The sequence below is a fragment of the Pseudomonas sp. AK106 genome (assembly GCF_053903055.1).
This window is the reverse complement of record NZ_CP096426.1, coordinates 350,687-466,029: the sequence shown is the minus strand read 5'-3', so window position 1 is coordinate 466,029 and position 115,343 is coordinate 350,687. Positions and strand designations below refer to the sequence as shown.

Here is a 115,343-nt window from a genome sequence, read left to right as displayed (position 1 = left end):
TTTCGAATCCCCTTTGGGCCTGTTCAAACCCACCGAAGACGGGACGATCCTCGAAGAGGACTACGGCATCCCGCGCCGGTACCTCAATACCATCATGTCGCCATGGGCCACCAAACGGCTGGCCGAGTTCGGCGGCGACATCAGTCAATTCAAAGTGGTGAAGCTCTACCCTTCCATCCTTAACCAGATCGCCGTCGCCAAAACCGAGCCCGGTGACGAGAACAACCAGGACATTTCGGCGCTGGTGGGTAAGGTCGATATCCGCAAGCTCGAGGAATACCCACAGAACGACGCCGACGCTTACAGCTATTCGGGCGCATTGTGCCGGGCCAACCAGGGCCTGATGGAATTCGTGGAAATGTTCAAGGCGCCGATCAAGGTGCTCCACCCGCTGCTGACCGCCACTCAGGAAGGTAACTACAACAGTACCGAAGGCCTGGGCGCGATTCCGTTCACCGGTATTTTGCTGGCCCACTCCAACGAATCGGAATGGCACAGCTTCCGCAACAACAAGAACAACGAAGCGTTCATCGACCGGATTTACATCGTGAAGGTGCCGTACTGCCTGCGCGTTAATGACGAGATCAAGATTTACGACAAGTTGCTGTTCAACAGCTCCCTGGCCAAAGCCCATTGCGCGCCGGACACCCTGAAAATGCTCGCGCAGTTCACCGTGCTGTCGCGGCTCAAGGAGCCGGACAACTCCAACATCTATTCGAAGATGAGGGTGTACGACGGCGAGAACCTCAAGGACACCGACCCGAAGGCCAAGTCGATTCAGGAATACCGCGACAGCGCCGGTGTCGACGAAGGCATGAACGGTCTCTCTACCCGATTCGCGTTCAAGATCCTGTCGAAGGTCTTCAACTTCGATCCTCACGAAATCGCCGCCAACCCGGTTCACTTGCTGTACGTCCTGGAGCAGCAGATCGAGCAGGAGCAGTTTCAGGCCGAAACCCGCGAGCGTTATCTGCGCTTCATCAAGGAATACCTGGCGCCGCGCTACATCGAGTTCATCGGCAAGGAAATCCAGACCGCCTACCTCGAGTCCTACAGCGAGTACGGTCAGAACATTTTCGACCGCTATGTGCTGTACGCAGACTTCTGGATTCAGGACCAGGAATACCGTGATCCGGAGACCGGCGAGATCCTTAATCGCGTGGCGTTGAACGAGGAACTGGAGAAGATCGAGAAACCGGCAGGCATCAGCAACCCGAAAGACTTCCGCAACGAGATCGTCAACTTCGTGCTGCGCGCCCGCGCCAACAACAATGGCAAGAACCCGACCTGGCTGAGCTACGAGAAGCTGCGGGTGGTGATCGAGAAGAAAATGTTCTCGAACACCGAGGACTTGCTGCCGGTCATCAGTTTCAACGCGAAGGCCAGCAAAGAGGATCAGCAGAAGCACAACGACTTTGTCACACGAATGGTCGAGCGGGGCTACACCGATAAACAGGTAAGGCTTCTTTCCGAATGGTACCTGCGGGTCCGGAAATCGCAGTAAGGCAGCTGCAAGCGTCAAGCGACAAGCTGCAGGAAGAAAGCGCGTCAGATCTGCTACCCGGATAGCCGCTTCGACTTGCAGCTTGCAGCTCACCACTTGAAGCTCCCCGGAGGGGCCTATGAGCTATGTGATCGACCGACGTCTCAATGGCAAGAACAAGAGCACGGTAAATCGGCAGCGCTTTCTGCGTCGTTACCGTGATCACATCAAGAAGGCAGTTGAAGAAGCCGTCAGCCGGCGCTCCATTACTGATATGGAGCACGGCGAACAGATCAGTATCCCGGGGCGGGATATCGACGAGCCGGTGCTGCACCATGGTCGCGGCGGCAAGCAAACGGTGGTTCATCCGGGTAACAAGGAGTTCACCACCGGTGAGCACATCGCACGCCCCCAAGGGGGTGGCGGTGGCAAAGGGCCTGGCAAGGCGGGCAACTCCGGCGAAGGCATGGATGAGTTCGTGTTCCAGATCACCCAGGAAGAATTCCTCGAATTTATGTTCGAGGACCTGGAGCTGCCCAATCTGGTCAAGCGCAACCTGAGCGGCACTGACACTTTCAAAACCGTTCGCGCAGGCATCAGCAACGAAGGCAACCCTTCACGCATCAATATCATCCGCACGTTGCGCTCGGCACATGCGCGGCGCATCGCGCTGTCGGGCAGCAGCCGGGCCAAACTGAGGCAGGTGCAGGCTGAACTGGAACGCCTGAGGATCGAGGAGCCGGATAACTTCGGTGACATTCAGGAACTGGAAATCGAGGCCGCGAAACTTCAGGCACGCATCCGCCGTGTCCCATACCTGGACACCTTCGACCTCAAATACAACCTGCTGGTCAAACAGCCCAACCCCAGCTCCAAAGCCGTGATGTTCTGCCTGATGGACGTGTCCGGGTCGATGACCCAGGCGACCAAGGACATTGCCAAGCGCTTTTTCATCCTGCTGTACCTGTTCCTCAAACGTAACTACGACAAGATCGAAGTGGTCTTCATCCGCCACCACACGAGCGCGCGCGAAGTCGACGAAGAGGAGTTTTTCTATTCTCGGGAAACCGGCGGCACCATCGTGTCCAGCGCATTGAAGCTGATGCAGGAGATCATGGCCGAGCGCTACCCCACCAATGAGTGGAATATTTACGCAGCCCAGGCCTCGGACGGCGACAACTGGAACGACGACTCACCCATTTGCCGCGACATCCTGATCAAACAGATCATGCCGTTCGTGCAGTACTACACCTACGTCGAAATCACCCCGCGCGAACATCAGGCGCTGTGGTTCGAATACGAGCGCATCGGCGAAGCCTTCGCCGACACGTTCGCCCAGCAGCAGCTGGTCTCTGCCGGTGATATCTATCCGGTGTTCCGTGAACTCTTCCAGCGCAGGTTAGTGACATGACCGCTAGAGAGCAGAAGCGCCAACCCCTCTCCACGGGTTCAGAGTGGACGTTCGAACTGATCCAGGCATACGACCGGGAGATCAGCCGCATCGCCGAACGGTACGCGCTGGACACTTACCCCAATCAGATCGAGGTGATCACCGCCGAGCAAATGATGGACGCCTATGCGTCCGTCGGCATGCCGCTGGGTTATCACCATTGGTCCTACGGCAAGCACTTCCTCAGCACGGAGAAATCCTACTCGCGCGGGCAGATGGGTCTGGCGTACGAGATCGTCATCAACTCCGACCCATGTATCGCCTATCTGATGGAAGAGAACACCATCTGCATGCAGGCGCTGGTGGTGGCCCATGCCTGCTACGGGCATAACAGCTTTTTCAAGGGCAACTACCTGTTCCGCACCTGGACCGACGCCAGCTCGATCATTGATTACCTGGTCTTCGCCAAGCAGTACATCATGCAGTGCGAAGAGCGCCACGGGATCGATGCGGTCGAGGATCTGCTCGATTCCTGCCACGCGCTGATGAACTACGGCGTCGATCGCTACAAGCGGCCCTACCCGATTTCGGCGGAGGAAGAACGGCGCCGCATGAAGGACCGGGAGGAGCACCTGCAGAAACAGATCAACGATCTATGGCGCACGATTCCGAAAAGCGCGAGCAAGAACGACAAAGAGGATTTCTCGCGTTTCCCCGCCGAACCTCAGGAAAACATCCTTTACTTCATCGAAAAACACGCGCCGTTGCTGGAGCCCTGGCAGCGTGAAGTCGTGCGCATCGTGCGCAAAATCGCCCAGTATTTTTACCCGCAGCGTCAGACCCAGGTGATGAACGAGGGATGGGCGACGTTTTGGCATTACACGCTGATGAATGATCTGTACGACGAAGGGCTGGTGACTGACGGCTTCATGCTGGAATTCCTGACTTCCCACACCAGTGTTGTCTACCAGCCGGGCTTCGACAGTCCTTACTACAGCGGTATCAATCCCTACACGCTGGGGTTTGCGATGTATCAGGACATCCGGCGGATGTGCGAGCACCCGACCGAAGAAGACCGCCACTGGTTTCCTGATCTGGCCGGCACCGACTGGCTGACGGCGGTGAAGTTTGCGATGAGCAGCTTCAAGGACGAGAGCTTCATCCTGCAGTACCTGTCGCCCAAGGTGATTCGTGACCTGAAGCTGTTCAGCATTCTGGACGATGATCATAAGGACGATCTCCTCGTGCCTGCCATCCACGATGAAACCGGCTACAAGGTCATTCGTGAAACCCTCGCCGCGCAATACAACCTCGGCAACCGCGAACCCAACGTGCAGATCTACAGCATCGACCGTCGCGGCGACCGCTCCCTGACCCTGCGTCATCAACAGCACGACCGCAAACCCCTTGGCGATTCGACGGACGAAGTGCTGAAGCACCTGCACCGGCTGTGGGGTTTTGATATCCATCTGGAGACGCTGCAGGGCGACCAGGTCATGAAAGTCCACCATGTGCCGCCGAGAAGCGAACACGCTGACAGTGAATATCCCCGGCTGGACCTGGCGGTCGTCCACTTATAAACCATGAGTGTTTCCAGCCTCCGCGATCGCGACTTAAGGTTTATCCTGTCGCCCTCACGGAGGCTTTTTTATGCAGATTTATAAAGTTGGCGGCGCAGTACGCGATCGCCTGCTTGGCAAACCGGTCACTGACATCGACTGGGTAGTGGTGGGTGCATCGACTGAAGAGATGCTGGTGAAGGGCTACCGCCCGGTGGGAACGGATTTTCCCGTCTTCCTGCATCCGCTGACCGGTGAGGAATACGCGCTGGCCCGCACCGAGCGCAAGACCGGCAAGGGATACGGCGGCTTTGTTTTTCACGCCCACCCGGACGTCACGCTGGAGCAAGATCTGATCCGCCGCGACCTGACCATCAATGCTATTGCCGAAGACAAGAACGGCCAGCTGACTGATCCCTATCATGGCCAGCAGGACCTCGAAGCCCGAGTGTTGCGTCACGTTTCCCCCGCGTTCGCCGAAGATCCCTTGCGCGTCCTGCGTGTGGCCCGTTTCGCCGCGCGCTATGCCCCCGACGGTTTCACCATTGCTCCGGAAACCCTCGAACTCATGGGTCAGCTGAGCGGTTCGGGTGAACTGGAAGCGCTGACACCGGAACGCAGCTGGAAGGAAATTTCCCGCGCGCTGATGGAAAAAGAGCCCCAAGTGTTCATCGAGGTCCTGCGTGAATGTGGTGCCCTGAAAATACTCATGCCAGAAGTCGACGCGCTGTTTGGCGTGCCTCAGCCGGAAGCCCACCACCCTGAAATCGATACGGGTTTGCACGTCCTCAGCGTGTTGCATCAGTCCGCCCTGCACCGCCAGCCGCTAAGCGTGCGCTGGGCGTGCTTGCTGCACGATTTGGGCAAGGGACTCACGCCGCAAGAGGAATGGCCGCGCCACATCGCCCATGAGCACAAAGGGCTCAAAGCGATCAAGGCAATGAACCAGCGTTTTAAAGTGCCAAGGGACTGTCAGGAACTGGCGCTGCTGGTGGGCGAGTATCACACCCATGGCCATCGCGCGCTGGAGCTGAAGCCGTCGACATTGCTGGATCTGCTGCAGAGCTTTGACGTGTATCGCCGACCCCAGCGTTTCGAGGACTTCATCGCCGCCTGCGAAATGGACGCCCGAGGCCGCAAGGGGCTCGAGGAGCGCATGTATCCGCAAGCCGAATATCTGCGCGGCGCTGCCGAGGCGGCCCGGCAAGTGGCGGTTCAGCCGCTATTGGAGAAAGGTTTTCAGGGCCAACAACTGGGCGAAGCGCTCAAACGGGAGCGGCTGGATACGCTGAAGGTGTACAAGGCGTCTTATCAGCACTAAGCCGCTGAGTTGGCTGCGGCTCAGTCGACGCCCTCTCAGCCGCCTGTTTACACCGCAGCCAGCAGGAGGGCCGGGGTGAGTGGCTCGCCGCGCCATTCGAAGGCAACCGGCCAGAGTTTCTGATCGATGTTCGCGTCGGCCCAAAGCTGGGCAAACGAGACGCCGGCCTCAGGGTGCAGGCGTTGCGGCGCGATCAGCGACAACGGCCACAGCACGAACGCATTTTTGAGGATTTCGGCGCGGGGCAGAATCAGGCCGTCGAAGTTGCCGACCTGCTCGCCATACAGCAGGACATCAATATCCAGCGGCAAACCTTTGCGATCAGGGGCATAACGCCCGTTATCGGCTTCGATGAATTTGAGGCGGCGGTCCAGTTCAGTCAGCGGCAGATCCGTCAGTGCCGAAACCACCAGATTGAAAAACGGCCCGCTCTTGATCCCCACCGGATGACTTTCGAACACCGGCGAGCAGGTCATCTCGGTGAGGAAGCCGGCAAGCGCGTCGAGGCCGGCGCACAGATGGCGCTCCCGCTCGATATTGCTGCCCAGTCCCAGAAAAATCCGTGTCAGCGACATCCGCGCTCGATCTCCACCCCAACGCCCTTCGCCGCTGGCACGGCTCCCGGCTTGGTCAATTTGAGGTGCAGCCAGGGAATGTTGAACTCGCTCATAAGCACTTCGGCCAGACGTTCGGCAAAGGTTTCAACCAGTTGGAATTGAGAGACTTCGGCGAACGCCTGAATACGCGCGGACACACTGGCGTAATCAAGCGCTTTGCTCAGGTCATCGCCTGCGGCTGCAGGCCGATTGTCCCAGGCAAAACTCAGGTCCAGACGCAGGCACTGGCGAATGCCACGCTCCCAGTCGTAGGCACCGATGACGGTATCGACCTCCAGACCTTCAATGAAAACTCTGTCCAAGCCTATCTCTCCGCTGCACGACAAGGGCGCAATGCGCCGTTAGAATCAAGGCAACCTCGCCCGGAATGGTTAGCATGTTTTGGTTACTGGCGGTCCTCGCCTACCTGCTCGGCTCACTTTCCTTCGCCATCCTGATCAGCCGCATAACCGGTCGCCCGGACCCGCGCGCCAGTGGGTCTGGCAACGCCGGCGCCACCAACATGCTGCGCGTGGCCGGCAAGAAGCCCGCGGTGCTGACCCTGGTTGGCGACGTCTGCAAAGGCATGATCCCGGTGCTGATCGCCAGAGCTCTGAGCCTCGACCCACGCCTGCAAGCCTGGATCGGTCTGTGCGCCGTCCTGGGGCATCTGTTCCCGCTTTACTTTCGTTTCCGCGGCGGCAAGGGCGTGGCCACGGCCGCCGGCATGTTGCTGGCCTTGTATCCGCCAGCTGCCCTGCTCGCCATCGGCGCCTGGCTGCTGACGTTCTACCTCACTCGCACCAGCTCACTGGCGTCGTTGATCGCCACGCCGCTGACGCTGCCGCTGCTTGCCTGGCAGGAACCCCACGCCTTGCTGCCGATGAGCGTACTGACGCTGCTCATCGTCTGGCGCCATCGGGGCAATCTACGCGACCTGTTTGCGGGGCGCGAACGGCATTTCTGAAACGACACCTGTCAGAGGCACAACCCGTCGCTTGCACTGCCTTGCCATTAAAGACCTGGCAGCTGCTCCATTGGCCAGCGCGCCTGCACGGTAATGCTCAGACTTTCCCTCTGCCCTGCCTGCAATCGCTGGCAGCCGGCAAAGGCGATCATCGCGCCGTTGTCGGTGCAGAACTCGGGCCTCGCGTAATAGACATTTCCGCCCAGGCCTTCGAGCATCTGTTCCAGCGACAGGCGCAACGCCTTGTTTGCGCTCACGCCGCCGGCAATGACCAGACGTTTCAACCCGGTCTGCTTCAGCGCGCGTTTGCACTTGATGGTCAAAGTGTCCACCACCGCCTGCTGGAAGGCCAGTGAGATGTCGCAACGGGTTTGCTCGCTGTCGTCCCCGGCGCCTTGGCACTGCTGCCAGGTGTTCAGGGAGAAGGTTTTCAGGCCGCTGAAGCTGAAATCAAGCCCGGGACGATCCGTCATCGGACGCGGAAAGACGAAACGCCCGGCCACACCGGATTGCGCCAGACGGGAAATCTCCGGACCGCCAGGGTAATTCAGGCCCATCATTTTCGCGGTTTTGTCGAAGGCTTCGCCGGCGGCGTCGTCCAGGGTTTCGCCCAGCAGCTCATAAAGACCAATGCCATCGACGCGAACCAGCTGCGTATGGCCGCCGGAAACCAACAAAGCGACGAACGGAAACTCAGGCGGATTTTCCTCCAGCATAGGTGCGAGCAAATGCCCTTCCATGTGGTGAACACCCAGTGCCGGGATGTCCCACGCGAACGCCAGAGCCTGTGCGCACGAGGCACCTACCAGCAGGGCCCCGACCAGCCCGGGGCCAGCGGTGTAGGCAATGGCATCGATCTCGGTCACGGCGCAGTCGGCCTCGGCCAAGACCTGACGAATCAAGGGCAGCATGCGTTTTACGTGGTCACGCGAGGCAAGCTCCGGGACCACCCCGCCATAGACGCGGTGCAGGTCGATCTGGCTGAATAATGCATCGGCAAGCAGCCCGCGTTCGCTGTCGTACAGCGCGACACCGGTCTCATCGCAGGAAGTTTCCATTCCCAGTACTAGCATGGGGTACGCCTTGTGGAGGCTGAATTCGAAGGCGCGCATAATAGTCGCCGCTCATGCCTGCGACCAGTGCTTTTCGATCAGAGGCTTTGCATTCCGCGAAGCAAGGGGTTAACATCCGCAACCCTTAAAAACCGACGTACTTAGTGCAAGCGTTGCAGTAAGCGTTGACCCCGGTAATGAATGAAGGTAGCTCTGGATGCCAGCCGTCAAAGTTAAAGAGAACGAACCCTTCGACGTAGCTCTGCGTCGTTTCAAGCGCTCCTGCGAAAAAGCCGGTGTTCTGGCTGAAGTTCGTAGCCGCGAATTTTACGAGAAGCCGACTTCTGAGCGTAAGCGTAAAGCAGCAGCTGCTGTTAAGCGTCACGCCAAGAAAGTACAGCGCGAACAGCGCCGCGCCGTTCGTCTGTATTAATACAGACGTCTGACGCAAGCTTCTGCCTTGCCCGGCCTTCAAAGCCGGGCTGTCGGCAGTTGCAGTTCTAGCCTCAAGCAACACCGTTCAAGCAACACAAGACAGAGGCTGTTGACGCCGCAGATGCGACCGAGACAAATCCCGTCGATTTCTTCCAGCCTGATTCAGGCCGCGTTGACCCGTCTACACTGACCAAGCAACCGTCGTTACGGTTTGGATTCGCCACGATCTTTCTGGCGGGGCGCCTGATGATGAGAACGCCATGGCCGGACTGATTCCCCAAGGTTTTATTGACGACCTCCTGAACCGCACCGACATCGTCGATGTTGTCAGCTCACGCGTTCAATTAAAAAAGACCGGCAAGAACTTCAGCGCCTGTTGTCCTTTCCATAAAGAGAAGACACCGTCGTTCAGCGTCAGCCCGGACAAACAGTTTTATTACTGCTTCGGTTGTGGCGCGGGTGGCAATGCCCTCGGCTTCATCATGGACCACGACAACCTGGATTTCCCCCAAGCCGTCGAAGACCTTGCCAAAGCCGCCGGGATGGAAGTCCCTCGCGAACAAGGCGTAAAAGGGCAAAAGCCCCGCCAGCCTACTGATTCGCCGCTTTACCCTCTGCTAGCCGCCGCCGCCGACTTTTACCGGGCTGCGCTGAAAAGCCATCCAACGCGAAAATCCGCGGTGGAATACCTGAAAGGCCGTGGCCTGTCAGGCGAGATCGCCCGCGACTTCGGACTGGGCTTCGCCCCCCCTGGCTGGGATAACCTCTACAAGCACTTAAGCAGCGACACCCTTCAGCAGAAGGCGATGATCGACGCTGGCTTGCTGATCGAAAACGCCGAAACCGGCAAACGCTACGACCGCTTTCGCGACCGGGTGATGTTCCCCATTCGCGACAGCCGCGGCCGTGTGATCGCATTTGGCGGGCGGGTACTGGGCGACGACAAGCCTAAATACCTGAACTCTCCTGAAACCCCGGTGTTTCATAAGGGTCAGGAGTTGTACGGTTTATTCGAAGCTCGCAAATTTAACCGTAACCTGGACGAGATTATCGTCGTCGAAGGTTACATGGACGTCATTGCACTGGCCCAACAAGGCTTGCGCAATGCCGTTGCGACACTGGGTACGGCGACCAGTGAAGAGCATTTGAAGCGGCTGTTTCGTGTGGTACCGAACGTGCTGTTCTGCTTCGACGGCGACCAGGCTGGCCGAAATGCCGCCTGGCGTGCACTGGAAGCAACGATTCCCGGCTTGCAGGATGGCCGGCGCGCGAGGTTTCTGTTTCTGCCCGAAGGGGAAGATCCCGACACCTTGGTGCGCGCCGAAGGCACTGACGCGTTCAAGGCGCGAATCAACCAGCACGCACAACCGCTGGCCGACTATTTTTTCGAGCAACTGACCAAGGAGGCCGATCCGCGCTCCCTGGAAGGCAAGGCGCATATGGTGACGCTGGCCGCGCCGCTGATCGAAAAAGTGCCGGGCGCCAATTTGCGCGAATTGATGCGTCGGCGCCTGAAAGAAATCACCGGGCTGGACACCGCTGCGGTCAACCAGTTGATGCAGTCTGCGCCGGCGGAAGCTCAGCCCAGCTACGATCCCGGCTTCGATTACGAGGCCGTGCCGGATTACGGCGATTACCAGCAGCACGACTATCAGGCGCAGCAGGAATGGACACCGAACGCGCCGGGCGGTCAGCAGAAGAAATGGGACAAGAAGCCGTGGGACAAAGGCAAGAAATGGGACAAGAACGGCAAGCGTCCTGATTTCGAACCTCGCGGTCCACGCACACCGGCGACGGTAGAGCCACCGGCACTGACAGCACTCAGAACGCTACTGCACCACCCTGAGCTGTCGGCGCAGGTCGCCAACGCCAGTACGTTCGCCGATGAAGAAAACGTGTATTCGCAGCTTCTCGTGGCACTGATTGACGCTACACAGAAAAACCCGAAGCTGCGCACGATGCAGTTGATTGCCCGCTGGCATGGCACCGATCAAGGACGATTATTGCGTCAACTGGCGGAAAAGGAGTGGCTGATATCGGCCGATAACCTTGAACAACAGTTTTTCGACACTATAACTAGCTTGTCTGCCCGCCAACGCGAGCGACATCTGGAGCAATTGATCAGGAAGGAACGGCAGTCAGGCCTGAGCGCAGAAGAAAAAGTTCAGCTGCTCAACCTGTTAAATCGCAAAGTTCCTGCACAAACCCCGACCTCAACTGGCGTGTGAGGTCATAGCTCGGGTATAATCCCCGGCTTGTTTTTTGCCCGCCAAGACCTTCAGTGGATAGGGTGTTATGTCCGGAAAAGCGCAACAGCAGTCTCGTATCAAAGAGTTGATCACCCTGGGTCGTGAGCAGAAGTATCTGACTTACGCAGAGGTCAACGACCACCTGCCTGAGGATATTTCAGATCCTGAGCAGGTGGAAGACATCATCCGCATGATCAACGACATGGGGATCCCCGTACACGAGAGTGCTCCGGATGCGGACGCCCTTATGTTGGCCGACGCCGACACTGACGAGGCAGCCGCTGAAGAAGCCGCTGCAGCGTTGGCTGCGGTCGAGACCGACATCGGTCGCACGACTGACCCAGTGCGCATGTACATGCGTGAAATGGGTACGGTCGAGCTTCTGACGCGTGAAGGCGAAATCGAAATCGCCAAGCGTATCGAAGAAGGCATCCGTGAAGTGATGGGCGCGATCGCGCACTTCCCTGGCACGGTTGAGCACATTCTCTCCGAGTACACTCGCGTTACTACCGAAGGCGGTCGTCTGTCCGACGTCCTGAGCGGCTATATCGACCCGGACGACGGCATCGCGCCGCCAGCCGAAGTCCCGCCGCCAGTCGACCCGAAGGCCGAGAAAGCCGAAGGTGCTGACGACGAAGAAGAAGACGCTTCCGACGATGAAGAGGACGAGGTCGAAAGTGGACCGGACCCAGTCATCGCCGCCCAGCGCTTCGGTGCCGTTTCAGACCAGATGGCCATTGCCCTCAAGGCCGTGAAAAAGCACGGCCGCGGCAGCAAGCAGGCCAACGCTGAACTGCTGGCCCTGGCCGAGCTGTTCATGCCGATCAAGCTGGTTCCGAAACAGTTTGAAGGTCTGGTTGAGCGTGTTCGCGGTGCCCTTGAGCGTCTGCGTGCGCAAGAACGCGCCATCATGCAGCTGTGTGTTCGTGATGCACGCATGCCGCGCGCCGACTTCCTTCGCCAGTTCCCGGGCAATGAAGTTGACCAGAGCTGGACAGACGGGCTGGCCAAAGGCAAAAGCAAATACGCTGAAGCCATTGGTCGGCTTCAGGCCGACATTCAACGTTGCCAGCAAAAGCTGACCGCGCTGGAAGAAGAAACCGGGCTGACCATCCTGGAAATCAAGGACATCAACCGTCGGATGTCGATCGGTGAGGCCAAGGCCCGCCGCGCGAAGAAAGAAATGGTTGAAGCCAACCTGCGTCTGGTGATCTCGATCGCCAAGAAGTACACCAACCGTGGCCTGCAATTCCTCGATCTGATCCAGGAAGGCAACATCGGTCTGATGAAGGCGGTGGACAAGTTCGAATACCGTCGCGGTTACAAGTTCTCGACGTACGCCACCTGGTGGATTCGTCAGGCAATCACTCGCTCGATCGCTGACCAGGCACGCACCATCCGTATCCCGGTGCACATGATCGAGACGATCAACAAGCTCAACCGCATTTCCCGTCAGATGTTGCAGGAAATGGGTCGCGAACCGACGCCGGAAGAGCTGGGCGAACGCATGGAAATGCCCGAGGACAAGATCCGCAAGGTATTGAAGATCGCTAAAGAGCCGATCTCCATGGAAACCCCGATCGGTGACGACGAAGACTCGCACCTGGGTGACTTCATTGAAGACTCGACCATGCAGTCGCCAATCGATGTCGCCACGGTAGAGAGCTTGAAAGAAGCGACGCGCGAAGTGCTGTCGGGCCTCACCGCCCGTGAAGCTAAGGTCCTGCGTATGCGTTTCGGTATCGACATGAACACCGACCACACCCTCGAGGAAGTCGGTAAGCAGTTCGATGTTACCCGTGAACGTATCCGTCAGATAGAAGCCAAGGCGTTGCGCAAGCTGCGTCACCCGACGCGAAGCGAACACCTGCGCTCGTTCCTCGACGAGTAAGCGACACGTCGTACCAAAACCCCCGGCATTGCTGGGGGTTTTGCGTTTTAAGGAATAAATTTCCGGCAGAGTGCCACTGTTGTCCAGCCCGACTACACTCGGTTGATTCTCACCCATGAATCACCGAGGCTGCCATGATTTGGATGCCGGCCATTGCTCTCTTATGCGTGCTCGCCCCCGCTGCTGTCACTGCCCAGGCGTTGCTTCACGACGGGGAAAACAGGCAAGGGATGCATCAGGAGTGGCTGCCCGGCGAGGATACTGAACCCGGGAATGCACCCGGTATAAGTCTCCATCTGCCCACTGACTTGATCAGCGACCGATTTGCAGGTATCGATCAAAGTCGCCAACCCGAACAATTCAGCGGACTGGACGATTCGCCCTCCGCCTCGCAGGCGGCCACTCACTCCAGTGAGCGCAGCAAGCTCTGGCACGAATTTCTGCTCATCGGACTGCCCGGATTGCTGTTTCTGACGACGGTACTGGCCATCGTGGTCCGGATCAACCGTCGTCTCAGTTCCGAGATCTCCCGCCGAATCGCCCTGGAACAAGAACTGCGCAGCAGCGAGTATCACTATCGCGGGATGATCGAGAGCCTCTCGGCCATCGCGTGGGAAGCCAATACCCACGACTATTCCTACAACTATGTCTCGCCCCACGCGCAGGATTTGTTGGGGTATCCGCTGCACCAATGGCGAAGGCCCGGATTCTGGCGGAGTATCGTTCATCCGGAGGACGTCGACTACGCCCAGGCCTATTGCGACCGGGAGGTGGCGGAAGGCAACGATCACAGCGTCGATTATCGAGTCCTGAGCGCCGACGGCAGGGTGGTCTGGATTCGAGACATCGTAAGCATGATCGGCTATGGCCGAGAGCCTGTGATGCGGGGGCTGATGATCGACATCAGCGAAGCCAAGCAAACCGAAGAGGCGCTGCGTCTTTCGGAAGGGAAGTTCGCCTCGGTGTTTGCGCAGTGTCCTGACATGCTGGTCATCGCGCGTCTTTCGGACGGCTGCTTTCTGGAGGCGAATCCAGCATTTCTGGAGCAGATCGGCGTCAGCCCTGCTGAAGTCGTCGGGCGCGTGCCTGCCGAGCTGAACATCTGGGGTATTCCCGACATCGGCCACAGCCTGCTGCAACGCCTTCAGAAGGGCAGCATCCGCAATCTGGAAATGCCGTTTCGGCGCAGTGATGGTCGGCTGTTCACCGGGCTTCTGTCAGCCGAGCCTTTTGATCTGGACTCCACGGCGGCAGTGGTTCTGGTGGTGAGGGACATCACGCCACTCAAGGAGGCCCAGCAACAGCTGCAGATGTCCGAAGAGAAATTTGCCAAAGCGTTCCACTCCTCCCCTGACGGCCTGCTGATTACGCGGCAAAACGACGGGCTGCTGGTGGAGGTGAACGACGGCTTCAGCCGCATCACCGGCTATCACAGCTCGTTGTCGCTGGACCGCACCACCCTTGACCTGGGCATCTGGGTAGATTTGAACGAGCGACAGCAACTGCTTGAGCAACTGAGACGTGACGGTTTCGTGAAGGACTTTACCAGCCACATCCGTCGCAGGGATGGTCAGATCCGTCTGTGCGAGATTTCCGCGCGACCGCTTCTGATTGCCGGTGAAGACTGCATGCTCACCATCGCGCGCGACATCACCGACCGCCACCAGATGCAGGAAAAGCTGCAACTGGCCGCAACGGTATTCGAGAGCACAGCGGAAGGCGTACTGATCACCGACACCCGGCAGCGAATCAATGCCGTGAACCGCGCTTTCAGCGAGATCACTGGCTACAGCGAACTCGAAGCGCTCGGTAACACGCCAAGCTTGTTGGCGTCCGGACTCCACGACAGCGCGTTCTACGCCGCCATGTGGTACCAACTGACAGCAGAGGGTCATTGGCAGGGCGAGATCAGCAACCGGCGCAAAAATGGCGAGATCTATCCGAGCTGGCTGACCATCAGTGCCGTGCGCAATCGCGGTAAATTCATCACCCACTTCGTTGCAGTGTTCGCTGATATTTCCAGCCTGAAGCAGGCTCAGGCCCGGCTGGATTATCAGGCACACCACGACCCGCTGACCGGTCTGCCCAACCGCACGCTGTTCGAAAGCCGACTGCACGCCGCGCTGGCTCACTCCAGAGCGGCTTACAGCCTTGGCGCGGTGTTGTTTCTGGACCTGGACCGCTTCAAGCACATCAACGACAGCCTCGGCCACCCGGTCGGTGACCTGCTGCTGAAAAGCATAGCGGTACGCCTGAAGGAGAACCTGCGCGACATCGACACCGTCGCGCGACTCGGCGGTGATGAATTCATCATTCTGTTGCCCGGCCTGCAAAACCCGAGCGACGCCGAAGCGGTCGCCACCAAGCTGCTCAACAGTTTTTCGTCGCCGTTCCAGGCGGGCGAACATGAATTCTTCATGAGCACCAGCATCGGCAGCGCGCTGTTTCCCACCGATGGCGCCGATGTGGCCACGCTGATCAAGAATGCTGACGCAGCGATGTATCGCTCGAAGGCCAAGGGGCGCAACCGCGTAGAGCATTACACGCGCGATCTGACCACTCAGGCCAGCGAGCGGATTGCCCTGGAGCACGAGCTGCGGCGCGCCATCGAGCGTAACGAGTTCACCCTGTCCTACCAGCCCAAGATCAGCTTGCTGACACAACGCCTGGTCGGGGCCGAGGCGCTGATACGCTGGTTCCACCCCACTTTCGGCCACATCCCACCCGAGCGGTTTATTCCGCTGGCAGAAGAAAACGGCATGATCCTGCAGATCGGCGAATGGGTGCTCGATACGGCCTGCCAGCAGTTGCACGAGTGGAACCAGCGCTACGACGTGTTTGGGCCCTTGTCAGTGAACCTTGCCGGTGCACAGCTGCGTCAGCCCAACCTGGTCAACAGGATCGAGCGTCTGCTGCTCCAGCACCAGTTACAGCCAGGCTGCCTGCAGCTGGAGATCACCGAGAACTTCATCATGTCGCAGACCGAAGAAGCGCTATCAGTGCTGCATCGCCTGAAGAAACTCGGCGTGCAGCTGGCGATCGACGACTTCGGCACCGGCTACTCCTCGCTCAGTTATCTCAAACGCCTGCCGCTGGACATCCTCAAGATCGATCAATCGTTTGTGCGCGGCTTGCCTGATGACCCCCATGATGCGGCCATCGTCCGCGCCATCATCGCGTTGGGCCGCAGCATGCAACTGACCGTCATTGCAGAAGGCGTCGAAACCCTTGAACAGCAGCAATTCTTGGCAGACGAAGGCTGTGAACAAATCCAGGGCTACCTCGTCAGCCTGCCCCTGCGCGCGGAGGAATTCTGCAAGACGTTTCTTCGTGCAACCGTTTCAGACGTTTCGGATAGCACAGCGCGTAAACCGTCGTTATAATCCGCGGCCTACTGAGGGCCTATAGCTCAGTTGGTTAGAGCAGGGGACTCATAATCCCTTGGTCCACGGTTCGAGTCCGTGTGGGCCCACCAAATAAAAAGCCGCGCATTGCGCGGCTTTTTTCGTTCTTGCGCGGTACCCACCGCCGGCCTCATCACAACCTCAATCAATCACCACATGCGGCAAAAACCGGCTGCTGTCCTTGGTGATCAAACTGTCATCTTCACGAATCCCGATCCCCGAAGCCGTATCCCCCACCACCCACGATCCGATCAGCGTGTAGCTGTCGCCAAAGCGAGGCAACGGTGCGAAAGCTTGCAGGATGTAGGGGGCATCGTTGTAAGGCCCATCTTCGAAGATGACCTGGTCGGTCGGGGTGCGGATTTCGATGTTTGCGCCTTCGCGGGAAAAATACGGCTTGCGCACCCAGCCCTTTGGCACCGCAGATTGCGGGTGCTTATCCACAAAGGACGGCAGCAGATTGGGGTGCCCTTCGTTGAATTCCCAAAGCAACGGCAGGATGCCTTTGTTGGAAATGATCGCCTTCCAGGCCGGCTCGATGAATTGCGTGTCGCACTGCGGGATGGCCTGGCCGTGGGGCTCATGGAACACATGCTCCCAGGCGTGCAGCTTGAAGAGGCGTTCGATCCAGCGGCCATCAAGGTCGACAAATCGGCCGTTGGCGTTCAGGCCGATGTCTTCGATGTCGATGTGGCGGGTTTCGATGCCGGCGTGCTCGGCCATTTTGCGCAGGAACTCAGTCGTGCCCCTGTCTTCGATAGAGCCTGACATGCAGGAAAAGTAGAAAGGCCCGCCCTCCCTGATCGCCGCAAACGCCCGGACCAGATCCTCCGCCGTCGAGTTGAACTGGGAAGCGTGGGCTGGCAATACGCCGCGCTGGATCTGCTCTTCAAGCCAGATGAGCTGGAACGCGCCCGCTTCATACGCTGACGTAGGGGTGTCCATGTTGGCTTCCAGCAGCTTGGCCGAGTTCACACCGTCATAGCTGAAATCAAAACGTCCGTATAAATGCGGATGGCCTTCCTTCCACGAGGTGCGGACCAGATCGAAGAACGCCTGTGGAATGGCCAGCCGGGTCAGCAGTTCTTCACTCTCGACGACCTTTTCCACGACGTCCAGGCACATGGCATGAAGCTCCTGGGTCGGCGCTTCGATGTCGCGCGTGATCTGCGCTTCGGTGAACTGGTAGTAGGCCCGCTCATCCCAGTAGCGCTCACCGTCGATGGTGTGAAAGTTGAACCCTTCACGCTCGGCTGTCTGGCGCCAGTCAGGACGTTCTTGGATGCTGATCCTTTTCATGGGTAACGTCCCTGTTATCCGCCGAAGCTTGAGCCGCTGCTTTTGCCACCCCAACCGCTGCGAGCAGTGGCCTGGCTGCCGAAACCGCCACGGGAAACCGACGACGAGACAGAGGAGTTACGACCAAGGGTGCCTTTGCTGTAAGTCCCGGTCGAGCTGCTTCGCGCCTGGGTGGAGTTGCCGAAGGTTTTGCCCCGTTCGATCTGGCGCGACAGTGTGGAATACCCATATCCACCCCGCGAGTCACGCTCCTGATAGATGGGCTGGGCGTAGTAACGACCGCCGCCACCGGTGAATCCGTTAACCATGTTGCTGACCAGCATGCCCATCAGGAATCCGTTCACCCCGGAACCAAAGCCGCCGCCACCGCCGCCGCCGGACTGGTCAGCCTGTGCCTTCGCTGCGTCGACCTGGGACTTGGGAAGCTCCCCGGAAACTTCCAGCTGGAAACCGCCGAGCTTGGGCGTGAATTTGCCATCGGCATTCTGCTGGCAGTAATCAGGGACGAAATCTGCTTCGCAGGCTGTCTTGTCGTCGTAGGTCGGGGCTACGCGGCGGTGCTCCGCCAGCGCACTCATGTAGGCGTCCGAGCAGACATCGACCGGGACTTTCTGATCCACACAGGCTTGAACCGATGGATAGGTCTGCTGCGCGGAGACTTCGACGGTGTCGGATTTGCTGCACGCGCTGATCGCCAGCGGCAGGGTGCTGGCCAGGACCAGCTTGAGGGAACTACGTCTCATCGATAACTCCTTTCGATAACGGGCGATCAGGTCGACGGCGTCATGCAGGCCGAGTTGAGAAAACCGACACTGATCGAGACGCTGGCGGCATAGATGGCCGCGGCTAGCTCGCCTCGGGTAATGCGTGCGGACAGATCCTTGAGCACCATGCTGGTGGCGGTGAAGGCCAGCAGCTGTACGACTGCTGCGATTACTGCCCAGATCACCACGTCCAGTACGCTGATGCTGTAGGTGATGACGTTGCTGGCAGGCAGAGCGAAACCGATCAGCGCACCGCCGAGGGCGACGGCCGCGGCAACATTGCCCTCACGAATCAGGGCGAATTCCTTGTGCGGCGTCAGACGCGTGTAGGCCATCTGAAACAACGCGAACAACCCGCCGGCCACAATGATGTAGACCACAAAACTCAGCAACGACTGGACGCTGACGGACATACGAAGCGCTTCAAGCATTTTTTACTTCCTTTTAAATGACGGTGAAATCAGTGGACTGCAGGGTCACGCCGACCGACGTGGTGAAGGAAACAACGCCCTCCTCGTCTTCCTCGACCGACAGCAGCAGAAACTCGCGACGATCCACCAATCCAGTGTCCCGCGCGTACAACATGCTCAAGTGCTTGATGCGGTAAGCACCGTCAGGACTGACAACCTGCTCGTCCATGGGCGTGAGCTCGGTCTGACCCTCTTCCGTGCCCCACTGACGCCCGTATTCCCAGCCGTCATGCTCGAATATCGGCAGACCGACTTTGGACGCAGGCCCCACCAGACGCTTGAGCTCCGCCTCGCTGTTGATCGTGACGGCGCTGCTGTAGCCGAACAGGATGATGTCCTGGACGTCTTCAGCGGCAGGCCCGTTCATCATGACCTGCAGCCAGTAATCCTCATCCTCGAAGTAGAAGCGCACCAGACGAACCGATTGCCCCAGGTCGACCTGACCCACTGACCAGACCACTTCTTCGTTGGGGACCACCAGTTCCGAATGGCCGTCGAGCATCAGCTTGAGCGAGTCGTCGAGGTCCATCATCCGCCCGGTAGCCAGCCCGAACGGATTAGCCAAGGCCGAATTGCCGAGGGGATTGGAGCCGGCCGGTGGAATGGGCGACTCCAGGCCTAATGCGCGTTTGATCCAGCTCATGTTTCATCTCCTTGAATTCGCGCCGAGGCGATCTGAAAAAGTTCTGCCCTTCACTTCACGGGGCTTCGGTCAAGAAGCTGCCGTGAGTGCATTAACCAGGCCGTCACGATACCGGCAAGCGCGCCACACAGGTGTGACTCAATCGATACGCCCGGCACCGGAATGAAGCCGAAAATCAATCCGCTGTAGCCCAGCAGGGTCACCAGTGCGATCGCGAAACTCGCCAGACTGCGCTGATACCAGCCGCGGGCCAGCAAATACGCCCACAAGCCAAATATCAGGCCGCTGGCGCCCACATGGATGACAGGTCTGCCAATCACCCAAACCATCAGGCCTCCCAGCACAGTGATGAGCAGTGCAACGCGAATGTAACGCTGAAGCCCCTCGGTTGCGACCAGCCAGCTCAGCACCACAAAAGGCAGGAGATTGCTCAGCAGGTGACGGACCGAACCATGCAGAAACGGAGAAAACAGGATGCCTTGCAGTCCGGAAAACGTTCTAGGCACCAGGCCGTGGGACAGCAGGCTGTTGGCGGTCAGGGAGTTAACCATCTGCACAACGATCATCAAAGCGGCGAGGCAGAGTATCGTCCGTAGTCCATTTCCGATATTCATCTGCACACCGCTGAAACCCGAAAAATCGAAACCGAAAAAAGGCAGCCGGATACCCGGCTGCCTCTGTTTAACGGTGCTTATTGCCCAGCGTTACCGCTCTGGCTTTGCGCTTTCAAGCGGGCCAAGACGTCCGCTGCGCCGCCTGTTTTAGCGCCGATCCCGGCATCCTGAAGACGACGCTCCAGATCGCCGCCATTGGCAGCCTCGGCCAGCTCGTCGGCCGCTTCAAGTCTCGCGTCCTGTTCATCCTGACGCTGCTTGATACGTGCCAGCGAACCCACTGCGGTTTCGAGTCGGCCATTGGCACCGCCGGTCGCAGCCGCCGCGTTGATCTGTGCCTTTTGCACGCTGTCGCGGGCCTTGGCCATGTCGGTCTGCTGACGCAGACCCTTAATCTGGCTTTCGGCTTTGATGACCTGTGCGGTCAGTTTCGCCACGTGGACGCCAAACTGATCGGCCGCCAGTTTCTCCTGGTCGCGCAGAGCCGTCAGCTCGGCCACTTTCTCGGCACACTCGAGGGCAAGGGCTTCTTCGCCTTTGTTCATCGCCGCGAGCGCTTTCTGCTCCCAGTTGGCGATGTTTTTGTCGTGCTCTTCGACGCGTTGCAGCGAGAGCTTGTGCTTGGCTTTGATTTGAATCAGTTGGTTGCGCGCCGCGAGCATGGAGGCGTCGGCGTCACGGATTTCCTGATCGAGGATTCGCAGTGCCTGGGCATCGACGATGGCTTCACCCACCTCGGAAGCCCCACCACGCAACGCTGTGACCATTTTTTTCCAAAGGCTCATTGATGTGTCTCCCGATTACTGTGAATCAACTTTAAGAAAATCTTCGTAGGCGTCGGCCGCATGAATCACGTTTTCTGCCAGGGTGAGCACCTCGTGGACGACGACCGTCAACGAAGAGGCTGCGCTCAGTGCGCCAAACATGTTGTAGAAGGTTTCGCCGTTCGGCAGGGTCTCGATGCCGATCGACGACAGCGGGAACAGCTCCCGGCTGCGCAACACAGCGTCGTTAAAAGCCGCCGGGTCTTTCACCTCGGAGGCGTACACCAGCACGGAATCAACCAGGATCTGGTCGCCCGCAATGGCAATGATGATGGGCAAGCCGCCGAACTGGTTCATCACTAGGCTCAGACTTGGCTCGGCGCCTTGAATGAGGGTCAGCTCGATATCTTTGTCTTTCACAACGTCCAGCTCGGCGAACGCCGAGTGAAGTGTGTTGATCGTCCAATTGGTGTTCTCAGTCATGAATCCCTCCAGTTTGATCCGGTTACCCAAGTAGGGCTGGCGCAGCACTTTTTCGATGTCTCTCAATACTTCCGCGTTTTCGGGAAGCACGTACAGCTCTCGTTTCACGTACCCGGCAGCCGTCAGCCGAGCGCGCATCTCGCGCATGTAGTCGGTTGAAGTTTTCCGAGCCATTGAAGTTTTCCCGAACATCACATGTGATAGCAACGCACCCTACGCGCAAGCATCCGGATACGCAACATCTCACATGTGATGACTTTGTGAATGAGTGCACACCGGAGGTGACGCGCAGCATTTGCCAGGCTTCGGATATATTCATCTTCTCCATGGTCTGTAACCCCATGAACTCAGCCTCCCTACCCTCCTGGCTTCGCCGCGCCCTGCGTCCGCTTCTGGATCCATACCGCCGCTATCGCCATGCGCGCTACATTCACGCCGGCCGAATCGTGGTCGGACTGCTGGTGTCGATTCTTCTGACGACAGGTTTTCATCTGCCCCACGGTGAGTGGGCGTCGGTGACCATGCTGATCGTGATTGGCGGGTTGCAGCACCACGGCAATATCGGCAAAAAATCGGTGGAGCGCGCGTACGGGACATTGATTGGCGCGGCGCTGGGCCTGGCGATGGTGGCGCAGGAAAGCTATCTGGGCATGCCGTTGCTGACGTACGTGGTTATGTCGCTGATCTGCGGCTTTTTTGCGTATCACGCCATCGGCAAGGGCGGTTACACGGCGCTGTTGTCGGCGATCACGCTGTTCATCGTGGCGGGCCACGGTGACAACCCGATCACGGACGGGCTGTGGCGGACCGTGGACATCCTGATCGGCATCGCCCTCGCCCTGGCGTTTTCATTCGCGCTGCCGCTGTACGCCGTGTATTCGTGGCGCTACAACCTGGCGAGTGGCTTGCGGGACTGTGCCCTAGCTTACGACCGTATCGCCAGCGGTCAGTCGATCACTGCAGATGAGCACGTGAAGCTGACCGCGCGGATGGGCGCGACGCTGTTGCAGCTGCGTTCGCTGATGCCGTCGGTGTCCAAGGAAGTGAAGATTTCGATCGTTGAGCTGGACGCCATTCAGAGCCACTACCGCATGTGCCTGAGCATCCTCGAGATTCTTTCGAATCTGCGTCCGGCAGATGCTGGCAGCACGGGCGTGACGGCAGAGCAACGGCGGATCCGTCGCATGTTGATCGGCATGGCCCGCGCGCTGCAGACCGGTGCGACCGAGCGTTTGCAGCGTCCGACCGAGAGCTTGACCGTCGGGCCCGACGTTCCAACCGCCTCTACCGAGGTGCTCGGTTATCAGCTGATGACCCGCCAGTTCACGCAGAATCTTGAAAGCCTGCAGCAACGACTGGCGAAAACTGCGCCGGCGTGGAAAATCTGAACCACGCCAGCACGGTGATCAGAAACCGGTGGAGGATCAATAAACCGGCGGAACAACCATCTCGCGCGGTACGGGGGCGCGCAGGTAATTGGCGTTGTACTCGCGTTCCGGCAGCACCACTTGCGGTGTTTCGGTATCGCCGCGCGGGATCTGCTCCAGCAGGTGATGAATACAGTTCAGGCGGGCGCGTTTCTTGTCGTCGGCCTCGACGATCCACCATGGCGCGACGTCAGTGTGGGAACGGGTGAGCATTTCTTCTTTCGCGTTGGTGTAGTCCTCCCAGCGACGGCGGGACTCAAGGTCCATCGGCGAGAGCTTCCACTGTTTCAGCGGGTCATGAATGCGCATCAGAAAGCGCCGGTACTGCTCGTCGTCGGTGATGGAGAACCAGTACTTGATCAGGATGATGCCCGAGCGCACCAGCATCTTTTCGAACTCGGGGACGGTGCGGAAAAACTCTTCGTACTCCTCGTCATTGCAGAAGCCCATGACCCGCTCGACCCCGGCCCGGTTGTACCAACTGCGGTCGAACAGCACCATTTCGCCAGCGGCTGGGAGGTGCGCGACATAGCGCTGGAAGTACCACTGCGTGCGCTCGCGTTCACTTGGCGCGGTCAGTGCAGCCACGCGACAGACCCGTGGGTTGAGGCGCTGAGTGATGCGCTTGATCGCACCGCCCTTGCCTGCCGCATCCCGGCCTTCGAACAGCACGACCACCTTGAGCTTCTGGCTCACCACCCAATCCTGCAGTTTGACCAACTCGCCTTGCAGACGCAGCAGCTCGCGGAAGTACAGGCGGCGATCAATCCCTTTGGGCACCTCCTCACCCAAGTCAGCCAACAAGCCGTCCAGGCGCGCGTCGTCGTACTCCATTTCCAGTTCTTCGTCGAAGCTGTCGAGGATATCGGCCTGGATGTAGCGGGCGGTTTCGGAGAAATCCAGAGTCATGACGGGGCTCCCGGCGTGGATTCATAGGGATGGGGAGAGAATTTAGGCATGCCGGGGGTGACAGAAGAATGACAAAAGCCTTACAGCGTGGAAAAGTCCCACATGACCGACGCAGGTTCTCTGACGCCCATCCCCGATGGACGATCGACGCAGAATGCCTAGGGTTTCGCGTCGCTTTGGGATTCGAATATCACCCAAACCCCTAAGGAATCTCCTAACATGCCTCGCTTGCCGAAGGAGATCCGCCTTGCCTGACACCCGCCCCCCAGCGCTCGATGACATCGATCGCAAACTGATCGCAGCGCTGCAAATCAATGCCCGGGAACCGGTCGCCAATCTGGCCCGGCAATTGGGCATCGCGCGCACGACCGTGACCTCGCGACTGGCGCGCCTGGAGAAAGCCAAAATCATCACCGGCTATGGCGTGCGTCTGGGTCAGCGGCTGGTGGATGGCGGGCTGCAGGCCTATGTCGGGATCACCGTGCAACCTCGCTCTGGCAAGGAAGTGTTGCGGCGGCTGAGCGCGCTCGCGCAGGTGCAACAGTTGTGCGCCGTGAGTGGCGAGTTCGATTACGTCGCGTGGCTGCGCACGGACTCGCCGGAGCAGCTGGACCAGTTGCTCGATCTGATCGGGAGTGTCGATGGCGTCGAGAAGACCACCACATCGATCATCCTGAGCAGCAAGATCGACCGCGGGCAGCCATCCTGAATGGGCAACTTATAACAATGTGACGAGCTAACCCGTCACTTTGACGGCATTATCGACACAACGACGACACTCTGCGTCTTATTAACGTCCCAACTGTTATCTAGACTTGTCCACTTTCGCGCCCCAGTCGAACAAGGTCAGTCATGAAGAACAATCGCCACCCCGCCGACGGAAAAAAACCGATCACGATTTTCGGCCCGGACTTCCCGTTCGCCTTCGATGAGTGGATTGAGCACCCGGCAGGCCTGGGCAGCATTCCTACGGAAAACCTTGGAAAAGAGGTGGCCATCGTCGGCGCCGGTATCGCAGGGCTGGTGGCGGCTTATGAACTGATGAAGCTGGGCCTCAAGCCCGTCGTTTATGAAGCCTCCAAAATGGGCGGCCGTCTGCGCTCACAACAGTTCGAAGGCGCCGAAGGCATCATTGCCGAGCTGGGCGGCATGCGCTTCCCGGTGTCATCCACCGCTTTTTATCACTACGTCGACAAGCTCGGCCTGGAGTCCAAGCCCTTCCCCAACCCGCTCACGGCGGCGTCCGGCAGCACGGTGATTGACCTGGAAGGCAGCACTCACTACGCACAGAAACTGTCGGACTTGCCTGCGCTGTTTCAGGAAGTCGCCGACGCCTGGGCCGACGCGCTGGAGGACGGCTCGCAGTTCGCCGACATTCAGCAAGCCATCCGCGACCGCGACGTGCCTCGGCTCAAGGAGCTGTGGGACAAGCTGGTGCCGCTGTGGGACGACCGCACGTTCTATGATTTTGTCGCCACCTCCAAGGCCTTCGCCAAGCTGTCGTTCTATCACCGCGAAGTGTTTGGTCAGGTCGGCTTTGGCACCGGTGGCTGGGACTCGGACTTCCCGAACTCGATGCTGGAGATCTTTCGCGTGGTCATGACCAACTGCGACGATCACCAACACCTGATCGTCGGCGGCGTCGCGCAAGTCCCTATCGGCATCTGGCGCCATGCCCCTGAACGTTGCGCCCATTGGCCAGAAGGCACCAGCCTGTCGACGCTGCACCGGGGCGCACCGCGCACGGGCGTCAAAGGCATCAGCCGCGCCGCCAACGGTCAGTTCGCGGTCACCGACAACTTGGGCGACGTCCGCCATTACGATGCGGTTCTGGCCACGTGCCAGAGCTGGCTGCTGACCACCCAGATCGAGTGCGAAGAGTCGCTGTTCTCACAGAAGATGTGGATGGCGCTGGACCGCACGCGCTACATGCAGTCGTCGAAAACCTTCGTCATGGTCGACCGGCCGTTCTGGAAGGACAAAGACCCTGAGACCGGCCGCGACCTCATGAGCATGACCCTGACGGATCGCCTGACCCGTGGCACTTATCTGTTCGACAACGGCACCTATTCCAACGGCGTCGAGAAGCCGGGGGTAATTTGTCTGTCGTACTCGTGGATGAGCGACGCGCTGAAAATGCTGCCGCATCCCGTGGAAAAGCGCGTCAGCCTGGCGCTCGGCGCGCTGAAAAAGATCTACCCAAAGGTCGATATCGCCGCGCGCGTCATCGGAGACCCGATCACCGTGTCATGGGAATCCGACCCGCACTTCCTCGGAGCTTTCAAAGGCGCGCTGCCGGGCCACTATCGGTATAACCAGCGGATGTACGCGCACTTCATGCAGAAGGAAATGCCTGACGAGCAACGCGGCATTTTCATCGCCGGTGACGATGTGTCCTGGACACCCGCCTGGGTCGAAGGCGCAGTACAGACCTCGCTGAACGCGGTGTGGGGCATCATGACTCACTTCGGCGGTAAGACTCACGCCGAGAACCCGGGCCCCGGAGACGTGTTTCACGAGATCGGCCCGATCGTTTTGCCGGAATAAGGAAGCCACAAATGCGCGTCGCCCTCTACCAATGCCCGCCGCTGCCGCTGGACGTCAGCGCCAACCTCATGCGACTGGAAGCCCAAGCGATCGAGGCATCGGCGCAGGGGGCGGCGCTGCTGGTTTTCCCCGAGATGTTTCTCAGCGGCTACAACATCGGTGCCCAGGCGGCGCGGGAGTTGGCGCAAGCGAGCGACGGCCCGGCTGCGCTGAAGATCGCCGAGATAGCCCAGGCCACGGGCGTCGCGATTCTGTACGGCTACCCGGAGTTAAGCGGCGACGATCAGGTTTACAACGCCGTGCAGTTAATCGACGCGCAAGGTGTTCGGCTCTGCAATTACCGTAAGACCCATCTGTATGGCGACCTGGACAACGCGATGTTCAGCGCGGGCGATGAGCACTTCCCGGTGGTGGAATTCGGCGGCTGGAGGCTCGGCTTTTTGATCTGCTACGACGTCGAGTTTCCCGAGAACACGCGGCGTCTGGCCCTGGCCGGTGCAGACCTTATTCTGGTACCGACAGCAAACATGGCGCCCTACGATTTCGTCGCGGAAGTCACCGTGCGGGCCCGCGCCTTCGAGAACCAGTGCTACCTTGTTTATGCCAATTACTGCGGCAGTGAGGACCAGATCCATTACTGCGGTTTGAGCAGCATCAGCGCGCCAGACGGTCGCCAAATCGGTCTTGCCGGTCGGAATGAGGCGCTGGTGATCGCGGACCTGGATCGGGAAGCGATGAGCGAATCGCAGGCGATCAATACGTATTTCAAGGATCGCCGGCCGGGGTTTTATGCCGGTCTAGGTAAACCGTAGGGTAATTGCCCAGCGTCGCCACTGCGCACGTCCCACACCTGAGCGCCCGTTATCCGCTAGCATGGCCGCTCAGTCAGCAAACATCACAAGCGCCATGCCCAACCCAATCAGCCAGCGATCCCTGACCCTGCCCAATGGCTTGAACGTGGTGCTTGTTTCGGCACCACGTTTGAAGCGTTGCGCTGCGGCATTGCGGGTGGCGGCAGGCAGTCATGATGTGTCGGCCCGCTGGCCGGGGCTGGCGCATTTTCTCGAGCACCTGTTCTTCCTCGGCACCGAGCGCTTTACGGCCGACGAAAAACTGATGGCGTTCGTGCAGCGTCATGGCGGGCAAGTGAACGCCAGCACACGCGAGCGCACCACCGACTTCTTCTTCGAACTGCCCCGCGCCGTGTTCCCCGACGGTCTTGAGAGGCTGTGCGAAATGCTCGCCCATCCACGCATGACGATTCCCGATCAGCTGCGAGAACGGGAGGTGCTGCACGCGGAATTCATCGCCTGGTCGCGGGACAATGCCTCCCGTGATCGGCTGAAACGCCTGCAGCCCTTGTCGGATTTGCATCCCCTGCGCGGGTTTCATGCAGGGAATCGCTTCAGTCTTCCGGTTCCGCGTCAGGCATTTCAGGATGCGCTGCAGGATTTCTATCGACGGTTTTATCAGGCCGGGCAGATGACGCTGAGCCTCGCAGGGCCTCAGTCGCTGGAGGAACTGGAGGAGCTGGCAACGCAGTCTGGCGCGTATTTCGCTCGAGGCAGCCGTATCGAACAGCAGCGTCCGCCTGCGCTGCTCACTGATGCACCGAAGCCAGTCGGCGAACCTGACCAGCGTCGGATGCATCTGACGTTCGCGTGCGAAGGCTTACCGCCAGGGCAGGAGCAGGCCGCGGCGTTCCTTTGTACCTGGATGAATGACGGGCAAGCGGGCGGTCTGGTGGCGGAGCTTCGTGAACGAAGATTGATTGAATCGCTGAAGGCCGAGGTGATGTATGAGTTTGCCGGCCAGGCATTAGTCGACGTCGCGTTCGTGTTGGCTGCAACGCCTCCCGACGCGTCATCGCATGTACCAGCACTGGTTTTCAACTGGCTCGCCTTCTTCAAATCCCATTACCGTCAGTTGATCGAAGAATACGCACGGCTGGAACAGCGGCGTCTGGCCGTCAGCGGTGCGCTGTCGCTGGCGCGGTATTACAGCGCTGAACCTGATGCGGCGGGTCTGTCGACAGAGGCGGTTGATGCGCTGCTCAGCCAGCTCACACCCGCAGCGCTGTTACGCACGCAAGTCGAGCCCTTGGCGTGTGGCTCATCCAGCGGTGAGTGGCGGCTGCCTGAGCCCAATCCATTTCTGAAACCCGCAACGGCATCCACTACGCCGACCTTGCCCTTGACCCAGCTGACATTCAGCGAGGCGCTGCCAGCACACGGCGAGGCGACCTTATGCCTGCGATGGACGCTCGCCGCTGCGCAACCGATGCTTGCCCGGATGCTGGAAGACAGCCTGAAACCGCTGATGGCCCAAGCCAGTCAAGCGGGGGTCACGCTGGCATTCAGTGCCTACGGCAGATTCTGGCAGCTAAAGATCTCCGGCTTGGCGGAGCCGTTGCCCATCGTGCTGGAACAGGCGCTGAGCCTGCTCGTCCAGCCGGATGCGCAAACCCTGGCGCGCTACGGTGAACCCGCTAATGATCCGGCCCTCATCCCGATACGTCAGCTGCTGAAGACCTTACCTGATCATTATTTGAACAACGCCGTCAACCAGCAGACTGACGGTCTGCCGCAGGTCTGGGCAGAGGCGCTCTGGACGGGGTTTGCCACGGGCTTCACACCCTCAGCGCGAAACGTGTTGAGTCACGCCGCTCGGCGCATCCCCGGTCTCCCGGAGCTTTCAGCGCACGCAACACCTCTGGCTACGGGCACACGGTGGGAAATCGAGCCGTCGGAGTCTGCCGAAGTTGCGCTACTGATGTTCTATCCAACGCCCTCGCACTCTCTCGATGACGAAGCTACGTGGCGACTGTTCGCACAGCTGATGCAGGCGCCTTTCTACCAGCGCCTACGGGTCGAACTGCAGTTGGGCTACGCCGTTTTCAGCGGTTTCAGACACGTCGCAGGCGCGGGCGGTCTTCTATTCGGTGTGCAATCGCCCAGTGCGAATGCGACACAGCTCGTGGCGCATATCGAGGCGTTCATTGAGGATCTGCCGACTCTCATCAACGCCACAAACTTACCCGCGCAGGTAAAAAACCTGCAGGCGCAAGTTGAGACGGCTGACATGGAACATTCACAAGCCGCCGAGCTGCTCTGGCAAGCGCATCTGGCAGGACACGGCAGCGACTACAGTGCACGCCTGCAACATTCGCTTGCACATCTTCAACACGTTGCTTTGCTCGAAGCCGCTCATCGGCTGGCACAACCAGACAGCGCCCGGCTCTGCCTCTCCAACCGCCCTGGCCCGTCCTAGCCCGCCCCGGCCGCGGGCTGCAAACAGTTGATCATTGCCTGCGGTGCAAGGATCTTTATCGGATATTTCATCATTGGCCTTCCGATAATTTTAGTAACATAGCCCCCTAAGCATTTGAACGTCTCCGCTCGCAGGAGCACTAACGAATGTACTCACCCACCGCTGCACTAACCCAGAAGGAGTCAATTATGTGGACTAAACCTGCTTACACTGATCTGCGTATCGGCTTTGAAGTCACCATGTACTTCGCAAGCCGTTGATTGTTGCGCGGTGAGAAGCCTCGGTTCGCCGGGGCTTTTTTATTAACGCGATTCTGATTTCAGGGCCGGCCTGGCCCGTCGCTACGGGGTTTACATGCACATCCAGATTCTCGGTTCCGCCGCCGGCGGTGGTTTCCCTCAGTGGAACTGCAACTGCGCCAATTGCGCTGGCTTTCGCGATGGCAGCTTGCGGGCCCACGCGCGCACCCAGTCGTCTATCGCGCTGTCGGACGACGGCGTGAACTGGATCTTGTGCAACGCCTCTCCCGACATCCGCGCCCAGCTCCAGGGGTTCGCGCCGATGCAGCCCAATCACGGCCTGCGCGATACCGGGATCAGCGCGATCATTCTGATGGACAGCCAGATCGACCACACCACCGGTCTGCTGAGCCTGCGTGAAGGCTGCCCGCATCAGGTCTGGTGCACGGACATGGTCCACGAGGACCTGAGCACGGGTTTCCCACTGTTCAACATGCTCAAACACTGGAACGGCGGCCTGGCCTGGAATCGCATCGAGCTGGAAGGCAGCTTTGTGATTCCGGCCTGCCCGAATCTGCGCTTTACGCCATTTCCACTGCGCAGTGCGGCACCGCCCTACTCGCCTCACCGATTCGACCCACACCCGGGCGATAACATCGGCTTGATGGTCGAGGACCTGAGCACCGGCGGCAAACTGTTCTACGCGCCGGGCCTGGGCAAAGTCGATGATGCCCTCATTGAGAAAATGAGCGGCGCCGACTGCCTGTTGGTTGACGGCACAATGTGGGATGACGATGAAATGCAGCGTCGTGGCGTCGGCACCCGTACAGGGACGGAGATGGGTCATCTGGCGCAAAACGGCCCCGGTGGCATGCTCGACGTGCTGGAAAAGCTGCCGCAACAGCGCAAGGTGCTTATCCACATCAACAACACCAACCCGATCCTCGACGAAGACTCGCCCGAGCGCGCTGAACTGGCGCGGCGGAACGTCGAAGTGGCGTTCGATGGGATGAGCATCGAGCTTTAAAACGCTAATTAGCCGACTGTGGGGCCAGGTTTGCTCATGAGGGTGTCAGGTCAGCCAGCCTATCCGGCACAGGTAGATCGCACTCGTGAGCAAGCTCACTCCCACGGGATCTGCGGAAATTCTTGACGAGAACTGCCGACATGAACGATGCAACGCCGCTGTCCCCTGCTGAATTCGAACAGGCCCTGCGCGCCAAGGGCGCGTATTACCACATCTATCACCCTTTCCATGTGGCGATGTACGAAGGGCGCGCGACCCGCGAGCAGATTCAGGGCTGGGTCGCCAACCGGTTTTACTATCAGGTGAACATCCCGCTGAAGGACGCTGCGATCCTGGCCAACTGCCCGGACCGGGAAATCCGCCGCGAGTGGATTCAGCGCTTGCTCGACCATGACGGCGCACCCGGCGAAGACGGCGGCATCGAAGCCTGGTTGCGTCTGGGTCAAGCCGTGGGCCTGGATCCTGACCAGCTGCGCTCGCAGGAACTCGTTCTGCCCGGCGTACGATTTGCCGTCGATGCCTACGTCAACTTCGCCCGTCGCGCCAATTGGCAGGAAGCGGCGAGCAGTTCGCTGACCGAGCTGTTCGCGCCGCAGATCCATCAGTCGCGCCTGGACAGCTGGCCGCAGCACTACCCATGGATCGACCCGACCGGTTACGAATACTTCCGCACCCGCCTGGGTCAGGCGCGCCGCGACGTCGAGCATGGTCTGGCGATCACGCTGCAGCACTACACCACGCGGGAAGGCCAGGAGCGCATGCTGGAAATTCTGCAGTTCAAACTCGATATTTTGTGGAGCATGCTTGATGCCATGAGCATGGCCTACGAGCTGAACCGCCCGCCCTATCACAGCGTGACCGACCAACGCGTCTGGCACAAAGGAATCGCCCTATGAGCTTCAATCGTGAGCAGGTGCCCAGCTGGCGCCGCGGTTATCGTTTCCAGTTCGAGCCCGCGCAAAACGGTCACGTGCTGCTCTACCCCGAGGGCATGATCAAGCTCAACGACAGCGCGAGCGCGATTGGCGGCCTGATTGACGGTCAGCGCAGCGTCGGCGCCATCATTGCGCTGCTTGACGAAAAATTCCCCGGCGTTCCCGAGCTCGGCACTGACGTCGAGCAATTCATGGAGGTCGCCCGTGCAGAGCTCTGGATCGAATTTGCCTGACTCAGTGAACGCTCAGTCCGATGTCTACATCCCGCCCACGCCCCCGGTCGGGCTGCCGCTGTGGCTGCTCGCCGAGCTGACCTATCGCTGCCCGTTGCAATGCCCGTATTGCTCCAACCCGCTGGATTTCGCCAAGCAGGGTCAGGAATTGAGCACCGAGCAGTGGTTCAAAGTCATGGCCGAAGCCCGGCAAATGGGCGCGGCGCAGATCGGCTTCTCGGGTGGCGAGCCACTGGTGCGTCAGGACCTGGCCGAGCTGATCGCCGAAGCGCGACGGCTGGGCTTCTACACCAACCTGATTACCTCCGGCATCGGCCTGACCGAGCAGAAGATTATCGACTTCAAGGAAGCCGGGCTGGACCACATCCAGATCAGTTTCCAGGCCAGCGACGAGCAAGTGAACAACATGCTCGCCGGCTCGAAAAAGGCCTTCGCGCAGAAGCTGGAAATGGCCCGCGCCGTGAAAAAGCATGGCTATCCAATGGTCCTCAACTTCGTGACCCACCGGCACAACATCGACAAGATCGACAAGATCATCGAGCTCTGCGTGGCACTGGAAGCGGATTTCGTGGAGCTGGCGACCTGTCAGTTTTACGGCTGGGCACACTTGAATCGGGTGGGCTTGCTGCCGACCAAAGACCAACTTGTGCGCGCCGAACGCATCACCAACGAGTATCGGGTCAAGCTCGCCGCTGAAAATCACCCGGTGAAGCTGATCTTCGTCACCCCCGATTACTACGAAGAGCGTCCAAAAGCCTGCATGAACGGCTGGGGCAATCTGTTCCTGACCGTGACGCCGGATGGCACTGCGCTGCCGTGCCATGGGGCGCGGCAGATGCCGATCCAGTTCCCCAATGTGCGCGATCACACGATGCAGCACATCTGGTATGAGTCGTTCGGCTTCAATCGCTTTCGTGGTTACGAGTGGATGCCAGAGCCTTGCCGCTCCTGCGACGAGAAGGAAAAAGACTTCGGGGGCTGCCGCTGCCAGGCGTTCATGCTCACCGGCGATGCGAGCAACACGGACCCGGTGTGCAGCAAGTCGCCGCAGCATCACTTGATCACCCAAGCCCGTGATGAAGCCGAGTATGCTAGCCAGACTATCGAGCAACTGGCCTTCCGCAATGAACGAAACTCACGCCTCATCGCCAAGTCCTGACCTCCTTTCCGCCGCCCAGGCTGTGGCGGCAGGCACCGATTTCGCCGAACTCGCCGTCAGCCCTGCGGGGCTTTTCTGGAGTGCATTCCGCCCGCAGGATGCCGCGACGCGCATCTGGCGCTGGCACGACGGCGCGGCCGCTTGCCTGACCCCCGAGGGTTTCAGCGTGCGCAGCCGGGTGTATGAATACGGCGGCGGTTCGTTCTGCCTGACTGACGATGCCGTGGTGTTCGTCAACGAAGCGGACCAGCAGATTTACCTCCAGTCCTTCGACTCCCAAACCCCTCACCCCCTGACCCAGGGCGACAAGCTCTTCGGAGATGTCCGTTCTGCGCGTGGGCAGATTCTGGCGGTTGAGGAGGATAAGAGCACTCACCGGCTGGTCGCGATCGACGTCGCCGACGGTCGCCGCCACGTACTGGCCGAAGGCGCGGATTTTTACGCATCGCCCTCCATCAGTCCGGATGGCAATCGCCTGGTGTGGATCGAGTGGTGGCGGCCCCATCAGCCCTGGACGTCCTCACGACTGATGAGCGTCGAACGCCAGGCCGATCTCGCGTGGGGCCGGCCGCACTGTCTCGCGGGCGGGTTGGGACTGGAATCGTTGCAGCAACCCCGCTTCGATGACGCGGGCCGCTTGTATTGCCTGACTGACCGCGCCGGGTTCTGGCAGCCGTGGGTTGAGACGCCGGACGGTTTTGAAGCGCTGCCCGCCGCCGCTGCCGACCACGCTTCGGCGCCGTGGCAACTGGGCGCGTCGACCTGGGCGCCGCTGAGCGAGGGCGCGTACCTCGCCGCCTGGTTCGAGGACGGCAAAGGCCTGCTCGGCGTGCGCTCGGCGCAGGGTTCAGTTGAAGATTTCAGCGGCGACTACAGCCGCTTCAGAAGCCTCGCGGTGGACGCGGACTACCTCTATTGCATCGCGGCGTCGCCCGTCAGCCCTTCTGCTGTCATTGCCATCGGTCGTGCTGACAAGTGCGTTCAGGTGCTGGCCGGCGGGGTCAGCCCCCTTCCCGTCGAGCGCATCAGCCAGCCGCAGACCTTGCGTTATCCAAGTGGGGCCGGCGAGGCGCACGGGTATTTCTACCCGGCCATGAATGGCGACGACAAGCCGCCGCTCGTGGTGTTTATACACGGCGGCCCGACCTCCGCCTGCTACCCCGCGCTGGACCCGCGCATTCAGTTCTGGACGCAACGGGGCTTCGCCGTCGCCGACCTCAACTATCGCGGCAGCACCGGTTATGGCCGCGCCTATCGTCAGGCGCTGTTTCTGGAGTGGGGCGTTGTCGATGTCGAAGACGCTTGCGCAGTGGTTGAATACCTGGGCAATCAGGGCCTGATCGATCCGGCAAATGCGTTCATCCGGGGCGGCAGTGCAGGCGGGTATACGACGCTGTGCGCATTGGCATTCAAGGATGTGTTCCGCGCAGGGGCGAGCCTGTATGGGGTGAGCGACCCGCTGGCGCTGGCGCAAGCCACGCACAAGTTCGAAGCGGATTACCTGGACTGGCTGATCGGCGACCCCGACGTCGACATGGCGCGCTACCGGGAGCGCACGCCGCTGCTGCATGCAGACCAGATCAAAGTGCCGGTGATCTTCTTCCAGGGCGAACTCGACGCAGTCGTCGTCCCCGCCCAGACCCGCGACATGCTCAATGCGCTACTGGAAAACGGCATCCCGGCGGAAGGGCACTTCTACCCCGACGAACGCCACGGCTTCCGCAAAGCCGCCAACCTGGCCCATGCACTGGAAACCGAGTGGGCGTTTTACCGGAAGGTTATTGACGGGTGATTTGAGGTTGTTCAGCTCCCGCGGATTCCGGTAGGACGGGCTTTAGCCGGGAATTGGCCAGTGAGCTGATACGGGGACAGATTAATTTACGGTGAAGCGTTGTAAATAAATCAGTCCCCTTCAAAAAGTCCTGGCCGCTTCGCGAGCAAGCTCGCTCCCACGGGGTATTGCGATACACGCTACATTTCTGTGGGGCATCGCCAGCTTCACAGGTGTAGGCAGTCGCCTGGTAGGACCGGCTTCAGCCGGGAAGAGGTCGGTGGATGCAACGATCAATTTGCGGTGTGGCGATTGAAGCCTTCCCGGCTAAAGCCGGTCCTACAAGTCGCAGGAGGGCATTGAGCCCTACCAGAAAATCTGTGCCGCCCCAGAACAGAGCGGCGAGCAATCCCAAAACAACGTCCATCCCTGAGCTTCCTGATCATAAAGTCCAACGTCGGACTCTATGTCAGCTGACCTGAGACAGGAAGCGTGGTGTTGGCCGGGGTCGGGTTACTTGCGACTGACAATGATGTAGATCGCGTGGATGATCCCCGGGATGTAGCCCAGCAGGGTCAGCAGAATGTTCAGCCAGAAGGCGCCGGCGAAGCCGACTTGCAGGAACACGCCCAGGGGTGGCAGCAGGATGGCGATGATGATGCGAATGATGTCCATGGGTGGAGCTCCTGATTAATGGCCCAATGGGGGCCGCACAGCTAATCGACCCTGGGTCGCTATAGGGGTTCCGCAGCGCCTATCATCAAGCCATGACCTCCCCGCAGCCACATCAAGCGAAGCGGCGGACGGCGATGCACTTTTTCGGAACGCAGAAAAAAGAAAACCCCGCCTAAGCGAGGTTTTCCAGACTGTTTCCCATGACTTCCATTTCTTCCCGCCATCCTGGCAGGCAATCCCTTACGTGTCCCTGTTATCTGTTTGCGCATCCTGCGCGACGTCCATGTGTGTAGATTAAACTTGGATCCACTGGAGCGATAGAGCCGATTGCCATCACGTCATGTAAGTAAATGCTTACATGAATTTCCGGGTGTCAGAACTGTGACGCCTCCAACAGGTACAGAGACTCGCTGCCCGCTCTAACCGAAGCCGAAAGGGACTGAATGCGTGGCAGCAGACGCGCGAAATAGAACCGCGCAGTGCCCAGCTTGCTGGCGTAGAAATCTTCCTGAGCTTCTTTACCCCATGCGGCTTTTGCCATCATCGCCCACATGTAGGCGTACGCCGTGTATCCGAACGCATGCAGATACTCGACGGACGCAGCACCGATTTCATTCGGGTTGCTGCGAGCCCGGTCCAGTACCCAGTCGGTCAATTCGTCCAGTGTGGTCAGGGCTGCGGCCAACGGCTTGTTGAATTCTGCCTGCGAGCTGTCAGACGAAGCGATGAATTGACGGATTTCGTCGGAGAACAGCTTGTAATAAGCCCCTCCGCTGGCGACCACCTTACGGCCCATCAAGTCCAGCGCCTGAATGCCGTTGGTGCCTTCGTAGATCTGGGTGATGCGCACGTCACGCACCAGTTGTTCCTGGCCCCACTCGCGAATGTAGCCGTGACCGCCGAACACCTGCTGACCGTGCACGGTGGTGTCCAGGCCCATGTCGGTGAGGAAGGCCTTGGCGACTGGCGTCAGCAGCGCGACCAACGCATCGGCGCGCTGACGCACATCGGCGTCTTCGCTGTACTTGGCGGTGTCCAGCTGCATGGCCACGTACGTGGAGAATGCCCGACCGCCTTCGTTCAATGCCTTCATGGTCAGCAGCATGCGACGCACATCGGGGTGAACGATGATCGGGTCGGCAAGGGTGTCTTTGGACTGTGCGCCCGTCGGGGCACGGCTTTGCAAACGGTCGCGGGCGTACTCGATCGCGTTCTGATACGAGCGCTCGCCGGACGCCAGGCCCTGAATGCCGACGCCCAGACGCTCGTAATTCATCATGGTGAACATCGCCGCGAGGCCTTTATTAGGCTCGCCGATCAGATAGCCTGCGGCCTGATCGAAATTCATCACGCAGGTGGCCGAGGCCTGAATGCCCATCTTGTGTTCGATGGACCCGCAGAACACCGTGTTGCGCTCACCGAGGCTGCCATCGTCATTGACCATGATCTTCGGCACGAGAAACAGCGAAATACCCTTCGGCCCTGCCGGTGCGTCAGGCAGCTTGGCCAGAACCAGATGAATGATGTTCTCGGTGAGATCGTGCTCGCCGCCGGTGATAAAGATTTTCGTGCCGCTGATCTTGTAAGACCCGTCGGTCTGGGGCTCCGCCTTTGTACGGATAATCCCGAGGTCCGTGCCGGCGTGGGCTTCGGTCAGGCACATCGAACCGGCCCATACCCCGGCGTACATGTTCGGCAGATATTTGGTCTTCAACGCCTCGCTGGCGTGGGTGTTGATCGAGACGCAGGCGCCGGACGTCAGCATCGGGTACAACCCGAACGCCAAGCTTGCGGAATTGACCATTTCCTCGACCTGAGCAGACACCGCTTTGGGCATGCCCATGCCGCCGAACTCCGGATTGCCACCGACGCCAACCCAGCCACCTTCAGCGTACGTTTTGTACGCCTGAACGAAGCCTGCCGGGGTAGTGACGACGGTGTCGTTCCAGTGACAGCCTTCCTCATCGGCCGCGCGACTCAGGGGTGCAACGGACCGGCCAGTGACTTTGCCCGCTTCTTCGAGAATCGCCTCGACGGTCTCGGCGTCCACGGTTTCGGACAATTCGGGCAGCGTGGCCCAAAGTCGGGAGACTTCGAACACTTCATTGAGGACGAAGCGCATATCGCGCAAGGGCGCTTTGTAGTCAGCCATGGCAAACCTCGTTTCAGCGGCAAAGAACTCGGGGGAGGAGCGGCACAGCAGAGAGAGTGCGGCGCCGATGTGTCAATGGAACGAGTGTACATGAACACCATTTGCGACACATAGGGTCAACACGTGACTATTATCAAAGATTCGGTCACGCGCAAGCAACAATCCTGCTGATGCCCGCGCACAGCGGCGTGTGCGTTCGTCCAGAGGTGGAAAAGAGTAGGTTTTAGCCGGCGGCAGCCATGCGCACAGCGCCGCGCTTGCTGGTTTGCGCATGACTAATGACGCAGTTACGCCCGGCCCCTTTGGCGGCATACAGCGCCTGATCGGCGGATTTGAGGACTTCTTCCGGGTTGCGGTGCTCCGGCAGACGCTCCGCCACGCCGATGCTGACCGTGACCGACACCGCTGAAGCCTGGGACCCCGCCCGACGCTGACGCCCTTGCAGATCATCATTCGGACGATTGTCCTGATTGCGCAGCTGAATCTGGTAACTGGCAATGGTTTCGCGGATGACCTCAAGATGCGGCATGCATTCTTCGAGGGTTTTGCCGGCAAACACGATGGCAAACTCTTCGCCGCCATAGCGATAGGCGCGCCCGCCGCCATTGGTGATCTTCGACAGCTTGCTCGCCACCAGACGCAGCACCTGATCGCCGACATCGTGGCCATGGGTGTCGTTGAATTTCTTGAAATGATCGACGTCGCTCATCGCCAGCACGTAATTGCGCCCCAGTCGCTGCATCCGCTCATTGAGCGCGCGTCGGCCTGGCAGCCCGGTCAGCTCGTCACGGAAGGCCATTTGATAGGCCTCGTGGGCGACCGCCGCCGCAATCATCAACATCACCTGGCTGCACATGATGTTCAGGGTGAAGGGCAGGATGAAGGTCTTCGGTAACGCCCAGAACATCCCGAGCAACCCCACCAGTTGAGCCGCATGCAGGGGCCGCGGCTTATAGAGGTACTGCGTGATGAGCACGGCGAACGCAATGAGAAAGGTCACGTAGGACAGCTGAATCAGGCTCATCCATTCACCGTGAAGCGCTGGCCAGCGGATGTCGGCGAGCCAGGCCAGCAGCCCGGCGGGAAAGCTCTGTTCGAGACCCAGGGCAACGCTGCCTACCGCGACCAGAACGGCCAACCGTGCAATCAAGTCCTGAAACAGATGGGTCCGCTCTTCCCAGGCCGCAAACAGACCAAACATGACCGGGAGCAAGAGGCAACACAGATGAAACACCACGGCGGCGTCTTCTCGGACCTTGCCGTAATCGCGGTAGTAGTCGGTCTGTGTGTCGAGGAGGAAATAGGCGATGTACACGGTGATCATCAGGAACAGCTCACGCTGTCGCTTGTACACCCCGCAGTACGCACCACCCAGCAACAGCACCAGGGTGGGCAGCACGTTGAAAAGTGAGGTGAAGAAGACGTTGAGGTCTTTCACATACGCGGCCGCCAGTCCGGCAACCAGCAAGGCCAGAGAGGGTAAAAAATGACTGAGCCGTGCGGCAGAGGGGCGCAGCAAAAGGATTATCTCCTCACCGAAAGATGTGAGCGCTGATTAAATGGCATTGTGCCTGTATCGGCCGCGTCATGCATAGGATGAGAGAGAATGTGCGTGGCCCTGATACCAAAATCAGCCAGGCACAAAAAAGCCGCTTGTCCATGGGGGCAAGCGGCTTGAGGGAAACGCTTGGGTTGACTTAGTAAGCCAGACCGAAGTGTTCTTCGTTCATGTCCATCAGGTTGCTCGCGCCCGACAGCATGGTTGCCACGTGAGTGCGAGTGCGCGGCAGGATGCGCTGGAAGTAGAAGCGCGCGGTCTGCAGCTTGGCGGTGTAGAAGGCTTCTTCGCTGGTACCGGCCGCCAGCTTCTCGGCTGCGACACGGGCCATGTCAGCCCAGAAGTACGCCAGGCAGGCATAACCGGAATACATCAGGTAGTCCACCGATGCGGCGCCGACTTCTTCACGGTCTTTCATGGCCGCCATACCGACCTTCATGGTCAGCTCACCCCACTCCTTATTCAGCGCAGCGAGCGGCGCCACGAATTCGCTGATCGCTTCATTGCCTTCCTGCGACTGGCAGAACTTGTGGACGATCTTGGTGAAGCCCTTGAGCGCCTCGCCCTGAGTCATCAGCACTTTACGACCCAGCAGGTCGAGCGCCTGAATACCCGTGGTGCCTTCGTACAGCATGGCAATACGGGCGTCGCGAACGTTCTGCTCCATGCCCCACTCGGCGATGAAGCCGTGGCCGCCGTAGACCTGCACGCCGTGGTTGGCAGATTCAAAACCGACTTCGGTCATGAACGCCTTGGCGATCGGCGTCATGAAGGCCAGCAGGCCGTCAGCTTGCTTCTTGGCTTCGGCGTCGTCGCTGTACTTGGCGATGTCGACCTGCTTGGCGGTGAAGTACACCATCGCGCGAGTCCCCTCGGCGAAGGCCTTCATGGTCAGCAGCATGCGACGTACGTCCGGGTGAACGATGATCGGGTCAGCGGCTTTCTCGGGCGCTTTCGGGCCAGTCAGGGAACGCATCTGCAGACGCTCACGGGCGTATTTCAGGCCGCCCTGGAAACCGATCTCGGCGTGGGCCAGACCTTGCAGCGCCGTGCCCAGACGTGCGGTGTTCATGAACGTGAACATGCAGTTCAGGCCTTTGTTCGGCGGGCCGATCAGGAAACCGGTTGCCCCGTCGAAGTTCATCACGCAGGTGGCGTTGCCGTGAATGCCCATCTTGTGTTCGAGCGAGCCGCAGTTGACTGCGTTGCGCTCGCCGACGCTGCCATCAGCGGCCGGCACGAACTTCGGCACGATGAACAGGGAAATGCCTTTGGTGCCGGCAGGCGCATCGGGCAGGCGGGCCAGCACGATGTGGACGATGTTATCGGCCATGTCGTGTTCGCCAGCGGAAATGAAGATCTTGGTACCGGATACTTTGTACGAACCGTCAGCCTGAGGCTCGGCCTTGGTGCGCAGCATGCCCAGGTCGGTACCGCAGTGAGGTTCGGTCAGGCACATGGTGCCGGTCCACTCGCCGGAAACCAGTTTGGTCAGGTAAGCGTCTTGCTGCTCAGGGGTGCCGTGCTCGGAGATGGTGTTCATCGCACCGTGCGACAGGCCTGGGTACATGCCCCACGACCAGTTGGCTTCGCCGACCATTTCACTGACCGCCAGACCCAGCGACTCGGGCAGACCCTGACCGCCATGAGCGACGTCGTGGGCCAGGCTCGGCCAGCCGCCTTCGACGAACTGTTTGTAGGCTTCCTTGAAACCGGTCGGCGTTTTTACGCCGGACTCGCTCCAGGTACAGCCTTCGGTGTCACCCACACGGTTCAGCGGGGCCAGGACCTGCTCACAAAACTTGGCGCCTTCCTCGAGAATGGCGTCAACCATGTCAGGCGTGGCGTCCTGGCATGCTGGCAGACTCTGATAGTGCGCTTCGTAGCCGAGCAGCTCGTCACGGACGAAGCGAATATCACGCAAGGGGGCCTTGTAGTCAGGCATAGCGATAAACCTCTGCTGGTGAATCCTGGAATTGGATGACCGTGTGGTCACTGTGGGGCGTTGCCCCGGCGCCGGCATTTGGGATCACGCGGCGATCAAACAGGTGTTTGAAACATACGTTTACGCCTATACCTTGTCAAGCGACGCCCGGCACCTTTCATCACCTGACGCGGGCAAACCGCAGGCGCGCGGTTGCGACGCCAGGCGGTTGAGACCGCAGCGTTGAGTCTAGAAAACGTCGTGATAAAAAACGCGAAGGCGCCCGGAGAATGGGCACGTGAATGAGGTGTTATTCAGGAGAGGCGTAGCATCCAGCAACGTGCGCCGCAGCGCACGAAGCGAGGAGAATCAGGCGAAGGTGTCGATCAGCGTGCCGAGCATTTCATCGCTGGCTTTTTCAACTTTGACGCCTGCCTGGACTTGAATCCGGCCTTGGGTCAGTTCCACCACATTGGTGGCCATGTCGGAACGTTGCGGACGATCGACAGAGCGCAGACGCTCAAGCTGGAAATCCGAAGACTGACTGCGCCCTGACACCTCGGTCGCGGGGCTGGCCAGTTGCGTCGCAGCCTGATCGACACGGTTCTGCCCGACCTGCATGGCGCTGAGGCCCGGGTACAGCGTGTTGTTCAGTGAGATTTGCATGAGCACGATCCTCTGTTCATAGCGAACACAGCGATTAAAGCAGCAAAGCGCCTGGATTACTTCGCAAAGCGACTAGTGGCATTGCGCCTTGTGACGGGCCTCACACTCAGTGGCACGTCGCCCGCTAGTCCAGCAGTTCCAGATGCAGATGCTCGGCAATCATTTCCGCAGTTGCCTTCTTCATGAACGGCACGCGGCCCAGGCACGGCGCCGGCAGACGCTCTGCCAGCGTGGCGAGGTTTTCCTCAAGCCGTGACGTTTTGGGATCAATAATATTCGCCACCCAGCCCGCCAGTTGCAGACCGTCGTTGGCGATCGCTTCGGCTGACAGCAACGCATGGCTGATACAGCCCAGGCGCACGCCCACCACGAGAATCACCGGCAGCTTCAGCGCGATGGCCAGATCGGACAGATTGGCTTGATCGGCCAAGGGAACACGCCAGCCGCCAGCGCCTTCGATCAGCGTGAAATCAGCCTGCTTGGCGAGGATGTGCTGCATCGGCCCGAGCAGGGACTGCACGGTCAGGGCGACTCCCGCTTCCCATGCGGCCAGATGGGGTGCGATCGCCGGCTCGAAGGCCACCGGATTGACCTCGTTGTAAGTCAGTTGAATCGAACATTCGGCGCGCAAGGCGACGGCATCCGAGTTACGCAGCCCCTTGGGTTTTACATCGCAACCGGAAGCCACCGGCTTACCCGCCGCCGTGCTCAACCCCGACTGCCGCGCCGCGTACAAAAGCCCCGTGGCGATGGTGGTCTTGCCGACGTCGGTGTCGGTTCCCGTGATGAAATACGCAGCGCTCATCGTGGCGACCATCCGTTCAGATATTTCAAACCAGTGCCTGCTTACTATAGCGTTCGTGCGAAAAACGCTGACTAAATGATCATTCTTTAATCAATGCCGGGTTTCGTCAGGATGGCGTACACCACCTGATACGTGGCGGGCAGGCCTTTTTCCTGACGAAACCTTTCGTACGCCTCCATCAAAGCCTGAATTCGCGCACGGCCAGTCAGGCCTCCCGGACGACCCGGATTAATGTTGTGCGCGCCCAGTGCTTTGAGTTCGTGGGTCAGGCTGCGCACGTCGGGATAGTGCAACACGTGGGGCAGGACTTCGAGGCTGCGCACGTTCAAACCACTGGCGGCGCAGAGGCGTTGATACTCTTCCCGCTCGCGGAAACGATTGACGTGGACCATGCCGTCCACCGCCTGCCAGCTGTCGCGCAGCTCAAACAGCGTCCCGACGCAGAGGCTGGCAAAAGCGAACACGCCGCCCGGTTTCAGCACCCGACCCGCTTCGCTCAGCACTGCAGAAAAATCCGGGCACCATTGCACTGCCAGGCTGGAGAACATCAGATCGACGCTCGCGTCACGCAGCGGCACGTTCTCCGCGTCGCCTGCCACATAATGCGCGGCACCCCCTGAAGGCCGTGCATAGCGCAGCATGCCTTCGGCAAGGTCGAGCGCAATGCCTTCGCTGTGCGGAAACGTCTGCGCCAGCGCGCGGCTGAAACAACCGGTGCCGCTGCCCAGGTCCAGCCAGCGGGACGGTGCCAGATCAGGCAGTCGCGTCATCAGTTCAGTACCAACGGCGCGCTGCAAATCGGCCACGCTGTCGTAGCTGGTCGCCGCCCTGGAGAAGGACGCCGCCACTTGACGCTTGTCCGGCAGCGCCTGCTGCCCGGATGCCTGTTGCTGTTTCACGGCCTTCAGCACCGCGCAGTGGGAAAGATCAGTCATCACCGGACTCGTGTAAAAACGCATGAACTGCAGCGGCGACGCCGTGCGGGTTTTCCAGAATGAAGGCATGACTGGCCTGCTCGATCACGCCGACTTCGATGTCAGGCTGGAGGGTCAGCAGGTCCGCCGACGCTTCTGCCGGCACCAACGCATCCAGGCCACCGAACAGGTGCAATTGAGGGCCGCGAAACCCTTGCAGCGCTCTGCGCGTGTCCATTTGTTCCAGCAGCTTGAGGCCTTCGATCAAGCCGGCACTGGTGCCGTGGGGCGCGCAGGCTTTGAGCTGTCTCGACAGCGCGCGCGGCTCCTCGGCCCCTTGCACGCACAGCAGACTGAAGCGCTTGAGCGTTGCGTCCAGATCGGCTTTGCAACCGGCAATGAACGCATCGAAATCCGTTTGCGGCATCGCGTTGGGCCACTCGCTGCGGGCCACGAAGCAGGCGTTGCTGGCGAACGTCGCCAATCCGCAGCAGCGCTCGCCCCTGCGCGCGGCCAGTTCGGTGGCCAGCATGCCGCCCAGCGACCAACCGCCCAGCCAGACGTTGTCGGGCAACGTCGAATCCAGCTCGTCGAGCCAGTCATCGAGGTTGTCGGTGTCCATGTCCGGCAAGGGTTCGATCACCACTCGCAAATGTTCGTCGAGCCCTCGCAGCGCTGCAGCCAGCGGTTCAAGGGGCGAGACGCCGAGGCCCCAGCCCGGCAACAGGATCAACTGATCACGCATGGTCCAGCTCCGAAGATTCGTCTACGCCCAGCAGCGGATAACACTGCTCCAGTGCCTGCAACAATAGCTGCACCTGTGCTTCGCTGTGGGCGGCGGACAATGTCACGCGTAGACGCGCGCTGCCCGCAGGCACCGTTGGTGGCCGAATGGCGGTGACCATCACGCCCCGTTCTCGCAGCAACTGCGACAGCCGCAACGCGCGCCCGCTGTCGCCAATCAGGATCGGCTGAATGGGCGTGAAACTGTCCATCAGCTCCAGACCGAGGGCTTGAGCGCCGGCGCGAAACTGTTTGATGAGTGCCGCCAGGTGCTCACGCCGCCAGTGTTCGGTGCGCAGCAGTTCGAGGCTTTTCAGCGTTGCGCACGCCAGCGCCGGCGGCTGACTGGTGGTGTAGATGTAGGGGCGGGCAAACTGGATCAGCGTTTCAATCAGCTCTTCGCTGCCCGCAACGAACGCGCCAGCCGTGCCGAAGGATTTACCCAGCGTGCCGATCAGCACAGGGACCTCATCGATGCCGAGGCCGAAGTGCTCGACAATGCCTGCACCGTTCGCCCCCAGCGGGCCGAAGCCGTGGGCATCGTCGACCATTAGCCAGGCGTTTTTGGCTTTCGCCGCCTTGGCCAGCGCGGGCAGGTCAGCGACGTCGCCGTCCATGCTGAACACACCGTCGGTGACCACCAGCGTGTCTCCGACCGCCTTGTCCAACCGGCCGGCGAGGCTGTCGCAACTGTTGTGCAGGTAGCGGGAAAAACGCGCACCGCTGAGCAGGCCGGCGTCGAGCAACGAAGCGTGATTGAGACGATCTTCCAGCACCGTGTCGCCCTGCCCCACCAACGCGGTGACCGTTCCGAGATTGGCCATGTAGCCGTTGGAAAACAACAGCGCGCGGGGCCGTCCGGTGAACTCGGCGAGGGCTTCTTCGAGCGCGTGATGGGGCGTGCTGTGGCCAATCACCAAATGCGAAGCGCCACCGCCGACGCCCCAACGCTCGGCGCCGGCTTGCCAGGCAGCGATGACCTCAGGATGACTCGCCAGCCCCATGTAATCGTTGTTGCAGAACGCCAGCAGCGGCTTGCCGTCGACAATCACTTCAGGCCCCTGCGGGCTTTGCAGCAGGGGCCGCTGACGATAAAGGTGCTCGGCACGACGGGCAGCGAGACGTGCGTTCAGATCAAAAGACATGCAGGCCTCGGGTCAAGCCACTGATGAAGGATCAAACAGCCGCGTCGTAAAACAGCTCGCTGCTTTTCTGCTCGATCAGCGCTTGTTCGATGGCTGCCTGATGGACCTCGTCCGAGTGCTCTTCGCGCGCTTCAGGCTGAATGCCCAGACGCGAGAACAGCTGCATGTCCTTGTCGGACTGCGGGTTGGCGGTGGTCAGCAGTTTGTCGCCGTAGAAGATCGAGTTGGCGCCGGCGAAGAACGCCAGGGCCTGCATCTGGTCATTCATGGCTTCGCGGCCGGCGGACAGGCGCACGTGGGACTGCGGCATCAGGATGCGTGCGACGGCCAGCATGCGGATAAAATCGAACGGATCGATATCCTCGGCGTTTTCCAGCGGCGTGCCGGCGACTTTCACCAGCATGTTGATCGGCACGGACTCCGGATGCTCCGGCAGATTGGCGAGCTGGATCAGCAGATTGGCGCGGTCGTCCAGGGATTCGCCCATGCCCAGAATGCCGCCGGAGCAGATCTTCATCCCTGAATCACGCACGTACGCCAAGGTCTGCAGACGATCGCTGTAGGTGCGGGTGGTGATGATGCTGGTGTAGAAATCCGGCGACGTGTCGAGGTTGTGGTTGTAGTAATCGAGGCCAGCGTCGGCCAGCGCCCGGGTCTGGTCCTGATCCAGCTTGCCGAGGGTCATGCAGGTTTCCAGGCCCATGGCCTTGACGCCTTTGACCATCTCCAGCACGTAGGGCATGTCTTTGGCCGACGGGTGTTTCCACGCCGCGCCCATGCAGAAACGGGTCGAACCAATGGCCTTGGCGCGTGCGGCCTCTTCCAGCACTTGCTGGAACTGCATCAGCTTTTCTTTTTCCAGACCGGTGTTGTAGTGGCCCGATTGCGGGCAGTACTTGCAGTCTTCCGGGCACGCGCCGGTTTTGATCGACAGCAGGGTCGAGACTTGCACGCGGTTGGCGTCGAAGTGAGCGCGGTGCACGGTTTGCGCCTGAAACAGCAGGTCATTGAATGGCTGTGTGAACAGCGCCTTGACCTCGGCTAGATTCCAATCGTGACGCAGGTTGGCATTGATGCTGGCGCTCATGGGCGGCTCCTTGATGTTTTCTGGACGATGACCCGGGCGGCTTCGCCCAGCGGCAAAACCGGAAAGCCCACAGGCGCAACACGGATGTTCGGCATATTTAAGGAAGCAACATGCGCTGTCAACCATATAACGGGCACGAGGTTTACATCTGGTTAAAAAACGTACAGACGTGTTTGTTGTGCGATGAAACAACTGATTCAAGCACCCCGATCTGCGTGCCCTGTGAGCGCGAGCTCCCGTGGCTGATTGACCAGTGCGATCGCTGCGCACTGCCCATGCCGATGTCCGGCCTCACCTGCGGCGCCTGCAATCGCCACCCTCCCGCCTTTAATGAAGTCATCGCTCCGTGGCTGTACGACTTCCCGATCGACGCGCTGGTCACGCGTTTCAAGCATCAGGGGAAATGGCCACTTGGGCGACTGCTGGCGGAGCTGCTGGGTGAGACCCTGCAGCATCGCTTTAATGATGGCCTGCGCCGACCCGACTGTCTTATCCCGGTGCCACTCGCCAAAAAACGACTGCGTCAGCGCGGCTTCAATCAGGCAGCGATGTTGGCGAACTGGCTCGGTGCTCGACTGGGACTGCCTGTTGAAGAGCGCGTGATCCGCCGGGTGAAAGAAACACCTTCACAGCAGGGTCTGGATGCAAAAGCCAGAAAGCGCAATCTGGCGTCCGCGTTTGCACTGAAGGACGCCACGGCGATCAGCGGCAAGCACCTCGCGCTGATAGATGACGTACTCACCACCGGCTCGACGGCCAACGCACTGGCAGAACTGTTGCTCAAAGCCGGCGCCCAATCGGTGGATGTGTATTGCCTGGCAAGAACGCCAAAACCTGGGGACTGATCGGCCGAGACGTTAAAACTTCGCAGCATTTGGGCGCGAGGCGTTTTGGCTTACACTCCGGCGTCATCACTTTCAGTGCATCCGACTCCTATGTCCCTACCGCCGTCCCTCACCCAGCACATGGTTCGTCGCCCTCACCGCATCGCACTGTTGCAGCACATTGCCGAGCAGGGTTCGATTACCCGCGCGGCGAAGAGCGCCGGGCTGAGTTACAAGGCGACATGGGACGCCATCGATGAGCTGAACAATCTGGCGCAAAAACCGCTGGTCGAGCGCAGCGTCGGCGGTCGAGGGGGTGGCGGCGCCAAATTGTCCGCCGAAGGCGAGCGCGTGCTGCGGCTTTATCAGCGCTTGCAAGCGTTGCAGACCCAACTGCTGGAAACGTCGGAGGAATCCGATGACCTCGCCTTGCTCAGCCGCTTGATGCTGCGCACCAGCGCGCGTAATCAGCTACATGGTCAGGTCAGCGGCGTCCGCTCCCAAGGCCGCAACGACATGATCATGTTGCAGCTCGCGGGCGGTTTGTCGATCGAGGCGCAGATCACCCACGACAGCACCTTGCGATTGGGGCTCGAAATCGGCACGGATGTGTTCGCCTTGATTAAGGCCGGCTGGCTGGAGCTACTGACGCCCGACCAATCTGAAACAATCGGACACAATTGCCTCACCGGTAAAATCGAGGAAATTCTCGCCGCCGATGACGGCCCGAGCGAGGTCAAAATCGTCCTCCCCAGCCATCAGATCCTTTGCGCAGTGGTCGACGCGGACCGGCTGCATGCCTTGCAGCTCAAGGCCGGCGGCGCTGTGAAGGTTCAGTTTGCGCCCTCCAATATTCTGCTCGGCACGCCGCTGTAAGCGCCGCTTGCACGAAACACCGAAGCCCGACTCGTCATCTGACCGACACAATAACGTCATCCGAACTGCATAGGGTTTTGCCCTAAACCGCAGGGAGCCCGTGATGACGCTATTAAAAGATAACCAATCCACCGACCTCGAAAACATGGTCGGCCTGACCCGACGCGGGTTCATCAGCGCGGGCGCCCTGTGCGGCGCGGCGATGTTCCTGGGCGGCAACCTGCTCAGCCGCAGCGCCATGGCCGCCAGTGTCAGCGCCGCCAACGGCACGCTGCTCGGCTTCGACAGCATCCCCTCCTCCACCGCCGACAGCATCAGTCTGCCGCCGGGTTATCGCTCCTCGGTCCTGATCAGTTGGGGCCAGCCGCTGCAAACCAACGGCCCGGCGTTTGACCCCAGCGGCAAAGGCACCGCGAAGATGCAGGAACTGCAATTCGGCGACAACAATGACGGCATGAGCCTGTTCACCTTTCCCGGCGACACGCCGGAGACGGCCAGCCGCGCCCTGATGGCGATCAATAACGAATACACCAACTACCGCTACCTCTTCGATCACGGCAAAGACCCGCAGTCTGCCGAAGACGTGCACAAGGCTCAGGCCAGCGAAGGCGTTTCGGTGATTGAGGTCAAGCGCGAAGGTCAGCAGTGGGCGTTCGTGCAAGGCTCCAAATACAACCGGCGCATCCACGGCAACACGCCGATTCACCTGAGCGGCCCGGCTGCCGGCCATGAGTGGTTGAAGACCGCCGCCGACAAGACCGGCAAAAACGTACTCGGGACGTTCCAGAACTGCGCCAATGGCAAGACGCCGTGGGGCACCTACCTAACGTGCGAAGAGAACTTCACCGACTGTTTCGGCAGCAGCGATCCGGCAAAAATTTTCGACGCCGCAACCAAACGCTATGGCGTCACGGCTGCCAGCAAGGAAGTGAACTGGCACCTGCACGACCCGCGCTTCGACGTCGCCAAAAACCCCAACGAACCCAATCGCCATGGCTGGGTGGTAGAGATCGACCCGTTCGACCCGAAATCCACGCCAGTCAAACGCACCGCCCTGGGCCGCTTCAAGCATGAAAACGCTGCGCTGACCGAAACCAAAGACGGCCGCGTCGTGGTGTACATGGGCGACGATGAGCGCGGCGAGTTCATCTACAAATTCATCAGCCGCGACAAAGTCGATCACAAGAACCCGAAAGCCAATCGCGACATCCTCGACCACGGCACGCTGTACGTGGCGCAGTTCGACGCGGGCGACAGCAACCCCGACCACCCGAAAGGCCAGGGCAAATGGATTGAGCTGAGCCACGGCAAGAACGGTATTGATGCGGCCAGTGGTTTCGCCAATCAGGCCGAAGTGCTGATTCATGCGCGCCTGGCGGCAAGTCAGGTGAAAGCGACGCGCATGGACCGGCCCGAGTGGATCGTCGTCAGTCCCAAGGACGGCCAGGTCTATTGCACGCTGACCAACAACATCAAGCGCGGCGATGACGGGCAGCCAGTGGGCGGGCCGAATCCCCGCGCGAAAAATCAGTACGGGCAGATTCTGCGCTGGCAGGAAACAGGGTCGGACGCAGCAGCGATGGAGTTTGCGTGGGACTTGTTTGTCGTCGCTGGCAACCCGGGTGTGCATGCAGGAACGCCCCAAGGGGGATCAAGCAACATCAACCCGCAGAACATGTTCAACAGCCCGGATGGCCTGGGTTTCGACATGGCCGGGCGGCTGTGGATTCTGACGGATGGCGACTCCACCAATGCGGGCGACTTCGCGGGGATGGGCAATAACCAGATGCTGTGCGCTGACCCCGCCAGCGGCGAGATCCGTCGATTCATGGTCGGGCCGGTGGGGTGTGAAGTGACCGGCATCAGCTTCGCGCCCGACCAGAAAGCGCTGTTCGTCGGCATTCAGCACCCCGGCGAAAACGGCGGCTCGACCTTCCCCGAGCACCTGCCGAATGGCAAGCCGAGATCCTCGGTGATGGTGATCACGCGTGAGGATGGCGGCGTGATCGGCGCCTGACGCGAGCGCTTCCCCATCCCGGAAAGGGTGCAATCGGAGGGATGGGGAATCCAGTGAATCAGAGGCACCGGGCGTAACGCGCTGTGTCAGGTGTAACACGCCTGAGTTACCATGACTGGCCCGACGCGGCAGCCTGCTGCGCGCAGGAGTTAGCATGGCCCACCCGTTCGCAACACTTACACCTGACCTGGTGCTGGACGCCGTCGAGAGCATCGGCTTTGTCACCGACGCCCGTATTCTCGCCCTCAACAGCTACGAAAACCGCGTCTACCAGGTTGGCATCGATGAACAGCAGCCATTGATCGCCAAGTTCTATCGGCCTGATCGCTGGACCAACGACGCCATTCTCGAAGAACACAGCTTCACCGCTGAACTTGCCGACGTCGAAATTCCCGTCGTCGCGCCCCTCGTGCACAACGGCCAGACCCTGTTCGAGCATGCCGGCTTCCGTTTCACCCTCTTCCCCCGTCGTGGCGGCCGCGCGCCAGAGCCCGGCAATCTCGAGCAGCTCTACCGTCTTGGCCAGTTGCTGGGCCGCATCCATGCCGTAGGCGCCACGCGCCCGTTCCAGCACCGCGAAGCCCTTGGCGTGCAGAACTTCGGCCACAACTCGCTGAACTACCTGCTGGACAACAACGTGATTCCGCGCAGCCTGCTGCCGGCCTATGAGTCCGTTGCCAAAGATCTGCTCAAGCGCGTGGAAGACGTATACGCCGCCACACCCCATCAGAACATCCGCATGCACGGCGATTGCCACCCCGGCAACATGATGACCCGCGACGACATCTTCCACATCGTCGATCTCGACGACTGCCGCATGGGCCCGGCGGTGCAGGACGTCTGGATGATGCTCGCGGGTGATCGTCAGGACTGTCTCAGTCAGTTGTCGGAATTGATGGACGGCTACAACGAGTTTCACGATTTCGATCCCCGTGAACTGGCACTTATCGAACCGCTGCGCGCACTGCGCCTGTTGCATTACAGCGCCTGGTTGGCCCGTCGTTGGGACGATCCGGCGTTCCCCCACAGCTTTTCCTGGTTCGGCACCGAACGCTATTGGGGCGATCAAGTGCTGGCGCTGCGCGAGCAGTTGTCCGCGCTGAACGAGGAACCGCTGAAGCTGTTCTGAAAACGCTGATTTCCCGCAGGACACCACAACAAAAAACTTGCCGAAGGACCACTCATGCAAGCTGCCAACCCGCGTCGCGGGTACATTCTGGGCCTGAGCGCCTACATCATCTGGGGACTGTTTCCGATCTACTTCAAGGTGCTGGCCAGCGTTCCTTCACTGGAAATCATCGTCAATCGGGCGATCTGGTCGGCCATTTCCGGCTCGCTTCTCTTGCTGGTCTGGAAACACCCCGGCTGGTGGCAGGAGCTACGGGATAACCCCAAACGACTTGCCATTCTCGCCTCCAGCGGCACGCTGATCGCCGCCAACTGGCTGATCTACGTCTGGGCCGTGAACAACAACCACATGGTCGAAGCCAGCCTGGGCTACTTCATCAACCCGCTGATCAACGTGATGCTCGGCATGGTGCTGCTGCGTGAAAGACTGCGCCCCTTGCAATGGGTCGCGGTGATGCTGGCGTTGATCGGTGTGCTTCAGCAGGTCTGGCAAGTGGGCAGCCTGCCATGGGTGTCGCTCGCGCTGGCGTTCACCTTCGGCTTCTACGGCCTGATTCGTAAAAAAGCACCGGTGGCCGCACTGCCTGGCCTCGTGGTGGAGACCTGGATTCTGGTGCCGCTGGCCGTAGGCTGGTTGATGTTCAACCCGCTTGCCCACAGCGCACAGCCGGAATTCTGGACAACATCCGAGGCGCTCTGGCTGGCGGCGGCCGGTCCGGTAACCCTCGTGCCGCTGGTGTGTTTCAACGCTGCAGCGAGGCATCTGCCCTACGCGACACTGGGCTTTCTGCAGTACATCGCACCGACGCTCGTGCTGGCCTTGGCGGTGGTGCTGTACGACGAGCACATGCCCTCGGCCACCTTGGTGACCTTCGCCTTCATCTGGGCCGGGCTGATCATTTACAGCGTCGACGCGTGGCGCTCGCTGCGCAAACGCGCCCAGGCCTGAGCAGGTAAGAGGGATCGCTGCAGGCCCGTCAAAAACCGGGACCTGCAGCGGTTACATCGATGACTCGTCGGTCGGCAGATGCAGTTCCACCATCAGGTCATCCGCCAGGGTTTCCAGCCGCTGCTGCAGCACATCCAGTGAAAGGTCCATCGGCAATCCCAACTCGGCATGGGCGCGGAACAGCGTTTCGCTGCTCATGGGCGCGGGTTCGACGCTGGTCACCAAGTGCTCCAGGTTGACGCCTTGTTCGGTCAGCACGCGAGTGACGTCGCGCACGATCCCGGATCGATCATTGCCCACCAGGTCCATAGTGATGGGCCTCCACTCCGGCAAGGATTCCGGAAGGACTTCGGCGAACAGTACACGGATGCCTTTTACCGAGAGCCCTTCCAGCGCGCTGCGCAGGGGCTGATGCGCGTCGACCGGCGCGCTGACCCGCAGGATCCCGGCGAACTGCCCGGCCATGTGTGACATACGGCTTTCCAGCCAATTGCCACCGTGATCGGCAATGCATGCGGCGAGCTGCTCGACCACACCCGGCTTGTCCGGTGCAGACACCGTGACGATAAGATGATCCACAAACGACTCCTTTTATGTGCAGCAACTGAGGTCTGTTTAATACCACGCCTCAAGGGTTGCGGGGTGGTTGTGGGGAGTATAGGCAGGTCTGCACTGCCCGCAGCGGTGTAAGCGCACCAGGAATTTCTGTGTACGATCCGAATAATTTTCTGGAACAATCTGATCGCTCTTTGAGAACATCCCATGCCGGTGCCTGACGGAATGCCTAAATTCGGGCAATCGCTGCAAATCAAGTCTGGATTTTCACGCCGCGAACGGTCATGTAGTATCGCCTCGCGCGCACTACATAGATGTCAAATAGCTGAGCAGAGTGAGGCAAGCAATGACTGAACACGTTCAAGTCGGGGGCCTGCGGGTCGCCAATGTCCTGCTGGATTTCGTGAACAACGAAGCCATTCCCGGAACCGGCCTCGACGCCGCTTCATTCTGGGCCGGTGCCGATGCGCTCATCCACGAGCTCGCACCAAAGAACAAAGCCCTGCTCGCCAAACGCGACGAATTCCAGGCGCATATCGACGCGTGGCATCAGTCCAATGCCGGCAACGCCCACGACGCGTCCGCCTACAAAGCGTTCCTGCTGGAAATCGGCTATCTGCTGCCAGAAGCGGCAGACTTCCAGATCACCACACAAAACGTTGACGAAGAAATTGCCCGCATGGCCGGCCCCCAGTTGGTGGTGCCGGTGATGAACGCACGTTTCGCGCTCAATGCATCGAATGCCCGCTGGGGCTCGCTGTATGACGCGCTGTACGGCACCGACGCCATCAGCGAAGCGGACGGCGCGGAAAAAGGCAAAGGCTACAACCGCGTCCGCGGCGACAAAGTCATCGCCTTCGCCCGCGCCTTCCTGGACGAAGCCGCCCCACTCGCGGCGGGCTCCCACGTTGACTCCACCGCCTACAAGCTGGTCGATGGCATGCTGATCGTCAGCCTCAAGGGCGGCAGCAACACCGGCCTGCACGACGATGCTCAGCTGATCGGCTTCCAGGGCGACGCGTCGGCGCCGACCGCGCTGCTGTTCAAGCACAACGGTCTGCACTTCGAACTCCAGATCGACGCCACGAGCCCGGTCGGCCAGACCGACCCGGCCGGTGTCAAAGACGTGCTGATGGAAGCGGCGCTGACCACCATCATGGATTGCGAAGACTCCATCGCTGCCGTCGACGCCGACGACAAGGTCGTGGTGTACCGCAACTGGCTGGGACTGATGAAGGGCGATCTGTCCGAAGAAGTCGCCAAAGGCGGTACTCGCTTCACCCGTACCATGAACCCCGACCGCGTTTACACCTCACCCACCGGCGAAGCCGTCACGCTGCATGGCCGCTCGCTGCTGTTCGTGCGCAACGTCGGTCACCTGATGACCATCGATGCGATCCTCGACAATCAGGGCAACGAAGTGCCGGAAGGCATTCTTGATGGCCTGCTGACCAGCCTCGCGGCGATTCACAACCTCAAGGGCAATACATCCCGCGCCAACAGCCGCACGGGCTCGGTGTACATCGTCAAACCAAAGATGCACGGCCCTGAGGAAGTGGCGTTCACCAACGAATTGTTCGGGCGTATCGAGGCGGTGCTGAACCTGCCGCGCAACACGCTGAAAGTCGGGATCATGGACGAAGAGCGTCGCACCACGATCAACCTCAAGGCCTGCATTCAGGCGGCGAGCGAGCGTGTGGTGTTCATCAACACAGGCTTCCTGGACCGCACCGGTGACGAGATTCACACGTCGATGGAAGCCGGCCCTGTCGTACGCAAGGCGCAGATGAAGGCGGAAAAGTGGATCGGCGCGTATGAAAATTCAAACGTCGATATCGGCTTGAAATGCGGCCTGCAAGGGCGCGCGCAGATCGGCAAGGGCATGTGGGCGATGCCTGACTTGATGGCCGCGATGCTTGAACAGAAAATCGCCCATCCACTGGCCGGCGCCAATACCGCGTGGGTTCCCTCGCCCACTGCCGCTGCACTGCACGCTCTGCATTACCACAAGGTCGATGTGTTCGCGCGTCAGGCCGAGCTTGCCCGGCGCGCGCCGGCCTCCGTCGACGATATCCTGGCCATTCCATTGGCGCCGAACATTGACTGGACGGCCGAGGAGATCCAGAACGAACTGGATAATAACTCCCAGGGCATTCTCGGTTATGTGGTGCGCTGGATCGATCAGGGCGTTGGCTGCTCGAAGGTGCCGGACATCAACGACATCGGCCTGATGGAGGACCGTGCCACGCTGCGCATTTCCAGCCAGCACATTGCCAACTGGCTACGCCATGGCGTGGTCAGCGAGCAGCAGGTAATGGAAAGTCTGAAGCGCATGGCACCGGTGGTGGACCGTCAGAACGCAGGTGATGCGCTGTATCGCCCCCTGGCACCGGATTTCGACAGCAACATCGCGTTTCAGGCAGCGGTTGAACTGGTGATCGAAGGCACACGGCAGCCGAACGGTTACACCGAGCCGGTGCTGCACCGTCGCCGTCGGGAGTTCAAGGCAAAACACGGGGCTTAATCAGCGCCCAGACAAAAGGCGGTGTCCACGCAAATGGACACCGCCTTTTTTATTGCCGCAACGCAGTCCAGAGACGGCGTTATCAGGCCATTTCCAGCTCCCGCTTCACCAGTCGCAACAGCTGCTTGGTGTTGATCGGCTTGAGCAGGAAATCCACCACGCTCAGGTGCATGGCGTCGATGGCGTCACGTACGTTGGCGTCGCCAGACACGATAATGATCGGCAACTCCGCACGGTCCGATTCGCGCACCCTTCGGATCAGGTCCAGCCCGTCGCACGGCGCCATGCGCAGATCGGTGATCAGCAGCGCAATGGAGGGCCGGGTCTGCAGCAAGTGCATGGCGCTGGTGCCGCCGGCGGCGGTGATGCAGCTGATGTCATTGAGACTGAGAATTTCGGCCAGAACTTCCCGAGCATCCTTGTCGTCATCGACGATCAACACCCGATGTGGCGATTGGGACGCAGGCGCGAGCATTACCTCATTGAGGGCTTCGCGCTCTTCATCACTCAAAATACTGTGATCGAACATACCCGTCTCATCTTCCTGTCGACTCCAATTCTGACAGCGCAAGCGATTGATACGCTGCACATCCTGTCGGCTTCATGCCGGCCCTGGGGCCTCGCGCTAACTGCATCGCTGCGGTTTTACACCTTGGTTCGATGCGAGCCAATGCCTTTGCAGTCACCTAAGACTTACGTCCAATGGGCACTGCCCGATAAGCGGTCGACCATGGGGTCAATAAAAACAAGCGGTATCGGTCATGAGCAAAGCGGACGCTTTTACCCAGGCAGGCAAAACAGCCGTTCTGCAGAACATCCACGGCACGATGCAGTTCCTGCAAAAATTCCCGCCGTTCAACCAGATGGAAAATGCCCATCTGGCCTACCTTGTGGAACAGTGTCACCTGCGTTTCTACGCTACAGACGAGAGCATCATCAAGCCTAGCGATGGGCCAGTAGAACATTTTTACATCGTCAAGCAAGGCCGCGTCGTGGGTGAGCGCCCCCATTCCGCAAAACGCGGCACCGAGACCACGTTCGAAATAACCACGGGCGAGTGCTTTCCCCTCGCGGCACTACTCGGCGAACGCGCCACACGAACCGAGCATCTGGCGGCCGAAGACACTTTCTGTCTGCAGCTCAACAAGCAAGCCTTCATCAAGCTGTTTGCGCTCTCAAATGAGTTCCGCGACTTCGCCCTGCGCGGCGTCAGCAGCCTGCTCGATCAGGTCAATCAGCAAGTAAAGCAGAAGGCGGTGGAAACACTCGGCACGCAATACTCGCTGAACACGCGACTGGGTGAACTGGCGATGCGTCACCCGGTGACGTGCTCCCCCGACACGCCGCTGCGTGAGGCCGTGCGGCAGATGGACGAGCAGCAAGTCGGCAGTATCGTGATCGTGGACGAGGCCAAAGCGCCGCTGGGTATTTTCACGCTGCGCGATCTGCGCCAGGTCGTCGCCAACATCGACGCCGACTTCGGCGAGCCCATCGAACGCAGCATGATTCAGGTGCCGTTCTATCTGAGCCCGGACGCCAGCGCCTTCGATGCGGCCATTGCCATGACCCAGCGCCATATCGCCCACGTCTGTCTGGTGAAAGATCAGCGCTTGTGTGGCGTGGTCTCCGAGCGCGACCTGTTCTCCCTGCAGCGCGTGGATCTGGTGCATCTGGCGCGCACCATCCGCAGCGCGCCGCGTATCGATTCGCTGGCTAACCTGCGCGGCGACATCGTTCAACTGGTGGACCGAATGCTCGCCCACGGGGCCTCGTCCACCCAGATCACCCAGATCATCACGCTGCTCAACGATCACATGGTCTGCCGCGTCATCGAGCTGACGCTCGAAGAAAAAGGCGATCCTGGCATCGCTTTCAGCTGGCTGTGTTTCGGCAGCGAGGGCCGGCGCGAGCAGACGCTGTACACCGATCAGGACAACGGCATTCTGTTCGAAGCCACGGACGCCGCCGAAGCCGCCTCAATACGCGGCCGGTTGTTGCCCATGGCCGAGCGGATCAATCAAAGCCTGGCGGTGTGCGGATTCGCCCTGTGCAAGGGCGGGATTATGGCGAGCAATCCCCAGCTGTGCCTGTCGCGAATCGAGTGGGCGCGGCGCTTCGGCTCGTTCATTCGCGAAGCCACACCGGAGAACCTGCTGTCGTCTTCTATCTATTTCGATCTGCGCGTGGTCTGGGGCGATGAAAGCGGCGGCGATCAATTGCGTCAGAGCATTCTTGCGCAGGTCGCAGACAACGCCTTGTTCCAGCGCATGATGGCCGACAACGCCCTGCGTCAACGCCCACCGGTGGGCCGCTTCAAAGATTTCGTGGTCGCCCGAAAAGGCAGCGAGAAGGACACACTGGACCTTAAAACCCAAGGCCTGACGCCGTTCGTCGACGGAGCGCGCTTGCTCGCGCTGGCCAACGGCGTCGAGGCGAGCAACACGCTGGACAGGCTGCGTCAGTTGGTCGCCAAAGAGGTGATCGACCCGCTGGACGGTGCGGCCTATGAAGAGGCTTATCACTTCATCCAGCAAACCCGCATGCAGCAACATCAGCAGCAGAACCGGCAAAACCTGCCCTACTCCAATCGCATCGACCCGGATGTGCTCAATCATCTGGACCGGCGCATCCTGCGTGAGTCGTTCCGGCAGGCGCAGCGGCTGCAGACCAGCCTCACCGTGCGCTACCAACTGTAAGCGACTGATCATGAATTTGTTCCGCTGGCTCAAGCCCCCCAAACGCGCCGTCGCCCCTGAGCTGACACCTGAACAGCAACAGCGCCTGCGCGCCTTGCCCGGCCCGGGCGTCCTGGATCAAAAGACACTGCGCCAGCAACGGTGGGTCGTGGTCGATCTTGAGACCAGCGGGCTGAATCTGCAGCGGGACGACGTGCTGTCGATTGGCGCCGTGGTCATCGAAGATGGCGCGATCGATCTGGGGCAGCAGTTCGAGCGCACGCTGATGCGCACCGATCACAAACTCAGCCCGAGCGTATTGATTCACGGGCTGGGGCCCACCGCGATTGCGGCGGGCAGCGAGCCGGTCGAAGCGCTGCTGGATTTCATGGCGTTCGTGGGTGACAGCCCGCTGCTGGCGTTCCACGCGGCGTTCGACGAGCACATGTTGGGGCGGGCATTAAAGGAAAGCCTGGGCTATCGCCTGCTGCACCCCTTCATCGATGTTGCTCACATCGCGCCCTTCATTTGCCCGAACGCGAATTTGCGCCAGGCAAGCCTGGACGACTGGACGCGATTCTTCGGGCTCCACGCCGAAGAGCGTCATCACGCCAGCGCCGATGCGCTGGTGACCGCCGAACTCGCGATGATTCTGTTCAGCCACGCCAGAAGACAGGGGATCGAAACCCCTGCACAGCTTGAGCAAGGCGTGGCGAAATGGCGACGGCAGCAGCAATCGCATTCGTTTTAGCGTTCATCCTCTGGGCCTGCCTCTGGATCCCGCCGCGCCTTACAAATCTAATGGTCGATTCTTACGTCAACCGTTCGGCTTCTTCCTACAAGGACCAATTGCCAGCATTGGGCGGCTCTGACACAATCGCGAACAATTCTCGTTAGCCCCTTTGTTCTCCTCGGTGCGCTTGTGTCGTCACTTCAAAGTCCCCAGCAGCAGCTCGTCGGAACGCTCTATCGCGACCATCGCGGCTGGCTGCTGGGCTGGCTCCGACGCAATGTCGCTTGCCCCCACCGCGCCGAAGACCTCAGTCAAGACACGTTCATCCGCTTGCTCGGCCGCGAGCAATTGCTTGAGCCCCGCGAACCCCGGGCCTTTCTGGTTTCGATCGCGAAAGGCTTGCTGTTCGACCACTTCCGTCGTGCCGCGCTGGAACAGGCGTATCTGGACGAGCTGATGCTGATTCCCGAGGGCGAACAACCTTCCCTGGAAGAGCAGCAGCTGATTCTCGAAGACCTCAAAGCCATCGACCGTCTGCTGGGCAAGCTGTCCAGCAAGGCCCGCGCCGCCTTTCTGTACAACCGCCTGGACGGCATGCCCCATGCAGAGATCGCCGTCAGACTCGGCGTCTCGGTGCCGCGCGTGCGTCAGTACCTGGCGCAGGGTTTGCGCCAGTGCTACATCGCACTCTATGGCGAACCAACATGAGCCGTATTTCTACCCGACCTGTTTCATCCCACGTGCTGGACGCCGCCATCGCCTGGCAACTGTGCCTGGATTGCGGCCGGGGCAGCGAAGCCGAGCGTGAAGAGTTCGCCAAGTGGTACGCCGCCAGCGACGAGCACGCCCGGGCCTGGATGCAGTTGGGCATGGTCGATCAGCGTTTTGCCGGGACCACCGGCCCGGCACGTTCGGCGCTTTTGCGGTCCCGTGACGGGATGGGCTCGCGTTTGCGCAAGCTGGGACGCGGGTTTGCAGGGGTGGCGCTGGCGCTGGGATTGACGCTGTTTCTGGGTGATCGCCTGCTGCCGGTGGATTACTGGCTGGCGGATCTGCGCACCGCCACCGGCGAGCAGCGCACGATTCGCCTGTCGGATAACACCCTGATCCGCCTCAACACCCACAGTGCACTGTACGTGCGGTTCGATGACAAACAGCGGCGGGTCGTGCTTCAGGAAGGCGAGATCTTCGTGGAGACCGGGAGCCACAACGACGCGCGTCCGTTCATCGTCGAGACCCCTGAGGGGCAGATGCGCGCACTGGGCACGCAGTTCCTGGTCAAGCGGCAGGCCGACGGCACGCTGTTGAGCGTGCTGCAATCAGCCGTCGCCGTGCACCCGCAGGCTTCGAATCATGAAAAGGTGCTGAACGAGGGGCAGCAGATGTTGATTCATCGCAACAGCCTCGGGCCCATGCTCGCCCTGACGCCCGGCACCGGCGCCTGGATGCGCGGCATGCTGGTGGTCGATAACGCTCGTCTGGCAGATGTCGTTGCGGAGCTTGCCCGCTATCGTCCGGGCCATCTCGGCGTTGCGAAAGACATTGCAGACCTGCGTATCACCGGCAGCTTTCCGTTGACCAACACCGACTTGGCGCTCAAGGCTCTGACGCCCACGCTGCCCGTGCAGATCGAAGCACGTACGCCGTGGTGGGTGACGGTGGTCGGCAGCGGGAAGAAGCCGGCAATTGCGCTTTAATTTGGGGTCTCTTGGGCAGGCTTGGGGCATCTGGATAACCGCAACCCTGTGGGAGTGAGCTTGCTCGCGAAGGGGCCGGTACATCCACTGGATCACCAGGGCTGAAAATTGTCTTCGCGAGCAAGCTCGCTCCCATAGGGCCTTCGTACGCCTACTGACTGAACTCACAGATTATTTTCGCCCGGCCCTATCACTTTCCATATCTCGTTCGGCACATAGACATTGAGAACCATTTCCATCGAGGTGCCGTTCATGTCCCGCACGCTTCACACCCTTCTGCGACCTAGCCTGCTGGCTATCGCCGTCGCCATTGCCGCGCCGCTGCTCAGTGCGCCGCTGATGGCCGCTTCCCAGGCTTCCAGTGTCCGCGCCTACGATCTGCCGGCCGCACCGCTGTCCACTACGCTGACGCAGATTGCCAGTCAGGCGGGCCTGGCCCTGTCGCTGGATCCGGCACTGGCAGCGGGGCGCACGTCGGCACCGGTTCAGGGGCAGTTCGACGCGTCTGGGGCGATGGGCCAGGCGCTGCGCGGCACTGGCTTGCAATTGAACCTGACCACGGCAGGGACCTACACGCTGGTGGCTGCGCCTGAAGGCGCGATGGCATTGCCGGCCACCAGCATTCAAGGCAGTCAGGAAAGCTTCGAAAGCGCATGGGGCCCGGCGCAGGGATACGCCGCGAGTCGCACCGCTGCCGGCACCAAAACCGACACCGCGCTGGTTGAGGCACCGCGCTCGATCTCGGTCGCGACCCGTCAGCAGATGCAGGATCGGGCGGTGCAGAACATCGACGACGCCGTTCGCTACATGCCAGGCGTGGTTGCCAGCAGCTACGGCAGCGACAGCCGGTCCGAATGGCTGAAAGTCCGCGGCTTTGAACCCACCCAATTCCTCGACGGCCTGCCACTGCCGAAAGGGGCATACGTGATGCCGAAAATGGAGACCTGGGATCTGGAGCGCATTGCCCTCCTGCGTGGCCCGGCGTCTTCGGTTTATGGTCAGACCCCGCCAGGCGGCATGCTTGATATGGTCAGTCGTCGCCCCGAAGCCGACGCCAGCCACGAGGTGCAGGTTCAGGCCGGCACTTACAACCGCAAGCAGATCAGCTTCGACAGCACCGGCAAGATCGACGATGCCGACAATTTCGAGTACCGCGTCAGCGGCGTCGTGCGTGACAGCGGAACCTCTGTGGACCACATCGATGACAAGCGCTACAACCTCGCGCCGAGCCTGACCTGGAACATCGACCCGGACACCAAACTGACCTTTCTCAGCCAGTTCAATCGTGACGATACCGGGATCACCAGCCAGTTCCTGCCGATTCAGGGCACCAAATACCCATCGGCCGTGGGCCGCGTGAAATATCACGAAAACCTGGGCGATCCGGACTGGGAGTTTTACGACAAGACTTACTACGCGCTGGGCTATGCCTTCGAGCATCGTCTCAACGATGTCTGGCAGTTCAAGCAGAACGTTCGCTACACCAAGAGCGACCTGTCCTTTCAGGGGATAACGGCCGGTGGCTTCTTCGGTTCGGTCAGCGAGGATGGCACCGTCCAACGCGGCGCCAACGTCGTGAACGAAGACATCTCCCAGTTCGCGCTGGACAACAACCTGCAAGCCGACTTCGACACGGGCGAACTCAAACATACCCTGTTGCTCGGGCTCGACTATCAGCGACTGAATCACAACTACAAATGGCAGTACGGCAACGCGCCGACCAGCAACATCGCCAAGCCGATTTACGGGCAGGACTTCAGCAACGTCGATTACACCGCGTATCAGGATTACAATCAGAAAACCCGGGACGTCGGCGTTTATATTCAGGACCAACTGGCCCTGGATAACTGGCGTCTGACCCTGGGCGGGCGCCAGGATCTGCTCAAGACCGAATCGAAGTTTTACAACACCAATCAGTCCGACGACCGAACCGACAGCGCGTTCACCGGCAACGCCGCGCTCAGCTACGTCTTCGACTCCGGATTCACGCCTTACATTTCCTACGCCGAGTCGTTCCAGGCCGAGCAAGGCGGCGCCAACGGCGTGGCATTCCAGCCGGGGACGGGCAAGCAGTACGAAGTGGGCCTCAAATACCAGCCGCCTGGCAGCAACATCCTCTTCACCGCCGCGGCCTATGACCTGACCCGTCGTGACATCGTGCTCAGCGACATCCTGGGCGTGCAGCGACCCTTGGGCGAAGCGAAGGTGCGCGGCTTCGAGCTGGAAGCGGTGGGCAATGTCACGGACAACCTGAAAGTGACGGCGTCCTATACCTACGCCAACAGCAAGATGACCAAAGTCACCGACCCGCTGGACAAGAATCGTCCACTGCCACTCACGCCCGAAAACCAAGCGGCGATCTGGGGTGATTACACTTGGCACAACGGGGTGCTCGACGGTTTCGGCCTGGGCTTTGGCGCACGGTACATTGGCGAGACCGACAATATTGCGATCGGTAGTTACGGCTTTGTCGCCGATTCCAACTACGGGCACAGCAATGCCTACACCGTCTACGACGCTGCCGTGCATTACGATCTCGGCCGCATGAACAACGTCCTCAAAGGCGTGAGCGTGTCGGTCAACGCCAACAACGTCTTCGACAAGGAATACATTTCCACCTGCGACGGCTTCTATTGCTACTACGGCGACCGTCGTACCGTGCTCGCGAGCGTAGACTACAAATGGTAATCGTTTAAACTCTCATTACCCGAAACAAGGGCCGCTCCCACACAGCGGCCTTTGTCGCTTTCGCTGACTCCGGATTTCCACATGAAAAGCCAAACCATTCGCCGCTGGTCTTTCATCCACACGTGGACCAGCCTGATCTGCACGGCATTCCTGATGATGCTGGCGATCACTGGCTTGCCGCTGATCTTCAGTCACGAGATCGCTCACCTGACGGGCGATGCACCGGAATTCAAGGAAATGCCCGCCGGCACGCCGCATCTGGACCTCGAGCAACTGGTTCGCTCAGCCGAGGCCCATCGCCCCGGCGACGTGATGCAGTATTTCGGCTGGGATGATGATGACCCCAACGGCGTCTACGCCATCATGGGCAAAACCGCCGGCGGCGACCCCAATGAATCCCACAGTTTCATGCTCGACGCCCGCACCGGCGAAGCGATGGAAACGCCGAGCGCCAACGGCGGTTTCATGATGATCATGCTGCGCCTGCACGTGGACATGTATGCAGGGCTCCCGGGCAAGCTGCTGCTGGCATTCATGGGACTGCTGTTTGTCATGGCGATCGTGTCCGGCGTCGTGTTGTACGCGCCCTTTATGCGTCGGCTGGATTTCGCCACGGTGCGGCCGAATAAATCCACGCGGGTACGTTGGCTTGATCTGCACAACCTGATCGGGGTTGTCACGCTGACCTGGGCCATGGTTGTGGGCCTGACCGGTGTGCTCAACGCCTGCGCCGATTTAGTGATCGCCCAGTGGCGCACCGACGCGCTGATGACCATGATCGCGCCCTACAAGAACGCCCCACCCCTGGCCGAACGCGCACCGGCAACCCGATTGATCGACATCTCCAAAGCCACTGTCCCCGGCGCCGAGCCGAGCTTCATTGCCTTTCCCGGCTCCCGTTTTTCCAGCGAGCATCACTACGCCGTGTTCATGAAAGGCGACACGCACCTGACGTCTCACCTGCTCACTCCCGTACTGATTGACGCCCAGGACTTGCACGTGACCGCGACGCTGGGACGCCCGTGGTACATGGACGCCCTGCTGCTGTCGCAACCGCTGCACTTCGGCGACTACGGCGGCATGCCGATGAAAATCCTCTGGGCCGCGCTGGACGTCTTGACCATCATCGTCCTTGGCAGTGGCTTGTACCTGTGGTGGGTCCGTCGTCGCGCCACAGTCGCTGCGGCAAAAGCAGTCGCCGTAGAGGCGGAAGTGGCATGACCCGACACAAGAAGCATTCGGCGTTGTGGAAGACCTTCGGCACGCCCGGCTGGATCGCCCTGCTGACCGCAGTCGGCCTGTTCGCCGCGCTGCTGGGCGACGGTGCGTGGGATGTATTGTCCTGGATAGGGATGGCGATTCCAGCCTGGCTTAGTTGCAAGGGGTTGATGGCGCGGAGGAGAGCTGATCACACCTGATCCATACGGGATGTAACTGGTGGGGATTCGCCCGCCGTTGCCCCAGGTCATCATACGACTCACCAACAGCCCTCATTCCGTTAGCTCACTTGACTCCTCGAACCCCCGTCCTCCCGATGACGCCCCAAAATCGCTCACTTCCCGCTTCAAAGCCGGCCCCCGCTGTGACAAGTCCGTTACATTAAGAAATATAATGAGCGCTCCGCGGTATTCCCATTGACAACAAAACGTGCTTTTGACTAAATCAAGTCATACGACGACGTATAACGATCGCCGCCAAATAAAAACAATACCCAGAGTGGACTCGATGAAAATCAAAGGCATCCGTTGGTGGATGGTCGCGCTGATAACCGGCGGCCTGATCGTCAACTATCTCGCGCGCAATACCCTCTCCGTCGCCGCTCCCACCATGATGAGCGAGCTGAACATCTCCACCGAACAGTACTCGCACGTCGTCATCGCGTGGCAGATGGGCTATGCCTTCATGCAGCCGGTTGCCGGTTACGTGATCGACGCCATCGGCACCAAGATCGGCTTTGCAGTGTTCGCCATCGCCTGGTCTGTGGCGTGCGCATCGGCGGCTATGGCCACCGGCTGGCAGAGTCTGGCGTTCCTGCGCAGCTTGCTGGGCATCACTGAAGCGGCGGGGTTTCCTGCAGCGATCAAAGCAACCACCGAATGGTTTCCGGCCAAAGAGCGCTCGGTTGCCATCGGCTGGTTCAACATCGGTTCGTCGATCGGTGCCTTGCTGGCCCCTCCCCTCGTGGTCTGGGCGATTCTGCACAGCGGCTGGCAGATCGCGTTCATCATCGTCGGCGGGCTGGGCCTGCTGTGGAGCGCGGGCTGGTTATTCTTCTACAAACACCCGCGCAATCAGCGTCTGCTGGGTGACGAGGAGCGCGATTATATTCTTGCCGGTCAGGAGTCCCACCTGAAGGACGCGCCGACCAAGCACGCCAGCTGGAAGAAGATCGTCGGCACCCGCAATTTCTACGCAATCGCGTCAGCCCGCATGCTGTCAGAGCCGGCCTGGCAGACGTTCAACGCCTGGATTCCGCTGTACCTGATGACCGAGCGTCACATGAACATCAAGGAAATCGCGATGTTTGCCTGGCTGCCGTTTCTCGCCGCTGACATCGGCTGCGTGCTGGGCGGTTACCTGAGCCCGTTTTTCTACAAGCATTTCAACGTGTCCCTGCTCACGTCGCGCAAGATGGTGATGGTGCTGGGCTCGCTGTGCATGATCGGCCCTGGCTGCATCGGTCTGGTGGACAGCCCTTATGTCGCCATCGCGCTGCTGTGCGCCGGAGGTTTCGCGCACCAGACGCTGTCGGGCGCCCTGTACGCAATCACGTCGGACTCCTTCGGCAAGAACGAAGTGGGTACGGCAACAGGCCTCGGTGGCATGTTCGGGTTTCTCGGCGCGGCGTTGTTCACGCTGGTGCTCGGGATCATGGTGACTAAAGTCGGCTACAGCCCGCTGTTTGTGGCGCTGGCCGCCTTCGATCTTATCGCCGCCACAATCATCTGGTTTGTCGCCAAGCCGCTGCTGACCGGCACACCTGCGGCGCAATCCGGCAGATCATCGGCTGATTCGGCCGATGGGGTCCCGACGGTCTGACATCAATGTCCGGGCCGTCGCAAATCGGCCCGGCATTGCTTCAGGATATTGCGCAGCGTCCTGGCCCTGACTAGTCTGGAGGCCCAGGCCGATCAGAGGAATGTCCATGTCTGCGCCCAGCATGACGCTGTATTACAACGCCGCTTCGCCCTTCGCTCGCAAGGTGCTGATCTTGCTTCATGAGACCGGACAGGCGAGCCGGGTCAGTCTCAAGGCCGTTGCCCTCACCCCCGTGAGCCCCGACGTTGAACTCTGCCGCGGCAATCCGTGCGGAAAAATTCCGGCGCTGTGCCTGGCCGACGACAACGTGATCCATGACAGCCGGGTGATTCTCGAATACCTGGATCAACAGCATGTCGGCAACCCCCTCATTCCCAAGGAAGGCTCGGCGCGCTGGCGGCGATTGACGCTTGCCTCACTGGCCGATGCCCTGCTGGACGCTGCACTGCTCATCCGCTACGAGACCTTTCTGCGGCCCGAGGAAAAACATTGGTCGGAATGGCTCGACGCCCAGCAGCAGAAAATCGATCGCACGCTGGCCTATTTCGAAGCCGAAGCCGTCACTGAATTGAGTACGCATTTCGACGTCGCGTCGATCAGCGTGGCATGCGCGGTTGGCTATCTGGATTTCCGCCAGCCCAATCTGGGCTGGCGCAGCAGCTACCCACGATTGGCGAACTGGTATTACGAAGTCAGTCAGCGGCCATCGATGGTAGAGACTCAGCCGCCTGTGTAGTGAAGCTCGCACATTGACCAGTGCCGACGATGCATTCTGTCGCAACAGCGCGCCTCAATCCTCTCTTCGCGAGAAAACTGCGGAATCTTCGAGGGCTGGCGGCGCTCTCAGCGACAGGCAGGCAATCCGAACAGGGCGCCCGATTGCGCAAAAAAGTCCGGGAAGGTATTTCGCTAAGAATTGATTTACCGAAACATCATGCAACTGTAAGATGCGGCGGCTCATTGAGACCAGGTTTCTCAACCAACCCGAATTTCAGCTGAGCGTTTATCAGCCATAAAGAATTTTAGCGGCTAAAATTGGCCCTGCACCGAGGCTCGGATCGGCTGTGCATAATGTGATTTTTTTTACTAATGTCCTGCGCTTGCTGGATGAGCGAGGCATGACCAAACATGAGCTGGCAAAGCTCACGGGAGTGTCTATCTCGGTATTGTCTGAAATTACCAATGGCAAGGGAAACCCAACTCTCAAAACATTGGCCGCTATTGCCGAGGCGCTGGAAACACCATTGTCGTTGCTGTTGGAGTCAACCGATTTGGACAGCAAAGAGCTGGACAATGCAGCGGGCGAGCACCTCCCCCCAAGCCTGCCTCAAGGCTACTGTCGCGCTTGCGCAACCCTAACACTTCATCAAGCGTTTCAGGTCCGCAAGTGGAATGAGCAGAACGTCACAAAAATCAGAAATAACTCGTGAGCCGTCACAAAGCCGGGAATTTTAGCCGCTAAAACAGTCTGAGCCCTCGCACAGGCTGTTTTAGCGTATGTGCTGGATGCAATAACAACGTCACGGACGGCAAACGGTATCATTAATGATCTCCGTTAAAAGCGATGCTGGCTTGTTGCCAGAAACGATATTTCGGTATATCGTTTGCCTCCCGTACGTATATGTCTCGTATTTGGAGCAGGCAATGAGTGGAGTTGACGGCGATACGGAAGCCGCATCTGAGACAGTTAAACAGCGCGTTACGGAGCGTCTACGTCGAGATCTGGGCCCTCTTATAGAAGGGGCGCTGAACGACCCCAAAACGACAGATATTCTGCTTAATGCAGACGGCAAGCTTTGGCTGAAACGCCTGGGCGAGCCGAGTCGCGTTATTGGCGAAATAAAAGCCTGGCGCGCCATGTCCGCCATAAAAACTCTCGCCGGACTTCTCGGTAAAACCGTTGGAGCCAAAGAGCCAATTCTTGACGGCGAGCTCCCCTTTGGGAATGAGCGCTTTGCCGGGCAGATTCCGCCGGTAGTTTCGTCCCCATGCTTCGCCATTCGAAAGCCGGCTATCAAAGTTTTCCCGCTCAATAGCTACGTGGATCTGGCGATCATGAGCCAGGTGCAATGTGACGTCATCAAAGAAGCCGTCCGCGAGCATAAGAACATTCTCGTCATTGGCGGGACGGGCTCGGGCAAAACTACACTGATCAATGCCATTATCCAGCAGATGGTTGATAACGCTCCGGACGAGCGTGTATTCATCATTGAAGACACTGGCGAAATTCAATGCGCCGCCATCAACTGCGTCCAATACCACACCACACTTGAAGTCAGCATGACTGACTTGCTTAAAACCACTCTTCGGATGTTGCCGGACCGAATCATCGTGGGCGAAGTCCGCGGTGCGGAAGCGCTCGACCTGCTGGATTCCTGGAACACCGGCCATGACGGCGGCGCCGGCACGCTTCATGCGAACAATCCAGAGTCGGCATTGCAACGGCTCAAATCACTCATCACGCGTAATAAACACGCACCCTCGGATATTGAACCGCTTATTGCACAGGCCGTTCACGTGATCGTGCATATAGGAAGAACCCCTGAAGGCCGCCGAGTTGAAGGGATTCTAGAAATCCTCGGATATGAAAATGGCAACTACATCACCCGCAAACTATAGGAGCTACACCCATGCAACAACAAACACGCGTTAACAATAAAGCGGTGTTCGCGATCGGCACCGCGTTACTGATGCTCTTGAGCGCTCATCCAGCATTCGCCGCCAGCACAGCAGGCGGCGGTCTGCCTTTCGATGACTGGTTCACGACCATTCGTTCTTCCATCACTGGGCCATTCGCGTTCACCGCATCGATTGTGGGTCTGGTTGGTGCAGGCGCGACGCTAATCTTTGGCGGCGACATGAATGGTTTCTTGCGCACGCTGATCTTCATCGTTCTGGTTCTCTGCTTCATCGTCGCGGCGCAGAACACTCTGTCAGCCATCACCGGTCAAGGTGCGGAGATCACTGCGGCACATGATATGGCGGCCAAGTCTGCCGACTGGATTACCGACACGAGCGAAACAATCAAGTCTGCTGTCTCCCGCTGGGCAGTGGGGGCGTAAATATCATGGCACTACGCAAGATCCCTATTCGACGAGCCGGCAACCGCCACAACCTGTTTATGGGTGGGGATCGTGAACTGGTTATGTTCAGCGGTTTGCTCGCAGCCATCCTGATCTTTGCCGCTCAGGACTGGATGGCTTTTTTCCTGGGGATGGGGATGTGGTTTTCCTCGCTCTGGATGCTTCGCAAGATGGGTAAAGCCGATCCGTTGATGCGCTTTGTCTACCTGCGCAACCGTCGATACAAATCTTTTTATCCGCCGCGTGCCACTCCCTTTCGCGAAAACAGCACCTCCCAGGGGAAGCAATACAAATGATTGAAACATTGCTCGTCGCTATTGCGATCGTGGGCGTTCTGTTGGTGTTGTTTTTGCTGCTGCAGGTTCGTCAGGTAAATGCAGACCTTCGACTGAAAAAACATCAGTCGACAGAGGCTGGCCTTGCCGATCTCCTCAATTACGCCGCTGTCGTGGACGACGGTGTAATTGTGGGCAAGAACGGCTCATTTATGGCGTCGTGGCTATACAAGGGGTCGGATAACGCCAGCGCCACCGATGTAGAGCGGGAAATGAACTCGTTCCGAATTAATCAGGCGCTTTCCAACATGGGCAGTGGCTGGATGGTGCATGTCGACGCTGTGCGACGCCCAGCGCCAAACTACAGCCTCCCTAGCCAATCGGTTTTTCCTGATCCTGTTTCGGCGGCGATTGACGAAGAGCGTCGCCGCACATTCGAAGGTTTGGGAAACTTGTATGAAGGCTTTTTCATCCTGACTGTGACTTGGTTCCCGCCGATGCTCGCAGAGCGCAAGTTCGTCGAGCTGATGTTCCATGATGATTCAGAAAAGCCGAACAACAAAACACGCACAACCCACCTCATCGACTTCTTCAAACGTGAAGTCAGAAACATTGAATCTCGCATGTCCTCTGCCGTATCCCTGGAGCGACTGGGGGCTCAGAAAATTCTCAATGAGGACGGCTCAACCGTCACTCATGATGAACAATTGCAGTGGCTTCAGTTCTGCGTCACTGGCGTGAACCACCCTGTCATGCTGCCGACCAATCCGATCTATATCGATAACTTGATTGGTGGCCAGGAGTTGTACACAGGTGTGACGCCGAAGTTGGGCCGGAAATTCATCCAGGTGGTGGCGATTGAAGGTTTCCCACTGGAATCGTCCCCAGGCATCTTGTCGCGTCTGGCGGAGCTACCGGTCGAATATCGCTGGTCAAATCGCTTTATCTTCATGGATCACCATGAGGCGATTTCGCACTTGGAGAAATTTCGCAAAAAGTGGAAACAGAAGATTCGGGGCTTCTTTGATCAGGTATTCAATACCAATGGAGGCGTCGTCGATGAGGACGCGGTCTCCATGGTGGCTGATGCTGCCTCGGCGATCGCCGAAACAAACAGCGGGATGGTCGCCCAAGGTTTTTACACTAGCGTTGTCATTCTGATGAATGAAAGCCGGGAAGTGGTAGAGGCTGCCGCACTGCAGCTTGAAAAAGCCATTAATGCGATGGCATTCACTGCTCGCGTTGAAAGCATCAATACGATGGATGCCTTCATGGGGTCCTTGCCTGGCCACGGCGTAGAAAACGTGCGCCGCCCCCTGATCAACACCATGAATCTGGCGGATCTTATCCCCACCAGTACGATCTGGACAGGCGAGAACTTCGCGCCTAACCCCCTGATGCCGCCGAATTCGCCGCCACTGATGCACGGACTCACCGCCGGTAATTCGCCCTTCCGCATCAACCTTGATGTGCGAGACCTTGGTCACGCAATCATGTTTGGTCCGACCCGGGCCGGCAAGTCGACGCACCTTGCCATACTCGCGATGCAGTGGCGGCGCTACGCCAATGCAAGGCTATTCACATTCGACAAAGGCATGTCGATGTACCCGAGTTGCAAGGCCGCTGGTGGCTCTCACTATGTCGTCGCTGGGGCAGGTGAAAAGCTCGCCTTCGCACCGCTTTCCGGACTGGTGACTCGTCATCGCCGAGCGTGGGCGATGGGATGGGTGAACGACCTTCTTGCTCTGAACGGGATCGACACAACGCCTGAGCAGCGTAACAAGATCGGTGAAACCATCATTGAAATGGGTAAGGTCGAAGAGGAAACAGGCCGTCCCGGAACAATGTCCGAATTTACCGCCATGGTTCAGGACACCGACATTCGCGCCGCGCTGAAGGATTACACCATCGATGGCTTGATGGGGCACCTGCTCGATGCCGAGGAAGACCAGCTCTCCATTTCGGATTTCATCACATTCGAAATTGAACACCTGATGGATTTAGGGGATCGGTACGCCCTCCCGGTTTTGCTCTACTTGTTCATGCGCATTCAGGAAGCGCTGGATGGTCGCCCGACGTTGATTATTCTCGATGAAGCCTGGTTGATGCTGGGGCACAAAGTGTTCCGCGAGAAAATCCGCGAGTGGCTTAAAACGCTGGCCAAGAAAAACTGCCGTGTACTCATGGCGACTCAGAACCTTTCGGACGCATCCGGCTCGGGAATTCTGGACGTCATCGTCGAATCCACTGCGACCAAAATCTATCTGCCTAACATGTATGCGCGTGATGAAGCCGCTACCGAGCTTTATATGCGCATGGGCCTCAATGCACGCCAGATCGAAATCATCGCTACCGCTCAGCAGAAGCGTGACTACTACCTGGTATCTGAAAAGGGACGTCGCCTCTACAGCCTCGCCCTTGGCCCCCTCGCCCTCTCATTTGTCGGTGCGACGGGAGCAGAGGACATAGCAATCATCAAGAGCCTTGAAGAAAAGCATGGTGCCGAGTGGGTGCATGTTTGGCTTCGAGACCGGGGCTTGAGCCTTGATAATTACAGAGGTGCAGCATGAGCATTTTCAACAGCCGCAAAGACGCGGATGCAGAAACAGAGATACCCGGGGAAGTAGTGGCCGCTAAAAGTAAGGTGAATAATCCCTACCTGAATGCGCGGCGGTCATGGAACGGCCATGTGATGGGGGTGATGTCGTCGATACAGGTATGGCAGACGGTGGGGATTATTTCGCTCCTCATTGTGATGGGCGCAGTGGGCGGAATCGCTCACATTGGAGCGCAGTCCAAGATCATCCCGATGGTCTTCCAACAAGACGCTTCGGCTAATACCGTTTCGGTAACATTGCTTGATCGAGTGCCCGACGCGGTACTGACCGATTACCAATCGGCAGTGACCAACTTCATCAGTAACACGCGCGTGGTAACACCCGATGTAAGCCTGCAGCGTAAAGCGGTGCTGGCGGCCTACGCCTATCTGGCGCCGCAAGATCCCGCAACGATGAAGACAAACGAATTCCTCAACGGCTCTCCTGAACGGAATCCATTCAAGCGTGCCGAGAATGAAACCGTTTCTGTTGAAATCCGCTCCGCCTTGCCGCAGACGAAAGACACCTGGCAGGTGGACTGGACTGAAACAGTTCGCAGCCGGGACGGTTCGCCCAAAGGCAAGCCGTACAACATGCGGGCGCTGATCACTGTTTATCAGAACAAAGACATGACCGTGGACAGAAATACGTTCATCAACGGGCACTTCATCTTCGTGCGCGACTTTAACTGGTCGAAGCAGCTTTAATACTGGGGCGAACATTATTATGAAAAAGACAGTTATTTCCTCGGTTCTGGCCGGCCTTCTTTTGCCACAGTTCGTGCAAGCAGCCGATAGCCAGGCTGATATGGCCAATAAGTACTTCGCCCCGGATACCGTGCAGCTGACGCCGCAAGAACAGAAAGCAATCGGCATCGGTAAAAAGTGGCAGACCGGCCAAGCGACCAGCAACCCGACGCCAGGTGGCGACGGTGCAATCACGTTTCTGTACGGCAGTGGGCAAACTCAAGTCGTGTGCGCGGTGCTACAGGTTTGCGATATTTCGTTACAGCCCGGCGAGCAATTCAACACCCTGAATGGTGGCGATCCCAGGTACACCGTGGAACCTGGGATCAGCGGCAGCGGCGCCGACCAGACCGTTCACTTGATCCTGAAGCCACTGGACGTGGGGTTGGATACTGCGCTGGTCGTCATGACCGACCGCCGCGTTTATCACTTCCGCCTGCGTTCGACGCGCAACGACACCATGCCCTATGCGCGTTTCATCTATCCCGAAGAGTCTGCAGCCAAGTGGGCGGCGATCCGCACTGCCGAGGCAAAAAACCGTCACGACAACACACTCCCGCAAACGCGCGAATATCTGGGCAACCTCGACTTCAAGTATTCAATTGATGGCAAGGCACGCTGGAAGCCGGTGCGCGTTTACAACGACGGCACCAAAACCATCATTGAGATGCCGGAGGGCATGCGTCAAAGCGAGTCGCCCACTCTGTTGGTAGTCCGTCGTGACGGAGGGTTTTTCCGCGACGCTGAAACTCAGATGGTCAACTATCGGGTCCAGGGCAATCGCTACGTGGTCGACACCATCTTTGATAAAGCAATTCTGGTAGCAGGCGTCGGGTCCAGCCAAGACAAAGTCACCATTGAGCGGGAGGGCAAATAATGCGCCGCGCCCTCCTCATCTCCATGCTGGTTTTTGGCCTGAGCGGCTGCGGGACAAATGCTCCATACGGGAATTATTCAGCAGCACCGGCCGGGGCTGACAGATCGATGGCAAGCGACACCGTCGCGCATCTGGTTACCATTTACCCGCCCGCACTGACTCGCTGGAACATCATGCAACCCACTGAGGATGCATACGGCAAAACGTTGGTTGAGCTGTTGCGCACTCGCGGTTACTCCGTCAGTGAATACGCGCCCGATGCTCCAAAACCTGCAGAACCGACCGCACAGCCGGCATCCAAGCCTGGCATAGACCTTCGGTACCTTGTCGATTCGCTTGCGCCGGCAGTTGATCTCTACCGCGTTACCGTGGTGGTGGGCAATCAGCCAATCAGCCGAGCGTACATTCCACAAAAAAACGGAACTGTCGCAGCAGCTGGTTCCTGGGCGCGTAAGGAGTAACTGCAATGGCTGACAAGGACCAAATGTCGCCGGACGCGTCGCCAGGCGCCTCCAAACGAAAAACCGGCGTACGCCGAGTCAACAATGTGCCTCTCATGATTGGCATTGCCGTGCTCACGCTGTTTGTCGGCCTGATAGCGATGGTAGCGGTCAAGCGTTCCAACCAGGCCAATGTGGACCATACCGCCACCACGCAAGGCAAAGGCGGTGACAGTTCCCTAATGGCTGCCGATATCGTGGGTGGTCGCGCTGACGGCTTGATTCCAGAAGCCAAACCCGAGCCTCTGCCGTTACCCCCTGTGGATCCGCAAGTGCCTCAGGCAGCTCAGGCAGCTGCTGGAGTCCCTGTCGCTCGGGTGGAAAACCCGGACGCCCCGCCACTGCCGCCCCGTAATGGCGGCCGGTCGCAAGAAGATCAGGATGAAGAGCAACTGCGTCAGCGCAAAATGCAGGCTTTTCAAGCGGCAGTGGGTGCGAAAACAGCAATCACCCTGCCCGACATGAGCCGAGTGGGCACCTCCACTACCGCCGACACAGCGTCTCCTCAGAATCGGGAAGAAATGCTTGATCGCATCGCGCAGGTTCGTCGTCAGATAGATCAGCAGCGCGTGACCGACCCAAACGCTGCTTATCAGGCACAACTGCGCCAGGTAGAAAGCAGCAACGGCACGGGCACATCCAGCGGTGGTTACGGTGGCGGTGGCGGTTACGGTGGCAGTCGAGCGGGCGGCAGCTCCGGGATGATGCTGGCATCCTCTCCCAGTAATGGCGGGAAGGACTACGGCGAATTTGACAACAAAGGGAAAAAAGATCGCTGGGCGCTGGATTCAAAAATGGAAGCGCCCACCAGTCCGTTTGAAATCCGTGCGGGAGCCGTTATTCCAGGGATCATGCTCAGCGGGATCAACTCGGACTTGCCAGGCCAGATCATGGCGCAGGTGTCGCAGGACGTGTATGACACCGCCACGGGTAAGTATCTGTTGATCCCCCAAGGGTCGCGCATGGTTGGCAGTTACTCCAGCAATGTGGGCTTCGGTCAAGAGGGTGTTCTGGTTGCATGGCAGCGGCTGGTATTCCCTGATGGCAAGGCATTGGACATAGGTGCCATGCCAGGCGCTGACATGGCCGGGTATTCCGGCTTCCGAGACAAGGTTAACCAACACTTGCTGCGTATCTATGGCTCAGCGTTGTTCATGGCTGGGATCACCGCCGGTGCCTCCCTGGCAACAGATCAAGGCAACAATAACGCCACAGGTTATCAGCAGCCTTCGGTGAGCAGTGAGATGAGTCAAGCACTGGGTCAGCAGTTGGGTCAGGTCTCGGCACAGATTATTTCCAAGAATCTGAATGTGGCGCCAACGATAGAGATTCGTCCTGGGTATCGATTCAACATCGTTGCGGTCAAGGACGTGACATTTACCAAGGCTTATCAGTCCTTCGACTATTGAGACTACGGAGCAACACATGCGTACTCACATGAGGGTTTTGGCTATTCGAACTGCGGTGCTCTGCGCCGCGGTAGCGCTAGCGAGCCAGCCGGTATCGGCCGGTATCCCCGTGATCGACGGTGTAAACATTACACAGTCGACCATTAGCGCCATTAATAATGCGGCCGCCGTTGCCAAACAGATTCAGCAATATAAAACCCAGTTAGAACAGTATGAAAATATGCTGAAAAACACAGTGGCCCCGGCTGCCTATGTGTGGAGTGAAGTCAACAGTGTTATTAACAAGGTGGTTCAAGCTCAGCAGACCTTGGAGTACTATAAAAACCAATCAGGCTCGATTGATTCGTACCTCTCAAAATTTCAGAACGTAAATTACTACCGCAGCTCCCCTTGTTTTACCTTGAACGGCTGTTCTGATGCTGACCGCCAGGCACTTGATGATGCACGCGCTGACACATCTGATGCGGTCAAACGCGCGAACGCTGACGTCATCAAAAGCGTTGACCAGCAACAACAAACCCTGAACACGGACGCGACCAAGCTGCAGGCGCTGCAAGCGCAGGCAACGACGGCAACCGGGCAGATGCAAGCCCTGCAGGCGGCGAATCAGTTGGCGGCTGCACAGGGGAATCAGCTTCTGCAAATCCGGGGCATCTTGCTCGTTCAAAACCAGGCGGCGGCCACAATGGCACAAGCTCAGGCAGACCGTCAGGCGCAGCAAGATGCAGCGGCTGTAAAGCTGCGTGACGGCTCTACCATTACCAAACCGACGCCACAAACCTGGACATTCAATTAAGGATCTTTATGCGAATCAACATGCTTGCAACTGCATCCATGATTGCCCTCCTTACAGTCGCAAGCGGCTGCAAGGAGGGCAAGAAAGAAGTACGTACCGCTGACTGCTCAAGTCCGGCTACGGCTGCCGAGGCTTCGAAATGCCTCAGGAAGGAGGACAACATTACTCATAGCAAGCCGCAAACCTGGTCAATGGACGACGAGAAAAAATGATGAGAATAGCCAGGCCAGGAAAGGCAACGTGTGCGGCGACACTAGCCGTACTTGTCTTGCTTCTCATCCCTGAGTTTGCGTCAGCGGCAGCGGACACCGGCATCATGGACTCTGTGATGAAGAAGTATCAGGAAGCGGCGAGCAAATGGGGCGATAAGATGATTGGCTATGCCTCATGGATTTTCTGGGGACTCGCGCTAATCAGCATGGTTTGGACGTATGGCCTGATGATTCTGCGCAAAGCAGACATTGGCGAGTTCTTTGCCGAAACGATTCGCTTCTTCGCCACACTGGGTTTTTTTTGGTGGATTCTAATGAATGGCCCCCTCATATCACAAGCTATTATAAAAAGCATGTGGCAAATCGGGACTGCTGTCGTTGAAGGCGGTAACAGCTACACACCTTCAGGCATTACTGATATTGGGTTCAAGATTTTTTTTAAAGCAGTTGATGAATCCTCATCATTCTCCCCAGTTGACAGCGCCGCGGCAATTCTCATCTCAGCATGCGTTTTGGTGGTGTTAGCCCTGGTCGCCGTAAACATGCTGGTTCTGTTCGTCTCTTCTTGGATATTGATGTATGGCGGTGTGATTTTTCTGGGGTTTGGCGGTTCTCGATGGACTTCTGACATAGCGATCACTTTTTACAAAACAGTCTTGGGTGTCGGCACACAGCTCCTCGCCATGGTCCTTCTTGTGGGTATCGGCAAGAACTTTATTGACCAGACTTACGCCAGCATGAGTGAGGGGATAAATCTAAAAGAACTGGGCGTATTGGGCATTACAGTGGTCGTGTTGCTGTACCTGATAGACAAAATCCCTCCCATGCTGGCTGGCATTGTTGGAGGCTCATCCACCGCTGGTATCGGCGGCTTTGGCGCAGCAGCAGCAATGGGAGCCGCTGTCGCAGCCGCTGGCATCGCTGCAGGCGTTGCAGGCGCTGCCGCGTCGATGGCAGCGGGCGGCGCTACAAATCTGGCGGGCGCTGGCTCTGCGCTCAAAGCAGCGTTCCAGTCGGCTCAAGAAAACATGGGAAGCAGCGGCGGCGGTGGGGGTGGTAACGTCGGGGGTGGAGGTGGGAGTAATGACACCGGCAGCATTGGAGGCTCAGAGGGTGGCGGCGGTAGTGGCAGTAGCGGCGGTGGGAATAGCGGCGGGGGCAGCAATGGTGGCGGCGGTTCGAGCTTTGGCCAGGCAATGGGCACCGCTGGGCGTTTTGCGGCCGATATGGGTAGCGCCCTAGCCAGCGGCGCGAAATCGGGTCTGTCGGCCAAAGCCAGCTCGGTTGCTGCGTCCTTCAATGAGCGTGCAGCGAACACCATGGGCGGCAAGCTAGCTTCGGAAATCAACGGATCCGCTGGTCAGGCACGTGCAGATCAACAAACCCTGGCGCAAGCCGCTGCGATTAATCAAGGCCAACAACTTCAAGAAGCACGCGACACCGTGGCTGAAAACAGTAGCACGGAAACTTCGTCTCACCCGGAATCCGGTAGCGGCAGCGTTAATCCCGGTAACGAAGAAGTGAATGAATTTGTCAATGGCAAGGCATAGGGATGTAGGCATGAAGAATTTAATCAGCGCTTTATTAATTGCACTTGGGCTTGCGGCACCAGTACCCCCCGCGTTCGCAAAGGACCCGTGCGCTACAGTATTGTGCATGGCTGGCATGCTGCAGGGAAAGGGTGCAGTGACTGGCTGTGACGGACCAATAGCAGACTTCTTTGACATCGTAAAAAAGAAGCACGGCGATTTCGAGCCCGATGCTACGGAAGACGCTCGTCGTGAGTTCACTAACAGCTGCCCGGACACTGACGGTTGGGGCGACAAGATTGCTGACAAGTACGGCAAACTGCGAATGTGAGGTGATACGCATGCCGTTTCTCGATTTGCCTCCACAGATGCAAGAACGAGTTGTCTGTTCGGTTACGGCCGCCATCAAGTATGAGGTGCCTGCCAACCTGGTATTGGCAGTGGCAGAACAGGAAGGCGGCAAGCCTGGTCAGCGCGTAGCAAACTCAAACGGTACCGAGGACGTTGGGGCGATGCAATTCAACAGTGCCTACTTACGCGAGTTGACGCGCCAATATGGGATTACCGCTGACGATGTCGCGCAGGCCGGCTGCTACTCATACGATCTGGCAGCCTGGCGGCTACGCGGGCACATCCGTAATGACTCAGGTGACTTCTGGACACGCGCTGCCAACTATCATTCACGCACTCCAAAGTACAATGCGCTCTATCGCGCGAACCTGATGCGCATATCCGAAAAATGGGGTAACTGGCTGGCTGAACGTTTCGTCACTTATGACCCTAATCTAGCCGGAGCTTCTGCCACAGTGGCCGTTGCCCGTCAGGCTAACGCCCCCCAAGAGCAGAGCACCATGGCGCTTCCTCAAGCAGCGCTGACAACTGCAACAGGGCCGGTACAGATCAAGCCAACAGCAATGTCTGCCCAGCACCAACGGTATTCCAACCCCGCCGCAGAAAAGGCGCTAGCTGATATGTACGCACCCGGGCTTATGAAATAGGGTTGAGTCATGAGTTTGATCGAAAGGCGTGTCGGCTATTTGCCTAGGCTGATAATCGCGAACGGGACCATTGAAGCGGTTAAATGGCTTGCGTTGCTGTTCATGATTGGCGACCACATCAATAAATATTTACTTAATGACACCGTAGATTGGCTTTATGACGCGGGCAGGGTGGCGATGCCGCTGTTCACGTTTGTACTGGCCTACAATCTGGCCCGGCCCAATACGCTTGCGAGTGGCGGCTACCGGCGCACGATGATCCGTCTAGCGGTATGCGGTGCTGCTGCATCGCCAGTATTTATTGCGCTAGGCGGAGTGAGTCATGGGTGGTGGCCGCTCAATATTCTGTTCACATTGCTAGTGCTCACCGCAACCCTACGGCTGATAACACTTGGTACCTTTCAAGGGTATCTAATCGCCGGGGCAGTCTTCATCCTGGGCGGAAGCCTCGTAGAATTTTGGTGGCCTGCCTTGGTATTCGGCATAGCGGTATGGAGCTATGCTCGATGCCCGGGCATCCTGGCACTGCTTCTTGGCTGCATATCCTGCGTTGCGCTCGGATATATCAACGGCAATCAGTGGGCATTGGGGTCTATCCCGATTCTTGCAATCAGTCCGCTAGTTGCTTTCAAGTGTCCAAGGCTGCGCTGGTTCTTTTACGCAATTTATCCCGCGCACCTCACCCTCATCTGGCTCGCCCGGATTCCAATGCGTCAAGCTGGCTACCTGTTCTTCACTTGACCTTACATTCGCTTGATGAAGCGATAGAGAGGGGGTGGATCAGGGCAACTGGGAGCCCTCAAAGAGGCCAGTATCCCCCGGCCTCAGCGCTCTAGGTATCAGCAGCGTTTTGCGGCCTTTAGCAACGCATTGCAGTTCTGCGCTGGTGCCGCTTCATCAGGTGTCTGTGCAGCCTGATTGCTGTTAATCGGACCCGAGCAGATGGCATCCGAGTTCACCACCACGACAGACGTGAAATAACAGTTATATATGCCCTTGTTGCTTTTCACTTGAAAACGCATCGAATCCAATGAAGATGACTTAGACAAAATAGAGAGTTTGTCGGCGCTGGTATTCAACGCGAAGGCTGCTTTTTCCCGCAAATCCGAGTCACTCTGGGTACTTTGCGCAATAGAACCACAACCCGCAAGACTGGTCGCCAAGGCAGCGCCGATGAGTAAATTTCCGAAAGTGATGCACTTCATGTTTAGGTCCCATTCCATTAAGTTGTTTATTGAACACAGCCGGCACTTGCCAGTTGAACATCATAATCAAATTTTTCGGGTTTTTCGATTCTGTATTTGCTCGCTCTCTGCCTGGGAAAGCTCGCCTTTGACCTTCCCGACACCCCGGGCATAAGTCACTTCGTAAGATTTACCAACGGTTGGCTCTTTGCCGTCCAGCGCCTGATCAAATATCTTCCGATCATGCTTAACAATGGTGGCCGTGTTCTTGCCATCATTCGGTCCAAACTGATACACGTTGTGCGTGTCGACATGAAGCACCTGCCCCCCGAACTGTTGCGGATGGACTTTTTTGCTCGCATCGGCAACGTCATAGAGCGGGTACACACCTCTGGCGAGCCCGTTTTCGCTCAAGACTTGCTGGGTTTGCCATCCCGCAGTGCCATCTGCGCCCACACCTGGCACGACCTGATCGATCTGCCGACTGCCATTCTGAACAACAATTTTTATTGAGCCTATGGCAGGCATGGGACTCAGGCTCACCTCGTCCGTGTTATCCGAGACATCGGCTTTCCGAGAAGCGACGGCCGCCTCACGCATGAACTTTGCGCGCTTAGCCTCTATGACCTCACGCTCATCTGGTCTGGCGTTTCGTTGAGCAAGCATCGTCGCCAGTTTGGTGTAGGCATCAGCGAGCTCTTGATAATCCTCGGGCGTCCGGGCTCTGCTGCGTTCTGCATTCAATGCAGCCTGGGCACCCGGCGGCTGCTTCACCCACTCCCCGTCGCGCAGGGTATTTTTGTGGATTTGGACCAGGTTCTTATCGTAAATCGATACTGCATCAAAAGCCTTCTCACGCTCTACGGCTGCAACGCTTTGGGCCACTCCCACGTACGCTTCGTCATGCACAGACTTGGGAACGAACCTTCCAGCGCCATACTCCGCCTTCTCCTTCTCGTAGCGGGTGTAGATCCGCTGCTCGCTGACCTCCGCATTAACTGCCATCACACGTAGCTCGACGTGATAGCCAGCTTCATGCAATTGCATAGCTCGAGCAATCAGGGTCTCTGGACTTTTTGACGTCTGATCAATGATAAGATTATGACGGCCGGCTATTGCATCGTTGGCGAGCCGCTTCGCCCATTTAGAGGCATCGTCATGGGTAAAATCGGCGGCTTGTTTATCATTTTCGCGCATTAGCCTGGCGTGATCCGGGTGCCGATCGCGAAGCTGGTCTACATCCACCACTACGACCCCGCCACTGCCGTCGAACTCTCGCTCCGCAGTGGCGGTGAGCCCCCCTTTCCCCGACCCTGGCTGGCCACCAATAATGATCGCGCGAGGCGACTTCTGTGCTTCACAGGCCAAATACTTCGACGCTATGCGCTCATAGCGTTTTTCATGCGTGGCTTCATCAAGCGCGTATGGGCTTGCCATCCTTGTCTACCTTTTCATCACTGCCGCAGCCTGAGGGCCGTAGGTCGAATTTATTTGCTCCACTTCGCCTTCATCATCAACTAACAATCGCGACTGACGTCTCGAGAGTTCGAACTGCAAATCCTCCCAAGCGTGAATCTTGGTAGCGTCCGGCGCAGCTTTTTTTCCTTCGTCACCTATTAACTCAGCATAATGGCTAACCATTATGCTTAAAGCAGCACGGGCGAGGTCGTAGCGTTCCCATTTGTTTCGTTCGGTCATCAGTTATCTCTCAAGATTGTTATCACAGCCGACGCACAAAGGCGCACCCACCCACAAGGTCAAATTTTGTGAACTTTTCGATTCTGTATTTTCTCGCTCTCTGCAAGAGAAAGTTCGCCTTTGACCTTCCCTACACCCCGGGCATAACTCACTTCGTAGGACTTACCAACGATTGGCTCTTTGCCCTCCAGCGCCTGATCGAAGATTTTGCGGTCATGCTTGACGATGGTGGCTTTGCCTTTGCCGTCGTCGGGACCTAACTGATAAACACTCTGCTTGTCGACGTGAAGCACTTGCCCGCCATATTGCTGCGGATGGACCTTTTTGCTTGCGTCGGTCGCTCCGTTCAACGGGTAGATTCCTTTGGCCAGACCGTTTTCGCCTAGGACTTGCTGGGTCTGCCATCCTGCAGCTCCATTTGCACCGACACCAGGAACAACTTGGTCAATCTGACGACTTCCGTTGAGGATCACGATTTTGACTGAGCCTACCTCGGGCACCTGCCCCACGCCCGCATCGCCAGTATTTCGGGGGGCACCAATTTCACCGTATTTCATGTGCATCTCCTTTTGGTGTTGAAGTCACTAAGCTCGTTCAGTTGCAATAAACACCGCATTTATTCCCCTGCAACACCTCTTCACAGGAGGAAGTGAACGCGGTTATTCGCCCTTCCAAGTTAGTACCGGCCGGATCACTGCCGTGATCTGCTCGATGCTGATCGGGCCGAAATAGCGGCCATCGAATGATGTAGGGCTGATGTCAGTCATGAGTAGAAGTTCTGACGCATCCAAGGTGTGCTCTTCGGGCGGCACATGAGGCAGCGCACGACCAAGGCCGTCTACAGAAACCGGCTTGCTGTACGGCAACACCTGCCCGTTGACCGTTACACCTCGCGGAGTCACTGCAATGGTGTCGCCTCTGGCCGCCAGCACTTTTTTCATGAGTGGGCTGAAACCTCCGGGGCAGAATCCGGCGCCTACATACCCCCGCTTTTTAGCTTCGATGAAAATCTTCTGCTCCGGGGGACAGAACATTACATAGGTGCCCACTGCGACGGGCCTATCAACTGTCCAGTACAAGCCAAGTTCAAGGCTCTTACTGGTATTGATACGTCCGCCGGCCGCATAAACGCCGCCAGCCACCAATCCGCCCGCAACGGCCACAATCAGGGCAGTGCCAGCAATGATCCGAAGCCCCCCTCGCATCGTCATATGGCAATTGCTTCACTTGAGGACGGTGCGGCTTGCAAACGCAGTCGATCGGTGTCCTTGGGCTCAGGCACCGCTGCGCGTGCAGCAAAGGTCGGATCCTGGAAGTACAGGGGCTGCTCTCCATAAATCGCGGGAAAGCCAGCGACGTAGACGACCATGTCCCCAGCTTGGGTAATCTGCCCTTCAGAATCTTTCTTGGGGCCGGGCATCCGCAAGCATTCATCGTCGGTCAGCAGCGGCCGTTGCACTTCCTGCATCGTTCTGGATACCTGCCCCATGAACACGCCTGCCCGCTTGCCGCTGGTAGTGATCTGCTCTTTCACTACGGTGGTCACACCGGTCAATTTTGAAAGATGTTGAGCGGTTTCAATCCGGTTCGGTGGGTAGGCGTTCTGGACGTGGCAATTGGAGGTGATAGTTTCGTCAGGGCCGTATCCGGTTTCGCGACTCTTCAGCTGGTTTATATCCTGGCAGATCAGGTAGAACTTGATGCCATATCCCGCTACGAAGGCCAGCGACTCTTGCAAAATCTCCAGTTTTCCAAGGCTTGGAAATTCGTCGATCATGCCAAGCAAGCGATGCTTGTAGTTCTTTTTTGAGCGTACATAGGACAACGCCTGCTGCTTGAAACCGATTTGATCAAGAGCACGCCGCCACAACGGCATGTCAGTCTCGACCCTCTCAAACTCCATTTTGTCTGCCAACAGGCGAACGATCATGTTCGCAAGTACACGCACTAACGGGCGCAAGCGGGCCTTATCGTTTGGTTGCGTGACGATGTATAAGCTGACCGGGTCGTCATAGTTCATCAAATCCTTGATTCGCCACTCCGACTTGCTGACATTTCGCGCGACTACCGGGTCGCGGTACAGGGACAAGTATGACTTTGCTGTAGACAGCACGGATCCGGCCTCTTCCTCCGGCCTGTCCATCATGTCGCGTCCAGCGGATCCGACAGCGGGATGGTTCTCGCCATTCACGTGACTGTACTGCGTCATTTCCATCCATAGCTCTCCAACATCCCTATCGGGATCGGCAAGCAAGGTGTCGACATAAGGAAGCGTTGCCGGCGTGCCTTCATGTTTCGCCTTGTACAAAACATGCAAAATTAGACCGACCAGTAGCGCCTGTGATGTTTTCTGCCAATGGGACTCGAGCCCCTTCCCGTCTGGATCGACAATCAACGTAGCTAGATTCTGAACATCGCCAACCTCGTACTCGGTTTCAAGGCGGATCTCGTCGAGCGGATTCCAGAACGCGCAACCGCTCAAGCTGGCCGGTTCGAAACGAATGACCTTGTTGCCGGCGTGCTGCTTCCTCCAGCCCGCAGTCATTGCCCAAAGCTCCCCTTTCAAATCGGTGATTACGGCGCTATGAGGCCACGAAAGTAACGTTGGTACGACCAGACCAACGCCCTTGCCCGAACGAGTAGGCGCGTAGCAAAGAACATGCTCGGGGCCGTTATGGCGAAGGTAATGCAGCTTGCCCGCTTTGTCCCGCCAGGCACCTACATAAACACCGCCGTCCCGGCCTTCGTTGCCCAGCAGGGTAGAGGCCTCGATGTCCTTCTGTTCCGCCCAGCGTGCGGAACCGTGCAAATGTTCGCTGGCTTTGGAGGAGTTGGTGGCAATGACTTTCGCAGCGGCGGTAATGATCAAACCGCCCGCCGCAACCAAAGCACCGATGCCTGCGGCGGCGGTGAGCGCATCGGGGTAGATGGCGTGCCATTTTTGCCACCAGTCAAAGATGGCCCAAGGCGCATAGACATGGTTGTAGCTCGCACCGAGCACCGCCTGGTACTCGAACTTCCATGCAAAGAACTGGGTAGCGGTCATTGATCCAGCGACTAGACTTGCAAGACCAAGCGCGGGCACTGCCTTGCTCTTCCTTGACTTCTTGCCTCTGGTTTGCGGTCCGACCGCAGTCTTGGCTTTACTCATCTACTCGTTCCCTCTAGCTCCTACGCCCTTGATTTCGAGTGAAGGCATCACCCTGTTTGAAAAAATTCTGTATACGATTCAGGACTGCGGTGACGCGCGACCCAGTCATACTGCGAACAACTCAATCCCCGCAGAAAAGCGGGGCGATGCGCAGGCAAGACTTCGCAAGCACATGGAGTTTAGCGCCAATTATTCGGTATATCGAATTTTTCTTCTGATTTCTATATCGCCTCCCGCCCCGTGCTCAAGCGCTACATCCGCGCTCATGACGACGGGACGTCCCTGGGATCGACTAGAGAGCTCGCCGAAATGGCTTCAGTTCTTGATTAATTAAATCCGATGCAAAAAAAAACCGACAGCGGTCGGTTTCATTTTCTTGCCGCTTATGGGCCGACAGTACGGTTCAAGCTCAGCGACTGACCTTGACCTCGAGCCACCGTCGGGGAATGTTCCCGCTCGGCCGCCAGCCGTTTCTCCTGCTCTTTTTTTCGCATCAGACTTTCGTGACCGCGCTGTGCTGCGCGCATTTTGTCCCACTCATCTGCAAGATCCGGCTCAGCCTGGCGCAGTTTGCGAGCCGCCAATTCCTCGATGCGAGGACCGTGAAGGCCCATTCCGTCTCTGATCTCTCGCACTCCTTCGAGCCGACCCTGAAGCCGCTGCAGAAGGGCTTGCTGTTGTTGAACCTGATCTTGCCAGCCCGCGCGGGTGCCAGGCAGCGATAGAAAGCCGGGCTGTTTGGCTTCAATCTGATGAAGCTTGGCCTCCTGCTGCTCGATTACGCCCTCCAGTCGACCCTCGAGTCGCTCAACCTGATCCTGTTTCGCCTCGAGCTGATCAGCTAACGCTGCGCTGTACCGGCCACCTGACTGAGACGCCTCTAAAATGGTCTGCTGTTGAACATCAGCGTCCTCCGCCTGGTGCTGAAAGGCATCAGCCTGTGCCAATGCCGCTCCTCTTGATGTCAGTACAGTGCCTGTTAAGGGCTCAGACACCGGCTTCTGTTCAGTGAAGGGCTTCATAGGGACTCTCCATTTTAGCGGCTAAAATTAGCGCTTTACCCCTCGCCCGAGTGTTTGCGCGAGGGGATCGACTTTCGCGCGCCCCAAATCAGAATACGATATGGTCTGCGCGCTACCCATTTCAGGTACTTTATCGAAATCTGAGCGCTTGTGCTGCACAAAGTCGCGTCCGCATTGCTGATATACACACTCCTTGTCGGCGTGAACAATCACACCCGAATGCGCAGCCGCTTTGTCGGCCTGCTGGGACCGATAGATGTTGTAAATGGCAGGCTTCACCGCCCCGGCCTTCTCAACCCCTACGGTTTCCCAATTACCAGGCGCTTTCTCATCCTGAACGAGCTTCTGCCCATTCATCACAAGTAGGCGCTGTTTCATTAATCGCTCCGTTAGCCGCTGCTCGAGCGACTATCATTAAAAGTTACGTGGATCCAAATTTACCGCGCCCCAAGATCGCACTTGCGACGAAAGCATTCTAGCCACTCTCTACTTGATGAATAAGTTATTTCGGTGCAACAACCTGTTGCAAAAATAATAAAGGCTCCGACGGCTTTCGTATTTCCGGCGTGGCCCTACGCTTCGCCAAGACATTAAACGTTATAGAGCCGTCTTCGTGTGCGCTCGTTGCCTCGGGTGGTTCAATGAGCCCATCACAATCAGGGCCCGGCATGGCATTCAAATGAATGATTAAATATTAAACATATGGTCAATCTAGCACTAAACGTTTTGTTTAAAATCCGTACAACACCGCAGAGTGCCTGCCGGGGCAGCGGATGAACGTTTTTATGGAGGCAGCAATTGTGCCTTCACACGCCTTGCCAACTTATCCTCAAAACACGTCGCACCACTTAACGAGAGTGCTTCTCGACTGCGAATCTCAGTCAGCCGGTCACGTTTATAATTCATACCTCCCTGTACGGCACAGGACACATTTTGAATAAACGATTCACCTCGGTACTAACCCTCTACAAGCGCAACCATCCTGGCTATTTCAAGCGCCGCCTCAAACACTTTACCGCTCGACTCGTTCTTGAACCATGCCATACCCACCTTACTCGGCCGCCTGGTCAGGATCACACGACACAATCCGCCATCGATTTCGACTTGGATGCCGGCCTTCCTGATGTGAGTCGACTCTCCTCGTCTCGCTACATCCAGTGGTTGAGTGCCACTTTGGTCCTCCTCTGGACTATCACCCTCCCAACCTCCTGTGCCTGGCTCGTCAGCATCGGGATCATTTAAATTTGCATCACCACCGTCGCTATCCTCTAGAAACTCGCGCAACAGCTTGACGCTTCCGCGCGTGATTTCCTGGCTCTCGTCACTCAACCAGTTGGCGACGGCTTCCGGATGTTTCTTGTAGGCGGTTACCAACTCATTGACTACTGTAACGTCCGTGATCCGGTCAGCATCGAACGCGTTGGCAATGACCTCGGGCAGCTTCAGCAAAGCAGCGTATTGCGTGATGAAAGCATTTGATTTACCCCATGCCTTCGCGATGTCGCCCTTTTTCATGCCAGTGCTCAAACGCTTTTGTATCAACTCTGCCAATTCGCGCGGAGTGTGCCCTTCGTTCTGAATATTTGCGACAACCTGGTCATCTTGCACATAGTCGTTATCTACAAAGATGGGGATATCAGGTACGCCAGCCCACCGGCTGCCCCGATAGCGGCGCGCGCCGTCGTTAATAATGTAGTGGCCCGGCTTGCGCGGATCGTCCTTCACTGAGATAGGGCTTTTAACGCCGCGGCTTTTGATCGTCGCACCGATCTCGGCAATTTTTTCAGCAGAGAAGCCGGGATTCTTTCCGGAACGGGGCTGGTCTTGATCCTCTGTGATCAAGTCAAGCGGAACTCGAAGAGGACGGGCTTGCTGCAGGACGCCTGCCAAAGTGCCCTTGAGGATAGAACCGCTCGTAGAAGCCGTACCGCGTTCCGGTGTGTCAGCGCCTTTGAGAACCTTTTTGTCGGCTGCTGTCCCGCTCATTGCACGGCCTCCTTCTTTTCAAACGCATGCTTCGTCATGACAATGGATTCTCTTGCTGCGATGCGAGCAGCGTCCTGTTTCTTACAAAACATCCTTCCGATACACCGGCAACTCCCCGCTCCTTCCTGTTTGACGGTGATGATCCGATGCCAACGCTAGCCGCGGTTCGGCCGCAGAAGGTAACGGTCATCAAGATTCCTTTCTTTTGTTGGCCCGTTCCCATTTCCTGACGATGAACGCCTGGTGCGCAGGCAGGATCGCCGTGACCCGCTCATACCCCCTCGGGACTTCGCTCTGCTCCTGAAAGGCGCACCAGACCCTGCCTACCGCCTGTGAAATCGCCCCAGCGGTGACCTCCAGTTCTTTTACGTAATAGGCTTGAGGCTTGCCTAAAACAAGCACCCCGTGCGCTATTTTCAGCGTCTGAGCCGAGACGTTAAGGTGCCTGATGGCGCTCGCAAATTGCTCCTCAGTCATCGTCTTTTTCGTCATGAATTTTCGCTCACAAACAGCTCCGCACTCGAAAGCAAAACGAATCCGCACCCGCTATCAGATGGCACAGTTTAGCTAAACGCTCGTAGGGGTCAACGATTTGGACCGTTATACACAAAGCTCAGAAACGAAAAAGGCCCTAAGGGGCCTTTTGATGCGTTTCGATGCTCAGTTCATTCAACGCTTTTCGGCTTGTACGACGAGACCAGACAGGTCGCCGCTGTCAAAGCGGCGAAGTGCAGGAAAAACGTAAACCCTGCGTGGCTTCCCGGTGTGTCCCAGTGCCAGACCGTCAAGAACCCGCGGTAGGCAACATCAAGCGCCATGACCCATCTCAGGACTGGCCAAGTGAGCACCAGCAGCATCCAAAGCGCCCGAGCGAGCCCCGAGATGGCTTTCCTCAGCTTGCCCGGTGCAGGGCGCGTCTGACTTGGCGTCGGCTCAGTCGCAACTTCAGGAGTCGCTTTTGCCCCGGGACGCTCTGGAAATTTGTATAGGTTGTTGGCCATTACCTGCTCTCCATGCAAATGCGAGTAAATTCTAACTCCGAATACGTGGCGCATGCCTGAAGCGTGCCGCCCAATCGCTCGGGGACGCAATCAAAACGGCCATCAGCACTCAGGCTTATCGGCCGTATAACGACGCGCCGGATTCACGGCCGCGCCGAATTCACGCAGGGCCTTGGCGCCGATCAGCAACGGATAGTTGAAATGACTGCGATCGACCAAGTTGACCTCCACGGTGCGTTTCACGTTGCCCAGGCACAGCTCAAGATCGACAACCGGGCGCTTGGTGGGATCGGCCGGCTCTTCGTCATCGTCGCCTTCGGAACGGCCCTTGATCCGGCTGATGCGCGACACCTTGTGCTCGTAGACTTTGCTGTCGGCGTCCTTGGTCGCCAGACGGAAACGCACCCAGTCATCGCCATCGCGCTTGAACAGTTCGATGTCCTTGGCCGACAGCGATGCGGTCAACGCGCCGGTGTCCATCTTGGCTTTGAATGTCTCGCCGATCTCCGAGACCTGAATGTATTCGTAACGACCGTACAACGTCGGTTCGGCAGCCATGACAGGCAAAGCCAGCAAAGACATAAGCGCCAGAAGGGATTTCACGGATCTGATTCCTCGTGATGAATGGGCGGGGCGTGTGCCCGGTTTAGACCGTCACTCTGCCGATGGTTCGCGGCAGGCTTCGCGCTCAGGGCCAAGCGAGCCAAGCATAGGGAGCCTACTGACAAAGGCGTGAAACATTCGTCGGTATCGCCAGGGATTTTGCGCCAACCGCGCGGCCTGCTTATCATTGCGCGCCACCCTGTCGACCGCGAGTGCCTTATGCGTCACCTGCTCACCGGAATTGCCGTCACGCTGCTGCTTCTGCTCAATACGCTGGTGCTGATCGGCCCACTGATGGTCTTTGCGCTGCTCAAGTTGGTGTTCCAGAGCGAGATGCGCGACAACTGCTCGGTGGCAGTGATGTGGATCGCCGAGACCTGGTGTGAAATCAACAAGCTGATTTTCAAAATCTGCCTGCCAACCCAGTGGGAAATCCGCGGCGACGAAGGCCTGCGTGGCGATACCTCCTACCTGGTCATCGGTAACCATCAGTCGTGGGTAGACATCCCGGCGCTGGTGCAGGCGCTGAATCGACGTACACCCTTCTTCAAATTCTTCTTAAAGAAAGAACTGATCTGGGTGCCGTTTTTGGGGCTGGCATGGTGGGCACTCGATTACCCGTTCATGAAGCGCTACACGAAGGCGTTTCTGGCCAGGCATCCCGAGCTCAAGGGCAAGGATCTGGAAATCACCCGCGAGGCATGCGAGCTGTTCAAACGTCAGCCCGTGACCGTGGTGAATTACCTGGAAGGCACACGCGTCACCCCGGCCAAGAAAGCCCAACAGGCTTCGCCCTATCGTTACTTGCTAAAGCCCAAGGCAGGCGGCGTCGCATTCGTGCTGGCAGCGATGGGTGAGCAGCTGGACGCGGTGCTTGATGTGACGGTCGTTTATCCAAGCGAGCGCATCCCGGGGTTCTGGGACTTGCTATCAGGACGAGTGCCACGGGTGATTGTCGACATCAAGACCCGCGAACTCGACCCTGCGCTGTGGCAGGGCGATTACGAGAATGACCCGGTGTTCCGCGTGTATGTGCAGGACTGGGTCAACCGGCTGTGGCAAGAGAAGGATGCGCGGATCGCCGAGTTACGCGGCGCGATTGCTTAGCACATCCGTAGCAGCAGGCGCCCCGATTGCCGGGGCGCTGCAACTACATTACTTGGCGCCCCAGACACCACTCAACGCCTGCAACGCTGAACCGCCCGCGCCTTGCTGACCGAGGTACTGCAGAATCACCGGCACGAACTGGCTGACCATGCTGCTGTTCATGCCCAGGGCGCTGAACGCCTTGTTCACGTCGCCCATGCTCTGCACATTACCCAGCGCGCTGTCCAAGGCAGAGTTGCTGCTCCCGGAATTACCCAACAATCCACCCAGACCACTCAGGCTGCCGAGGGCCGAGTTGCCGGCCAGTTGATCAAGGCCTGGCACTGATTTGCTCAGTTGCGAATAGTCGTTGCCGGCGAGCTTGTTCTTGGCCAGCCCCAACAAGGCGCCGGTCCCGCCAACCGCTTGCTCCGGGGTGACGTTCAACTGCGTGCCCAGCGTGTTCAATAGCCCGGCTGCCTCGGGCGCGGCGGTTGCCTTTTGCTGACCGCCGGTTGCGTTGGAAACGGCATTGGCCGCGTCATTCAGATTGAAAGCCAAGACCGGCGTGGCGGCCAGCGCCATCAGGCTCGCCAGCGCAGCACTGCGTACGTTTTTCAGTGAAACTTTCATCGCAACAACCTCGTTTGCCGGGAGACCGGCCGTGGCCGGGTAAACACGCGTTGGACCGCCCCTCGAAGGGAAGTTCCACCCGAGGCCTCAGGGTTTGCTCACATAAAACAAACGCTGCGGCTCGAAGGTCCGCGCCAGCCTTTGATCTGCCGCCGTCGAGCCCGCCTGCAGGCGTCGGTGGCGAATGAACGCCTTATCGAAATGCTCGCCGCTGTGAAGCTTCTCGCGCAGGCTGATCAAGCGCGTACCGCCCCGATGATCGGCGCCACGATAAAGCGGTTCACTGAAAAGGCGCACCTGGGAGTCGGGGCTACCCCCGGTGGATGTCAGCTGAACCTGGGTGATGATCGCGAAACCGGACAACCAGGGCGACCAGAGCCGGGACACGTCGGCAGCGAAACACTCACCCGGGGTGAAATCAGCCTCGCAGTCCGCCAGCTCACGGTAGGTCGGCGCGATGCGCACATGTTGGCGGTAAGCGGCGCGGTATCCGGCCTGGCAGACCGCCGGCGCCATACCGGCCCAGACGCAGGCGTTGGGGTTTTCAAAGAACACCTCCGACGATGCCCAGCCCGAAGAAACAGGCTCGAGATGAGCGCTCGTCAGCGTGGCGGGCAAGACAATGAGCGGCATCGCGACGAGGAAATGAATCGATGTTCTAACCCACCAGACAAGCATGCATGACCCGCCACCTGAAAAACCGGCCGGACAAATAACACGGAGATAAGGCAGCTGAAACAAGCAGGAATGGAATTCTAACGCTCCCCAACCATTTTCAGAAACGCCCTACAAATGCCGGACTAGAGGCCTACGTCAGGCATAAAAAAAGCGACCCGAAGGTCGCCTTTTGAGAGCGTCATAGGATCACGCGGCGCTGAACAGTTTGTGCGGGTCGATGACGAATTTCTTCGGCACACCGGCATCGAACTCGCCGTAACCGCGCGGGGCGTCGTCGAGGCTGATGACTTCCACGCCAACCACGTCGGCAATGTTGATGCGGTCCCACATGATCGCCTGCATCAGTTGACGGTTGTACTTCATGACCGGCGTCTGGCCGGTGTGGAAGCTGTGGGATTTTGCCCAGCCCAGACCGAAACGAATGCTCAGTGCGCCGACCTTGGCGGCAGCGTCCACGGCGCCCGGGTCTTCCGTCACGTAAAGGCCGGGAATGCCGATCTTGCCGGCGACGCGAACCACGCCCATCAGCGAGTTGAGTACGGTGGCCGGTGCCTCGGCCTTGGCGCCCGCGTGCCCATGGCCCCGTGCTTCGAAGCCTACGGCATCGACGGCGCAGTCCACTTCAGGCTCGCCCAGCAGATCGGCGATCTGCTCGTGCAGCGGGGTGTCTTTCGAGAGGTCGGCGATCTCGAAACCCTGGGCCTTGGCGTGCGCCAGACGCACCGGATTGACGTCACCGACAATGACGACTGCCGCGCCAAGCAAGCGCGCTGAAGCGGCGGCGGCAAGCCCCACGGGACCGGCGCCGGCGATGTACACCGAGCTGCCCGGACCAACACCGGCAGTCACCGCGCCGTGGTAGCCGGTGGGCAGGATGTCGGAGAGGCAGGTCAGGTCGCGAATCTTCGACATCGCCTTGTCGCGATCAGGAAGTTTGAGCAGATTGAAGTCGGCATAGGGCACGAGCACATATTCGGCCTGGCCGCCGGTCCAGTCGCCCATGTCGACATAACCGTAGGCACCACCGGCGCGGGCCGGGTTGACGGTCAGGCAAACGCCGGTGTGTTGCTCTTTGCAGGAGCGGCAACGGCCGCAGGCGACGTTGAAGGGCACGGACACCAGATCGCCGATTTTGAGGTTCTCGACATCGCTGCCCTTCTCGATCACTTCACCGGTGATTTCGTGCCCCAGTACAAGACCGACCTGGGCTGTCGTTCGCCCACGCACCATGTGTTGATCGGAGCCACAAATGTTGGTGGAAACCACGCGCAAGATCACCCCGTGCTCGATCTTCTTGCCGCGCGGGTCCTGCATTTTGGGATAGTCGATTTTCTGTACTGCGACCTTGCCCGCGCCGAGATACACCACACCACGATTACCAGACATGCCATCACCTCTTTATTTATTGTTGGATAGAGAGTGGATCGGTTTCGAGCGGCAAGCTACACGCCGCAAGAAGTGTGCACGCCGCCTTTTCTTGCGGCTTGAAGCTTGAATCTACCACCTACAGCACCACCGTCCTGTTGGCATTGAGAAACACACGTCGCTCGATGTGATAACCCACCGCTCGCGCCAGGGTCAGGCCTTCGATGTCGCGGCCCTTGGCGATCAGGTCTTCAGGGTAGTGACTGTGGTCGACCACTTCGACGCCCTGGGCGATGATCGGCCCTTCGTCGAGGTCGTTGTTGATGTAATGTGCCGTCGCGCCGACCAGTTTCACGCCCTTGTTGTAGGCCTGGTGATACGGCTTGGCGCCTTTGAAGCCCGGCAGCAGCGAGTGATGAATGTTGATAGCCTTGCCATCGAGCTTGCGGCACAGCTCCGGCGACAGCACTTGCATGTAGCGGGCAAGCACCACCAGTTCGGCGCCGGTGTCTTCGATCACCTTCATCACCCTGGCTTCCTGGGCCGGTTTGTCATTGGGGTCGAGGGGAAAATGGTAGTAGGGAATGTCGTGCCAGCGCGCCAGTGGCTCAAGGTCCGGGTGATTGGAGACCACGGCGACCACGTCCATGGACAGCTGATTGATGCGCTGTCGGTAGAGCAGATCGTTAAGGCAGTGGTCGGCCTTGGACACCATGATCACCACCTTCGGGCGATAGTTCGGGGCGGTGAGCTCGAAGATCATGCCGAAGGATTCGCCGCGCTCGGCGAGGCCTGCACGGAAAGACGCTTCGTCAAACCCGTCCGGTTGACGGAATTCGACGCGAATGAAGAATCGGCTGGACAGCCGGTCATCGAACGAATGGTGCTCGGTGACGTAACAGCCCTGCTCGAAGAGATAACGCGTCACCGCGTCCACCGTGCCCAGCACGCTGGGGCAGTCGGCGGTCAGAATCCAGGTATCGGGGGCGCGGCTCATAGGTATTCCTTGATCGTGTGGTCAATCCGGGATCAGGCAGCGACGCTCAAACCATACTCCGCACTCGCATCCTGCAGCCACATCCACCAGTAATCGGCGAAGCTTCGGCGGATGACCAGTTCCCAGGCCTCTTCGCCGGTACGGCGGATCACCAGTTGCGATTTGGCGAATACCGTGCCGATGGCCTTGCCGACCGGGAAATTGTTCGGGTGTACGTCGTAGCTGGTGGATTTCATCAGCACTTCGCGGACCTTCGGGCCGGTCAGTTCCAGCAGCGATTGCCCGCCGCTGACGTTGACGACAGCGATGTGTAAACCGGCGAGCGCTTCGCGCAGCGTCTGCTCGACGGCGAACTCTTCACCGGTCGGGACGATCAGCAGCCACTCATCCGGGCCAAGCCACTGGATCGAGCTATCGCCGCTTGAGACCAGCGCCAGCGCGCCCGGCAGTTCCATGCCCAGCGCCTTGTGCACGCCGGCCGCGAACGCCGGATCGTGCCCATTGCCACGAATGGTCAGATGGCCGAGCAGTTTTTTCTCCCGCAGCACGACGCCCGGATTGCTGCGGCCTTTGCCGATCAGGCTCTGCAGGTCAGCATGAAACAGCGGCGACTCGGCTTTGGCGTCGGTCGCTGGCCGCTGTTGGTAAACGTTGGCTGTGGTCATAGAGCACCTGTGTTGAATTCTGTTGTTTCAGTGAACACGTTCCCGTAGGAGTGAGCTTGCTCGCGATCGCGGTGTGTCAGTCACCAGATGTATGCCTGATCTCACGCCATCGCGAGCAAGCTCACTCCCACAGGGATGTAAGCAAGCCAAGACTTACTCCACGTTCTGCTGATCACCCTTCGGATCAAAGAACACCGAGGACACGATCTCCGCCTCGATCACCGAGCCATCCGCCAGTGGCGCAAACACCCGCTCGCCCATGCGCTTCAGCCCGCCCTTCACCACACCCATGGCAAACGAGTAACCCAGCGAGTTCGCCGCATAACTCGACGTCACGTGGCCCACCATCTTCATCGGAATCGACTGCTTCGGATCGAACACCAGTTGCGCGCCTTCCGGCAGCCACTGAGTCGGATCAACCGGCTTCAGACCGACAAGTTGCTTGCGATCTTCCCGCACGCAGTCCTCTCGATTCATGCCGCGCTGGCCAATCCACGAGAACGGCTTGGTGCGGCCGACACACCAGCCCATATTCAAATCGTCCGGGGTCATCGAACCGTCGGTGTCCTGGCCGACGATGATGAAGCCCTTTTCGGCGCGCAGGACGTGCATGGTTTCAGTGCCGTACGGGGTCAGGTTGTACTGTTTGCCGGCTTCGGCGATTTTTTCCAGAACGCCCATGGCGTAGTCGGCCTGGATGTTCACTTCGTAGGAAAGCTCACCGGTAAACGAAATCCGGAACACTCGCGCCGGCACACCGGCCACCAGCCCCTCTTTCCAGGTCATGAACGGAAACGCTTCACGGCCCAGGTCGATGTCGGTCACTTCGCTGAGCAGCTTGCGGCTGTTCGGCCCGGACAGGGTCAGGGTCGCGTAGTGATCGGTGACGGAGGTGAAGTACACCTTCAGGTCCGGCCATTCAGTCTGTTGATAGATTTCCAGCCACTGCAGCACGCGTGCGGCGCCACCGGTCGTGGTGGTCATGATGAAGTGGTTATCGGCGATGCAGGCGGTCACGCCATCGTCGAAGACCATGCCGTCTTCCTTGCACATCAGGCCGTAACGGGCCTTGCCCACGTCCAGTTTGGTCCAGGCGTTGGTGTAGATCCGGTTCAGAAATTCCCGCGCATCCGGGCCTTGAATGTCGATCTTGCCCAGTGTCGATGCGTCCAGCAGACCGACGCTGTCGCGCACAGCCTTGCATTCGCGGCGCACGGCGGCGTGGATGTCTTCACCGGCTTTCGGGAAATACCACGGACGTTTCCACTGACCGACGTCTTCGAATTCAGCGCCGTTCTTGACGTGCCAGGCGTGCAGCGCGGTGAAGCGCACAGGCTCGAAGACGTGACCGCAGTGACGGCCTGCGATGGCGCCGAAGGTCACCGGCGTGTAGTTCGGGCGGAACATGGTGGTGCCCATTTCCGGGATCGACACGTTCAGCGAACGGGCGGCAATCGCCAGGCCGTTGACGTTGCCGAGCTTGCCCTGGTCGGTACCGAAACCCAGCGCGGTGTAGCGTTTGACGTGCTCGACGGACTCGAAACCCTCGCGGGTCGCCAGCTCGATGGCCGCTGCAGTGACGTCATTCTGCAGGTCGACGAATTGCTTCGGCGCCCGCGCAGTGCCCTTTTCGTGCGGTACCTGAAACAGCGCCAGTGTCGGCTCTTCCACGCGGCTCAACGCTTTGGGCAGTACGCCTTCGACCGGTTTGAAACCGGCCTCACTGGCGGCTCGAACACCGCCTTCAAAGCCATCGGCCAGTGAGTCGCCGAGGGCGTAGACGCCGTTCACACCGCCGACGCAGACACGTTTCTGCGGCGCTTCGCCCGGCACGAAACCGAGGATGTCCTCGCGCCAGACCGGCTTGCCACCGAGGTGCGAAGCCAGGTGAACGATCGGGCTGTAACCCCCGGAGCTGGCCACCAGATCGCAGTCGAGCCATTCACCAGGGCTGGCCACTTTGTGGGCTTTGACATCGATGGCAGCCACGCGGGCGGCACTGACGCGCTTGCTGCCACGGGCTTCCACCACGGCGCTGCCGGTCAGGATCCGAATGCCTTTGGCGCGGGCCTCTTCCACCAACGCACCGCGCGGGTTGTGACGCGCATCGGCGACGGCCACCACGTGCAGGCCAGCGTCGAGCCAGTCCAGCGCCACGCGATAGGCGTAATCGTTGTTGGTCGACAGCACCAGTTTCTTGCCCGGCGCCACGCCATAACGGCGCACGTAAGTAGAAACGGCGCCAGCCAGCATGTTGCCCGGTACGTCGTTGTTGCCGTAAACCAGTGGACGCTCGTGGGTGCCGGTCGCCAGCACCACGCGCTGGGCGCGAACCCGGTGCATACGCTGACGTACCTGGCCGATTGGCGCGCGGTCGCCGAGGTGATCAGTCAGCCGCTCGTGAATGGTCAGGAAATTGTGATCGTGATAGCCGTTCACCGTGGCGCGCGGCAGCAGGGTGACGTTGGGCAGGCCTTTGAGTTCGGCCACCACCATCGCTACCCATTCCGCTGCCGGTTTGCCGTCCAGACTTTCGCGGCTGTCCAACAGGCTGCCGCCGAATTCTTCCTGCTCGTCCGCCAGGATGACCCGAGCACCGCTGCGCGCAGCCGCCAGTGCAGCGGCCAGACCTGCAGGGCCGGCGCCGACTACCAGCACGTCGCAGTGCTGGTTCATGTTGTCGTAGGTGTCCGGATCGAGCTCAGTCGGCGAACGCCCCAGGCCCGCCGCTTTGCGGATGTACTTCTCGTAGGTCATCCAGAACGACTGCGGGTACATGAAGGTTTTGTAGTAGAAACCCGGCGGCATCAGCTTGCCGCCGACCTTGCCGAGAATGCCCATCATGTCGGTGTTCACGCTCGGCCAGCCGTTGGTGCTGGTCGCGACAAGGCCCGAGTAAAGCGCCTGTTGCGTGGCGCGCACGTTGGGAATCTGCGTGGCTTCGGTGGCGCCGATCTGCAGCACCGCGTTCGGCTCTTCGGAACCTGCCGCAAAGATGCCGCGGGGCCGCGAGTACTTGAAGCTGCGGCCGATGATGTCGACACCGTTGGCCAGCAAGGCGGCGGCCAGGGTATCGCCTTCAAAGCCCTGGTAGGTCTGGCCGTTGAAGTTGAAATTCAGGACTTTGCTGCGATCGATGCGGCCGCCGTTGGGCAGGCGATTGGACTGGCTCATAGCTGATCCCCCTTTCTGATCGCAGGCGCAGGGTTGACGAACTGAGGCTGCGTGCCGATCGGATAGGTTTCGAGAATTTCGTAGGTCACGGTGTCACGCGTGGTGTTGAAGTACTGCCGGCAGCCCGCTGCGTGAATCCACAACTCGTGGTGCAGGCCGCGCGGGTTGTCGCGGAAGAACATGTAATCGCCCCACTCTTCGTCGGTGCAGGCCACTGGGTCCAGCGGACGCGGGATATGGGCCTGACCGGAGACGTGGAATTCCTCTTCGGAGCGCAGTTCGCCACAGTGAGGACAGAAGATGTGCAACATGGGAAAGTCCTCTGTTAGTGGGCTACGGCTGCAGCGCCGTGTTCATCGATCAATGCGCCGTTGTGGAACCGGTCGATTGAGAAGGATTTGGCCAGCGGGTGCATTTCGCCTTTCGCCAGGCTTGCAGCAAACACGTTGCCCGAGCCCGGCGTCGCCTTGAAGCCACCGGTGCCCCAACCGCAGTTGAAGAACATGTTCGGCACAGGCGTCTTGGAAATAATCGGGCAGGCGTCCGGCGTGGTGTCGACGATGCCGCCCCACTGGCGGTTCATGCGCACCCGCGACAGCACCGGGAACATCTCGACGATGGCCTGAATGGTGTGCTCGATCACCGGGTACGAGCCGCGCTGGCCGTAGCCGATCCAGCTGTCAATACCGGCACCGATCACCAGATCGCCCTTGTCGGACTGGCTGATATAACCGTGTACGGCGTTGGACATGATCACGCTGTCGATGATGGGTTTGATCGGCTCCGATACGAGCGCTTGCAGCGGATGGGATTCCACCGGCAGACGGAAACCGGCGAGCTTGGCCATGTGGCCGGAATTGCCGGCCGTCACCACGCCGACGCGCTTGGCGCCGATGAAGCCCTTGTTGGTTTCAACGCCGATGCACACGCCGTTTTCTTTGCGGAAGCCGGTCACTTCGGTCTGTTGAATCAGGTCCACGCCCAACGCATCGGCGGCACGGGCATAGCCCCAGGCCACGGCGTCATGACGCGCCACACCGCCGCGACGTTGCACGGTGGCGCCGATGATCGGGTAGCGGGTGTTTTTCGAGCAGTCGAGGTACGGAATTTCTTCAGCCACTTGCTTGCCGTTGAGCAGCTCGCCATCGACGCCGTTCAAGCGGTTGGCGCTGACGCGGCGCTCGGAATCACGCATGTCCTGCAGGGTGTGGCACAGGTTGTACACGCCGCGCTGGGAGAACATGACGTTGTAGTTGATGTCCTGGGACAGACCTTCCCACAGTTTCATCGCGTGTTCGTACAAGTGCGCGGATTCGTCCCACAGGTAGTTGGAACGCACGATGGTGGTGTTGCGCGCGGTGTTACCGCCGCCCAACCAGCCTTTTTCGACCACAGCCACGTTGGTGATGCCGTGCTCTTTGGCCAGGTAATAGGCCGTTGCCAGACCATGGCCGCCGCCGCCCACAATCACGACGTCGTAGACCTTTTTCGGGGTCGGCGTGCGCCACATGCGCTGCCAGTTTTCGTGGTGGCTGAGGGAGTGTTTGAAGAGGCCGAAGCCCGAGTAATGCTGCATGGTGCGACTCCTGACTCAGCGGTAAACCGGGAAATCGGCGCACAGCGCGGAGACCTGCTCGGCAACGTTGGCCTCGACATCGGCGTCGCCGAGGTTGTCGAGGATGTCGCAGATCCAGCCGGCCAGCGTGATGCACTGGGTAACTTTGAAACCGCGCGTGGTCACGGCGGGGGTGCCGATGCGCAGGCCCGACGTCACGAACGGCGATTGCGGATCGTTCGGCACGGCGTTCTTGTTGACGGTGATGTGCGAGCGACCCAATGCCGCGTCAGCGTCCTTCCCGGTCAGGCCCTGACGGATCAGGCTGACGAGGAACAGGTGGTTATCGGTCCCGCCCGAAACGACGTCGTAACCGCGATCAATGAACACCTGCGCCATGGCCTGGGCGTTGTCGATCACTTGCTGTTGATAGGCTTTGAAACCCGGCTCCATGGCTTCTTTGAAGCAGACGGCTTTGCCGGCAATCACGTGCATCAATGGGCCACCCTGTGCGCCCGGGAACACGGCGGAATTAAGCTTCTTCTCGATCTCTTCGTTGGCTTTGGCCAGGATCAAACCGCCACGTGGACCGCGCAGGGTTTTGTGGGTGGTGGTGGTGACCACATCGGCGTACGGCAGCGGGTTCGGATACAAACCGGCAGCGACCAGACCGGCGACGTGGGCCATGTCGACGAACAGCAGCGCGCCCACTTTGTCGGCGATCTGACGGAAGCGCGGGAAATCCAGGGTTTTGGAGTAGGCCGAGAAACCGGCAACGATCATCTTCGGTTTGTGCTCGACGGCCAGTCGCTCGACTTCGTCGTAATCGATCAGGCCGGTGGCAACGTCGATGCCGTATTGAACGGCGTTGTACAGCTTGCCCGAGGACGACACTTTGGCGCCGTGGGTCAGGTGACCGCCATGGGCCAGACTCATGCCCAGCAAGGTGTCACCCGCTTGCAGCAGCGCCAGGTAAACCGCGCTGTTGGCCGACGAACCGGAATGCGGCTGGACGTTGGCGTAATCGGCGCCGAACAGGAGCTTGGCGCGATCGATCGCCAGTTGCTCGACCTTATCGACGTGCTCGCAGCCGCCGTAATAACGTTTGCCGGGATAACCCTCGGCGTATTTGTTGGTCAGGCCGCTGCCCTGAGCCTGCATCACGCGCTTGCTGGTGTAGTTCTCCGAGGCGATCAGCTCGATGTGGTCTTCCTGACGCTGCTCCTCGGCACTGATCGCGGCCAACAGTGCATCGTCATACCCCTGAATCTGGTCTTGCTTGCTGAACATCGCGGTTCTCCCAGCGGCGGCGCGGCGCCTGAATGATCGACAGGGCCTTGAGCTGCCCTTTGGCCACGATGGTATGGCTGACGCTGACAGCCCAGATGCCTACGCACGCCACACAAAGGCGCGTTTACGACATGGGTCAACGGGGAGCGAGATTTGCGCGGTTCTGCGCGCAGCAGACTGCCGGTCCTGAGCATGCCGCGAATCCTCGGCACGCCACAACGCCTCAGACCAATGGGCGCGGGGACTGTCAAAACTGACAGTATTCAAATAGCGATGACGGGCTTACTTTTGGGCCAACGGAATGCCAGCTACTCAATCAAGGGAATGATCATGGGCACAATCGCAAGGTCGCATACGCTAACTCCCCAGCTGTGGAAAAGCCTGAGGGGGAAACACGTCAGTCGGCAGGGGCCTGCTACCGAGCCGCTGCTCTTTCTGACTCAAGGCGTGTTTCATACGGTGGATATAGAAGGCTCGGTCAAGCTGAGGATTATTCGGGAACTGAACTCAACTGAGGCGCTGATTGCCGTCTACGTCGAGGATTCGGACGAAGTTCTTTCGGCCACAGTCGCAGTGGGCGATGCCAGGCTTTATGCGACCCCCCAAGACATCGTTCATCAGGACGGCGGCTACTATTCGGTCATTCTCAAGATCATTTCCTATCCGGACGCAGAAGTGGTCGCCGATATCTACTTATGGGAACTACCACCCATCGCGGCACCGCTGTCCGTCGAATCCGACCTTGCGCTGTATCTTCCAAAAAGCTCGACTTTTTACGTAAGTCCCTCTGAAGAAGACATTGTGATGGACAGAACGTTGAGACTGTCTGCAGACCGCCAAGTATCGGTGAACATCCGTACTGTTGAGGGACGTAGTTACTCGAAAACAGTCACGGAAGCCGAAGCAACTCGATGTGCCGCGCCCGGTGATTATTACGTGGAGAGCGGTTCCAATGAGTTGTCGGTCGTATACGGCATAACCACTCGTCCCGAATCAGCCTCATCGCCGATCCTCAAGCATATGTCGCTGCCGGATGCGCCGAGGTCCCGTCATGAGCTCGGCAAATAAGTAACGATATTCAGTGTTTTGCGCAGTGAGCCCGTCCAGTCCGAAGCAGGTAGACCGAGTGTCGCAATCGGACCGTTTTGGCAACGCTCGACAATACATCTGGAGCATCGCAAATCCACTCTCTTTTACGAACCACGGCGGCATCACCTGTCATTTCTGACAGTAGACGTGCATGGCGCATGAGCCTAAATTGAAAGTGCAGTTGATTTGGGATAAGTGGCTTCAGCCCTGAGCATTACTACTTGACGATCCCAGCAAGCCTGAACCCCAAACTTCAGAGTTATTGAGCGCATGTAAACCTAATACTCATCCAAGCTAAAAAGGACTGACGACATGACTGACACAAATAACGTTGAAAAACAGTATATAAAGCTAACAGCGGGACCCATTCCAATCAATGAAGCAATGTTCTATGTTTATCCCGGTGACTGGTACCGCTGGATACCCTCTGGAGGCGATCAAGTGGTCTTATACAGAGTGTTCGACTACGACACGGATATGCAGGAAGTCGCTGTAGGATTCTACGCCACCACACCCGGAGGCCAGGAAAAGATAACCAAAAAAACAGATCCAGCGCTGGATCTCATCACCAACGGTTATTACTTTAAGGTTCAGGCCAACGACTACATTCGCATTGACTTTTTGAACACGTTCAAAGTCTTCAATAAAAATGTTGTTTTTGATGAGCTCGCAGACGAGGCAACGGTTGAGCTTCTGGTTGAGGCCGTGGAGGATCAGAACAAACCGCGAGTGTCATTTCGTCCGCCCTCACAGGATCGACGAGTCACCGATGAATTGTAAACGCTTGCAAAACCTAAGCTCTCCCCTGCTACTGCAAGGGAGAGTTTGATAATTGAATCAGAGTAACTTCGCAGGCAGCAGTCCATCCGCCCTGAACATCCCGCGAATACCGCGTATAGCCTGACGGATACGGTCCTGATTCTCGATAAGCGCAAAGCGCACATGGTCGTCGCCATATTCACCAAAACCGACGCCAGGCGACACGCAGACTTTGGCTTCGGCCAGCAGTTTCTTCGCGAACTCAAGTGACCCCAGGTGCGCATAAGCCTCGGGAATCTTGGCCCAGACGTACATCGACGCTTTCGGGTTTTCGACCATCCAGCCCAGTTCGTGCAGGCCTTTGACCAGCACGTTACGACGCTGGCGGTACTGCTCGGCGATGTCGAGCACGCACTGTTGATCGCCTTCCAGCGCAGCGATGGCGGCGACTTGCAGCGGCGTGAACGTGCCGTAGTCGTGGTAGCTCTTGATCCGCGCCAGGGCGTTGACCAGCTCGGGGTTGCCGACCATAAAGCCGATCCGCCAGCCGGCCATGTTGTAGCTCTTGGACAGGGTGAAAAACTCCACCGCAATGTCCTTGGCGCCTGGGACCTGCATGATCGACGGGGCTTTCCAGCCGTCGTACACGATATCGGCGTAGGCCAGGTCGTGAACCACCAGCACGTCGTACTGTTTGGCAAGGGCAACGACGCGCTCGAAAAAATCCAGCTCGACGCATTGAGCGGTCGGGTTGGACGGGAAACCCAGAATCATCATCTTCGGTTTGGGGATCGAGCCGCGAATGGCTTTCTCCAGCTCGGCGAAGAAGTCCACGCCCGGCACCAGTGGCACGGAGCGCACCTGGGCGCCGGCGATCACGGCACCGTAGATGTGAATCGGGTAACTGGGGTTCGGCACCAGGACGGTGTCGCCCTGATCCAGCGTGGCGAGCATCAAGTGCGCCAGGCCTTCCTTGGAGCCGATGGTGACGATGGCTTCATCTTCTGGGTCGATGTCGACGTCGTAGCGTTTTTTATACCAGCTGGAAATCGCCCGACGCAGGCGCGGGATGCCACGCGAAGTCGAGTAGCCGTGAGTGTCTTCACGTTGGGCGACGGTGACCAGTTTCTCGACAATGTGCGGCGGCGTTGCCCCGTCGGGGTTGCCCATGCTCAGGTCGATGATGTCCTCACCACGACGACGCGCAGCCATTTTCAGCTCGGCGGTGATGTTGAACACGTAAGGGGGGAGTCGATCGATGCGCGCAAAGCGGCGCAGCGAACCTTGGTCTGCCATGGAAACCTCTGAAGACGTAAGCGCCCGGAACCGTCCGAGCGACGCTGGCCACTGCGGTGGCCTGAGGCGGAAGATACGGGCGGTGACGGCGGTTTGTCTAGAGCGACACCGAGAAACTGATGGTGCTCACACGGGCCTCTTCCCGGCTGAAGCCGGTCCGACTAATACACCGAGTTCGACAGTAGGACCGGCTTTAGCCGGGAAGGCGTCGGAGGTCAGGACATAAAGCCCAGGGCGCACACGCTGCGTAAATGTCCTCCAAACCATTGTCATCCGATGATCTGCCGCAGCCCGAAGAGCAGCAAAAAATGCACCGGATAAATCGGGTACGCCCACCGCCGCATCGGCCACATCCCGAATGTCGGGCGCCCGCGAACAATCGCTAACCCCAACAGCGGTGCCAGCAGACAGGCCGTCAAGGCGCCGATGGAAATCGGGTCGCCCCACAGCATGCCATCGATGATTTTCGGCCACTCGTTGCTCAACAAGCAGACAATCCCCGGCACAATCGCCAGCCATAACGAGGTCCGCAACACGAGCACAAACGCCAGCGGCAGCAACACCCCATACATGCCGAACATCAACTGCGGTCCAAACAGCACACCGATAACCAGGGCAGCGATCCCCAGCAGCCGCGCCGGCCATGACCGACTCATCCCGCCCTGTGCAACCAGCAAACCCAGCGCCAGCGTCGGCAATACATTGAGCGTCGTGACCTCACCCGCCATGTAAATCCGATAGGGCAGCTCCGCGATCACAGAAAACACGGCCAGCCAGGCCAAATATTTCCACTTGATCGACGAGTCCACTTCGCGCCGGCCAGTGCGCACGACGTTCACCGCGATCGCCAGGCAGAACCAAGGGAATGCCAGGCGCCCCGGTACGTACAGCCAATTGGCGTGCCAGCCGACATAGCGCAGGTGGTCCATCACCATGCTCAGCATCGCCAGCCACTTGAGCAGGTCCAGCGCGCGATCACGCGCGGGTAAGGTCACTGATTTCGTTTCGGTCATATTGCTTCGCTGCCTGGCTGAATTTTCCGACGCAAGAATGCATGACCAAACCGATCAACTTTGGTTACAGTCGCAGGCTTCGATTACAGGGAACCGGCCATGTCAGACCAAAGCCAGCAGTTTGCCAGCGACAACTATTCGGGAATCTGCCCGGAGGCGTGGGCGGCCATGGATCAAGCCAACCACGGGCACCAGCGTGCCTATGGCGACGACCAGTGGACAGCGCGCGCGGCCGATCAATTCCGTCAGTTGTTCGAAACAGACTGCGAGGTGTTCTTCGCCTTCAACGGCACAGCGGCCAACTCCCTGGCGCTGTCATCCCTCTGCCAGAGTTACCACAGCGTCATTTGCTCGGAAACCGCCCACGTCGAAACCGACGAATGCGGCGCGCCGGAGTTCTTCTCCAACGGCTCCAAACTGCTGACCGCATGCAGCGAGAACGGCAAGCTGACACCCGCGTCCATTCGTGAAGTCGCGCTCAAACGCGCCGACATCCATTATCCGAAACCCCGAGTGGTCACGCTGACCCAAGCCACGGAAGTGGGCAGCGTGTATCAGCCGCAAGAGCTCAAGGCCATCAGCGAGACCTGCAAGGAGCTGGGCCTGAACCTGCACATGGACGGCGCCCGCTTCGCCAATGCCTGCGCATTCCTGGGTTGCTCGCCTGCGGAGCTGACCTGGAAAGCCGGCGTTGATGTGCTGTGCTTCGGCGGCACCAAAAACGGCATGGCAGTGGGCGAGGCGATCCTGTTCTTCAATCACAAGCTCGCCGAAGACTTCGACTACCGCTGCAAACAGGCCGGGCAACTCGCCTCGAAGATGCGTTTTCTGTCGGCACCGTGGGTAGGTTTGCTGGAAAACGACGCCTGGCTCAAGCACGCACGCCACGCGAATAGCTGCGCGCAGTTGCTGGCGGATCTGGTCAAGGATATTCCCGGGGTGGAATTGATGTTCCCCGTGCAGGCCAACGGCGTTTTCCTGCAATTATCGGAAGCGGCCATTGCTGCGCTGACCGCACGAGGCTGGCGCTTCTACACCTTCATCGGCGTCGGTGGCGCGCGCTTCATGTGTTCGTGGGACACCGAAGAAGCCCGCGTAAGGGAGCTGGCAGCGGATATCCGGCTGGTGATGGGAAGCTGAAAACAGCTGGCCCGTCACCGGCAGGTTGCAGCCCATCAGCAGTCAGCGGATGGGCTGCACCGGAGCCTCACCCCTGAGCAATCACCTTCTCGATCACCTCGACCGTCGCGCTGACCTTGTCTTCATAACGGCTCAGCGCTTCGGCGTGTTGTTGCTTGAGTTCGATCTGCTTTGAACACAGGTTCAACGCCGCCAGCACCAGCAAGCGGTCGCCGATCAGCGTCGGGTAACTGCGCTTGGTTTCGAACAGTGCTGATTTCAGCATCGACACAGCGTCCATCAAAGTCTGCTCTTGGCCGGCAGGTGCCTTGATCGTGTAGTCGTTGCCAAGGATGGAAATAACCTTGGCGCCGTCCTGATCGGTGATCATGCGTCAACCGCGCTGACGCTGGTGGCGCGATCGACCAACGCCTGAATACGCGCAGCCGTTGCACCCTGTTTCTCTTCCTGCTCCATCAGGCTCAACTGCAGACTGTCGTTGTCATCCCTGGCTTGTTTCAACTCTTCGGCGAGTTGTGCGTTCGTGTTCTGCAGCTCCTGATTGTGCTGTACCAGGTCACTGACGAGCTTTTCCAACTGGCTTAGGGATGCTTCCAACATTTTGATATCTCAGGCAAATTTCAAAGGGCGCGTACGATAAAGAAAAGTCACTTTAGCTACCAGTGAAATCAGGGCATTCATGCCACTACACCGACCAACAAGCATCTCTACAACTCTATTCCGCAAACGCATAGCGGCCCTGATTGACTCCATTTTTGCGATCTTGTTCCTGCTGCTCGTCAGGTCATCGACTGCGACATAACCGCGCAGCGCAGAGCAACGGGATCAAGTCCCCGTAAAGACGACCGATAAACCGTGCATCTCTGTCCCTTCTCACTTTCGCCTCGCATGGATCGCGGCCTCTCTGGAACCGTAATGTCCCTACGTAATTTGAATATAGCGCCCCGCGCTTTTCTCGGATTTGCCGTCATCGGCCTCCTGATGCTGATTCTGGGCGTGTTCGCTCTCTCGCAAATGAACAAAATCAACAACGCCAACGTCGCCATGGCCACCAAAAGCATGCCGAGCATCAAGGCGCTGGATAAATTGACCGAAGGCAGCATCCGCCTGCGTGTTCTGTCCTATCGCCTAATGCTGAACCGCGACCCCGACACGCTGCAGAAAACCACTGAATTGTTTGCCATGCGCAACAAGCAGATCGACGACGCCCGGACAATCTACGCCAAGATGATTTCCGCGCCCGAAGAGCAGTCGGCCTACGACCAGTACGTCAAGTTGCTCAACGACTACCGCCAGCTTGAAAGCCGTATGAAGACGCTGAGTCAGGCCAACGACATGACCGAGCTGACCCGTTTGCTCAGCGCCGATCTGCAGACCAACTCAGACCAGATGAACGTGGTGCTCGCCAAGCTGATTGAGATGAATACCCAACAGGTCAATGAAGCCAGTGCGACGGCCACTCAACAGTATTCGAGCGCGTTCACGATGGTCGTCACGCTACTGATCATTGCCACTGTGCTGACCGTGTTGTTCGCCTGGTTGCTCACCAACAGCATCACCCGACCTATCGCTTCGGCACTGAACGCCGCTGAAGACATTGCCGAAGGCGATCTGACGCGCACCATCAACGTGGACGGAACCGACGAAGCAGGCCGTTTGCTGGCCGCGATGCTGAAGATGCAGTCCAAGCTGCGCGACACCCTGCAGCGTATTTCCGGTTCGGCAACCCAGCTCGCTTCGGCCGCCGAAGAGCTGAACGCTGTCACCGACGAAAGCGCGCTCGGCCTCTCCAAGCAAAACGACGAAATCGAACAGGCCGCCACTGCGGTCAACCAAATGACCAGCGCCGTGGAAGAAGTCGCACGCAACGCTGTGAGCACCTCGGAAGCGTCGAAGAACGCTACGACGTCCGCCAGCGATGGCCGTGATCTGGTGCAGGAAACCGTCACCGCCATCGAACGCATGAGCACTGATGTGCAGAGCACCTCCACGTTGATCGGTAACCTGGCGGACGAATCCCGTGACATCGGCAAAGTGCTGGATGTGATCCGCGGTCTGGCGGACCAGACCAACCTGTTGGCCCTCAATGCCGCCATCGAAGCGGCCCGTGCGGGTGAAGCGGGTCGCGGGTTTGCGGTAGTGGCCGATGAAGTCCGCGCCCTCGCCCACCGCACTCAGCAGTCGACCAGCGAAATCGAGCGCATGATCGGCAGCATCCAGGGCGGTACCGAGCAGGCTGTGAACTCCATGCGCAGCAGCACTGAACGCGCCGAGTCCACCCTGAACATCGCCAAAGGCGCAGGCCTTGCGCTGGACACTATCAACAGCGCCGTTGTGGAAATCAATGAACGCAACCTGGTGATCGCCAGCGCGGCGGAAGAGCAGGCCCAGGTCGCTCGGGAAGTGGACCGCAACCTGGTCAACATCCGCGACCTGTCGACTCAATCTGCTACAGGTGCCAACCAGACCAGCGCAGCGAGCAACGAGCTGTCGCGCCTGGCCGTGGATTTGAACGGGATGGTTGCGCGCTTCAAGGTTTAACCGACGTTAAAGCGCCGACTCCACACCGAGTCGGCTCTTTAGGCCGCGGAGAGCGTTTGAGGACGGCGTCAGGCCTCAATACTCAATCCGGACATCCCCCTTCGGCACGCTGCAGCACGCCAGGATGTAGCCTTCGTCCACGTCGTCATCGGTGATGCCGCCGTTGTGTTCCATCTCGACCTCCCCGCTTAGCTTCATCACCTTGCACGTACCGCAGATGCCCATGCCGCATGCCTTGGGAATCATCAGGCCAAGCTTGGCAGCCGCCGCATGGACGGTTTCGCCCGGCGCGACGCGGATACTCTTGCCGGTGTCGGTGAATTCAACCTGATTCAATTCAGCGACATCCAGATCCGGCGCATCGGCGGCCTGTTCGGCATGCTCCACGGCGTCGGCGCGGGCTTCCGGTGGCGTCGCGCCAAAGGATTCTTCATGGTACTGCGCCATGTTGAAACCGTTGGCTTCAAGCAACCGCTTGACCGCACTCATGTACGGCGTCGGCCCGCAGCAGAACACCTCCCGCTCCATGAAATCCGGGGCCATCAGTTCGAGCATCTTCTGGTTCAGATAACCGCGATAACCTGCCCACGGCTCACCCAACCCGTGCTTTTCACAGACGATGTGCAGGGCGAAATTATTGATTCGCGACGCCATCTGCTCCAACTCGCGGTGGTAGATGATGTCTTTTGGCGAGCGCGAACTGTGCACGAAGACCATGTCGACGTTGGCGTTGGTGTCGTAGTACCAGCGTGCCATGGACATGACCGGCGTGATGCCGACGCCGCCGCTGAGGTAGAGGATTTTCGGATTCGGAAAGTCGATGGCGTTGAACAGCCCCACCGGCCCGTGCACCGCCAGCTCCTGGCCTTCGTGCAGCGTGTCGTGCAGCCAGTTTGACACCTTGCCGCCGGGCACACGCTTGATGGTGATAGAAAAGCTATAGGGCACCGAAGGCGAACTGGAGATGGTGTAGGAGCGCATGATCGGCACGCCGTCGATTTCCAGCTCCAGGGTGACGAACTGACCGGGCTTGAAGAAGAACAGAATCGGCTGGTCGGCCATGAAGCAGAACGTGCGTACGTCCCAGGTTTCCTGGATCACTTTGACGACCCGCACCAGATGGCGGCCGTTGGCCCACGTCTGGGTGTTGACCGGGCTGAGGAAACTCTGGGACATACACACTCTCCACGGCCGACGGTCGGCCTCTCATGGTGGCGATTCTGCGTAACGCGCGAGCCGCCTATTTACCTATCAGCGACATTCACATACTTATGGCGACCAGCCCCGGTCTATAGGGGTCGGGCCGTCGGAAACGGATTCGGCCATGTCGCCCATGGATAAGGTTCAGGTCGCGCCCGGCTCCACACTCGCCATCAATTCATTACAGATTCTTTATCCATCGGCCTGGGCGTCAGAAATCACTGCCGCCTCGCGCGCTTCGCTACACACCCACCGTATCAGCCACATTCGTAGACTGCGCAAAGCGCGGCCTGAGGACTTGAAAGATGGACGTCACCGCAACTCTGAGCTTGGGCGATCCGCTGGAACCTGCGCGCAAGGCGACTGCCGAGATGCTGCACACCCGCGAGCGCACTTACTCGCTGCCGCAGCCTTTCTACAGCGATGAGCGGCTGTTTGAAATCGACATGCAGGAAATCTTTCAGAAAGAGTGGCTGATCGCAGGCATGAGCTGTGAAGTGCCGGCCAAAGGTAACTTCCTCACCCTGCAGATCGGCAAGAACCCGATCCTGGTCGTGCGCGGACCGGACGGCTCGATCAATGCGTTCCACAACGTCTGCCGCCACCGCGGTTCTCGCCTGTGCACCAAGGAAAAAGGCAAGGTCGCCAAGCTGGTTTGTCCATACCACCAGTGGACGTACGAACTCGACGGTCGCCTGCTGTACGCGGGCACCGAGATGGGTGCGGACTTCGACATGAAGGCGTTCGGCCTCAAGCCTGTGCACTGCAAAGTGGCGGGCGGTTACATTTTCATCAGCATGGCCAGCAACCCTCCCGCCATCGACGCGTTTCTGCAGACGCTGAATCACTACATGGAGCCGTACGATATGGAGAACACCAAGGTGGCGGTGCAAACCACCCTGGTCGAAAAAGCCAACTGGAAGCTGGTGCTGGAGAACAACCGCGAGTGCTACCACTGCAATGCGTCGCACCCCGAACTGCTAAACACCTTGCTGGAGTGGGACGACGTCACCGACCCGCGCGCCGACCAGGCCTTCAAGGACCACGTTGCAGCCTCCGCCGCCGCCTGGGAGGCCGAAAAAATCCCGTTCGCCCACGCCAGCTTTGGCCTGCGCAACCGCATCGTGCGCATGCCGCTGCTCAAAGGCACCGTCTCGATGACGATGGATGGCAAGCAAGGCAGCAAGAAACTGATGGGGCGCATCCAGAACCCGGACCTGGGCTCGATGCGCATCCTGCACCTTCCCCACTCGTGGAACCACTGCATGGGCGACCACGTGATTGTGTTCACCGTGTGGCCGGTCAGCGCACAGGAAACCCTGGTCACCACCAAGTGGCTCGTCCACAAGGATGCTGTCGAGGGCGTGGACTACGATGTCGCTCGCCTGCGTGAAGTCTGGGACGCCACCAACGACCAGGACCGCCGCCTGGCCGAAGAAAACCAGCGCGGGATTAACTCCGTCGCTTACCAGCCGGGGCCGTATTCGAAAACGTACGAGTTCGGCGTGGTGAACTTCATCGACTGGTACAGCGCCAAATTACTGGAAAACATGGGCGCCGAGCCTGCTTCATATTTGAAAGGTGTGGCGGTTAACCACGAGTAGGGAATTACCTGTCGGATTTGAACTGACACCTTCGCGGGCAACCGCGCTTCTACAGACATTCGTGCTGTAGAAGCGCGCTTGCCCGCGTTGCGTTTTCGGTGGGTGACGGGAATCGGTGTGAGGCTAGCCGTCTCCGCATGCAGTCCAGGCTGCTTTGATAGCTAGCCAAAAAAAAAATGATCATTTTTTGATCATATCGCTCAACCGACCGGATTCAGGGGTTAAACCCCGACCGCGAACATGTTATCCACAGAAGCGCCAACAGCCTATGTGTGTAAGTCTGCCGGCTGCTGTGGAAAAGCATTAAATGGGCTAAAGAACGATAGCAAGGGACCTAGAGCGGCGCTGGATGACCATCATTGGTTAAATATTGACCAAAACCCTACAAGCCAAGTACTGCAAGGGATTCAGTGGATCACGAACATGTTATCCACACCCCCGCTCACAGAGAATGTGGGTAAGAACAGGCTCCGCAGACTCCAGCTTGTGGAAAAATCCCTTAAGAATCCGTGAGATAGGCTGATCAAAAATTGACCACCCAGCTGTGAGCCATACTAAACAAGGCCTGTAGCAATGTCCGAACAGTTTATCCACAGGCGGATCAACAGCGATTGTGGGTAATGCAGTATTACTACAAACCGAATCAGACGCGTCTGACATTCACATCTTTCTCGGAGCGGTAGACTCCCGCCCATCATCGATTCGGAGTGGCTAAAAATGACGTCAAGAGTCCGGTTTTCTGAGCAGGTTGTTCAGCGGGCAAACGCTCAGCTCATACAACAACGCGGTCGGCCTACCAGCCTTCCTCGGGAGCTGCTGGGTATCGTGACCTACAGACCCAGAACGCTTCAGGAGATTAAAAGCGCATTCGCCTCCGCCTACGCAAAAATGCAGCGGACCTGATGACCATGGCGAGAGGAGGCTACAACTACATCTATAAGAAACTGGTCGCGGACGAGAGCGACATTCTGGGCAAGCTTGCTTACTCGAGCTACAAGCGGCAGAAAATCGAGTACATCCAAGCGTTCATGGCGAAGCACGGAGAGGATCCGAAAGACTCCGATCTAACGGCTTTCCATGACATCAGCAACGATGCTTCGCAGCTGGATGTTTACAGAAGCCAGGCCGCCCAGTTGGCAGTCAGCTTTCTGGAAACGTCGCTCGCCAATGAAGCAAAAGAGCTTGAGGAGCTTTATACGGCTAAGGCGAATTACGAGATTCGATCATTCAGACCTGGATTCTGGTCAGGTGTGTCTCAAAGCGTCGTTGGCTCAGGATGTTTCATCCTGTTGGTTGGGTGCTTGGTGTTCTTCACGTGGAGCCTCAAACAAGGACCTCGACAGGTCATAGAGCAGGTCTTCGACGTAGCGATCATTGATGCGCCATCTGTGGAGCAAGCAGTTGAAAGCCGGTTGCCCGAGCAATCACCTTCAAGCGAAGAAGGCGCCACTTAGGACGCCTTTTCCAATGCTGACAGTCCGGTTCAACGCACCACCCCCTCCTCCACCAGCAACTTCAAAATCGCAGCAGCCCCCTCCTGAGCAGTCACTCCCTTGAGAACCTGCCCACCGCCTCCGCTCGCTTTCGCCGTCGCCGCCTTCATTCGATCAGCGCCGCTCTTGGCTTTGATGACCTTCAAGCGCTTGGGCCGTGGCTTGGCAGGCGTCAGCTCAGCGTCGGTGAACACTTCGTCGATACCACTTCAATCTCTTCAACATCCAGCAAACCGCGCTGCGCCGGGCCGTAAGCGCTCTGACGAGGTTTCGGTGCAGAGTTATCCACAGTCGCCAGAAACGGCGATCAGACTCTGAACACCCAATCCAGCCCGGGTTACGGCTCCCAAAGCCGAGATCGCAGTGCCCACATGGGCGACGTAGCGCGCCTCTCTGACACCGGCGAGCGTCAACGAGACGCGACGATTGCGAGACTGAACCGGTCAATGTCATCCGTGCGGCCGCCAGAGCGGCCCCGACCGGCGGCCCAGCAACAGCGGCTGCTATGACGGTGGCGGCGATTGTGAAAGTGTGAAGGCCAATCGTCAGTAGAGGCTACAGCCATCAGGCGTCCGCCCAGGAGGATCAACGTGGTTGAACGGATCACCCAGGCAATAGGGGAGCTAGCTTTTCCCACAACGACATACCTAGCCATTGAAGCGCGAGCGGCTGACCTGCGCCGCATCCCTGAGTTGTGCGCCATAAGCCGTGTAGGCCGTATGCGTTGAATTAAACGGCTCGAATGCCGCCAGAACAGTGTTGTAGAGATCCGGGGTGACCAGCAGCGAACGATCAGAAGGCGCAACCACAGGCTGACTGACGTTCCAAAAAGGTCTGTGGATAAGCTTAACGCCGCCATTCGCTGTGCGTAGCTAGTAGACGTGATAGGTCAGCGACCTACCGGAGATTCGCGCTCCCCTACCACATCTTTTTCATTTTCCCGAGCTACCGAAATCAGCCGCTTTTTGGGAATGGAAGGCAATTTGGCAGGCTATCGAGCATCACATGGATTTAGGTTATCGGCTGCGGTGAGTCATCAAAAGCAAGAACATCAAGATTCGAGCGCGATGAAAACGTTGTATCAGTTTATTACGACTTTTTAGGGTGCAGCCCTTGGACGACTCTATCTCGGGCGTAACGTAGAGGAGATATCCGCTTTAGATCCCCTACAGATGACGGATTGAACACCAAATCCTGATAGCGGATTATGACCCCACTCTACCTTGAACACCTGAACATCAGCCCGGAGGCAGTATGGGGACCAGCGCTCAGCTTATATTTCAGGCAATATTTGCAACTGCATTTCTAAGCAATTTACATCAACTGCCCGATGCAAACTGGAGATCAACATTTTTAGTTGGTTTGCCTGCAACAATAACTGGATGCATCTTTATCAGATTATTCTTCATCTCAAATAAAAGAAATATCGAGAGCGTCATCGAAAAACCAAGTATGAAAACGATAACCGCAATTATCATCGGTCAAAAAAAGAGGAAAATATAACATGCGTGAATTACACATCTCAGATTTAAGGCTCATTTCCGGCGGTTCAACCGGTGACGCCCTTGCCGTAGGAGGCGCTCTAGGAGGGGGAGTAGGAATTTCTATAGGTATGAGTTCAGGAGCGAGCGGAACTGCAGTACTAGGCTTAGGGGGTATTGGCGCAGGAGTGGGTGCGGCGCTTGTGGGCGCAGGAGCCGTTGGCATTGGAATCGGAAATTTACTAAACGAACACACGCCCATCCAGCAAGTTATACAAGACTTGCTACCTGACCCCTCAGGA

Annotated in this window: 105 protein-coding genes, 1 tRNA gene and 2 pseudogenes (1 of these 108 cut by a window edge); 58 read left to right on the top strand and 50 right to left on the bottom strand. The window is 58.8% G+C overall.

All coding sequences use genetic code 11. The annotated features are described in order from the left end of the window. From M1E04_RS02125 to M1E04_RS02110, 4 genes are all read left to right on the top strand, one after another. Nucleotides 1-1,504: the 3' portion of a PrkA family serine protein kinase gene (locus M1E04_RS02125; protein WP_065991332.1), read on the top strand. It extends 419 nt beyond the left edge of the window; the window shows 1,504 of its 1,923 coding nt (coding positions 420-1,923); the start codon falls outside the window, past its left edge; it ends in the stop codon at nt 1,502-1,504. A gap of 118 nt (nt 1,505-1,622) precedes the next feature. After that, nucleotides 1,623-2,894, top strand: coding sequence for a YeaH/YhbH family protein (locus M1E04_RS02120; protein WP_074886967.1), 1,272 nt, complete (start codon nt 1,623-1,625; stop codon nt 2,892-2,894). Then, nucleotides 2,891-4,453, top strand: a complete 1,563-nt coding sequence (locus M1E04_RS02115; RefSeq protein WP_456292328.1) for a SpoVR family protein — start codon at nt 2,891-2,893, stop codon at nt 4,451-4,453. Before M1E04_RS02120 ends, M1E04_RS02115 begins: the two co-directional genes overlap by 4 nt. Before the next feature lie 70 nt (nt 4,454-4,523). Beyond that, nucleotides 4,524-5,753: a multifunctional CCA addition/repair protein gene (locus M1E04_RS02110; protein ID WP_456292327.1), complete on the top strand. Its 1,230-nt coding sequence runs from the start codon at nt 4,524-4,526 to the stop codon at nt 5,751-5,753. 47 nt (nt 5,754-5,800) lie between these two features. On the opposite strand, the gene folK is transcribed toward M1E04_RS02110, so the two are convergent. Continuing rightward, nucleotides 5,801-6,328 carry a 2-amino-4-hydroxy-6-hydroxymethyldihydropteridine diphosphokinase gene (gene folK / locus M1E04_RS02105; RefSeq protein ID WP_296309170.1) on the bottom strand — a complete coding sequence of 176 codons (528 nt, stop codon included), beginning with the start codon at nt 6,326-6,328 and terminating at the stop codon, nt 5,801-5,803. Beyond that, a complete protein-coding gene (gene folB / locus M1E04_RS02100; protein ID WP_065991327.1) occupies nt 6,319-6,672 on the bottom strand; it encodes a dihydroneopterin aldolase in 354 nt (117 codons plus the stop codon). The genes folK and folB overlap by 10 nt, the downstream gene beginning before the upstream one ends. 74 nt (nt 6,673-6,746) lie before the next feature. Here folB and plsY point away from each other — a divergent pair, with 74 nt between their 5' ends. Beyond that, nucleotides 6,747-7,316, top strand: coding sequence for a glycerol-3-phosphate 1-O-acyltransferase PlsY (gene plsY / locus M1E04_RS02095; protein ID WP_456292326.1), 570 nt, complete (start codon nt 6,747-6,749; stop codon nt 7,314-7,316). Between the two features lie 47 nt (nt 7,317-7,363). Here plsY and tsaD read toward each other — a convergent pair whose 3' ends face one another. Then, nucleotides 7,364-8,389: a tRNA (adenosine(37)-N6)-threonylcarbamoyltransferase complex transferase subunit TsaD gene (gene tsaD, locus M1E04_RS02090; protein WP_369319152.1), complete on the bottom strand. Its 1,026-nt coding sequence runs from the start codon at nt 8,387-8,389 to the stop codon at nt 7,364-7,366. Nucleotides 8,390-8,585: 196 nt separating this feature from the next. On the opposite strand from tsaD, the gene rpsU reads away from it, so the two are divergent. The 5 genes and pseudogenes from rpsU (at nt 8,586) to M1E04_RS02065 (ending at nt 16,418) form a co-directional block, all read left to right on the top strand. Then, entirely contained in the window at nt 8,586-8,801 is a 216-nt protein-coding gene (rpsU, locus tag M1E04_RS02085; protein WP_002551877.1) for a 30S ribosomal protein S21, read from the top strand. Between the two features lie 262 nt (nt 8,802-9,063). Continuing rightward, complete coding sequence (gene dnaG, locus M1E04_RS02080) at nt 9,064-11,031, top strand: DNA primase (protein ID WP_456292325.1); 1,968 nt, start codon at nt 9,064-9,066, stop codon at nt 11,029-11,031. Nucleotides 11,032-11,098: 67 nt separating this feature from the next. Continuing rightward, nucleotides 11,099-12,943, top strand: a complete 1,845-nt coding sequence (gene rpoD / locus M1E04_RS02075) for an RNA polymerase sigma factor RpoD (RefSeq protein ID WP_192134901.1) — start codon at nt 11,099-11,101, stop codon at nt 12,941-12,943. Between the two features lie 440 nt (nt 12,944-13,383). Then, nucleotides 13,384-16,326, top strand: a pseudogene (locus M1E04_RS02070) (EAL domain-containing protein); the annotation flags it as partial. 15 nt (nt 16,327-16,341) lie between these two features. Then, nucleotides 16,342-16,418: transfer RNA gene (locus tag M1E04_RS02065), tRNA-Ile, on the top strand. A 70-nt stretch (nt 16,419-16,488) separates the two neighbouring features. Here M1E04_RS02065 and M1E04_RS02060 read toward each other — a convergent pair. From M1E04_RS02060 to M1E04_RS02030, 7 genes are all read right to left on the bottom strand, one after another. Further along, nucleotides 16,489-17,646, bottom strand: a complete 1,158-nt coding sequence (locus M1E04_RS02060) for a glutathionylspermidine synthase family protein (protein ID WP_369319153.1) — start codon at nt 17,644-17,646, stop codon at nt 16,489-16,491. 14 nt (nt 17,647-17,660) lie between these two features. Continuing rightward, nucleotides 17,661-18,389, bottom strand: coding sequence for a DUF1190 domain-containing protein (locus tag M1E04_RS02055; RefSeq protein ID WP_296312672.1), 729 nt, complete (start codon nt 18,387-18,389; stop codon nt 17,661-17,663). Nucleotides 18,390-18,415: 26 nt separating this feature from the next. Then, nucleotides 18,416-18,841, bottom strand: a complete 426-nt coding sequence (locus tag M1E04_RS02050) for a DUF350 domain-containing protein (RefSeq protein WP_065991321.1) — start codon at nt 18,839-18,841, stop codon at nt 18,416-18,418. Between the two features lie 13 nt (nt 18,842-18,854). After that, on the bottom strand, nt 18,855-19,523 hold the full coding sequence (locus tag M1E04_RS02045; RefSeq protein ID WP_065991320.1) for a DUF2491 family protein: 669 nt from the start codon (nt 19,521-19,523) through the stop codon (nt 18,855-18,857). A 50-nt stretch (nt 19,524-19,573) separates the two neighbouring features. Then, the gene (locus M1E04_RS02040; RefSeq protein ID WP_065991319.1) at nt 19,574-20,137 is read right to left on the bottom strand and encodes a rhomboid family intramembrane serine protease; all 564 of its coding nucleotides are present in this window, start codon (nt 20,135-20,137) and stop codon (nt 19,574-19,576) included. 77 nt (nt 20,138-20,214) lie between these two features. Then, entirely contained in the window at nt 20,215-20,922 is a 708-nt protein-coding gene (locus M1E04_RS02035; protein ID WP_065991318.1) for a PspA/IM30 family protein, read from the bottom strand. 15 nt (nt 20,923-20,937) lie between these two features. Further along, nucleotides 20,938-21,558, bottom strand: a complete 621-nt coding sequence (locus M1E04_RS02030) for a YjfI family protein (RefSeq protein WP_083233191.1) — start codon at nt 21,556-21,558, stop codon at nt 20,938-20,940. Between the two features lie 167 nt (nt 21,559-21,725). Between M1E04_RS02030 and M1E04_RS02025 the strand changes: the two genes are divergently transcribed. Further along, nucleotides 21,726-22,772 (top strand): FUSC family protein, encoded by a 1,047-nt coding sequence (locus tag M1E04_RS02025; RefSeq protein WP_369319155.1) that lies wholly within the window; start codon nt 21,726-21,728, stop codon nt 22,770-22,772. 36 nt (nt 22,773-22,808) lie between these two features. Here M1E04_RS02025 and ppk2 read toward each other — a convergent pair whose 3' ends face one another. Further along, nucleotides 22,809-23,720 carry a polyphosphate kinase 2 gene (gene ppk2 / locus M1E04_RS02020; protein WP_074886916.1) on the bottom strand — a complete coding sequence of 304 codons (912 nt, stop codon included), beginning with the start codon at nt 23,718-23,720 and terminating at the stop codon, nt 22,809-22,811. Between the two features lie 247 nt (nt 23,721-23,967). Between ppk2 and M1E04_RS02015 the strand changes: the two genes are divergently transcribed. The 10 genes from M1E04_RS02015 to M1E04_RS01970 all read left to right on the top strand — a co-directional run bounded on the left by M1E04_RS02015 (nt 23,968) and on the right by M1E04_RS01970 (nt 34,922). Then, nucleotides 23,968-24,429: an Lrp/AsnC family transcriptional regulator gene (locus M1E04_RS02015; RefSeq protein ID WP_065991314.1), complete on the top strand. Its 462-nt coding sequence runs from the start codon at nt 23,968-23,970 to the stop codon at nt 24,427-24,429. Between the two features lie 143 nt (nt 24,430-24,572). Then, on the top strand, nt 24,573-26,267 hold the full coding sequence (locus tag M1E04_RS02010; protein WP_296312655.1) for a flavin monoamine oxidase family protein: 1,695 nt from the start codon (nt 24,573-24,575) through the stop codon (nt 26,265-26,267). Nucleotides 26,268-26,278: 11 nt separating this feature from the next. Next, nucleotides 26,279-27,079 (top strand): carbon-nitrogen hydrolase family protein, encoded by an 801-nt coding sequence (locus M1E04_RS02005; protein ID WP_456292324.1) that lies wholly within the window; start codon nt 26,279-26,281, stop codon nt 27,077-27,079. Nucleotides 27,080-27,173: 94 nt separating this feature from the next. Next, nucleotides 27,174-29,537, top strand: coding sequence for a pyrroloquinoline quinone biosynthesis protein PqqF (gene pqqF / locus M1E04_RS02000; RefSeq protein ID WP_456292323.1), 2,364 nt, complete (start codon nt 27,174-27,176; stop codon nt 29,535-29,537). Nucleotides 29,538-29,725: 188 nt separating this feature from the next. Next, on the top strand, nt 29,726-29,797 hold the full coding sequence (pqqA, locus tag M1E04_RS01995) for a pyrroloquinoline quinone precursor peptide PqqA (RefSeq protein ID WP_008365141.1): 72 nt from the start codon (nt 29,726-29,728) through the stop codon (nt 29,795-29,797). A 94-nt stretch (nt 29,798-29,891) separates the two neighbouring features. Then, nucleotides 29,892-30,803, top strand: a complete 912-nt coding sequence (pqqB, locus tag M1E04_RS01990) for a pyrroloquinoline quinone biosynthesis protein PqqB (RefSeq protein WP_456292322.1) — start codon at nt 29,892-29,894, stop codon at nt 30,801-30,803. A 140-nt stretch (nt 30,804-30,943) separates the two neighbouring features. Beyond that, nucleotides 30,944-31,699, top strand: coding sequence for a pyrroloquinoline-quinone synthase PqqC (gene pqqC, locus M1E04_RS01985; protein WP_065991310.1), 756 nt, complete (start codon nt 30,944-30,946; stop codon nt 31,697-31,699). Then, nucleotides 31,696-31,971 carry a pyrroloquinoline quinone biosynthesis peptide chaperone PqqD gene (gene pqqD / locus M1E04_RS01980; protein WP_065991309.1) on the top strand — a complete coding sequence of 92 codons (276 nt, stop codon included), beginning with the start codon at nt 31,696-31,698 and terminating at the stop codon, nt 31,969-31,971. The genes pqqC and pqqD overlap by 4 nt, the downstream gene beginning before the upstream one ends. Beyond that, nucleotides 31,943-33,130: a pyrroloquinoline quinone biosynthesis protein PqqE gene (pqqE, locus tag M1E04_RS01975; RefSeq protein ID WP_369319158.1), complete on the top strand. Its 1,188-nt coding sequence runs from the start codon at nt 31,943-31,945 to the stop codon at nt 33,128-33,130. Before pqqD ends, pqqE begins: the two co-directional genes overlap by 29 nt. Continuing rightward, nucleotides 33,096-34,922: a S9 family peptidase gene (locus M1E04_RS01970; RefSeq protein ID WP_456292321.1), complete on the top strand. Its 1,827-nt coding sequence runs from the start codon at nt 33,096-33,098 to the stop codon at nt 34,920-34,922. The genes pqqE and M1E04_RS01970 overlap by 35 nt, the downstream gene beginning before the upstream one ends. Before the next feature lie 492 nt (nt 34,923-35,414). On the opposite strand, the gene M1E04_RS01965 is transcribed toward M1E04_RS01970, so the two are convergent. From M1E04_RS01965 to bioB, 10 genes are all read right to left on the bottom strand, one after another. After that, entirely contained in the window at nt 35,415-35,576 is a 162-nt protein-coding gene (locus tag M1E04_RS01965) for a YqaE/Pmp3 family membrane protein (RefSeq protein ID WP_037019089.1), read from the bottom strand. Between the two features lie 373 nt (nt 35,577-35,949). Beyond that, nucleotides 35,950-37,728, bottom strand: a complete 1,779-nt coding sequence (locus tag M1E04_RS01960) for an acyl-CoA dehydrogenase C-terminal domain-containing protein (protein ID WP_456292320.1) — start codon at nt 37,726-37,728, stop codon at nt 35,950-35,952. A gap of 223 nt (nt 37,729-37,951) precedes the next feature. Then, on the bottom strand, nt 37,952-39,247 hold the full coding sequence (locus tag M1E04_RS01955; RefSeq protein WP_410935217.1) for a GGDEF domain-containing protein: 1,296 nt from the start codon (nt 39,245-39,247) through the stop codon (nt 37,952-37,954). Between the two features lie 178 nt (nt 39,248-39,425). Continuing rightward, nucleotides 39,426-41,231 carry a phenylacyl-CoA dehydrogenase gene (locus M1E04_RS01950; RefSeq protein WP_456292319.1) on the bottom strand — a complete coding sequence of 602 codons (1,806 nt, stop codon included), beginning with the start codon at nt 41,229-41,231 and terminating at the stop codon, nt 39,426-39,428. Between the two features lie 348 nt (nt 41,232-41,579). Further along, nucleotides 41,580-41,876 (bottom strand): pyrroloquinoline quinone biosynthesis protein PqqE, encoded by a 297-nt coding sequence (locus tag M1E04_RS01945; protein WP_065991303.1) that lies wholly within the window; start codon nt 41,874-41,876, stop codon nt 41,580-41,582. A gap of 124 nt (nt 41,877-42,000) precedes the next feature. Further along, nucleotides 42,001-42,681, bottom strand: coding sequence for a dethiobiotin synthase (gene bioD, locus M1E04_RS01940; protein ID WP_456292318.1), 681 nt, complete (start codon nt 42,679-42,681; stop codon nt 42,001-42,003). Nucleotides 42,682-42,767: 86 nt separating this feature from the next. Then, nucleotides 42,768-43,616, bottom strand: coding sequence for a malonyl-ACP O-methyltransferase BioC (gene bioC, locus M1E04_RS01935; protein WP_296311317.1), 849 nt, complete (start codon nt 43,614-43,616; stop codon nt 42,768-42,770). Then, the gene (locus tag M1E04_RS01930) at nt 43,609-44,340 is read right to left on the bottom strand and encodes an alpha/beta fold hydrolase (RefSeq protein ID WP_456292317.1); all 732 of its coding nucleotides are present in this window, start codon (nt 44,338-44,340) and stop codon (nt 43,609-43,611) included. Before M1E04_RS01930 ends, bioC begins: the two co-directional genes overlap by 8 nt. After that, nucleotides 44,333-45,523, bottom strand: coding sequence for an 8-amino-7-oxononanoate synthase (gene bioF, locus M1E04_RS01925; protein ID WP_192134933.1), 1,191 nt, complete (start codon nt 45,521-45,523; stop codon nt 44,333-44,335). Before bioF ends, M1E04_RS01930 begins: the two co-directional genes overlap by 8 nt. A 31-nt stretch (nt 45,524-45,554) precedes the next feature. After that, nucleotides 45,555-46,610: a biotin synthase BioB gene (bioB, locus tag M1E04_RS01920; protein ID WP_456292316.1), complete on the bottom strand. Its 1,056-nt coding sequence runs from the start codon at nt 46,608-46,610 to the stop codon at nt 45,555-45,557. Nucleotides 46,611-46,720: 110 nt separating this feature from the next. Here bioB and M1E04_RS01915 point away from each other — a divergent pair, with 110 nt between their 5' ends. The 5 genes from M1E04_RS01915 (at nt 46,721) to rarD (ending at nt 52,404) form a co-directional block, all read left to right on the top strand. Further along, a complete protein-coding gene (locus M1E04_RS01915; protein WP_296311310.1) occupies nt 46,721-47,455 on the top strand; it encodes a ComF family protein in 735 nt (244 codons plus the stop codon). A gap of 90 nt (nt 47,456-47,545) precedes the next feature. Continuing rightward, nucleotides 47,546-48,310 (top strand): TOBE domain-containing protein, encoded by a 765-nt coding sequence (locus M1E04_RS01910; RefSeq protein ID WP_065991298.1) that lies wholly within the window; start codon nt 47,546-47,548, stop codon nt 48,308-48,310. A 103-nt stretch (nt 48,311-48,413) separates the two neighbouring features. Next, entirely contained in the window at nt 48,414-50,327 is a 1,914-nt protein-coding gene (locus M1E04_RS01905) for a PhoX family protein (RefSeq protein WP_456292315.1), read from the top strand. Nucleotides 50,328-50,481: 154 nt separating this feature from the next. Next, nucleotides 50,482-51,456 carry a serine/threonine protein kinase gene (locus M1E04_RS01900; protein WP_065991296.1) on the top strand — a complete coding sequence of 325 codons (975 nt, stop codon included), beginning with the start codon at nt 50,482-50,484 and terminating at the stop codon, nt 51,454-51,456. Nucleotides 51,457-51,510: 54 nt separating this feature from the next. Then, nucleotides 51,511-52,404 carry an EamA family transporter RarD gene (rarD, locus tag M1E04_RS01895; RefSeq protein WP_065991295.1) on the top strand — a complete coding sequence of 298 codons (894 nt, stop codon included), beginning with the start codon at nt 51,511-51,513 and terminating at the stop codon, nt 52,402-52,404. 51 nt (nt 52,405-52,455) lie between these two features. Here rarD and M1E04_RS01890 read toward each other — a convergent pair whose 3' ends face one another. Continuing rightward, nucleotides 52,456-52,983, bottom strand: a complete 528-nt coding sequence (locus M1E04_RS01890) for a glycine cleavage system protein R (protein WP_065991294.1) — start codon at nt 52,981-52,983, stop codon at nt 52,456-52,458. A 322-nt stretch (nt 52,984-53,305) separates the two neighbouring features. Here M1E04_RS01890 and M1E04_RS01885 point away from each other — a divergent pair, with 322 nt between their 5' ends. Beyond that, nucleotides 53,306-55,483 carry a malate synthase G gene (locus M1E04_RS01885; protein ID WP_456292314.1) on the top strand — a complete coding sequence of 726 codons (2,178 nt, stop codon included), beginning with the start codon at nt 53,306-53,308 and terminating at the stop codon, nt 55,481-55,483. A gap of 82 nt (nt 55,484-55,565) precedes the next feature. Here the strand turns inward: M1E04_RS01885 and M1E04_RS01880 are convergent, their stop codons facing one another. Next, nucleotides 55,566-56,012 carry a response regulator gene (locus M1E04_RS01880; protein ID WP_065991292.1) on the bottom strand — a complete coding sequence of 149 codons (447 nt, stop codon included), beginning with the start codon at nt 56,010-56,012 and terminating at the stop codon, nt 55,566-55,568. Nucleotides 56,013-56,244: 232 nt separating this feature from the next. Between M1E04_RS01880 and M1E04_RS01875 the strand changes: the two genes are divergently transcribed. From M1E04_RS01875 to M1E04_RS01760, 24 genes are all read left to right on the top strand, one after another. Further along, nucleotides 56,245-58,179: a putative nucleotidyltransferase substrate binding domain-containing protein gene (locus M1E04_RS01875; protein WP_192134953.1), complete on the top strand. Its 1,935-nt coding sequence runs from the start codon at nt 56,245-56,247 to the stop codon at nt 58,177-58,179. 10 nt (nt 58,180-58,189) lie between these two features. After that, nucleotides 58,190-58,909 (top strand): 3'-5' exonuclease, encoded by a 720-nt coding sequence (locus M1E04_RS01870; RefSeq protein ID WP_192134955.1) that lies wholly within the window; start codon nt 58,190-58,192, stop codon nt 58,907-58,909. A 171-nt stretch (nt 58,910-59,080) separates the two neighbouring features. Next, complete coding sequence (locus tag M1E04_RS01865; protein WP_456292313.1) at nt 59,081-59,599, top strand: RNA polymerase sigma factor; 519 nt, start codon at nt 59,081-59,083, stop codon at nt 59,597-59,599. Continuing rightward, nucleotides 59,596-60,588, top strand: a complete 993-nt coding sequence (locus M1E04_RS01860) for a FecR family protein (protein ID WP_456292312.1) — start codon at nt 59,596-59,598, stop codon at nt 60,586-60,588. Before M1E04_RS01865 ends, M1E04_RS01860 begins: the two co-directional genes overlap by 4 nt. A gap of 252 nt (nt 60,589-60,840) precedes the next feature. After that, on the top strand, nt 60,841-63,276 hold the full coding sequence (locus tag M1E04_RS01855; protein ID WP_456292311.1) for a TonB-dependent siderophore receptor: 2,436 nt from the start codon (nt 60,841-60,843) through the stop codon (nt 63,274-63,276). An 81-nt stretch (nt 63,277-63,357) separates the two neighbouring features. Continuing rightward, entirely contained in the window at nt 63,358-64,497 is a 1,140-nt protein-coding gene (locus tag M1E04_RS01850; protein WP_369319170.1) for a PepSY-associated TM helix domain-containing protein, read from the top strand. Continuing rightward, nucleotides 64,494-64,694 carry a hypothetical protein gene (locus M1E04_RS01845; protein ID WP_192134965.1) on the top strand — a complete coding sequence of 67 codons (201 nt, stop codon included), beginning with the start codon at nt 64,494-64,496 and terminating at the stop codon, nt 64,692-64,694. Before M1E04_RS01850 ends, M1E04_RS01845 begins: the two co-directional genes overlap by 4 nt. Nucleotides 64,695-65,001: 307 nt before the next feature. Continuing rightward, nucleotides 65,002-66,315: an MFS transporter gene (locus M1E04_RS01840; protein ID WP_192134966.1), complete on the top strand. Its 1,314-nt coding sequence runs from the start codon at nt 65,002-65,004 to the stop codon at nt 66,313-66,315. 106 nt (nt 66,316-66,421) lie between these two features. Further along, nucleotides 66,422-67,051, top strand: coding sequence for a glutathione S-transferase family protein (locus M1E04_RS01835; protein WP_065991280.1), 630 nt, complete (start codon nt 66,422-66,424; stop codon nt 67,049-67,051). 382 nt (nt 67,052-67,433) lie between these two features. Further along, nucleotides 67,434-67,745 carry a helix-turn-helix domain-containing protein gene (locus M1E04_RS01830; RefSeq protein WP_456292310.1) on the top strand — a complete coding sequence of 104 codons (312 nt, stop codon included), beginning with the start codon at nt 67,434-67,436 and terminating at the stop codon, nt 67,743-67,745. Nucleotides 67,746-67,959: 214 nt separating this feature from the next. After that, nucleotides 67,960-68,934: a P-type conjugative transfer ATPase TrbB gene (gene trbB / locus M1E04_RS01825; protein ID WP_456292309.1), complete on the top strand. Its 975-nt coding sequence runs from the start codon at nt 67,960-67,962 to the stop codon at nt 68,932-68,934. A gap of 11 nt (nt 68,935-68,945) precedes the next feature. Continuing rightward, nucleotides 68,946-69,377, top strand: coding sequence for a TrbC/VirB2 family protein (locus M1E04_RS01820; RefSeq protein WP_456292308.1), 432 nt, complete (start codon nt 68,946-68,948; stop codon nt 69,375-69,377). 5 nt (nt 69,378-69,382) lie between these two features. After that, complete coding sequence (locus tag M1E04_RS01815; protein ID WP_456292307.1) at nt 69,383-69,694, top strand: conjugal transfer protein TrbD; 312 nt, start codon at nt 69,383-69,385, stop codon at nt 69,692-69,694. Further along, a complete protein-coding gene (locus M1E04_RS01810) occupies nt 69,691-72,243 on the top strand; it encodes a VirB4 family type IV secretion/conjugal transfer ATPase (protein WP_456292306.1) in 2,553 nt (850 codons plus the stop codon). Before M1E04_RS01815 ends, M1E04_RS01810 begins: the two co-directional genes overlap by 4 nt. Next, nucleotides 72,240-72,977: a VirB8/TrbF family protein gene (locus M1E04_RS01805; RefSeq protein ID WP_456292305.1), complete on the top strand. Its 738-nt coding sequence runs from the start codon at nt 72,240-72,242 to the stop codon at nt 72,975-72,977. The genes M1E04_RS01810 and M1E04_RS01805 overlap by 4 nt, the downstream gene beginning before the upstream one ends. 19 nt (nt 72,978-72,996) lie before the next feature. Then, the gene (gene trbG / locus M1E04_RS01800; RefSeq protein ID WP_456292304.1) at nt 72,997-73,893 is read left to right on the top strand and encodes a P-type conjugative transfer protein TrbG; all 897 of its coding nucleotides are present in this window, start codon (nt 72,997-72,999) and stop codon (nt 73,891-73,893) included. Next, a complete protein-coding gene (locus tag M1E04_RS01795) occupies nt 73,893-74,354 on the top strand; it encodes a conjugal transfer protein TrbH (RefSeq protein WP_456292303.1) in 462 nt (153 codons plus the stop codon). The genes trbG and M1E04_RS01795 overlap by 1 nt, the downstream gene beginning before the upstream one ends. Before the next feature lie 5 nt (nt 74,355-74,359). Continuing rightward, complete coding sequence (locus M1E04_RS01790; protein ID WP_456292302.1) at nt 74,360-75,802, top strand: TrbI/VirB10 family protein; 1,443 nt, start codon at nt 74,360-74,362, stop codon at nt 75,800-75,802. 16 nt (nt 75,803-75,818) lie between these two features. Then, entirely contained in the window at nt 75,819-76,598 is a 780-nt protein-coding gene (gene trbJ, locus M1E04_RS01785; protein ID WP_456292301.1) for a P-type conjugative transfer protein TrbJ, read from the top strand. Between the two features lie 8 nt (nt 76,599-76,606). Further along, nucleotides 76,607-76,810: a hypothetical protein gene (locus M1E04_RS01780; RefSeq protein ID WP_456292300.1), complete on the top strand. Its 204-nt coding sequence runs from the start codon at nt 76,607-76,609 to the stop codon at nt 76,808-76,810. Next, nucleotides 76,807-78,360 (top strand): P-type conjugative transfer protein TrbL, encoded by a 1,554-nt coding sequence (gene trbL, locus M1E04_RS01775; protein WP_456292299.1) that lies wholly within the window; start codon nt 76,807-76,809, stop codon nt 78,358-78,360. The genes M1E04_RS01780 and trbL overlap by 4 nt, the downstream gene beginning before the upstream one ends. A 10-nt stretch (nt 78,361-78,370) precedes the next feature. Beyond that, the gene (locus M1E04_RS01770; RefSeq protein ID WP_456292298.1) at nt 78,371-78,670 is read left to right on the top strand and encodes a TrbM/KikA/MpfK family conjugal transfer protein; all 300 of its coding nucleotides are present in this window, start codon (nt 78,371-78,373) and stop codon (nt 78,668-78,670) included. A gap of 10 nt (nt 78,671-78,680) precedes the next feature. Next, the gene (locus M1E04_RS01765; protein WP_456292297.1) at nt 78,681-79,337 is read left to right on the top strand and encodes a transglycosylase SLT domain-containing protein; all 657 of its coding nucleotides are present in this window, start codon (nt 78,681-78,683) and stop codon (nt 79,335-79,337) included. Nucleotides 79,338-79,346: 9 nt separating this feature from the next. Beyond that, complete coding sequence (locus M1E04_RS01760) at nt 79,347-80,078, top strand: TraX family protein (RefSeq protein WP_456292296.1); 732 nt, start codon at nt 79,347-79,349, stop codon at nt 80,076-80,078. A gap of 98 nt (nt 80,079-80,176) precedes the next feature. Here the strand turns inward: M1E04_RS01760 and M1E04_RS01755 are convergent, their stop codons facing one another. The 12 genes from M1E04_RS01755 to rloA2 all read right to left on the bottom strand — a co-directional run bounded on the left by M1E04_RS01755 (nt 80,177) and on the right by rloA2 (nt 89,982). Then, nucleotides 80,177-80,542, bottom strand: a complete 366-nt coding sequence (locus tag M1E04_RS01755) for a hypothetical protein (RefSeq protein WP_456292295.1) — start codon at nt 80,540-80,542, stop codon at nt 80,177-80,179. 66 nt (nt 80,543-80,608) lie between these two features. Further along, nucleotides 80,609-81,958 carry a zeta toxin family protein gene (locus M1E04_RS01750; protein WP_456292294.1) on the bottom strand — a complete coding sequence of 450 codons (1,350 nt, stop codon included), beginning with the start codon at nt 81,956-81,958 and terminating at the stop codon, nt 80,609-80,611. Nucleotides 81,959-81,964: 6 nt separating this feature from the next. After that, on the bottom strand, nt 81,965-82,219 hold the full coding sequence (locus M1E04_RS01745) for a hypothetical protein (protein WP_456292293.1): 255 nt from the start codon (nt 82,217-82,219) through the stop codon (nt 81,965-81,967). 59 nt (nt 82,220-82,278) lie between these two features. Beyond that, complete coding sequence (locus tag M1E04_RS01740) at nt 82,279-82,776, bottom strand: KfrB domain-containing protein (RefSeq protein WP_456292292.1); 498 nt, start codon at nt 82,774-82,776, stop codon at nt 82,279-82,281. Between the two features lie 102 nt (nt 82,777-82,878). Beyond that, nucleotides 82,879-83,430, bottom strand: a complete 552-nt coding sequence (gene traF / locus M1E04_RS01735; RefSeq protein WP_456292291.1) for a conjugative transfer signal peptidase TraF — start codon at nt 83,428-83,430, stop codon at nt 82,879-82,881. Beyond that, nucleotides 83,427-85,370 carry a type IV secretory system conjugative DNA transfer family protein gene (locus M1E04_RS01730; RefSeq protein WP_456292290.1) on the bottom strand — a complete coding sequence of 648 codons (1,944 nt, stop codon included), beginning with the start codon at nt 85,368-85,370 and terminating at the stop codon, nt 83,427-83,429. Before M1E04_RS01730 ends, traF begins: the two co-directional genes overlap by 4 nt. A gap of 383 nt (nt 85,371-85,753) precedes the next feature. Next, a complete protein-coding gene (locus tag M1E04_RS01725; RefSeq protein ID WP_456292289.1) occupies nt 85,754-86,392 on the bottom strand; it encodes an IncP plasmid survival protein KfrC family protein in 639 nt (212 codons plus the stop codon). A 27-nt stretch (nt 86,393-86,419) separates the two neighbouring features. Beyond that, the gene (locus M1E04_RS01720; protein ID WP_456292288.1) at nt 86,420-86,770 is read right to left on the bottom strand and encodes a KfrB domain-containing protein; all 351 of its coding nucleotides are present in this window, start codon (nt 86,768-86,770) and stop codon (nt 86,420-86,422) included. Between the two features lie 579 nt (nt 86,771-87,349). Continuing rightward, on the bottom strand, nt 87,350-88,378 hold the full coding sequence (locus M1E04_RS01715) for a ParB/RepB/Spo0J family partition protein (RefSeq protein WP_456292287.1): 1,029 nt from the start codon (nt 88,376-88,378) through the stop codon (nt 87,350-87,352). A 189-nt stretch (nt 88,379-88,567) separates the two neighbouring features. After that, nucleotides 88,568-88,870: a TrfB-related DNA-binding protein gene (locus M1E04_RS01710; protein ID WP_456292286.1), complete on the bottom strand. Its 303-nt coding sequence runs from the start codon at nt 88,868-88,870 to the stop codon at nt 88,568-88,570. A 173-nt stretch (nt 88,871-89,043) separates the two neighbouring features. After that, nucleotides 89,044-89,379: a KleE stable inheritance protein gene (gene kleE / locus M1E04_RS01705; RefSeq protein WP_192134972.1), complete on the bottom strand. Its 336-nt coding sequence runs from the start codon at nt 89,377-89,379 to the stop codon at nt 89,044-89,046. Between the two features lie 102 nt (nt 89,380-89,481). Further along, nucleotides 89,482-89,982 (bottom strand): retropepsin-like aspartic peptidase RloA2, encoded by a 501-nt coding sequence (gene rloA2, locus M1E04_RS01700; RefSeq protein ID WP_065991278.1) that lies wholly within the window; start codon nt 89,980-89,982, stop codon nt 89,482-89,484. A gap of 219 nt (nt 89,983-90,201) precedes the next feature. On the opposite strand from rloA2, the gene M1E04_RS01695 reads away from it, so the two are divergent. Next, nucleotides 90,202-91,089 carry an acyltransferase gene (locus M1E04_RS01695; RefSeq protein ID WP_065991277.1) on the top strand — a complete coding sequence of 296 codons (888 nt, stop codon included), beginning with the start codon at nt 90,202-90,204 and terminating at the stop codon, nt 91,087-91,089. A gap of 48 nt (nt 91,090-91,137) precedes the next feature. On the opposite strand, the gene M1E04_RS01690 is transcribed toward M1E04_RS01695, so the two are convergent. From M1E04_RS01690 to glyA, 9 genes are all read right to left on the bottom strand, one after another. Continuing rightward, nucleotides 91,138-91,701, bottom strand: a complete 564-nt coding sequence (locus M1E04_RS01690) for a DUF2780 domain-containing protein (RefSeq protein ID WP_456292285.1) — start codon at nt 91,699-91,701, stop codon at nt 91,138-91,140. Between the two features lie 87 nt (nt 91,702-91,788). Further along, on the bottom strand, nt 91,789-92,379 hold the full coding sequence (locus tag M1E04_RS01685; RefSeq protein ID WP_456292284.1) for a DUF1190 domain-containing protein: 591 nt from the start codon (nt 92,377-92,379) through the stop codon (nt 91,789-91,791). A 186-nt stretch (nt 92,380-92,565) separates the two neighbouring features. After that, nucleotides 92,566-93,765, bottom strand: coding sequence for a formaldehyde dehydrogenase, glutathione-independent (gene fdhA / locus M1E04_RS01680; protein ID WP_296314410.1), 1,200 nt, complete (start codon nt 93,763-93,765; stop codon nt 92,566-92,568). 118 nt (nt 93,766-93,883) lie between these two features. Further along, complete coding sequence (gene purU / locus M1E04_RS01675; protein WP_065991274.1) at nt 93,884-94,741, bottom strand: formyltetrahydrofolate deformylase; 858 nt, start codon at nt 94,739-94,741, stop codon at nt 93,884-93,886. 32 nt (nt 94,742-94,773) lie between these two features. Then, complete coding sequence (locus M1E04_RS01670; RefSeq protein WP_369319177.1) at nt 94,774-95,406, bottom strand: sarcosine oxidase subunit gamma; 633 nt, start codon at nt 95,404-95,406, stop codon at nt 94,774-94,776. Between the two features lie 153 nt (nt 95,407-95,559). Further along, nucleotides 95,560-98,580 (bottom strand): sarcosine oxidase subunit alpha, encoded by a 3,021-nt coding sequence (locus M1E04_RS01665; protein WP_456292283.1) that lies wholly within the window; start codon nt 98,578-98,580, stop codon nt 95,560-95,562. Further along, the gene (locus M1E04_RS01660; RefSeq protein ID WP_369319179.1) at nt 98,577-98,891 is read right to left on the bottom strand and encodes a sarcosine oxidase subunit delta; all 315 of its coding nucleotides are present in this window, start codon (nt 98,889-98,891) and stop codon (nt 98,577-98,579) included. The genes M1E04_RS01665 and M1E04_RS01660 overlap by 4 nt, the downstream gene beginning before the upstream one ends. Nucleotides 98,892-98,905: 14 nt before the next feature. After that, nucleotides 98,906-100,156 carry a sarcosine oxidase subunit beta family protein gene (locus tag M1E04_RS01655; RefSeq protein ID WP_456292282.1) on the bottom strand — a complete coding sequence of 417 codons (1,251 nt, stop codon included), beginning with the start codon at nt 100,154-100,156 and terminating at the stop codon, nt 98,906-98,908. Between the two features lie 15 nt (nt 100,157-100,171). Beyond that, entirely contained in the window at nt 100,172-101,425 is a 1,254-nt protein-coding gene (glyA, locus tag M1E04_RS01650; protein ID WP_192134982.1) for a serine hydroxymethyltransferase, read from the bottom strand. A gap of 192 nt (nt 101,426-101,617) precedes the next feature. Here glyA and M1E04_RS01645 point away from each other — a divergent pair, with 192 nt between their 5' ends. Then, nucleotides 101,618-102,493 carry a hypothetical protein gene (locus M1E04_RS01645; protein WP_456292281.1) on the top strand — a complete coding sequence of 292 codons (876 nt, stop codon included), beginning with the start codon at nt 101,618-101,620 and terminating at the stop codon, nt 102,491-102,493. A 333-nt stretch (nt 102,494-102,826) separates the two neighbouring features. Continuing rightward, complete coding sequence (locus M1E04_RS01640; protein WP_192134986.1) at nt 102,827-103,294, top strand: hypothetical protein; 468 nt, start codon at nt 102,827-102,829, stop codon at nt 103,292-103,294. Between the two features lie 57 nt (nt 103,295-103,351). Here M1E04_RS01640 and alaC read toward each other — a convergent pair whose 3' ends face one another. Together alaC and M1E04_RS01630 are read right to left on the bottom strand one after the other, a co-directional pair. Then, entirely contained in the window at nt 103,352-104,569 is a 1,218-nt protein-coding gene (alaC, locus tag M1E04_RS01635) for an alanine transaminase (protein ID WP_192134988.1), read from the bottom strand. Between the two features lie 269 nt (nt 104,570-104,838). Continuing rightward, on the bottom strand, nt 104,839-105,582 hold the full coding sequence (locus tag M1E04_RS01630) for a TraX family protein (RefSeq protein WP_456292280.1): 744 nt from the start codon (nt 105,580-105,582) through the stop codon (nt 104,839-104,841). 99 nt (nt 105,583-105,681) lie between these two features. On the opposite strand from M1E04_RS01630, the gene M1E04_RS01625 reads away from it, so the two are divergent. Further along, nucleotides 105,682-106,722 carry a threonine aldolase family protein gene (locus M1E04_RS01625; protein WP_456292279.1) on the top strand — a complete coding sequence of 347 codons (1,041 nt, stop codon included), beginning with the start codon at nt 105,682-105,684 and terminating at the stop codon, nt 106,720-106,722. A 67-nt stretch (nt 106,723-106,789) separates the two neighbouring features. Here M1E04_RS01625 and M1E04_RS01620 read toward each other — a convergent pair whose 3' ends face one another. Together M1E04_RS01620 and M1E04_RS01615 are read right to left on the bottom strand one after the other, a co-directional pair. Continuing rightward, complete coding sequence (locus tag M1E04_RS01620; protein ID WP_065991262.1) at nt 106,790-107,092, bottom strand: cell division protein ZapA; 303 nt, start codon at nt 107,090-107,092, stop codon at nt 106,790-106,792. Continuing rightward, the gene (locus M1E04_RS01615; protein ID WP_065991261.1) at nt 107,089-107,322 is read right to left on the bottom strand and encodes a hypothetical protein; all 234 of its coding nucleotides are present in this window, start codon (nt 107,320-107,322) and stop codon (nt 107,089-107,091) included. The genes M1E04_RS01620 and M1E04_RS01615 overlap by 4 nt, the downstream gene beginning before the upstream one ends. Before the next feature lie 315 nt (nt 107,323-107,637). Between M1E04_RS01615 and M1E04_RS01610 the strand changes: the two genes are divergently transcribed. After that, nucleotides 107,638-109,263, top strand: a complete 1,626-nt coding sequence (locus M1E04_RS01610; protein WP_410935247.1) for a methyl-accepting chemotaxis protein — start codon at nt 107,638-107,640, stop codon at nt 109,261-109,263. 75 nt (nt 109,264-109,338) lie between these two features. Here the strand turns inward: M1E04_RS01610 and gbcB are convergent, their stop codons facing one another. Then, nucleotides 109,339-110,439 carry a glycine-betaine demethylase subunit GbcB gene (gene gbcB / locus M1E04_RS01605; RefSeq protein ID WP_065991259.1) on the bottom strand — a complete coding sequence of 367 codons (1,101 nt, stop codon included), beginning with the start codon at nt 110,437-110,439 and terminating at the stop codon, nt 109,339-109,341. A 329-nt stretch (nt 110,440-110,768) separates the two neighbouring features. Here gbcB and gbcA point away from each other — a divergent pair, with 329 nt between their 5' ends. Further along, nucleotides 110,769-112,067, top strand: coding sequence for a glycine-betaine demethylase subunit GbcA (gbcA, locus tag M1E04_RS01600; RefSeq protein ID WP_410930432.1), 1,299 nt, complete (start codon nt 110,769-110,771; stop codon nt 112,065-112,067). Nucleotides 112,068-112,969: 902 nt separating this feature from the next. Then, nucleotides 112,970-113,521 carry a hypothetical protein gene (locus tag M1E04_RS01595; RefSeq protein ID WP_456292278.1) on the top strand — a complete coding sequence of 184 codons (552 nt, stop codon included), beginning with the start codon at nt 112,970-112,972 and terminating at the stop codon, nt 113,519-113,521. Between the two features lie 29 nt (nt 113,522-113,550). Here the strand turns inward: M1E04_RS01595 and M1E04_RS01590 are convergent. After that, nucleotides 113,551-113,864 (bottom strand): annotated as a pseudogene (locus tag M1E04_RS01590) (electron transfer flavoprotein subunit beta); the annotation flags it as partial. Between the last annotated feature and the right edge of the window lie 1,479 nt (nt 113,865-115,343).

Excerpts from the sequence above, each read along its gene's own strand:
- M1E04_RS01615 (WP_065991261.1), bottom strand. The coding sequence starts at position 107,322 with ATGTTGGAAGCATCCCTAAGCCAGTTGGAAAAGCTCGTCAGTGACCTG.
- M1E04_RS01950 (WP_456292319.1), bottom strand. The coding sequence starts at position 41,231 with ATGCCTGACTACAAGGCCCCCTTGCGTGATATTCGCTTCGTCCGTGAC.
- M1E04_RS01845 (WP_192134965.1), top strand. The coding sequence starts at position 64,494 with ATGACCCGACACAAGAAGCATTCGGCGTTGTGGAAGACCTTCGGCACG.
- pqqB (WP_456292322.1), top strand. The coding sequence starts at position 29,892 with ATGCACATCCAGATTCTCGGTTCCGCCGCCGGCGGTGGTTTCCCTCAG.
- M1E04_RS01755 (WP_456292295.1), bottom strand. The coding sequence starts at position 80,542 with ATGAAGTGCATCACTTTCGGAAATTTACTCATCGGCGCTGCCTTGGCG.
- M1E04_RS01885 (WP_456292314.1), top strand. The coding sequence starts at position 53,306 with ATGACTGAACACGTTCAAGTCGGGGGCCTGCGGGTCGCCAATGTCCTG.
- M1E04_RS01855 (WP_456292311.1), top strand. The coding sequence starts at position 60,841 with ATGTCCCGCACGCTTCACACCCTTCTGCGACCTAGCCTGCTGGCTATC.
- M1E04_RS01750 (WP_456292294.1), bottom strand. The coding sequence starts at position 81,958 with ATGGCAAGCCCATACGCGCTTGATGAAGCCACGCATGAAAAACGCTAT.
- rarD (WP_065991295.1), top strand. The coding sequence starts at position 51,511 with ATGCAAGCTGCCAACCCGCGTCGCGGGTACATTCTGGGCCTGAGCGCC.
- M1E04_RS01795 (WP_456292303.1), top strand. The coding sequence starts at position 73,893 with ATGCGCCGCGCCCTCCTCATCTCCATGCTGGTTTTTGGCCTGAGCGGC.
- M1E04_RS01730 (WP_456292290.1), bottom strand. The coding sequence starts at position 85,370 with ATGAGTAAAGCCAAGACTGCGGTCGGACCGCAAACCAGAGGCAAGAAG.
- M1E04_RS01780 (WP_456292300.1), top strand. The coding sequence starts at position 76,607 with ATGCGAATCAACATGCTTGCAACTGCATCCATGATTGCCCTCCTTACA.
- M1E04_RS02055 (WP_296312672.1), bottom strand. The coding sequence starts at position 18,389 with ATGAGACGTAGTTCCCTCAAGCTGGTCCTGGCCAGCACCCTGCCGCTG.
- M1E04_RS01645 (WP_456292281.1), top strand. The coding sequence starts at position 101,618 with ATGCCGCGAATCCTCGGCACGCCACAACGCCTCAGACCAATGGGCGCG.
- M1E04_RS02045 (WP_065991320.1), bottom strand. The coding sequence starts at position 19,523 with ATGAGCTGGATCAAACGCGCATTAGGCCTGGAGTCGCCCATTCCACCG.
- pqqC (WP_065991310.1), top strand. The coding sequence starts at position 30,944 with ATGAACGATGCAACGCCGCTGTCCCCTGCTGAATTCGAACAGGCCCTG.
- M1E04_RS02010 (WP_296312655.1), top strand. The coding sequence starts at position 24,573 with ATGAAGAACAATCGCCACCCCGCCGACGGAAAAAAACCGATCACGATT.
- M1E04_RS01630 (WP_456292280.1), bottom strand. The coding sequence starts at position 105,582 with ATGACCGAAACGAAATCAGTGACCTTACCCGCGCGTGATCGCGCGCTG.
- M1E04_RS02035 (WP_065991318.1), bottom strand. The coding sequence starts at position 20,922 with ATGAGCCTTTGGAAAAAAATGGTCACAGCGTTGCGTGGTGGGGCTTCC.
- M1E04_RS02040 (WP_065991319.1), bottom strand. The coding sequence starts at position 20,137 with ATGAATATCGGAAATGGACTACGGACGATACTCTGCCTCGCCGCTTTG.
- M1E04_RS02120 (WP_074886967.1), top strand. The coding sequence starts at position 1,623 with ATGAGCTATGTGATCGACCGACGTCTCAATGGCAAGAACAAGAGCACG.
- M1E04_RS01870 (WP_192134955.1), top strand. The coding sequence starts at position 58,190 with ATGAATTTGTTCCGCTGGCTCAAGCCCCCCAAACGCGCCGTCGCCCCT.
- M1E04_RS02025 (WP_369319155.1), top strand. The coding sequence starts at position 21,726 with ATGAACTCAGCCTCCCTACCCTCCTGGCTTCGCCGCGCCCTGCGTCCG.
- M1E04_RS01685 (WP_456292284.1), bottom strand. The coding sequence starts at position 92,379 with ATGCTTGTCTGGTGGGTTAGAACATCGATTCATTTCCTCGTCGCGATG.
- M1E04_RS01900 (WP_065991296.1), top strand. The coding sequence starts at position 50,482 with ATGGCCCACCCGTTCGCAACACTTACACCTGACCTGGTGCTGGACGCC.
- M1E04_RS01670 (WP_369319177.1), bottom strand. The coding sequence starts at position 95,406 with ATGACCACAGCCAACGTTTACCAACAGCGGCCAGCGACCGACGCCAAA.
- M1E04_RS01970 (WP_456292321.1), top strand. The coding sequence starts at position 33,096 with ATGAACGAAACTCACGCCTCATCGCCAAGTCCTGACCTCCTTTCCGCC.
- M1E04_RS01640 (WP_192134986.1), top strand. The coding sequence starts at position 102,827 with ATGACTGACACAAATAACGTTGAAAAACAGTATATAAAGCTAACAGCG.
- M1E04_RS01820 (WP_456292308.1), top strand. The coding sequence starts at position 68,946 with ATGCAACAACAAACACGCGTTAACAATAAAGCGGTGTTCGCGATCGGC.
- M1E04_RS01740 (WP_456292292.1), bottom strand. The coding sequence starts at position 82,776 with ATGAAATACGGTGAAATTGGTGCCCCCCGAAATACTGGCGATGCGGGC.
- alaC (WP_192134988.1), bottom strand. The coding sequence starts at position 104,569 with ATGGCAGACCAAGGTTCGCTGCGCCGCTTTGCGCGCATCGATCGACTC.
- M1E04_RS01810 (WP_456292306.1), top strand. The coding sequence starts at position 69,691 with ATGATTGAAACATTGCTCGTCGCTATTGCGATCGTGGGCGTTCTGTTG.
- M1E04_RS02110 (WP_456292327.1), top strand. The coding sequence starts at position 4,524 with ATGCAGATTTATAAAGTTGGCGGCGCAGTACGCGATCGCCTGCTTGGC.
- rpoD (WP_192134901.1), top strand. The coding sequence starts at position 11,099 with ATGTCCGGAAAAGCGCAACAGCAGTCTCGTATCAAAGAGTTGATCACC.
- bioB (WP_456292316.1), bottom strand. The coding sequence starts at position 46,610 with ATGAGCGCCAGCATCAATGCCAACCTGCGTCACGATTGGAATCTAGCC.
- plsY (WP_456292326.1), top strand. The coding sequence starts at position 6,747 with ATGTTTTGGTTACTGGCGGTCCTCGCCTACCTGCTCGGCTCACTTTCC.
- M1E04_RS01760 (WP_456292296.1), top strand. The coding sequence starts at position 79,347 with ATGAGTTTGATCGAAAGGCGTGTCGGCTATTTGCCTAGGCTGATAATC.
- M1E04_RS01710 (WP_456292286.1), bottom strand. The coding sequence starts at position 88,870 with ATGACGAAAAAGACGATGACTGAGGAGCAATTTGCGAGCGCCATCAGG.
- rpsU (WP_002551877.1), top strand. The coding sequence starts at position 8,586 with ATGCCAGCCGTCAAAGTTAAAGAGAACGAACCCTTCGACGTAGCTCTG.
- M1E04_RS01625 (WP_456292279.1), top strand. The coding sequence starts at position 105,682 with ATGTCAGACCAAAGCCAGCAGTTTGCCAGCGACAACTATTCGGGAATC.
- kleE (WP_192134972.1), bottom strand. The coding sequence starts at position 89,379 with ATGGCCAACAACCTATACAAATTTCCAGAGCGTCCCGGGGCAAAAGCG.
- tsaD (WP_369319152.1), bottom strand. The coding sequence starts at position 8,389 with ATGCTAGTACTGGGAATGGAAACTTCCTGCGATGAGACCGGTGTCGCG.
- glyA (WP_192134982.1), bottom strand. The coding sequence starts at position 101,425 with ATGTTCAGCAAGCAAGACCAGATTCAGGGGTATGACGATGCACTGTTG.
- M1E04_RS01790 (WP_456292302.1), top strand. The coding sequence starts at position 74,360 with ATGGCTGACAAGGACCAAATGTCGCCGGACGCGTCGCCAGGCGCCTCC.
- bioC (WP_296311317.1), bottom strand. The coding sequence starts at position 43,616 with ATGACTGATCTTTCCCACTGCGCGGTGCTGAAGGCCGTGAAACAGCAA.
- M1E04_RS01620 (WP_065991262.1), bottom strand. The coding sequence starts at position 107,092 with ATGATCACCGATCAGGACGGCGCCAAGGTTATTTCCATCCTTGGCAAC.
- M1E04_RS01660 (WP_369319179.1), bottom strand. The coding sequence starts at position 98,891 with ATGTTGCACATCTTCTGTCCTCACTGTGGCGAACTGCGCTCCGAAGAG.
- M1E04_RS01690 (WP_456292285.1), bottom strand. The coding sequence starts at position 91,701 with ATGAAAGTTTCACTGAAAAACGTACGCAGTGCTGCGCTGGCGAGCCTG.
- M1E04_RS01665 (WP_456292283.1), bottom strand. The coding sequence starts at position 98,580 with ATGAGCCAGTCCAATCGCCTGCCCAACGGCGGCCGCATCGATCGCAGC.
- M1E04_RS01875 (WP_192134953.1), top strand. The coding sequence starts at position 56,245 with ATGAGCAAAGCGGACGCTTTTACCCAGGCAGGCAAAACAGCCGTTCTG.
- M1E04_RS01840 (WP_192134966.1), top strand. The coding sequence starts at position 65,002 with ATGAAAATCAAAGGCATCCGTTGGTGGATGGTCGCGCTGATAACCGGC.
- ppk2 (WP_074886916.1), bottom strand. The coding sequence starts at position 23,720 with ATGACTCTGGATTTCTCCGAAACCGCCCGCTACATCCAGGCCGATATC.
- M1E04_RS01850 (WP_369319170.1), top strand. The coding sequence starts at position 63,358 with ATGAAAAGCCAAACCATTCGCCGCTGGTCTTTCATCCACACGTGGACC.
- bioD (WP_456292318.1), bottom strand. The coding sequence starts at position 42,681 with ATGAGCGCTGCGTATTTCATCACGGGAACCGACACCGACGTCGGCAAG.
- M1E04_RS01945 (WP_065991303.1), bottom strand. The coding sequence starts at position 41,876 with ATGCAAATCTCACTGAACAACACGCTGTACCCGGGCCTCAGCGCCATG.
- M1E04_RS02030 (WP_083233191.1), bottom strand. The coding sequence starts at position 21,558 with ATGGCTCGGAAAACTTCAACCGACTACATGCGCGAGATGCGCGCTCGG.
- M1E04_RS01595 (WP_456292278.1), top strand. The coding sequence starts at position 112,970 with ATGACCATGGCGAGAGGAGGCTACAACTACATCTATAAGAAACTGGTC.
- M1E04_RS01805 (WP_456292305.1), top strand. The coding sequence starts at position 72,240 with ATGAGCATTTTCAACAGCCGCAAAGACGCGGATGCAGAAACAGAGATA.
- M1E04_RS01835 (WP_065991280.1), top strand. The coding sequence starts at position 66,422 with ATGTCTGCGCCCAGCATGACGCTGTATTACAACGCCGCTTCGCCCTTC.
- M1E04_RS02115 (WP_456292328.1), top strand. The coding sequence starts at position 2,891 with ATGACCGCTAGAGAGCAGAAGCGCCAACCCCTCTCCACGGGTTCAGAG.
- trbJ (WP_456292301.1), top strand. The coding sequence starts at position 75,819 with ATGCGTACTCACATGAGGGTTTTGGCTATTCGAACTGCGGTGCTCTGC.
- M1E04_RS01655 (WP_456292282.1), bottom strand. The coding sequence starts at position 100,156 with ATGCAGCATTACTCGGGCTTCGGCCTCTTCAAACACTCCCTCAGCCAC.
- M1E04_RS01905 (WP_456292315.1), top strand. The coding sequence starts at position 48,414 with ATGACGCTATTAAAAGATAACCAATCCACCGACCTCGAAAACATGGTC.
- M1E04_RS01930 (WP_456292317.1), bottom strand. The coding sequence starts at position 44,340 with ATGCGTGATCAGTTGATCCTGTTGCCGGGCTGGGGCCTCGGCGTCTCG.
- fdhA (WP_296314410.1), bottom strand. The coding sequence starts at position 93,765 with ATGTCTGGTAATCGTGGTGTGGTGTATCTCGGCGCGGGCAAGGTCGCA.
- M1E04_RS02060 (WP_369319153.1), bottom strand. The coding sequence starts at position 17,646 with ATGAAAAGGATCAGCATCCAAGAACGTCCTGACTGGCGCCAGACAGCC.
- purU (WP_065991274.1), bottom strand. The coding sequence starts at position 94,741 with ATGAGCCGCGCCCCCGATACCTGGATTCTGACCGCCGACTGCCCCAGC.
- traF (WP_456292291.1), bottom strand. The coding sequence starts at position 83,430 with ATGACGATGCGAGGGGGGCTTCGGATCATTGCTGGCACTGCCCTGATT.
- M1E04_RS02050 (WP_065991321.1), bottom strand. The coding sequence starts at position 18,841 with ATGCTTGAAGCGCTTCGTATGTCCGTCAGCGTCCAGTCGTTGCTGAGT.
- gbcA (WP_410930432.1), top strand. The coding sequence starts at position 110,769 with ATGGACGTCACCGCAACTCTGAGCTTGGGCGATCCGCTGGAACCTGCG.
- M1E04_RS01745 (WP_456292293.1), bottom strand. The coding sequence starts at position 82,219 with ATGACCGAACGAAACAAATGGGAACGCTACGACCTCGCCCGTGCTGCT.
- M1E04_RS01725 (WP_456292289.1), bottom strand. The coding sequence starts at position 86,392 with ATGAAGCCCTTCACTGAACAGAAGCCGGTGTCTGAGCCCTTAACAGGC.
- M1E04_RS01915 (WP_296311310.1), top strand. The coding sequence starts at position 46,721 with ATGCGCTGTCAACCATATAACGGGCACGAGGTTTACATCTGGTTAAAA.
- M1E04_RS01960 (WP_456292320.1), bottom strand. The coding sequence starts at position 37,728 with ATGGCTGACTACAAAGCGCCCTTGCGCGATATGCGCTTCGTCCTCAAT.
- M1E04_RS01715 (WP_456292287.1), bottom strand. The coding sequence starts at position 88,378 with ATGAGCGGGACAGCAGCCGACAAAAAGGTTCTCAAAGGCGCTGACACA.
- trbB (WP_456292309.1), top strand. The coding sequence starts at position 67,960 with ATGAGTGGAGTTGACGGCGATACGGAAGCCGCATCTGAGACAGTTAAA.
- trbG (WP_456292304.1), top strand. The coding sequence starts at position 72,997 with ATGAAAAAGACAGTTATTTCCTCGGTTCTGGCCGGCCTTCTTTTGCCA.
- M1E04_RS02005 (WP_456292324.1), top strand. The coding sequence starts at position 26,279 with ATGCGCGTCGCCCTCTACCAATGCCCGCCGCTGCCGCTGGACGTCAGC.
- M1E04_RS01860 (WP_456292312.1), top strand. The coding sequence starts at position 59,596 with ATGAGCCGTATTTCTACCCGACCTGTTTCATCCCACGTGCTGGACGCC.
- M1E04_RS01695 (WP_065991277.1), top strand. The coding sequence starts at position 90,202 with ATGCGTCACCTGCTCACCGGAATTGCCGTCACGCTGCTGCTTCTGCTC.
- trbL (WP_456292299.1), top strand. The coding sequence starts at position 76,807 with ATGATGAGAATAGCCAGGCCAGGAAAGGCAACGTGTGCGGCGACACTA.
- bioF (WP_192134933.1), bottom strand. The coding sequence starts at position 45,523 with ATGTCTTTTGATCTGAACGCACGTCTCGCTGCCCGTCGTGCCGAGCAC.
- M1E04_RS01815 (WP_456292307.1), top strand. The coding sequence starts at position 69,383 with ATGGCACTACGCAAGATCCCTATTCGACGAGCCGGCAACCGCCACAAC.
- pqqF (WP_456292323.1), top strand. The coding sequence starts at position 27,174 with ATGCCCAACCCAATCAGCCAGCGATCCCTGACCCTGCCCAATGGCTTG.
- M1E04_RS01770 (WP_456292298.1), top strand. The coding sequence starts at position 78,371 with ATGAAGAATTTAATCAGCGCTTTATTAATTGCACTTGGGCTTGCGGCA.
- pqqD (WP_065991309.1), top strand. The coding sequence starts at position 31,696 with ATGAGCTTCAATCGTGAGCAGGTGCCCAGCTGGCGCCGCGGTTATCGT.
- M1E04_RS01720 (WP_456292288.1), bottom strand. The coding sequence starts at position 86,770 with ATGAAACAGCGCCTACTTGTGATGAATGGGCAGAAGCTCGTTCAGGAT.
- M1E04_RS01910 (WP_065991298.1), top strand. The coding sequence starts at position 47,546 with ATGTCCCTACCGCCGTCCCTCACCCAGCACATGGTTCGTCGCCCTCAC.
- M1E04_RS01610 (WP_410935247.1), top strand. The coding sequence starts at position 107,638 with ATGTCCCTACGTAATTTGAATATAGCGCCCCGCGCTTTTCTCGGATTT.
- M1E04_RS01880 (WP_065991292.1), bottom strand. The coding sequence starts at position 56,012 with ATGTTCGATCACAGTATTTTGAGTGATGAAGAGCGCGAAGCCCTCAAT.
- M1E04_RS01765 (WP_456292297.1), top strand. The coding sequence starts at position 78,681 with ATGCCGTTTCTCGATTTGCCTCCACAGATGCAAGAACGAGTTGTCTGT.
- dnaG (WP_456292325.1), top strand. The coding sequence starts at position 9,064 with ATGGCCGGACTGATTCCCCAAGGTTTTATTGACGACCTCCTGAACCGC.
- M1E04_RS01830 (WP_456292310.1), top strand. The coding sequence starts at position 67,434 with ATGACCAAACATGAGCTGGCAAAGCTCACGGGAGTGTCTATCTCGGTA.
- folK (WP_296309170.1), bottom strand. The coding sequence starts at position 6,328 with ATGTCGCTGACACGGATTTTTCTGGGACTGGGCAGCAATATCGAGCGG.
- M1E04_RS01965 (WP_037019089.1), bottom strand. The coding sequence starts at position 35,576 with ATGGACATCATTCGCATCATCATCGCCATCCTGCTGCCACCCCTGGGC.
- gbcB (WP_065991259.1), bottom strand. The coding sequence starts at position 110,439 with ATGTCCCAGAGTTTCCTCAGCCCGGTCAACACCCAGACGTGGGCCAAC.